Genomic DNA, 112308 nt, shown 5'->3' with positions numbered 1-112308 from the left:
TACCTGGTGCGCGTCAGCTACGGCGCCGAAACGCTCAATGTGCAGGCCGCTTTCCCGCCTGAAAAGCTCGCCCTGCTGTGCCATGGCCTGAGCCTGGACGGGCAGCCGCTGCGGCCGGCTCAGGTCGGCTGGCAAAACCCCGAGCAACTGCGCTTTGTGCTCAGAGAAGGCAAAAAACGCCAGATTCGCCGCATGTGCGAGCAGGTCGGGCTGTTTGTGACCGGGCTCAAGCGGGTGCGGATCGGCCGTGTCAACCTGGGCCATCTGCCGATCGGCCAGTGGCGTTATCTGGCACCGCACGAGCAGTTCTGACCGGGTTTTCCCAACAAAATAAGCGCTTTTCCAATGAGCACGTCTGTAGTTAGCTATTAAATAAATAGCGAATTTCGTACTGCCCAAAAACCCGCATAAGGCACGCAGGAACACATGTTCTGCTGCCGGCGAGGTCCCGCCTCGTTATTCCTGTTTGCCTGACTGCCTGTTTCAGACATTTAGGGGCCATCGAAAGTGCGCCCGGCATGAACCACCTTGCGTTTTTTCACCGTCCCGAGATCACTCGGCGGCTACTCAAGCGGCGGGGCAAGCCGTAACCGGCTGAACACCTGCAAGCCTTGCCGGGCGACACAGGCAGTCACCTTGAGCTGGACACTTGTAAACAGAACGCGCCCGCTCCGGTTATTTAGCGGAATAGGTTAATTCGCTGTCCGATGATTCATAAGAAGCATCAAATTCTGGTTAAAAATCATAAGTAGAAAAACTATTGAATGAAATGAAAAACTAAGTCAGAATTCGTGAAATAGTCAATTTTATTCATGCCGGCAATTGATGAGGTTTCAGGAGATTGTTTCATGCCAGCTTTGAAAGTTTCCTCAAAGAGTTTTACCCAACGGGCCTGCAATGGCCGGTTTATCGGCGCAACCGGCTTTTTGTTTTCCCTGGCTCTGCTGCTGGCTCCTGCGGCTGTCAAGGCCGACGCCCATGAAGCCAAACTGCTGGTCACTGCAACGGTCATGAAGCACGCCAGTCTCAAGGTGCTTTCGCAACCCGCATCGGTAACCGTGACGGCCGCTGATATTCGGCTAGGGTATGTGGACGTACCGGTTCCTGCGCAGGTGGCGGTTCAAAGCAACACCCAGGCCGGTTACATGCTCCTGTTTAAAAGCCAAGGCGAGTTCATTCGGCAAATTCTGGTCCGCGGTCTTGGCACCGATGTTCAGCTTGGGCCTTCCGGCGGTGGCGTGATGCGGGCTGCCTGGGGACGCGGCATGAGCAAAACCAAGCTGGATATGGTTTTTCGCTTTGAGTTGTCCGATTCGGCCCAGCAAGGCGTTTATGCATGGCCAATGCGGTATACCGTGACGCCCCTTTGAAAGGTTGCGCCGGCGACCACGGTGTTCATGGCCGTACGCGGCAGACTGATTTACCGAGTTCAACAAAAGTCTCGTCCGACTGCGGAATCACCAGTTCAAAGTCACACGGCTTGCCGTCCGCCAGCACCGTTGTCGAGTAAGTGCCCGGCAACAGGTTTTCGACATAAAACTCTCCCCCGCGCCCGGTCAACAGGGTAAGCCGCTTGCCTTTGACAGTTATGCTGAACTCCTGAAACTCCACTGGCTTGGTGTTTCCAGCTTGTTGCATTTCCAGTTTGCCTGTGAAGGCTTGAATCTTGGTCACGCCAAAGTTGATGACTGCGCCGCTGCGCAGCGAAGGCGATATTTTCTTGACCGTTGCCGGAATGGCGTATTCGATCGGAACGGTTTCCGGGTCGATCGATACGTCATTGTCGAAGTAGGGTGTCAAGGTCGGTACGAACAGTTTGCCTCGTGCGTTGGTCTTTCCGATGGGCTGGCCATTCACCGCAACGCCCACGCCCGGCAATTCGCCCACTTTTACAATCCCGAAGCTTTCCGTCACCGGGCGGCCCAAGGCCAGTTCGCCGTCGACATAAGCCACGCCACCGGCCACGGAAACCCGGTAGTCGTCATGCGATTGACCGCTAAAGGGACGCCGTCCGAATTCTCCCCGAACGATGGCGAGCGGCGCGTTGTATTGGACGCTGGCCGCCAGTTGGGTCGCCGCTTCCAGATTGCCCGTGGCGCGATTGGCTGACAGAACGTAACCCAGCCCTTCACCGACTGGCTGGGTTTTTACCAGTTCATCAGACGTGGTGTGGCTTTCCTTGTCGCCAAAATAGTTGCTGGCCACCGAATAATCCTTGTCGGGATAAAAAATCAGGCCGACGAAAACTTCGTTCCGGCTGGTGCCTTCCGTGACATGGCTCAGACTGCTCTGCAGCGACAGCCGGCCCGAAATAAGCGACACCCCATAGCTCAGCGTGGACGCGCGGCGGCTCCCTCCGGCGCCTAGTATGCTCAATGACTGAAGCGGTGTCAGCGCTGGAGCCGGCTGCTCTGTGCGCGCCGAAAATACGGAATGTCCGACCGAAATCGAACCGTAGCGTTTGAGGTAATAGCTTGCCGAAATGTTACCCTCATACTTGCGGTTACTAAGCGTTGGCGGGTCACCCAGTGACGCGTAGTCGCCCCAGTCGCGCCGCAGCGACATCCCCAGGCTCCAGCGCTGGGCCTGATAGTTGTAGTTGACCGAACTGGCGCCGCCCTTGAGCGTATCCAGCGAGCTGGCCGCCAGCGCCAGGTTGAGTACGCCTGCGCTGCCTAATACCACGGTGGCCAAGGGGCCCGTGTTGTAAAACCCTTTTGTTCCCTCCGCACGAAGTCCCAGGGTTACCGCGTCGTTGAAACCGTAACGGTGAAACACCGAGAATGCAGCCGGGCCGTACTGATTGCTGGCCAAGCCAAAATTGCGCCGAAGCGCCCCCAGGTTGTAGCTGTATTCATGCAAGCCCTGACGCAAGGGCTGATCGGTAAAGTAGAAAGAGTAGTTGATCTCCTGGACGCGGCCAAAGGCATCGCGCAACACCACCTGCACATTACGCGCTCCTCCGTAGGCAAGCAGGTCCTTCAACTCGAATTCACCGGGCCTGAGCTTTTCGCTACGGATTCGCTGCCCGTCCAGATAGACGTCCAGGTCGGTCGGCGTGGCGACGCTGCCGCTGATGCTTTGCATCGGAAACGAGGTCAGGTATGGATTGAGGCCGTATAGCTTGGAGACACTGATTCCGCCCAGGTTGATGCCGTTGCTGAATTGACGTGAGGGCGTGAAAAAATCGCCGGCCACCGTGCGCCGCAGGTTATCGCGGTCATCGTAGGTGGCATTGGTCATCAGGCGCACGAATTTGCTTCGTCCGTTGGCATCGCGGACTGTATTTCCGTTAGACATGACGAGGTAGTCCCCGATGCGCCAACCGGCCTCGCCTGAAAAGCTGCTGCCGGTGCCTGGCAGCACGTCATTCCGCGCGGCAGTGAGGGCGTAGTTGAAAAAGACACTGCTGTTTTGCGGGATCACGCCTCGGATCCGGTTGTCACTGCGCAGGTTTAGCGCCTGGCTGGGCAAAAGGTCTGGATCGGCCATGATATTGAGCCGCAGGCCTTTTTCTTCAAACGCAAACCGGATGCCCGGCAGGGATCTGAGCGAGACATACGGCTCGCCTTCGAGCACCACCACCGCACCAGCGGCCTCCTTTAGGCCTATCGCTTTAAGGTCTTCCAGCTTTACCAGGTAATCCAGGTCCGGCGTACGCCAGACAAACAGGTCGCCCTTGTCTTCGAGGTTCATGGTGACGCGAACCACCATGATCTCTGCTTTGGCGGCTATCGCAGCAGGGTTGCCGGCATCGGCTGCCCCCGCGCGCACAGATGCCAGGCACAGGCAGCACAGCAACGCCCCGGTAATTTTCAGCAAAATCTTTCACCCGTGTAGCAAGCGCTCTGGCCAGCAAGGCAATTGGCCGGCGCTGTCAAAGACACATCGCGCGAGTGACATCGATCTTGCGCTTTTCGCTGAGTTTGTCCGTCATGAATTCAAGCGCAAGACTACTGATTTTTGCGCATTGCGCGGCTGAAAGGGTGGTCGCGTAGGTTTTGACCGTTCCGGCCAGCAGATAGCGATCAGCCAGGGTCAGTGCGTAAACTTCATTGCCCCCCGCATCGGCGCCCTTGAGCTCAATTCCCCGCACCAGCTGATGCCGGTTGCCGGTGTTTTTTGCCTGAATGGTGATGGCCCCTTTGGAAACGGTAAAGCGGTCGATGTCCAAGCTGTCCTGTGGTTTGAGGGGCGCCACGAAAACCGGCGCGCCAAAGCGGATCAGCACATTGATCTGGGCGGAATTTCCTTCGGGGGTTTTGAGAAGACCCGGAAGTTCTTCTATAAAAAGACGGTAGGTTTTTTCTGTCGGCACGGCGGAAGCCTTGGCACCCACCCGAATCAATCTCTCTTCAGCAGGCTCGATGGACAGGATTTTCGGAAAAAATACCAAACCTTGCGTGTCTGTATAAATGTCCTTGCCTGTCGCATCCTGCGTCCACTCCATGGCCTGAAGCTGAAAGTTGAGCTTTTGCTTATCGTCATTTCTGACGCCAATCACGCCGGTTTTGACAGCCGCACCGAGCTCAAGGCGTATCGGATTGACAGAAAACTCGCCCGCTGTTGCGTGCCCTGAGAAAAGCGACGCGCAGGCTAATACGAAAAAGGCAAAATTTCTAATCGCTACAGGCATGATGGGAATAGGAAACGCCCGCAAGACGGCGTGTCGGAGTCAGGGCGTAACCGAAATAATAACGGTATCTGAGTACAGGCCTGCAGAGGCGTTCGCATAGGCGCTCCACAGAATCGTTCCGTGAAAGTCAAAAGCAACGTAGTTACCCTTTCCAGGGGCCGACTGGCTGTTGGGAAGGCCCACCAGGTCGTAGGAAATAAGGTCACCCGCACTATTTTTTAAATTACGGCTACCGGTGTAATTGAGCCCGTTATCCCCGGAAATGGTCATTGTCTGACCTCCCGCGCAATCTCCCGCCGCCGTTACCCCCGTGACTGGTGCAAAGGCGTCAACGCCGCTGCTCGGATTCAGCGCACCAAAACTCATGCTGAGTCCACTGGCCTGAAACGAACAGTTCTTGTTTTTGGCATAGGCCGGAAATGCAGCCCCTAGCAGTGCGGATACCGCCAAAAAGGATGCGAGATGAAAAGCGTTTTTACGCATCGTCTGCTTGAGTTCAGTGATCCGGATTCATGTCGTCCTGGCGCTTGTGGCGTTTAGACGCAACCGCCAGGACGAATTCAGGCTGCTTGCTTCAGGGTGTGATGTTGAGGGTGACGGTTTCGGCATACGCGCCAGCGGTAACGTTCTGGTATTGCGCCGCGGTGATTGTTCCGGTGACCACCAACGTCAAGTCCTGGCCGGTGCCAAAGCCTTTACCCGTCTGGGTGTCGCCACTTAACCCCAGCGTGTAAGCCATCGCTAAAGCGGTAGTTGAAACGGTCATGAGTCGGGTATTTCCACCGGCTACAGTGACGCCTGCGGAAGCGGTTCCTTTCGTGCACTTGTAAAGTACATTGGCGGTTGCTACTTTGTCTGTAAGCAGTGAAGGGTCAATGGTGCCGAATGCCAGCGGTGTGCTTGAGGTGGAAAACTTGCATATGCCGGACATAGTGGCAGACGTTGCAAGGGTTTGTGAATCGCTTGCTGATGCCAAACTGGCGGTACAAACCAGCAAGGCTGCTGCGATTGCTTTTAAGAGAGTGCGATGAGTTTTCATGTAAAGTTTCCTATTGGCAGGCCGATCGAAATAGTTAGCCTGCGAGAGAACTGTAATCAAATACGACTTTTTATCCAAGTTCTTACAACAGGAAAAAGACAGTTTTCAGAATTTATTCACACTAGGCGATTGAATATATTGGGTTTTTACCAAAATATCGGTTCAACCCGTATTGCTTACACATGTAACCTTGACCATTATTTTTTAATAATAATTTCTATTCCTTGAAAATGCTACCGAGAAGATACATATCTAAACTAGTTGACTATGCAAAAACAAACACTTTCTTTCCAGGCCGAAGTTGCCCAGTTATTGAAACTGGTCACGCATTCGCTCTACTCCAACCCCGAAATCTTCTTGCGCGAACTGATCTCCAACGCGTCGGATGCCTGCGACAAGCTGCGTTTTGAGGGGCTCAATGATGCCGCCGTGTACGAAACGGATCCGGAACTCAAGGTTCGCGTGAGCTTTGACAAGGCGGCTCGTACCCTGACCATCACAGACAACGGCATCGGCCTGTCGCAGCAGGAAGCGATCGAGCACCTTGGCACGATCGCCAAGAGTGGCACACGCGATTTCATGGCCAAGCTGTCTGGTGACCAGAAAAATGATGCCCAGCTGATTGGTCAGTTCGGCGTCGGTTTCTACTCAGGCTTTATCGTGGCCGACCGCATCACGGTGGAAAGTCGACGTGCTGGCCTGTCCGCAGCCCAGGGCGTGCGCTGGGCCAGCGACGGAACCGGCGAATTTGAAGTCAGTGAAATTGAGCGCGCCGAGCGTGGCACCAGCGTCACCCTGCACCTGAAAGATGACGCCAGCGATTATCTGAATGCGTGGAAGCTCAAGGGGATCATCAACAAATATTCCGACCACATCTCGCTGCCGATCCTGATGCCTAAAGAAGAGTGGAAAGAAGGCGAAAACGACCAGCCGGGCGAGATGGTGGTCACGGGCGAGTGGGAAACCGTCAACCAGGCTGCGGCGCTCTGGACGCGTCCTAAAAAAGAAATCACCCAAGAACATTACGACGAGTTTTACAAGCAGATCAGCTACGACCACGAAGCGCCGTTGGCGACCACGCACAACCGCGTGGAAGGCGCTACGGAATACACCCAACTGTTGTTTATTCCGTCCAAAGCGCCTATGGACTTGTTCAACCGGGACAAGGCCTCTGGTGTGAAACTCTACGTGAAGCGCGTCTTCATCATGGACGATGCCCAGGCGCTAATGCCGAACTACCTGCGGTTTGTGAAGGGCGTGGTGGATTCGTCGGACCTGCCGCTTAATGTGTCGCGCGAGCTATTGCAGGAAAGCCGCGCCGTTAAAGCGATTCGGGAAGGCTGCACCAAGCGCGTACTGTCCATGATCGAAGACTTGGCCGCTCACGACGCCGACAAGTTCAAGGCGTTTTACGCCGAATTCGGCGCCGTGCTCAAGGAAGGTCTGGGCGAAGATGCTGCCAACCGCGAGCGCCTGGCCAAGCTGCTTCGATTTGCCAGTTCCACCACGGACACGCAGACTGTGAGCTTCGCCGACTACAAGGCCCGGATGAAGGAAGGCCAGGACGCGATTTACTACATTACGGCCGACACTTTGGCCGCCGCCAAAAGCAGCCCGCAGTTGGAAATATTCCGCAAAAAAGGTATCGAAGTGCTGCTCATGGCCGACCGTGTCGACGAATGGGCGCTTAACTATTTGCAGGAGTTTGACGGTACCTCGTTGCAGTCGGTGGCCAAGGGCGCGGTGGACTTGGGAAAGCTACAGGACGAAGACGAGAAAAAGGCCGCAGAAGAGGCGCAAACCCAGTTCAAGCCGGTGCTTGACAAGCTCAAAGCGGTGCTCAAGGACAAAGCCCAGGACGTGCGCGCCACCTCCCGCTTGGTCGACTCGCCCGCCTGTCTGGTGGTCCAGGATGGTGATATGTCGACGCAGTTGGCCCGCATGCTCAAACAAGCCGGCCAGCCGCTACCCGAAGTCAAGCCGATTCTGGAAATCAATCCGCAACACCCGTTGGTCAAAAAACTGGAAGCCCTCGATAGCGCTGGCAACAGCGCTAATTTTGACGACTTGGCCCATATCCTGTTTGACCAAGCCCTTCTGGCCGAAGGCGGTTTACCGGAAGACCCCGCAGCTTATGTGAAGCGGGTCAACGCTTTGTTGGTCTGATTGCCTGCGAATCGCCCTCAAAAAAGGCGATTCGCAGCGGGTTTTAAATTGGCGTAATCGGCTTCCGGCTGCCCGACCGCGAACCAGTCGCTTTCACCGCCGGATCACGCCACCAGCGGCGCTTCCTGCATGGCTTCGGTCTGCTCTACCAGCATGTCAACCTGACCCTTCCAGTAGTCGCTGGAACCAAACCACGGAAAATTGATGGGAAAAATAGGGTCGTGCCAGCGTTGCGCCAGCCAGGCGCTGTAGTGAACCAGCCGCAGCGTGCGCAGGGGTTCAATCAGTGCTAATTCACGCCGATCAAATTCACCAAATTCGTCGTAACCGTCCACCAGTGCGCCCAGCTGCTGGGTGCGCTGCGCGCGGTCGCCCGACAACAGCATCCAAACATCTTGCACGGCCGGGCCACTGCGGGCGTCGTCAAGATCCACAAAATGCGGACCAGCCATTGGCAACCCCTCTGGAGTCCACAATATATTGCCGGGGTGACAGTCCCCATGCAGGCGAAGGTGCCGCACATCGCCCACCTTGTCAAATATGGTTTGCGCCACCTGCATGGCTTCTTCAAACGCTTTTCGCCAGCGCGATTCCATGTCCAGGGGCAGGTAGCCGCCCGCCACCAAAATGTCATGCGACTCTATGCCAAAGGTCTGCAGGTTCAACGCGGGGCGGTGGCTGAAGTGCCGGGCTCTTCCCACCGTGTGGATGCGGGCCAAAAAGCGGCCAATCCACTCCAGTACATCCAGATTCTCAAGTTCGGGTCGGCGCCCCCCACGGCTCGGCGAGACGCTGAAGCTGAAACCGCCGAAATGATGCAGCGTCGAACCTCCCAGCACCAGGGCGCCCACCACCGGAATTTCAGCCGCCATCAGTTCAGCGGCAAACTCATGTTCTTCGACAATTTGCACATCACTCCATCGCCCCGGCCGGTAAAACTTGGCGACCACCACATCCCCACCCGAATCAGTGCTGCCTGCAGGGCTTTCCAGGTGAATCTGATAAACGCGGTTTTCATAGCTGGACAGCGCCATCATTCGGCCATCGCCCACCAAGCCCACGCTAGCGAGTGCATCCAGCACCACGTTGGGGGTCAGGCTCTCATAGACGTGGACGGTGCTGCGAGCCGGAACGGCCTTGTTGATTTCAGTCATACCCGATTGTCCGCCCAGACGGTACCCCGCAGCGTAGAAGGGATGGACGCTGGCTTCCCCAAATATGGCCTTGACGGCCGGCGCAGGGGGGCATTTCGTTGCCATTTCACGCGTGGCCGGGCTGCCCGCGCCCGCTCCGTTCTCGGGCAATGCACTCGACCAGGCGGACGTTTGAGGCGTCTGCCTGGCGCGGCAAGCCGAGAGTTTGGCTTGCGCGCAGCCTCAGTTAGTCAGCGAGCGGCCAGATTACTTGACCGTGAGCGTCACGTCGATATTGCCCCGGGTAGCGTTGGAATACGGGCAGACCTGGTGAGCCGCATCCACCAGCTCTTGAGCCGCCGCGTGGTCCATGCCGGGCAGCGTTATTTCCATGCGGACAGAAATACCGTAGCCGGCGGGGATTTTCCCCAGGTCGACACTGGCTTCGATACTGGTTCCTTCAGGAACGGTCGCTTTTTTCATGCCTGCCACTGCCTTCATGGCGCCCAGGAAACAAGCCGAGTAGCCTGCTGCAAACAACTGCTCCGGGTTGGTGCCAGTGCCCGACGTGCCGGGCGAACTCAGGGTGACGTCCAGACGGCCGTCATCGGTTTTGGATTTTCCATCACGGCCGCCGGTGGTGTGCGCGTGGGCGGTGTAAAGCACTTTGTCGAGTTTCGTGGTCATGAGCTTGCCTTTAAGAAATGCCTCGGAATTGAGACGGGGTAAGAAAATTTGAAAAAATCAGTGCGGCGCTGGACGGGGCGCAGTCATGGCGCAACCAGACGCTGTCGTAAGGCCTGCACCTGGCTGGTCAGCGACATCAGTTCCGCAATAGAGAACCGGGTGGCGCTGAGGATGCAACCAGGAATTTTTGAGGCCTTGGCCTTGAGGCTGCGACCGGGAGCAGTGAGCGTGATGTGGACGCGGCGCTCGTCTTCCACGGCGCGGATGCGTGAAATCAGGCCGGCTGATTCAAGGCGTTTAAGCAACGGGGTGAGCGTACCGGAGTCGAGGGAAAGCCGATCGCCAAGTGCCGACACCATCAGTCCGTCTTGTTCCCACAGTACCAGCATCACCAGATACTGCGGGTAGGTTAGCCCTATTTCATCGAGGAGTGGTTTGTACAGCTTTGTCATGGCCAGCGACGCTGAATACAGCGCAAAGCAGAGCTGATTGTCCAGTTGCAGCATGGGATCGGTTTTATGAGGCATGGCTAAATTATAGTGCGCAATTCAATTGCGTGCTACGTAATTAAACGAGGGATGGCGCGATCCTGCATTTGTTTTGCGGAAACCCTGGCGGGGAACACTAAACTGGAGCCATGCGCAACCACAGTAATCCACCCGCCAGCAAACGTTCCCGGCCAACGCCGGGCCAAAATCTGGCGACGTCACCGGTGATTGAAGAAATTCGCCCGGGGCAATCTATCGAGCTCCTGAAAGAGCTGCACATCCTGACGCGTGAGGGCAAGCTCAATCAGGACACCCGGCGCAAGCTCAAGCAGGTCTATCACCTTTACCAGTTCATAGCGCCACTGCTGGAAGAAGTGTCGGGCGGCGAGGCGGGCTTCACGTTGGCCGACCACGGTGCTGGCAAGTCCTACCTGGGTTTCATTCTTTATGACCTGTTTTTTAATGTGGCTCATCCAGGCAAAAAAACAAGCGGCCATATTTTCGGTATCGAGACGCGCGCTGAGCTGGTGGAAAAGTCCCGAATTCTGGCGGCCCGGCTCGGTTTTGAGAGCATGTCCTTTTTGAACCTTTCGGTGCAACAGGCCACGCTTTCTGCAGACCTGCCGCAGACCGTGGACATCGTGACCGCTTTGCACGCCTGCGACACCGCCACCGACGACGCCATTGCTTTTGGCCTGGAGAAACGCGCGCGCCACATGGTTCTGGTGCCCTGCTGCCAGGCCGAGCTGGCTGGGGTACTGAAAAGAAATCGAGCGTTGGCGCTGGTGAAAACACCGCTCGCCGAGTTGTGGCGTCACCCGTTGCACGCGCGCGAGTTCGGCAGCCAGATTACGAATGTGTTGCGCTGCCTTCAACTGGAGGCCAGCGGTTACCAAGTCACGGTCACCGAGCTGGTGGGCTGGGAGCACTCCATGAAAAACGAACTCATATTGGCCAGTCGCTCGGCGACGCCTCAGCCGGGGAAAGCTCTGGCCGCCAAAGTGCGCTTGCAGGCGGTGCTTCAAGAACTAGGGCTTGGCGAGTTGACGACGCGTTTTGCGGTAGCGCCCCAGGGGTCCACCGCGGTTAAGTCGTGCTGAAACATAGTTATAGGGTTAACCGTTCAAAAAAATTGAATTGACTGATCAATTAATCTGAAACGAAGCGTGGTAAATAATTTTTATACTTTGTAAAACTTTTTTAAAACCATGATCCTAGTCACCACCACTGCTCGTTATAACGGCTTCTCCATTGCCTTGCACTGGGTCTTGGCGCTCTCGCTCGGGTTGATGTTCGGGGTCGGCCTCTATATGGCAGACCTCCCGTTTTCGCCCCAGCGCCTGAAGCTCTATAACTGGCACAAGTGGGCCGGCGTCACGATTCTTGCACTGTCTCTGATCCGTTTGCTGTGGCGGTTTACGCATCGCCCGCCGGCTTTGCCTCGGACGGTGATACGGGCTATGCCCGGATGGCAATTGCGCACCTATCATGCAACGCACGGTTTGCTGTACCTGCTGTTCTTTGTGGTTCCTCTGGTCGGATGGGTCTACACCTCGGCAGCCGGTTTTTCTGTGGTGTGGTTTGGCGTGCTGCCCCTTCCCGACTTCGTAGCGCCAGACAAAGGCCTGGCTGCCTTAATAAAGCCCTGGCACGGGTACTTTGCATTCGCGCTCGCCGGGCTGGTTGTCTTGCATGTAGCTGCCGCGCTCAAACACCATTGGATAGATCGAGATGGGCTACTTAAACGCATGCTGCCTCGTCTTCGGTGAGATCACACTACTTATCAAATCAGATTGAGGAATTTATTCATGCGCCCATTTCTTTCTGCCGTCCGCGTTGCGGGCCTTGTAATCGCAACCGTCTTCGTTTCTCTGTCTGCGCAAGCGGAACAAAAGCTGGTGCCGTCGCAAAGCGAGATTGCTTTCGTAAGCAAACAGATGGGCGTGAGCGTGGAGGGGCACTTCAAAAAGTTCGATGCGCAAATTGCGTTCGATCCAGCCAAACCTGAATTGAGCAAGATTGCATTTTCGATCGACGTCGCGAGTGCGACGCTGGGATCCCCGGAAAGCGATGCGGAATTGCCCAAAGCGATCTGGTTCAACGCCGCCAAGTTTCCCCAAGCTAGCTTTCAGTCGACGTCAGTCAAAGGCTTGAGTGGCGGCCTGTTTGAAATTGCAGGCAAACTGAACATCAAGGGCAATGTGCGCGAAATATTGATTCCGGTACGCCTCACCCAAAGTGGTTCAAATACGATCGCGACGGGTGCTTTTTCGATCAAGCGCCTGGCTTTCAAGATTGGCGAAAACGAATGGGCCGATACCTCGATGGTGGCCGACGACGTACAAGTCAAATTCAAGCTCGCGCTCACCGGCGTGGGCAAATACTGATTTTTTTAACCTTGATTTTGGAGTAACTCTTGTGCGTAAATCACTTTTAACCCTGGCCGCTGTGGCAACCTTGTTGGCCGGCGCTGCACAGGCAGAATCCGCGACCTATGCCTTCGATCCGTCCCACACATTTGTGACTTTTGAAATTGGCCATTTCGGCACGACGACCAACCGAGGGCGATTCGACAAGAAGGAAGGTTCGGTACAACTTGACCGTGCAGCCAAGTCCGGCAAGGTCGAAATCAGCATCGATGCGACGTCGGTCAATACGGGTACCGCCGCGTTCGACAAGCATCTGCAGAGCGCGGAACTGTTCGACGCCGCCAAGTATCCGACCATCAAATTTGTCTCGGACAAGTTCAGCTTTAACGGCGACAAGGTTTCCGAAGTCTCTGGTAACTTGACCTTGTTGGGTAAAACGCTTCCGGTGACGCTAAAAGCCAATCAGTTCAATTGCTACGCCAGTCCGATGCTCAAGCGCGAGGTGTGCGGTGGCGACTTCGAGACCACCGTGGACCGCTCGGCATTTGGCATGAATTACGGCATCGACTGGGGGTTTCCTAAAAATGTTCGCCTTGTGATTCAAGTGGAAGCTGTGAAGCAATAAGCCGCTTCTGGCGCGCAACTCCACGCAGCCAATAAAAAGTCCCGCCGGTCCAACGACTGGCGGGGCATTTTTTTCGGTGCTCCTAGATCCGCTCAAGACCGAAAGCGCTTGCGCGTGAGTGCCAGTGCAACCCAGAAACCGATCACTGCATAGGCCACCAGCACCGCCAAATTTTGTAGTGCCTGCGTTGGAAGTCGCCCGAGAAACAGCGGCCGTATCAACTCAACCGCAGCGGTCAGCGGGAACCAGTCTGAAACTATCCGCATCACGCGTGGCAGCTGATCACGCGGAAAAAACACGCCGCTTAAAAACATGGTGGGCGTTAGGAAAAGCGTGAAATAGTAAGTGAAAAAGTCATAGCCTTTGGCCAATGCGTTAAAGATTAACGCAATGCTCGAAAACACGATGCCTACCAGGACGAGTAACGGCCAAGCCAACAACAGCATGGGGCTATGGCTGATGCCCAGGACCAGCATGACAATCAGGATCACTGTCGTGGTGAATAAGGACTTGAACGCGGCCCACAGCATTTCGGCAAATACCACATCGTCCAGCCGCACCGGGGCATTCATGATGCCGTCCCACGTGCGCTGCACCTGCATGCGCGAGAAAGCCGAATACAGCGCTTCAAACGACGCCGCGTTCATGGCACTCATGCAGATGGAGCCGCTGGCCAAAAACAGGATGTAGGGCACCGCCGTACCGCCCAGCTGAACCCGTCCAACCAGCGCGCCCAAACCGTAGCCAAAAGCCACTAGCGTGATCAGCGGCTCGGCAATGTTGCCGACCAGACTGGGTATGGCCAGCTTGCGCCAGACCAGCAGGTTGCGCCGAAAAACGGGTAGCCAGCGCCAGCTGATTTGGGGCGTCCTGAACAGTTCGCGCCATGACGCCAGCGTCGTTTGAAGTGCGGCCATTACGCATCCTCCCTGATCTGGCGCCCGGTGAGTTTGAGGAACAGGTCCTCCAGGTTCGCCGGCCGATGCAGCGTGCGCAGTTGCGGGTAGTCTGTGAGCGCGGACAGCAGCCGCTTCGAATCCTGGGTGTAGAAAAACACGGTTTCACCACTGACTTCGGTTCGCGCAGCCAGCGTTTTCAGCGGTGAGTCCACCAGCTGCAGGGCCCCCGCGCCATAGACTTCCACCACATCCGGCTCCAGGTTTTGCGCGATCAGGTCGCGCGGCGCGCCTTCAGTCATTTTTTTGCCGTGGTCCAGTACCAGCAGCCGGTTGCACAGGCGTTCGGCTTCGTCCATGAAATGGGTGGTGAGCAGTATGGATTTACCTTGTTGCACCAGCCTTTGCAGGCGCTCCCACATTAAATGCCGGGCTTGCGGGTCCAGGCCGGTGGTGGGTTCGTCGAGCAACAGCAGTTGGGGGTCATTGATCAGCGAACGCGCCAGGCTGAGGCGCCGTTTCATGCCACCAGATAATTCACTGAGCTTGGCGTCGGCCTTGTGCGTCAGCGCTGCAAATTCCAGCAACTTTGGAATTCGGGCTCTGATCACGCTGTCCTTGAGGCCGAAGTAGCGGCCGAACACCAGCAGGTTTTCGGCGCATGAAAAATCAGGGTCCAGACTGTCAAACTGGCTGACGATGCCCAGTCGCTCCTTGATGGCCAGGGCGTCTTTCGGCATGTGCAGGGCCGACGCTGCGGCGCCGGCCGGGAAATAGGAAATATGTCCCGCGTCCGGTGCGGTCAGCCCGAGGCACATGCGAATGGTGGTGGTCTTGCCCGCTCCATTCGGGCCGATCACGCCCAGGCATTCGCCCGGCGCGATGTCAAAGGACAGGTCCCGTACAACGGTGTTCTCGCCATAGCTTTTGCTCAAGGACTTAACTGAAAAAATTGGCGAATGCGGGACTGGAGTCATCGACGCATTGTGCCTTGGGGACGTATGAGGTGCGCGGGATGATTTCTTGAGCGCAGGCTTCAAGTTGCGGTAAATTGCTGTCTCGGACATTTGTTTTTTTGATTCCACCTTTTTTTGATTTTTTATGACTTCAATCGGCACGCCTTTATCTCCCCATGCAACCAAAGTCATGCTGCTCGGCTCCGGCGAGTTGGGCAAAGAGGTCTTGATTGCGTTGCAACGACTGGGTGTCGAAACGATCGCAACCGACCGTTACGACAACGCGCCCGGCCAACAGGTAGCGCACCACGCCCGCACCATCGACATGAGTGACCCGGTGCAACTCAAGGCGCTGATTGAAAAGGAGCGGCCGGATCTGGTGGTACCCGAAATCGAAGCCATCGCTACGACCACACTGGAGGAACTGGAAGCCGCCGGCACGGTGCGCGTGATTCCGAATGCACGCGCCGTCCGCCTGACGATGGACCGCGAAGGCATCCGGCGTCTCGCGGCTGAAACGCTGGGTTTACCGACCAGTCCGTATGTCTTTTGTAATTCTTTGCAGGCATTGCAGGCCGCTATTGACTCCAAAATCGGATATCCCTGCATCGTCAAACCGGTCATGAGCTCCTCTGGCAAGGGTCAGAGCAAAATTGCCGGGCCTGACGAGGTGAGCGCGGCTTGGGATTGCGCGATGGCCGGTGGCCGGGTAAGTCATGGCCGCGTGATTGTGGAAGGCTTCATTGATTTTGATTATGAGATCACGCAACTCACCGTGCGTGCCGTATCGCCCGATGGAGGCGCAAATGAAAAGGTTGAGACATATTTCTGTGATCCGATTGGCCATTTGCAGGTCCATGGCGACTATGTGGAAAGCTGGCAACCCCACCCCATGCACCCAGCTGCGCTGCAAAAGAGCCGCGATATTGCGAAAAGCGTGACCGACAACCTGGGTGGGCAAGGGCTCTTTGGGGTGGAGCTATTCGTGAAAGGGGAGGACGTGTGGTTTAGCGAAGTGAGTCCGCGCCCCCACGACACCGGCATGGTGACGCTGTGCACGCAATGGCAAAATGAGTTTGAACTGCATGCGCGGGCCATTCTGGGCTTGCCCGTCAATACGGCGCTCAAAAGTCCAGGCGCCAGCGCCGTGATTTATGGCGGGGTGGATGCCACGGGCATCGTGTTTGACGGCCTCGCCGAGGCATTGCGTGTACCCCACACCGACATTCGTCTGTTCGGAAAGCCCGAGAGCTACGTAAAGCGTCGTATGGGCGTTGCGCTCGCTTTCGATGCCGATGTGGAGGTGGCGCGAACACGGGCGAGGCAAGCGGCGTCGCTAGTGAGGCCGAGAGCGCCAGGGTAACGAACAGGAAGGACATCAGGCCATGAGCGTTAGCGAATTCAGCTTTCCCGAGGACGTGACATGGAGCGTCTTGCTCGCAGCCCTGCTGGTTGTCATCGTGGCCTTGCTGGTTCATCGAATGGGCGCGGCCATTCTCCGGAGAATCACCCGTGGCAGCCCGGTGGCCAGTGCGGTGGTCAGCCGCTGCTGGCGCCCCGCGCGGCTGGTACTGCCTTTGGTGGGACTGCAAAGTGTGTGGCAGGCGGCACCCGAACATCTTCCTCTGATTAGCCAGGTCAGGCACGGCAACGCCTTGTTGCTACTCGCCGCCCTGACGTGGCTGGGCCTGCGTGCGCTTAACGGCGTTACACACGGTGTCGCTGACCTGCATTCGGTCGCGGTTGCCGATAACCTCAATGCGCGCCGCATCCAAACGCAGACCCGGTTGCTGGTGCGTATCGCTAACTTCATTGTTCTCATCGCGGGCTTGGCGTTGATGCTGATGACCTTTCCCAGTGTGCGGCACATTGGGGCCAGTTTGTTGGCTTCGGCAGGCGTGGTCGGCATTGTGGCGGGCATTGCGGCGCGGCCGGTGTTCAGCAATCTTATTGCCGGACTGCAGCTGGCGCTGGCACAACCGATGCGTATCGATGACGTACTGGTGGTACAGGGCGAGTGGGGCCGTGTAGAGGAAATCACCGGCACCTATGTGGTGCTGAAGATATGGGACGAACGCCGGCTGATCATTCCCCTGCAATGGTTCATCGAAAACCCATTTCAGAACTGGACGCGAAGCAGCGCCCAGATTATTGGGACGGTTTTTGTGTGGGTTGACTATCGCATGCCGCTGGAGCCGCTGCGCGACGCGGCCCGACGCGCCTGCGAGGCGGCACCGGAGTGGGACAAGCGGCTGTGCCTTTTGCAAGTCGTGGAAGCAGGGGAGCGCAGCATGCAGCTGCGGGTGCTGGTGACCTCCGCCAGTTCGGGCTTGAATTGGGATTTACGCTGCAAGGTGCGCGAGGCACTGGTGGATTTCATGCAGCGCGAGTACCCGCAGCATTTACCGCTGCTGCGGGCTGAACTGCCTGAGTTCGCAGAGACCAAGCATCCGGACAGGCCGAGCGCTCCGAGCGCTGATTAGTGGGCTTTACCTGGACTAGGCGGTGGTGGGCTCCCGCCAAATACGACAAAACTGCATTTTTAAATCACAACGCGCGTCTGAGGATTACGTTAGGAATGCCCGACAGCCGACAGCGGGAACACCTGAAGGTTTGGTAGCCTAAATTGTCAATTGTTCAACAACCCGTTCATGGAGAACCTCTTTATGCAATACCGACGTCTCGGTCACAGCGGCCTTCAGGTCAGCGAACTTTCACTGGGCTCCTGGGTGACGTATGCCAATCAGGTTGACGTCAAGGCAGCAAAGGAAATGCTGGCGCTCGCCATGGACTGCGGTATCAATTTCTTTGACAACGCCGAGGTCTATGCCAGCGGCAATAGCGAAGAAGTCATGGGCGATGCCATCAAGGCACTCAAATGGCCGCGCCTGAACTACATCGTATCAACCAAGTTTTATTGGGGCCTAGCTGCGACTGATGCCAAAGCGGTAACCATCAATCGAAAAAATACCCTTAACCGAAAATACTTGATGCAGGCGATTGATGGCTCGCTCAAACGCATGGGGTTGGACTTTATCGATCTGGTTTACTGCCACCGCCCCGATGCCCTGACACCGATTGAAGAAACCGTGCATGCCATGAGCGACATGATCACCCAGGGCAAGGCGCTGTATTGGGGCACGAGTGAATGGTCGGCGGACGAGATTCGCGCAGCCTGGTGTATTGCCGATAAACATCATTTGCACAAACCAGTGATGGAGCAGCCACAGTACAACCTGTTTCACCGCAAGCGGGTGGAGCATGAATATGCGCGTTTGTATGAAGATATCGGGCTGGGACTCACAACATGGAGCCCGTTGGCCAGCGGTTTGCTCACGGGCAAGTACCGCAACGGTGTCCCCAAAGGCAGCCGTGGCGCTCAAAAGGACATGGACTTTTTGGTCAAGGGGCTGACGGATGACGCAAAAAATTCCGCTGTTACCCGGCTCGAGGTGGTGGCCAATGAGCTCGGCTGCACGCTGGGCCAACTGGCAATTGCCTGGGCCGCGCACAACCCGCACGTGAGTACCGTTATCACTGGTGCTTCGAAAATTAAACAGCTACGCGACAACTTGGGCGCCGCCGACGTGATTGCAAAACTCACCCCTGATGTGATGACCCAAATTGACAAGATTACAACGCCGCTAGCCGCGTAAATAAGGGCAAGGCATGCAAAACGCAGCGCATGCCGATACCCTGGGGCGGTGGCGAAAGAACGATGAGAAGTGATGACCGTCCTACCCGCTTCCCGGCCCCTACCGACGGTGCCTGACAAGCAGGCAAAGCCTGTGGCAGGCGACGCCGCGGCCGGTTTGACCAGCGCAGAGGCCCAAAGTCAACTCAAAAAATTCGGTCCCAACGCCTTGCCCCAGGTTGCACTGCATCCGGTTCAAGAAGTTCTGAGTAAATTCTGGGCACCCGTTCCCTGGATGCTGGAAGCTGCGGTGCTGCTCCAACTGGCGATGGGCGACTATGCCGCCGCCGCAGTCATACTTGTTCTGCTGGTGTTTAACGCGGTATTGGGCAGCTTTCAGGAAGGGCCAGCAAAAGCGACACTGGCGGCATTGAAGTCGCGGCTGGCGATTAATGCTTCTGTGTTTCGCGATGGTGCCTGGCAAACGCTGTTTCAGCGCGGCGACGAGACAGCCAAGGTGACGGCTACTGGCCTGGGCACTTAGTTTGGCCGCACTGCTCGCGTCCATTCCGGTCGCGTTACCGGCCACGTTTACTTTGGCTTCAGTCTTGGGCGCGCACGCACTGCTTAAGTTGGGGGTGTTTGTCGACACGCCTTTCTCCAGTGGATGAGGCGGCCAATGAGCAGCCGTAAATTCGGCTGACTATATTTCGTGTGCGAGCGACGCCATGGCGCTGTTATTTGGTCAGCTGTTTACGTATTGACAGCAGTTCCCGCCTGTGAGCCGCATTCGCCACGGGATAGCTCATTTCTAAGTCCTCAAAAGCCTCAAGGATGATTTGCGAAACAATTAGTCGACTGTTGTCCTTATCGTCTGCAGGCACCACGTACCATGGCGATTGAGTGGTGCTGGTGGCGCTTAGGCAATCTTCGTAAGCCGCCATATAAGCTGGCCAGAATCGGCGCTCGTGCAGATCGGCGGCGGTAAATTTCCAATTTTTCTCGGGCGTATCGATGCGCTCTATAAAGCGCTTGCGTTGTTCGTCTTTGGAAAGATGCAGAAAGAACTTGATGATGCGGGTGCCGTTGATGTGCAGATGGCGCTCGGTATCAGCAATGGAACGGTAGCGATCCTGCCAAATACTACCGCACGGTTCCGCGGCGTTGCTCCGCGGCGCTGGTAGTCCTTCGCTTTGCAATATGTCTTGATGCACACGCACAATCAGAACTTCTTCGTAATACGAGCGGTTGAAGATGCCGATTCGCCCGCGTTCGGGCAGATCACGTAGCGTGCGCCACAAGAAATCGTGCTGCAGTTCTGCCTCGCTTGGGTGCTTGAAGCTAAACACCTGGCAGCCCTGCGGGTTGACCCCTGACATGACATGGGCGATAGCCCCGTCTTTACCTGCAGCATCCATCGCCTGAAAAATAATCAGTACCGCATAACGATTGGACGCGTACAGCAATTGTTGCAAGGCGCTTAACTTCCGCGCATGCTTTTGCAACTGCTCATTGGCATGTTTGGAAGACCGGCACAGTGGCGCAATGTCGGTTGGCCATTTACTCAAATTGACCGCGACACCTTCTTGTACGCGAAAATCGTGTGAGCAAATCTTCATGATGGACATCCAGTTGAGGTCATGGATTTAATGGCTTGAGGCGGCTTATGCCTTTGCTGGAGTCGTCAAGTGGAGCGCCAGTCTCGTCGTTTTCTAGATCTTTCATCTGGTGCGTAAGCTCTTCGATGCCTTCCTTTAAAGAGCCGGGCAATGCGCGATAGCATGGATCGACTGGATAAAAAACCGAGTGAATCTAAGCGCTCGGGTAGAAGTCGCAAGCTTGCAATTGTTACCGGCTTGGCTTACCGAGTTCACGCCAGCTGGTGTCATGCACTTCAACGCCATACTTTTTAGCGGACTCCAGAATGCGCTGCCAGGCGATGTTGCGTTCAGTGTCGCTAACACCCGTTACCTGGTTAAAACGGGCGATTGCGTTGCGGACATGACTCGCATTTTCGAGCGGTTCTTTACGCTGCGCTTCAAATGCAAACTGAATCGCTGGCAGATCGTTTCGGTCGCTGGCGGCTAGCTTTGTCATGGATATTCCCGGTGTACTGAAAAGATAAACGCGGTCGCCGCAGTGGCGCGCCGCTTCATGCTTGATGCAGTTTATGCCGGTTGACCTTTTTCGTACAGTCCTCGCCTTGTCCAATGAGGTATGAGCCTGAAGCCGTAATTTGATGTGAATTGGTGAGTGGATTGATCCTCCTCAGGATCCGGATGCAACAGGCATGAGCGTGGCGTGCTGCTGCACTACCTGCGATACACCAGCGGTTACAGGCGGTCCCAGCCATCATTCCCCTCTTGAAACGGGCTTTTCGCGACTACGGCGACGTGCGCGACGAACGCTTGGCCCGTCTGTCTTCTTCGCACCTGTACAAGTCGCGCAAAAGCGAGGGATACGAAGCTTAGCGGGTGAGTTTTACCAAGACCCATCCGGTATGCACCAGGGCGATGAAGACGGCATGAACGGGGAAACTATCACATCACCTGTGTGGACAGCATTTCGCAGTGGCAAGTCGAGGCTTGCGTGCAGGGCATCAGCGAAGCATTTCTGCTGCCGGTGCTGGCGATGGTGATCTAGCAATTTCCGTTTGTCATTGAGGGTTTTCACTCCGACAACGCCCCCGGGCAAAGCGCAAAAATGCCAGTGTGGTCAGCAAGCAGGCGGGCTACGCTCAGATTCCGAAAAAGTACGCGCAACCCATCAATAATTTTTACCAGAAATACTTCAATCCGTGGCGCAGTTTGCCAGCTTTGCAACCCGGTCAACCCGCACATCGAAGTTATCTAAATTGAGAGCCCCTCAGGCTCACACCGGAATGGGAACACACTGAGGGGCCTCCGAAAGACATTTACAAATCGGCCGGCAAATTTCAATTGCTGAAATTTTGGGCAGCTACAATCGGGGGCTCTTTCTTCAGCAATCAGCAGCGCCTACTTTTCATGAATATCGGCCCCTACGCTTTGGCAAATAACCTGTTTGTCGCGCCCATGGCCGGTGTGACGGATCGTCCGTTTCGCACCTTGTGCAAAAAGCTGGGGGCGGGGTATGCGGTGAGCGAGATGGTGACCTCGCGCCGTGATTTGTGGGACACACTGAAGACTTCCCGGCGCGCTAACCATGACGGCGAAGCCGAGCCGATTGCGGTTCAGATTGCGGGCACTGACGCTTACATGATGGCCGAGGCCGCCGCCTATAACGTTGATCGCGGTGCGCAGATCATCGACATCAACATGGGTTGTCCGGCCAAAAAGGTCTGCAACAAATGGGCTGGCTCGGCCCTGATGCAGGACGAAACGCTGGCGCTGCAGATCGTGGAGGCAGTGGTTGCCGCCTGCGCTCCGCACAACGTTCCAGTTACGCTCAAAATACGCACCGGCTGGGCTCAGAGTCACAAAAATGCATTGACGATAGCGCGTGCGGCTGAAAGCGCTGGGGTGCAGATGGTCGCCGTGCATGGCCGCACACGCGAGCAGGGCTACAAAGGATTTTCCGAATACGACACGATTGCTGCGGTGAAAGCGGCCTTGCGCATTCCTGTGGTGGCCAACGGGGACATCAGCAGCCCCGAAAAAGCCCGAGATGTGCTCGCTTATACCGGGGCTGATGCGGTGATGATCGGCCGCGCAGCGCAGGGTCGGCCCTGGATTTTCCGCGAGGTGGCGTATTTTCTGGCGACGGGTGCTCACCTGGCGCCGCCGCTTGTAGTCGACGTCAAGCGCCTGCTACTCGATCATTTGCTGGATCACTACGCGCTGTATGGTGAATTTACTGGCGTGCGGACGGCCCGCAAACACATCGCCTGGTACGTGAAGACCTTGCCGGGCGGGGAAGCATTCCGCGCCCAGATGAACCTTCTGGACGATTGCGAGGCGCAGCTTCGAAGCGTCGGTAATTTTTTTGAGGGCCTGGGCGAGCGGATGGATCGCATTTCATCCAGCGCTGGCAGCGAAAATGAACAGGCGCAAGCGCAAATGAACACACATAAAAATCAAGAGGAAGCGGCTGCATGACCAGGAAACATATCGAAGAGTGCGTACGCTCCAGTCTGGAAAGCTATTTTGAGGACCTGGACGGTACCGAACCCGGGGGCATGTATGACATGATGGTCCGCGTGGTTGAACGACCCCTGCTGGAGGTGGTGATGCAACATGCCGATCAAAACCAGTCGCGTGCTGCCGAATGGCTGGGCCTGAACCGCAACACCTTGCGCAAAAAACTGGTTGAGCACAGGCTCATCAAATAATTCCTTGGATGCATCCCTCCTGGTACAGGACGGATGTCTCCGAATCTGCATTCCTTCACAAAGATCAAAATGAACGCATTGATTTCCGTTTCCGATAAGACCGGTATCGTCGAATTTGCGCAGGCCCTGCACGCGTTGGGCCTCAAGTTGCTTTCCACGGGAGGCACGGCCAAGTTGTTGGCGGAGGCCGGTCTGCCGGTGACCGAAGTGGCGGAACTCACCGGGTTTCCGGAGATGCTCGATGGCCGAGTAAAAACACTGCATCCCAAGGTGCATGCGGGGCTGCTGGCGCGGCGCGACGTGCCCGAACACATGGCCGCCTTGAAGGCACATCAGATCGACACCATCGATTTGCTCGTGGTGAATCTCTACCCGTTCGAGGCAACGGTAGCCAAGCCAGGGTGCACGCTGGAAGATGCTATTGAAAACATCGACATCGGCGGTCCGGCCATGGTGCGCTCGGCAGCGAAGAACTGGAAAGATGTGGGCGTGCTGACCGATGCGTCGCAATATGCCGCAGTTCTGGATGAGCTCAAAGCCAGCGGCAAACTGACGGATACGACTAAATTTTCCCTGTCGGTCGCCGCGTTCAATCGCATCAGCCAATACGATGGCGCGATCAGCGACTACCTTTCCAGCATTCAGCCAGATGGCACTCGCAGCCTGTTTGCGGGCCAGGCCAATGGCCGCTTCATCAAGGTGCAGGACCTCCGATATGGGGAAAACTCGCACCAACAGGCTGCGTTATACCGTGATTTGGACCCTGCACCCGGCTCACTCGTGACTGCCAAACAGTTGCAGGGCAAAGCAATGTCTTACAACAACATCTCTGATTCGGACGCCGCCTGGGAATGCGTCAAGAGCTTTGATGGGCTTAAAGAGGCGGCTTGCGTGATTGTCAAACATGCCAACCCTTGCGGTGTGGCAACCGGTGTGGACGCGTTGGAGGCCTACAGCAAGGCCTTCAAAACCGACCCCATGTCGGCGTTTGGCGGGATCATCGCCTTGAACTGCCCGCTCGACGAGCGCGCAGCGCTCCAGATTTCGAAGCAATTTGTGGAAGTTCTGATGGCCCCCGCCTTCACGCCCGAGGCTCTGGAAGTGTTTAAATCCAAGGTCAATGTGCGGATTTTGCAAATCGATTTGCCGGCCGGCGGCGACACTGCCTGGAAGCAGGGTCGTAACTTGATAGACATCAAACGCGTTGGTTCCGGCCTTTTGATGCAAACCGCAGACAGCCACGAACTGGCGCTGGCGGACCTGAAAGTGGTCAGCAAACTGCAGCCGACGCCGGCTCAGTTGGAGGATTTGCTGTTCGCATGGAAAGTCGCCAAGTTCGTCAAGTCCAACGCGATCGTTTTTTGCGCTGGCGGCATGACGCTAGGCGTTGGTGCAGGTCAGATGAGTCGTATCGACTCTGCGCGCATCGCGTCCATCAAGGCGGCCAACGCAGGGTTGACACTACAGGGTTCCGCCGTGGCGAGCGATGCCTTTTTCCCTTTCCGCGACGGGCTCGACGTCGTGGTGGATGCGGGTGCGGCCTGCGTCATTCAACCCGGCGGCAGTATGCGTGATGCGGAGGTGATTGCCGCCGCCGACGAGCGCGAGGTCGTCATGGTGCTCACTGGCATTCGGCATTTCAGGCATTAATCAGGCAGTGCGGCGGGCTCTGTGGCGTCGACCGACCGGCTGCAGTTTTTGCGAGGGCTAGTTTTGCAGCCCGGTTCCCCCGGTGGGGGGCTGAATCAGATTCAGTTGCCCGCAAAAAACCGCGCTGCTGCATCCACTGTGGCATCAATATCCGAAGCCGAATGTGCCGAGCTGACGAAACCGGCTTCATAGAGTGCCGGGGCGAAATAAACACCGCGATCCAGCATCGCATGGAAAAAGCGATTGAAAGCCAGGCCGTCGGTGCCCATTACGGTTGCGTAGTTTTGCGGTAATTGTTCAAGCAGAAAAAAGCCAAACATGCCACCCTCGCTATCACCGCAAAAAGGCACGCCGGCTTTGGCGGCCGCCTGCGTCAGGCCTGCAACCAAACTACGCGTGCGCGCGCCGAGGGCGTCATAAAACCCTGGTTTCTGGACCTCATGCAGAGTGGCCAAGCCGCAGGCAGTAGCCACGGGATTTCCCGACAGGGTGCCCGCCTGGTAGACCGCGCCCAATGGTGCCAGCTGTTCCATCACAGCACGCGTTCCGCCAAAGGCGGCCAGCGGCATGCCACCGCCAATCACTTTGCCCATGACCGTCATGTCAGGTTTGAAACCCGGAATGCTTTGGGCATAAACGCTTTGTGCGCCGCCGAGTGCCACGCGAAAACCGGTCATTACTTCGTCGAATATCAGCAGTGCGCCATGTTGGGTGCAAAGTTCCCGGCACCGTGTCATGAAAGGAACGCTGGCACGCACGAAATTCATGTTGCCGCAAATGGGCTCGATGATCAGGCAGGCGACTTCGCTGCCATGCAAGGCAAAGGCTTCTTCAAGGTGGGCCACGTTGTTGTACTCAAGCACCAGGGTGTGCTGCACCACCTCCGGCGGTACTCCGGCACTGGTCGGGCTGCCAAAGGTGGCCAAGCCAGAGCCGGCTTTTACTAACAAGGCATCAGAATGACCGTGGTAGCAGCCTTCGAACTTGACAATCTTGCTGCGACCAGTCGCGCCGCGGGCCAGCCGGATTGCACTCATGGCCGCTTCTGTGCCGGAACTCACCAGCCGCACCATTTCAAGGGACGGCACAAGGCGCACGATTTCCTCGGCGAGCTCGACTTCTCGTTCGGTCGGCGCGCCAAATGAGAAACCCTCCAGCACGGCTTTCTGAACCGCTTCAACGACCACCGGATGCCCGTGCCCCAAAATCATCGGTCCCCAAGAGCCGATGTAGTCGAGGTAGCGCTGACCGTCTGCGTCCCAAAAATAAGCGCCTTGCGCGCGTTGCACGAAGCGCGGGGTTCCGCCCACCGCTTTGAAGGCGCGAACCGGTGAATTGACGCCGCCCGGAATCAGCTTTTTGGCGCGCTCGAACAGCGCGGTGTTTCGGGACGTGTCGGGATTAATGCTTGATTGTTCCATCGGGGGGCACTTCAAAAGGGGGGTTGGAAGTCAGGAAGGCGTTGCTGTCTGAAGGTAAATCTGTCGCTGCGCTTTCATCGTCCGAGCCTTCGGGATCGACATCGGCTTCGGCCCAGAACAGACGATCTGGCACGATGTTACCCATGCCCGGATGAAAACCGGCATCCAGGCTGTGGTCCAGATAGGTCAGCGCTTCGGCGGTGGCCGCCTGCAGATCGCTACCATTCGCCAGCAATGCCGAGAGCGCGGCCGAGAGGGTCTCGCCGGCGCCGGAAAAAATAGCTTCAAAGCGCTCAAATTTTTCGCTGTACAACACGGCTTGGGGTGTGGCCAGCACGTTGTCAATGAACTGCTCGGGCAGCGGTATGCCCGTAACGAGGGTATACGGCACGCCCAGATCGGCAGCGGCTTTTGCGATGTCCCGGGCAGAGGGGTTTCGCTCGCCGGACCAGTCGGGCAGTAACCACCGCCATAAGCTGCTGTGGTTACCGATCAATAAGGTGGTCTGCGGTAGCAGCAATTCGCGGAAAGCGTCCAGATAGCTGTCGATCTCGCCTTCGTCCCACCAGGATAGGCTGGGCATGTAAGCGATGAGGGGCACGTCCGCATAATCGGATGCGATTTCCGCGATAGCGCTGATGTTTTCCGGACTGCCGACAAAACCCACCTTAAAAGCCGAGACCGGCATGTCTTCCAGCGCAGACCGCGCCTGATCGGTGACGGCTTCTTCGTCGAATGCAAAGTGGTCGAAAATTTCAGCGGTGTCGCGCACATAAGCGCCGGTCACGATGGCGAGCACGTGTGCTCCGGCTGATACGATGGCCGCGATGTCGGCGGTCAGGCCCCCCGCGCCACTTGGGTCGTTGGCGTTGAAGGTCATGACGCAGGCCGGTGACGCGTCGCTGTCTTCGGTTTGGAGTTGTCTGCTATCCAGTAAACGGGTATTGGGGTTTGCCATAGGCTGCAATTTTGCCTTGTACACGAATAAGCAACGTCGGCTCGATACAATTGTTGCATTCTATTCGAAGGCAATTTAAGCTGTGACTCAATCGACAACGTGGATGTGTTTAATTTGTGGCTGGATTTACGATGAAGTTGCGGGTGCTCCAGAGCACGGAATTCCTGCCGGGACACCATGGGCTCAAGTGCCTATGAACTGGACCTGCCCGGAATGCGGAGCGCGCAAAGAGGACTTCGAAATGGTTCAGCTGTAAACGGTGAGGCACCTGCCTGACCGAGGCGGCTGAGCGCCTGCGTTTCAAGGTCTGTAAATAGAGGAGTAAAGGTAGTGGACATTCCTGGTTCCGGACTAAAAGTGTTAGTCATCGATGACAGCAATACCATCAGGCGTAGCGCCGAGATATTCTTGAAGCAAGGAGGGCACGAAGTTTTGCTGGCTGAAGACGGTTTTGATGCTTTGTCCAAGGTCAATGACTATGAACCCGATCTTATTTTTTGCGACATTCTGATGCCCCGACTTGATGGCTATCAAACCTGTGCAATTATCAAGCGTAATGCGAAGTTTTCGGGCGTTCCGATTGTCATGCTGTCTTCCAAGGACGGTGTGTTCGACAAGGCGCGAGGGCGTATGGTGGGTTCGCAGGACTACTTGACCAAGCCTTTTACCAAAGATCAGTTGCTGCAAGCCGTCAAGGCGTTGGGCAGTGCAAAACAAGGATTAGTGTGATGGCAATTGAAAAAATACTGGTTATTGACGACTCCAAAACCGAATTGATGTTTCTGACCGATTTGCTGGTTAAAAATGGTTTTACAGTCAAAACGGCTGAAAATTCAGAAGATGCGTTTCGCCGCTTGGCGGAGGAGAAGCCCGAGCTGATCCTTATGGATGTGGTGATGCCGGGGCAAAACGGCTTTCAGTTGACGCGTGCCATTGCCAGGGATCCCCTCTATTCCGATATTCCCATCATGATGTGCACCAGTAAAAACCAGGAAACTGACCGGGTGTGGGGCATGCGGCAGGGCGCTCGCGACTACATCACAAAGCCTGTCAATGTCGATGAATTGATGGCCAAAATTAAGGCGCTCGGCTGATTTGCCTGCTGACCGGAACAGGACTGAAGCATGGCGAAGAGACAAGCCCTTAGAGAGCTGCAAGCACGCCTATCCGACAGGTTGCAGATTGCGCGGACGCAAGGCGTTGCTCCGTCTTGGCTGGCCGTGGAGGCCGGTGGAAGGAAGTATCTTTTCCCGTTAAGTCAGTCGGGCGAGATCTTTCCTTGGGTCAACATGCAACCCGTTCCGTATACCCAGGCCTGGTTTGCCGGCGTTGCCAATTTGAGAGGGGGTCTCTTTGGTGTGGTTGACCTGGCCAGCTATGTGAGTGGTCAGGCGCCACTGCTTAAAAACGAGCTTACTCGTTCCGATTCAAGGCTTGTGTCCCTCAATAGTGCGCTGGAGGTAAATTGCGCTTTGCTAATCGACAGGCTGGCTGGACTGCGCAACCAAGCTGCATTTAGCAGTTTTACCGAAAAAGCGCCCGATTCGCCCGAATTTTTCGGCAACCAGTATGTTGACCTCAACGGTGCCGCCTGGCAGGAAATCAACCTTCAGTTACTCGCTCAGCAAGCCCCATTTTTGAAGATAGGCGCCTAGTGCACCCTGTCACCCTGTTTTCCCCAGAAGGCTCACATGTCTGTTTTTGAAACTATCCAGAAGCTATTTAAAACCAAGTCGGTCCAGCCTGAGGACAGCATGGAGATGGCTTCCGTCGGCATGCCGGGTGATGTTTTAGTGACCGGCGCCACGTATGAGGCCTCCCTCCACTCCGCCGCCATCCGCCAGGAGGACACCCATGAGGACGTTTCTGCCTTCAGCCGCAGGGCGACCACTGCGGAGGAGGCTGCGATTGAAGCGCCCGACTTGCTGACGCTACCTCTGCTCGGCCGCCGAAGCATCGGCCAGCACCAGAAAATTCTGGTGACTTTGCTGCTTCTGGCGATGGGCGCTCTGGGTACGGTGACTTTTCTGGCACTCAACCAGGCGCACAAAGTGGCCCAGCAGCTGGAGGCAAACGGTCAGGCCCTGATGCAGTCGCAGCGATTGGCGAAATCCGTATCCCAAGCTTTGGTAGGTAGCGCCCAAGCTTTTCCCGATGTACGTGAAAGCTCTGATGTGCTGGCAAAGACCGCGCGAGGCCTGAAGTCTGGCGAAGCCAGTTTGAATCTGGCCTCCGTGACCGATGACTTGCAGCCCGATGTGGAAAAGGTTCTTCCCCTCGTAGATCGCGCCGAGAAAAACGCAAAAACGGTGATGGATCAGCAGAAAATTCTGATGCAGGTTGGCAGCGCCTTGCGTACTATTAACCGCCAATCATCGGATTTATTGGAAATTGCAGAAACGGTGTCGTCGCTCAAGCTGCAGCAAAATGCGGTGCCGGCCGAAATCTCGGCGTCCGGCCAGCTGGTGATGTTGACCCAGCGCATTGGCAAGTCTGCCAACGAGTTCCTGACCATGGAGGGCGTGAGCCCCGAGGCGGTATTCTTGCTAGGCAAGGATTTGAACTCTTTCAAGGAAATCGCCCAGGGCCTGCAGGACGGCAGCCCCGAGTTGCGTCTTAGCGGCTCCAAAGACCCTCAAACTCGCGAGCGGCTGGACGCCCTGATGGCGCTCTACGAGCAAACGCGGGTCCAGGCCAGTGCCATTTTGGGTAACTTGCAGGGCTTGGTCTCTGCCCGGGAAGCTCAGTCCTCGATCATTACCGACAGCGAGCCGCTCCGCCGAGGGCTTGAGAATTTGCAGGAAAAACTGTCGGCCCAATCCGGCCTCGGTGCAGGTGCGCTGACGACCTTGGTAGTCGCGGCGGCTTTTGCCTTGCTGTGTGCGGCCGGTCTCGCCCACTTGCAGGTGCAGGACAGCCAGCAGCGGCAGGCAGTTTCTGAAAATCAGCGGCAGGAAGCCAAAGGCCAGGAGCAGGACGCCAAGCGTGTTAACGATGCCAACCAGGCCGCGATTTTGCGCTTGATGAACGAGCTGCAGACTGTGGCCGAGGGTGACTTGACGCAGGAAGCGACGGTGACCGAAGACATCACTGGCGCGATTGCCGACTCGGTGAACTACACGGTCGAGGAATTGCGGCAGCTGGTGGGTAATGTGCAAAATACTGCGGCCCGGGTTGCACAGACAACAGCGCAGGTGGAAAGCACCTCCACAGAGCTGCTCGCGGCGTCCACGGAGCAATTGCGTGAGATTCGTGAAACCGGCCAATCGGTGCTCGATATGGCGTCCCGAATCAACGAAGTCTCCACCCAAGCGCAGGAATCTTCTCAGGTGGCGCGGCAGTCGCTGACGGCCGCCGAGTCTGGTTTGCAGGCTGTTCAGAGCGCGATCGGTGGTATGAATTCGATCCGTGACCAGATTCAGGAAACTTCCAAGCGGATTAAACGACTGGGTGAATCCTCCCAAGAGATTGGCGAGATTACAGAGCTGATTTCCGACATTACCGAGCAGACCAATGTGTTGGCCCTTAATGCGGCTATTCAGGCGGCGTCAGCCGGGGAAGCGGGGCGCGGTTTCTCCGTCGTTGCGGAGGAAGTGCAGCGACTGGCTGAGCGCTCTGCAGATGCTACGCGACAGATTTCCGCTTTGGTGAAAGCGATTCAAACCGATACCCAGGATGCGGTGGCCGCTATGGAGCGCTCTACGCAAGGGGTGGTTGAAGGGGCCAGGCTATCCGATAACGCCGGTACGGCGCTATCGGAAATTGATCGGGTGTCGCGTCGCCTTGCGGATCTGATTGAGCAGATTTCAAGTTCGGCCTCCCGGGAAGCGGCGTCGGCCAACGTAGTGGCCGACAATATGCAGCACATTTTTGCAGTGACGGAGCAGACCGGGGAAGGCACCCGCTCGACGGCGCAGCAAGTGCGGGATCTTTCCCGCATGGCGGAAGAATTGCGCCAATCGGTATCCCGATTCAAGATTGCCTGATAGACGTCCGTTGTGCGCTGCCAACTGACCGCGAACCCTCGATTCCTGAACCGGCCCGTTATTTATGCAATCCAGCGTCCCGAATTCATTAGCTGCTGAACTTGACCACACCGGCAACGATCTTGGCCCATTGGCTTGGATGCTTGACGAGCTTCGCAAGTCGTTGGCCAGCGCCACAAAAGCGCTAAAGCGCTTTGTTCGGGATGCCGAAGCTGCACGCGGCTCTGATCTTGCAGCGGTTGACGCCAGTCAATTGCGAATTGCACGTCAGCAGTTACACCAGGCGGTAGGTGCGTTGGAAATGGTGGGGTTGGCGGGGCCGGCACTGGTGCTGCGGGCCATGGAGGCCGCCGTGCAAAAGTTTGTGCAGCAACCGGGACAATGCAGTCATGAGGCAGCCGCCAAAATCGAGCGCGCCAGTTTTGCACTGACGGAATACCTAGAAGGCGTGCTTGCTGACAAGCCGGTTTCTGCCGTTTCCTTGTTTCCGCAGTACCGCGATATCCAGGAGCTCATACGTGCTGATCGTATTCACCCTGCCGACTTGTGGCCGTTTGAGTGGCGTTGGTTGGAGCCCGAGCTGGCCGTAATGGCCGAACCTCGGAATTACGATGATGACGCGCGTGCGCTGATGGACTATTCGGTGCTCCAGATCTTGAAGGGCAAGGCACCGCAGGCAGCCCTGAAACTGAAGGAATTGAGCCTCGGACTTTCCGCAAAACAGACTGGCCGTCAACCCCGGATTTTCTGGAAGATCGCGGCCGCCTACTTTGAAGCCGTTGCGCACGATCTGCTGGGCTTGGATATTTACGTGAAGCGCGCCGCGTCCCGGATCCTGTTGCAATATGCCTCGCTGGGCAAAGGGGATGCCGCGATATCGGACCGCCTCGCGCAGGATCTCCTCTTTTTCTGTGCTCAGGCGGTTTCCGATCGGGCCAGCGATACCCCCATTTTGTCGGCCGTCCGGTTAACCTACGATCTCACTCGGTTTAAACCTGTGGACTACGAGCTTGTTCAATTTGGCCGCTTCGACCCGGCTTTGTTGGCTCAGGCCCGCAAGCGGATCACCTCCGCCAAGGAAACCTGGTCCTCTCTGTCCGCGGGCGATGTTAGCAAGTTCAGGTCGGTGGCCGATCAGTTCAGTCTGGTGACTGATTCTCTACTCAGACTCTACCCGCCCAGCGTGCCACTTGCGCAAGCCTTGACCCGGGCGATTGACACCACGGTCCATTCAGCCCACGTTCCTCGAATTGAGTTGGCGATGGAAGTGGCGACGTCGGTGCTCTATATTGAAGCGGCTCTGGATGACTTGGATCCCAACGATCCTCAGTTGACTGTGCGAACGGAAAACTTGGCGGAACGACTGGAAGCGGTTCGGGTGGGCGGTGAACCCCAGCCGCTGGAAGGCTGGATGGAAGAGCTGTACCGTCGGGTGAGCGATAAACAGACCATGGGCAGCGTGGTAGGTGAATTGCGCGTGTCTTTAGGTGAGCTTGAGAATTCGCTGGACGCGTTCTTTCGCAACCCGCAAGATAAGACTTTGCTGCACGTCGTACCGGTTCAGCTTTCACAGATGCGTGGGGTCTTGTCGGTGCTGGGGCTCGATCAGGCATCCCATGCCGTTTTGAGCATGAAGAACAGCGTCGAGCACATGCTGATCGCCGGAATTGACGAACAGGTGGCGCGCGTTGCAGGGACGTTCGATCACCTTGGTAACAACCTGGGCGCGCTGAGTTTCTTGATCGACATGCTCAATTACCAGCCCGCGCTGGCGAAAAAGCTCTTCGTCTTCGACGAGGAAAAAGGTGAGCTGAAGCCCCTGATGGGCCGCACGCAAAAGGCAGCCAGCGCCGCTTCGACCGTGACGCTGGGCAGCGATTTGCTGTCACGGGAAGTCATCTCTCTGGTCCAGGAAGCGGGGGGCGGCAATTCCGAGGAAAAACTGAGCGAGAAATTGGACGCGTTGGCGACTCATGCGGCACTTGCTGAGCAGCCTGTCCTTGCTCAAACGGCCCGTGATGCAGCGCTGGCCGTTTCTGCGAACAATGCTTCTGCCGCAGCCAGTGCCTTGATGACCTTGGCTTCAACCGTGATGCCGGCGCAAGTCGCACCAGCCAGCCAGGCCGTATCGGCGGATTTCGAAGAAGATGACTTGCGCGATATTTTCCTTGAGGAGGCCCGTGAAGTGCTCGGCAACGCGCTGGAAGCGATTGCCGCACTGGCGAGCGACCCGGGTGAGGTCGCCGAACTGACGGTATTGCGGCGCGCTTTTCACACTCTCAAGGGTAGTTCGCGAATGGTGGGGCTGAACGAATTCGGAGAAGCGGCCTGGTCGCTTGAGCAACTGCTCAATAGTTGGCTGGCGGACCAAAAAACTGCCACCACTGAGTTTCGGGCCTTGACTTCCGAGGTGATGGCCGGCTTTGGCGCCTGGATTGCCGATATCGCTGCGAATCAAGATGCCCCGTGGTCCGCGGTTCCGTTCCGAAGCAGCGCAGATGCCATGCGGATCGAAGGGCGCTACAGTGCCCTGCGTTTAGTTGTCAAATCTGGCGAGCCGGGCGTCCCCGCCCTCCCAATGGAAGCTACTGCAGCAGGCGTGCTTGAGCTGCCCGAACTTCAACTGGAAGGTGAGGCTCCTAAAGATCCAAGCGCCAACTTGCTTGTGGAGCCATTGGATAAGGCCACCATTGAAGCCGATGCGGAGTTTGGTATTCTTTTTGATACCGAACTTGCTCCTGCAGCACCGGACGCTACAGCGGTGGATCAGGCGGTTACGTCTGATCTGGATATGGCAGGCATTGATTTCGACCGCTTGTTCTCGCACTCGGCTGACGACAACGCCTCGCCCAGGTTGGCTGACCTTCCGGTGGCGAGCATGCCGGAGAGCGTATCTGCCGAGTTTGAGTCCGGGGAAGCAATTGAATTGTCAGCCGCCGATTTTGACAAGCATTTTCGGCTCGGGACTGCAGCGCCCGATCAAGTCGCGCCTGTTTCGGTTGGATTCCCACCCGCTGCGGAACTGGTCACAGAGGTGCCCGAGTCGGCGGAAAAGATCGAAACCATCCCGCTACAACCCGTTGACGTGGCGGCGGCTCCAGCCGTCGCAGCGCGTGAAAAGACACCAGAGACTGCCCCACTCGCAGACGCCAGTGAGGACGAGAAAATAAAAGTCATTGGCGCTTTGCGCATAGGTATTCCTCTTTATAACGTCTACTTGAATGAGGCTGATGAATGGTCGCGGCGACTGGTGACAGAGGTGGCCGAATGGGCCATGGAACGCCAGCAGCGAGTCGGCGCTTCCACGATAGCGCTTGCCCATTCGCTGGCAGGCAGTTCTGCCACCGTTGGGTTCGATGCCTTGTCGAAAATAGCGCGGGCGCTGGAACATGCGCTGCAAAAGTCGCGGGCGCATCACAGCGATGGTGCCGCTAAATATGGGCAGGTATTTGTTGATGCTGCAGAAGATATACGTCGGTTGCTAAATCAATTTGCCGCTGGGTTTCTGAAGGAACCAGAGGCCAGCTTGCTGGGTCGCCTGAACGAGCTCGATTTTCCTGATGCTGTAATTCCGCCAGAAGACGAGTTCTATGATTCAGACTTTTTTGCGGATCCAGCGCAAGCAGACTACATCAGGGAGGAGCTTCTAAATTTCTCAGCGCCGGAACTAGCGAAGAGCGCGTATTCCCCGCCTGCATTTGTGACGCCAACCGCTCCTGCCGTCGAAGCGCCGCCGGTTCGGTTGGTCTTGTCAGCACCGGATGCCGTTCCGACCCCTGTCGTCGCGATATTTGGTGAAGAGGGCGATGAACCGATCGATGCAGTCGACGCGATTGACCCTGATTTGTTTCCGATTTTTGAAGAAGAAGGGGCGGAGCTCATGCCCCAGTTGGGAGGGGCGCTGCGTCAGTGGTCCGCGCGACCCGGCAATCACGGAGCGCGCCTGGAGGTATTGCGCGTACTGCACACGCTCAAAGGCAGTGCCCGGCTGGCCGGCGCATTGCGGCTTGGGGAAATGGCGCATCGGGTTGAGTCAGAAATCGAGCACGTTGGTTCAGAGGCCGCAGCGACCCAAAAATTCGAACCTTTGTTGACCCGTTTTGACGCGATGCAAGCCACTTTTGAAGGCTTGCGCCAGGCTGCCGCTGCGGGCCCTGCTTTGCCTTCATCCGCGCCGGCTGTCGCAGAGCCGCTGGTCAGACCCGCCTCGGTGTCGAAAGCCCTGGATTTTCAGGAGTCCTCGACGAAGGAAGTCGTCGCCAGTGAACTCACCACAAGAACACTAACCATTCCGCCGCCTCAAGCCATGGCCATGCAGCCATTGAGGCAGGCTGCTGCAGCCTCCATACGCGTGCGATCCCAGTTGCTCGACCGCATGGTCAACCAAACCGGGGAGGTCATCATTGCCCGTTCCCGTCTGGAAGCCGAGGTCGGCCAGTTGCGCAGTTCCCTGAATGACATGAACGGCAACTTGAACCGCTTGCGCCAACAACTGCGCGATATTGAACTGCAAGCTGAAACCCAGATGCAAACGCGCCTGGCGCAAACGAAGGACGCCCAAACCGGGTTTGATCCGCTCGAGTTCGACCGGTTCACCCGGGTACAGGAACTGACCCGAATGATGGCTGAGTCCGTTAACGACGTGGCGACCGTGCAGCGGACCCTGCAACGCACGGTCGAAGCGGCCGAGGATGATCTGGTTGCGCAGGCTCGGCAAACCCGCGAATTGCAACGCGACTTACTGCGCACGCGGATGGTGGAGTTTGATGGTATTTCCGACCGTCTTTACCGTGTTGTGCGGCAAGCCTCCAAGGAAACGGGCAAGCAGGTTCGCCTGGACTTGTTGGGCGGTACGACTGAAATGGATCGCGGCACGCTGGACCGCATGACGCCCGCTTTTGAGCATCTGCTGCGTAACTGCGTGACCCACGGCATCGAAAGTCCGCAAGACCGCGCCAACGCCGGCAAAGACCCCGTGGGTCTCATCACGGTCCATCTTCACCAAGAAGGTAACGACGTCTCGGTAGACTTCAGCGATGATGGGGCGGGCCTGGATCTTCATCGCATACGGGAAAAAGCCCTAAGTCTCGGCCTTGTCACCGCAGAGCAGTCGGTGGATGTCCAGGAGGCCGCCAAACTGATTTTCATGCCGGGTTTTTCAACGGCTGAACAGGTTACCGAACTCGCCGGGCGTGGCATTGGCATGGATGTGGTCAGATCGGAAGTCAATTCCCTGGGCGGTCGGATTGAGACCTCTTCCGTGTCTGGAAAAGGTACCCACTTCAAACTGGTGCTGCCGTTGACCACGGCAGTGACGCAGGTGGTGATTATTCGCGCCGGCAGCCTGTCGGTGGGAGTTCCCGCCAACGTGGTTGAAACCGTTCGGCGCACCACTGCCAAGGAGTTGCAGCAGGCTTACAACACGGGCACGCTTGATGTCGCTGGTGAGGCTGTGCCGTTCATGTGGTCGGGTGCCTTGCTACAGGCTTCGCCGCAGAGCAGCGAAGTGCAAGCGAAGGCTACGCAGGTCGTTATTTTTCGAAGCGCAGCCCAGCGCATTGCACTTCATGTCGATGAAGTCCTGGGCAACCGGGAGGTCGTGGTTAAAAACCTCGGTCCTCAGTTGTCGCGGCTGCCGGGCTTGGCGGGCATGTCCGTGCTCGCTTCGGGCGCGGTGGTCTTGATCTACAACCCGGTGGCCTTGGCTACCGTCTACGGTCAGCAAGCGCGTGCATGGAGCGCCGACTCGGCTGAACCGCATGTGCTTGAAGCGTCGGGGGCCAGCGGTGGGCGGGCGGCGGCGCTGGTGGCTGCAACGCCGCAACTCCCCCTGATTCTCGTGGTCGACGATTCGATCACGGTGCGGCGCGTCACGCAACGCCTGCTGCAGCGGGAAGGTTATCGTGTGTCTATGGCGGCCGACGGCCTCCAAGCGCTGGAACGGTTGCAGGAAGAACGGCCTGCGGTGGTGTTGTCAGATATTGAAATGCCGCGCATGGATGGCTTTGACCTGGCGCGCAACATTCGTGCGGATGTCCGACTGAGCCATCTGCCCATCATCATGATCACCTCGCGGATTGCTGAAAAACACCGCGAGCACGCCAAGGCGCTGGGTGTTAACGACTATTTAGGCAAACCGTACTCGGAAGAAGAGTTGTTGCGCTTGGTCAAAAATTACTGCGCTACGGAAGTTGCTGTTTTGGCCTAGAAGGCGTATCTAAGCCAGACAGATATCGGGCAAGTAACTTCAAAAAGCGGTGCGTCTCAGGTGGTTTTTCTTTTCACCACGGTGTAGCGCTCCAGGGTAAGCGCGCGTGCTATGTCGTGCTGCACGAGGGGCCTCGGGTAGTTTTCGCCCAGCAGCACACCTGCAGCGCTTAGTTCCGCTGGCTTTGCAAGCCAAGGGCTGTGCAGGGCCGGGGTGGGGAGTTTTTCCAGTACCGGAAGGTATTTGCGAATGAATTTTCCTTCCTCATCAAATTTTTCGCTCTGACTGACTGGATTGAAAATCCTGAAATAAGGCTGGGCATCGCAACCAGTGCTAGCCGCCCACTGCCAGCCGCCGTTGTTGGCTGACAAATCAAAATCGTTGAGTTTTTCGGCGAAGTAACGTTCGCCCCAGCGCCAGTCGAGCCCCAAGTCTTTCACCAGAAAGCTGGCGGTCACCATGCGCAACCGGTTATGCATGTAACCGGTCTGGTTGATTTGCGCCATCGCCGCATCCACCAGCGGGTAGCCCGTCCGGCCTTCGCACCAGGCCTTGAAAAGGGCGTTGGCTTTCTCGCCTTCTTCCCACGTAATCGCGTCATAGTCAGGTTTGAACGCGCGGCTAGCAACATGCGGAAAATTACTCAGAATTTGCGCATAAAAATCTCTCCAGATCAGTTCGCTGAGCCAAGTCGCAGCGCCCTCACTCCCGCCCTGTTGTTGTTCCAGTGCACTTGACGCCATCCTCCTGATCGATACCGTGCCAAAGCGCAGGTGTACGCCCAAGTAGCTCGGACCTTTCACGGAAGGAAAGTCACGGGTGTCCTTGTAGTGGGCCATACGACCCAGAAATTCTTCAAAAAGCGCGGTTCCACCTTGGCTTCCGGTGGGGATTTTTAGCGCAGACAGGTTGGTTTTTTTAAATCCTAAAGAATCTAGTTCGGGAACGGCGGATAGCAGGTCGGCGGGCCCTGACGCCAACGCAGCCGCATACTTTTCCACCGGATAGGCTTGGAGGTAAAAGCTGTCGACTTTATTCAGCCATGCGTTTTTGTAAGGGGTGAACACCGTGTACGGTTTGCCGGCTAGCGTGAGGACCTCGGCGCGCTCAAAAATGACGTGGTCCTTGAAGCTGTGAAAGGCCACACCTTGACCTTCCAGCAAGGTGTGCACCTCCGCATCGCGTTCCAGCGCTTGCGGTTCGTCGTCGTGATTCGTGAAAACAGCGTGGATGGACAGCCTCGCGCAAAGTGCTGGCAGTGCGCTACTGGCGAAGTCGTGCAAGACGATCAGGCCGGCATGCGAGACCCCATGCTCCAAGGCGAGCCGCTGCAATTGTTCGTTGAGGTCCACCAGGGACTCCCGAATGAATTCCACCCGGCGGTCGGATCTGGGCAAGGCGTCCAGAATCTTTCGGTCGAATAGAAACGCGCAATACACTTGCTTGCAGGATTTCAGCGCGTGATACAGCGCTGCGTTGTCTTCGACCCGCAAATCCCGCTTAAACCACATCAGGCCGGATTGGTATTTTTTTTGCATGAGCCGATGGTAGCGAAAAGGCTGGTCAAGGCGATTGAAATGCCATTTGCAGAATTTGGGTTTTGAAGACCGAGTCTGCATACGCCTAAAACTAGTACGCGTAAAATCTTCAAATGGCCATGGACTCCGAACCGATTAATCTGACTCACCACTTCCTCATTGCCATGCCCGGTCTGGCGGACAAATCGTTTGCCAAAAGCGTGGTGTACATGTGCGAGCACAGCGACCGGGGGGCCTTGGGCCTCGTTATCAACAAGCCCAGCGACATCAGCGTCAAGAAGCTGTTTGACAAGGTCGAGTTACCGCTTCATCGCGACGATCTCACTGAAACACCGGTTTTTCAAGGCGGGCCAGTCCAAACCGAGCGTGGTTTCGTGCTCCACGAATCGATGATGCCTGGGCACGAATCGGTGTACGCCTCGACCATGTCGATTCCGGGTGGCTTGGAAATGACCACGTCCAAAGATGTGCTGGAAGCGTTGTCTACCGGCGCCGGACCCCGCAAAGTATTTGTCTCGCTCGGCTACTCCGCCTGGGGCGAAGGGCAGCTGGAATCGGAACTATTGGATAACAGCTGGCTCACGGTGGCGGCCGATATCGCGGTAATTTTTGATACCCCGGTCGAACAGCGTTATGACAAAGCCCTGCTGCTGCTCGGTCTGCAAAGCTGGATGCTGTCGCCGGTGGCTGGTCACGCATGAACCTTGCGGCTGAGCCTTCTCAGGCCGCTGGTTTTCAAACCTTTCTGGCATTCGACTTCGGTCTCAAACGTACTGGGATTGCAACTGGCAATAGCCTGACCCGTACTGCCTCGCCACAAGCGACTATCGCCGCAGAAGGCGTTGCTCGCTTTCCCGCGATTGAAGCCAGGATCAAGGAATGGCAGCCTGATGCGCTGGTGATCGGCGTTCCATTTCATCCCGATGGTGCCAGCCACGACAATACGCTGCGTGCGCGAAAGTTTGCGCGTCAGCTGCGAGGACGTTTTGGCTTAAAAGTATTTGAGGTCGATGAGCGCTACAGCACAACCGAGGCATTGGCCGGCGGCGCCAAGGATGCCGATGCGGCGTCCGCGTGCATCATTCTGGAACAGTTTTTAAGGAGTCTTCCATGAGCAGCCTGACACTGGACGCTGAAGCGTTGTACGGCGATTTGCTGCGAAGCGTGCGTTTGTTACTGGCCTCGTACGACCAGCCGCCGCTGCTGGTAGGGGTTGCGTCTGGCGGCGCCTGGCTGGCCCAGCGCCTGCAAAAAGACCTGGGTTTGGCCGGGGAACCCGGCATTATTTCCTCTTCCATGCACCGCGACGATTTTTCGCAGCGCGGCCTGGCGTCCAGCGCACAGACTTTGCTGCCTTTCGATGTGAACGGCGCGCATCTGATTATGGTCGACGATGTTCTTTACACTGGCCGCACCTTGCGAGCGGTCCTCAATGAGCTGTTCGACTACGGGCGACCTGCCAGCGTCAAGCTGGTGGTACTGGTGGACAGGGGTGGTCGCGAGTTGCCTGTGCAACCTGATCTTGCGGTTGCACGAGTGGCCTTACCCGCTGCGCAGACGCTTGCACTGGCGCGCGCTGAGAACGGCCAGTTCAGCTTTCAGGTGCAAGACCGATAACCCCAACCCGAAACCCGAGCAGAAATTAAGAGCGGCTATTTAGAGTGGAAGAGGAGACCAGTGCGTGTTGTACCGACAAAACCCCCAACTTAATAAAAACGGTGAGCTGATTCATTTGCTGTCAACGGAAGGGCTCCCCAAGGCCACGCTGACGCAGATTCTGGATATCGCTACCAACTTTGTCAGCGTAAGCAGCCGCGAGGTCAAAAAGGTCCCTTTGCTGCGCGGAAAGAGCGTTTTCAACTTGTTTTTTGAAAACTCCACCCGCACCCGTACGACGTTTGAAATTGCAGCGACGCGCCTTTCGGCAGACGTCATCAACCTGGATATCGCCCGCTCGTCGGCGGCCAAGGGAGAGTCGTTGCTCGATACCATCGCCAATCTGAGCGCAATGGCGGCTGATCTGTTTGTAGTGCGTCACAGCGAATCGGGCGCGCCTTACCTGATTGCCCAACACGTGGCACCGCACGTGCATGTGATCAATGCTGGCGATGGGCGTCATGCGCATCCGACGCAAGGCTTGTTGGATATGTACACCATCCGACATTACAAAAAAGACTTCAGCAACCTGACGGTCGCCATCGTAGGCGATGTCCTGCATTCGCGCGTGGCACGCTCAGATATCCACGCACTCACAACCTTGGGGTGTGCGGAGGTGCGCGTGGTCGGCCCCAAAACTCTGGTGCCTGCGGATATGGCACAAATGGGCGTGCGCGTCTGCAACACGCTGGAGGAGGGGATCAAAGGTGCCGATGTGGTGATCATGCTCCGGCTCCAAAACGAGCGGATGTCGGGTGCACTGTTGCCCAGTAGCCAAGAGTACTTCAAGAGTTTTGGTCTGACGGAGGACAAGCTGCAGCTGGCCAAGCCCGATGCCATCGTCATGCATCCGGGTCCGATTAACCGAGGGGTGGAAATTGATTCCGCCGTGGTTGACGGGGGCCAAAGCGTCATCTTGCCGCAGGTCACATTTGGCATCGCTGTGCGTATGGCGGTCATGAGCATCGTCGCAGGGAATGAAGCATGAAACTACTGATAAAAAACGGTCGGGTAATCGATCCTGCTTCAAAGTTCGACCAAGTGGGGGATGTGGCCATTGCGGCGGGTCGCATCGTGTCGCTGAAAGGCGCTACCGTCAATTTTGAGCCCAATAAAATTATTGACGCCACCGGCTGTATTGTTGCGCCGGGCTTAATCGATCTGTCGGCCAGGCTGCGCGAGCCCGGCTACGAACACGAAGGCATGCTGGAGAGTGAGTTGGCCGCGGCGGTTGCTGGCGGTGTAACCAGCCTGGTCTGTCCGCCGGATACCGATCCCGTTCTGGATGAGCCCGGGCTGGTGGAAATGCTCAAGTTCCGCGCAGAAAAACTGCATCAGTCGCGGGTCTTTCCGCTGGGTGCGTTGACGCGCGCTTTGAAAGGAGAGGCGCTGACCGAGATGGTCGAGTTGACCGAAGCCGGTTGTGTGGGTTTCAGTCAAGCCGAAGTGCCGCTGGCCAGCACCCAGGTCCTGATGCGTGCGCTGCAATACGCAGCTACTTTCGGCTATACCGTCTGGCTGCGCCCGCAAGAGTTGCACCTCGGCCAGGGTGTGGCCGCCAGCGGTGCACTGGCAACGCGCCTGGGCCTGAGCGGTGTACCCGTGGCCGCTGAAACGATTGCGCTCCATACGATTTTTGAACTGGTTCGCGCCACCGGCGCACGAGTGCACCTTTGTCGCATCAGCAGTGCCGCAGGCGTGGCGCTGGTGGGAAAGGCCAAGGCAGAAGGATTGGGCGTGACCTGCGACGTGAGTATTAACAGCCTGCATTTGACCGATGCAGACATTGGCTACTTCGACAGCCGGATGCGGCTGGACCCGCCACTGCGCCAGCAGCGCGACCGGGACGCTATTCGGCAGGGGTTGGCGGACGGCACCATTGATGCGCTTGTATCCGACCACACGCCCGTCGACGAGGACGCTAAAACCTTGCCGTTTGCTGAAGCCGAGCCTGGCGCTACCGGCCTGGAGCTGCTGCTGGGCTTGGCCTGCAAGTGGGGCAGCGACAGTCAGGCCGGCATAGTGCGCTCGATCGCAGTATTGACGAGTGAGCCCGCGCGCGTGCTCGGCGACGCATTGGGCACCCTGCAGGCCAGCGCGGGCCGTTTGGTCAAGGGAGGCGTGGCCGACCTTTGCGTGTTTGATCCGCAGAGCAGCTGGCGGGTGGAGTCGGCGGCCTTGCGCAGTCAAGGCAAGAACACACCATTTTCTGGCCACCATCTACCCGCGCGAGTTCGCTGGACGGTGGTAGGTGGGCAGGTCGCTTATGAAGCCCTGGCTACCCCCGCCGCGCCATGAAACTGTTGGGCGTTTTTTGGAAGTTGCTGCGGGCCATGCGACATGCCGTGCAAGGTTTCTGGACGATCAAGACCCTCTTTCCGAAACTTGAACAGGCCGATCGGGAGGCTCGGGTTCACGTATGGGCAGGCGAGATGCTGCGGATTGTGGGCATTGAGCTGGTAGTCAACGGAACTCCACCCGCCGGAGGTCCGGTGCTGCTGGTGTCCAACCATATTTCGTGGCTCGATATTCTTGTGATGCATTCATCGCGCCATTGCCGGTTTGTCTCCAAGTCCGATATCAAACGTTGGCTTTTTGTAAGTACCCTGGCGGGTGGTGCCGGTACCTTGTATATCGAGCGTGAGTCGCGGCGAGACGCGCACCGGGTCGTGCTGCAAATGGCAGAGCGCCTTCGCGCGGGCGACATTCTTGCGGTGTTTCCAGAAGGTACGACCGGCGACGGGATTACGCTCAAGCCCTTTCATGCCAACCTGATCCAGGCCGCGATTGAGGCGTCGGTACCGGTGCAACCGGTTGCGCTCAAATTCATTGATGGAGCTAGCGGCGCTATGAGCTTTGCGCCCAGTTATGTAGACGATGAAACCCTGATTGGATCGATTTGGCGAACGCTGACCGCAAGCGGGCTGAAAGCGGTGGTGACCTTTGGGATTCCTCAGGCGCCGCAGGGCCAAACCCGACGCGTTTGGGCTCATTCGCTGCGCGAAGAGATCGAACGTTTAAGGCAAGTCTAGTGATGTCGGTTGAGTGCTGCGGTGGCGGGCTTTGAGGCTGGTCGCCGTGTGCGGAAAGGCCGCGACGTGATCAACTTTTGCGCGGATGCCAATCCGCTTCCCGAGGCATGGTCATGGCGTGAGCCCATATGGGCCGCTGTAGGTATGAGCTTACGTCCATCGACCCAGCGGGCCTACGCTGGTCGCCAGCATTCAAAAGTAAGGTCTTTACTTGGGAAACAGTGAAAAACCGAGAAATGATAGCTGTGGTCTCAAATTTCCATTTATCCGATTAATCAAAAGAACTCTCCAAAGGATCTGATATGAAAACTAAATTGCTAATGCTTACTTTCGCGATGTCCTGTGCTTTTGCCGGCAATGCGATGGCATTGACCAAAGATGAATACAAGACCCAGAAAGACCAGATCTCGGCAGACTACAAAGTTAACCGCGATAAATGTGGGGCGTTGAAAGCGACTGCAAAGAACGTCTGCGTTTCAGAAGCGAAGGGTACGGAAAAGATGGCCAAGGCCGAGCTCGAGAGCCAATATAAGCCTAGTCCGAAAAATACCGAGAACGTCAGTCTTGCCAAAGCGGACGCAGCCTACGACACCGCCAAAGAAAAATGCGGCGACCTCTCCGGCAACGGCAAAGATGTCTGTATTAAAGACGCCAAAGCTGCTCACGTAAAGGCTAAAGAAGACGCCAAAGTGTCTAGGGCCGAATCCGATACCAGCAAAACAAAAGCGGAAAAAATGGGCGATGTGAAGAAAAGTGCCAGCGAAGAAAAGCATGAAGCCGACTACACCGCAGCCAAAGTGCGCTGCGACAGTTTGGCCGGTGCTGCAAAAGATACTTGCCTCGCGGATGCGAAGAAGAAATACGACATGAAATAACCCAGGCAGAAGCGCCCGTCACCTTCATACGCGGCGGCACTCGCCCCAAAAAATCCCGGCCAAGCGACTGCTTGCCGGGTTTTTTTTATGGGATAGTCGCCTGCCGAAAACGCCTTTTCTTGAGGGGAGAGCCCGACAATCGGGTCTTCATGGCGCGGCCGCGATTGCTACGTTTTAATAGCAGATGTGGTCGCTCTATCGTCTGAGCGTTATCACGAGAAAGCTTACATACAGCGCGCCATTGATCAACAGTGCCCACACCGTCAAACCGCGCGACCGCGAGTTTAGACGAAGCCACGCGGCGGCGATCAGTGTGAGCGCCACACCACTGAGCACTTCAATACGCGGTTGCCATGGTGTCAGCATGATGCCGAAAGCCGGGAGCAGGGTTCCCTGAAACACCATCGCGCCCGTGATGTTGCCAAAGGCCAGTGTGTCCTTCCCGCGACGGGCCCATCGAATGCTGTTGACCTTCTCCGGAAACTCGGTGGCGATGGGGATAATCAGCAGTGACAGCAAGAGTGCCGAAACACCGAGTAAATGCGTCACGCCTTCAACTGCTGAAATGAAACCCTTTGCACCTAATACCAGCAAGGCAAGCCCAGCGCCCAGCTGGGTCAAAATAGTGAACAGGTTGATGGGCAGCCCCATGCGGGCCAGGAACATCTTTAATTCCGCCTTCGTACCGTGTCCGTTTTCCACCAATCGGGCAGACGCGTGCCAGGTCAGCATGATGTAGACGAAGTAGGTCAGAACCAGCGTCAAGCTCAGAGCCACGCGAATATAGCGAGCCTCTTGGGGGATATACATCGCTGCGGCGGCAAGCGCAAATGCAAACAGGAAGAAGTTGAGGTCGCGCACAAAACCGCTTCGTTCCGGAGTGACATGACCCGCAATCCCTCGTTGTTTGATTACCGCCAGAGCCATCAGACAGGTCGAGAGTGTCGATAGCATCAAAGGTGCGCCGAGGATGGCACCCACGCCAATTTCTTCATTGACACGCACGTTGGTCGTGCCCGCAAAAATTGCAAGGAGCGGGATCATGGTTTCCGGGAGCGCCGTGCCCACAGCAGCAAACACGGAACCAGTCACGCCCTCCGAAATTTTTAGTCGTTTTCCTAAATGTTCCAGTGCATTGGTGAACAGCTCCGATGCCGCAAGAATGACGATGAGCATCCCCACCAATTCGACAATGAACCCGGTCATCGATGGGCCTCCACCACCGCATGAGTAAGACGAGTCACCTCGGTCGACTCAAGGAAAAGAACGAGCGCACTGACAAAGCCTCCGTTTTGCTTAAATGCGGAGTGACGCGCTACAGCGTACGTATCGTAAGGTAACAAAACAGCATCAACCAGAAAAGGTCGCAACATTGGACATCCAGAAGGCCGGGCAGACAAACCATAGGCTATCGAATCCTCTGCCCGGCCTGGGTAAAGAAGTGATGCCGTAAGTCTTGCCAAACCATCAGGTCGCGCATGCCATGACCGAACGATCAAGTGTGTTGACATGTGCCCTTCGTGCAAACGAAGGCGACTACTCCCTTAAAGACGACTAAAGTGTAATGGATACGTATCGAGCGCTTCTGCAGGTGGCAGAAATGCCAAATGAAGACAAGAAAATCCAGGGTGTATGTGTTTGCCGAGCCGCTGCGCCATCTCGATCGGCGTCGGCACAAAGGAGTCCGTTATTTTGTCGGGCGCAGGATCCCAAAGACCTAACGATCAGCGTCGAATACCAGCGCGCGATTTTTCATCCTGATTGAGGCCTCCATCGAGAACTTATGGCTTTTCTCGTTTTCCCGAGGCATCTTGCAGGGTCAACGCTACAAAACCACGGGTCGGGATGAAGCCCGTGCCTGACTATCGGAGCAGTTCATTTTGAGCAAACTAGGATCGCCCTAAACACCTTGACTGATTGCCCTTGGTCTGCGGCTGAAGGATTACGGATAGAAACACATTCCCATTTAAGAGGATATCTATTTGACAAATTCGAGGCATTATCGCTTCGTACTCAAGTGGCATTTCAGCATCGATGCCATCGGGTACAAGGATTTCACCACCAACCGCGGCCTTAAGGATAAATCATGTCTCACACACATCATCCTCATCTGTTTTCGCACGAATGGCTTGATTTGCACCCGGCTTTAGTGCGTTACATCAAATTGAGTAGCACGCGCATTGGAGTTGTGTTTTTGATCGCAATTGCAGCCTTGCTTGTTGTTAAGCTCGAATTGGAGCCGAATGTGCCGCTGAAGATCGGCACGGCCATAATCGAGTCTGCTGTCAAGTCAAGCTACCCAGACTACCTTCCAAATCAGTTTTATATGCAGCAAAAACAAGCCCCTGTCGAGGGTGAATTGCCAGTCCAGTTTTAGGGAAGCTCGCGTTCCTCAAGGGTCGAGGTAGCACGCCGAAAAGACCATGACATGATCCACGCGGTATTTTCCGAAGAATCGCATAGTCTGCCAAGCTGCCCGAGGTTCTGGCCAAGCGCACGCCAATCCCCCTTTACCCAGCCAGTCCCACAAACACATTTTGCACATCGTCGTGCCCATCGATGGCGGCCAGGAAGGCTTCCACTTCTTCCAGATGCTCGGCGCTCAGGTTGGCGGGATCCACAGGGTTCTTGGATTTGTAGCCCAGCTTGGCTGACAAGACCGTGAAGCCTTGCGCTGGCAGCGCGCGGCTCACCAGGTCGAGATCGGCGGGATCGGTGAGGAACATCGTCATACCGACTTCCTCGCCCGGCTCGAAGTCCTGCGCGCCCGCTTCGATGGCAGCCAGTTCGGGATCGGCGCCCGCAACAAGCGGCTCGCCTTCGATCATGCCCACATGGTCAAAATCCCAGGCTACCGAGCCGGAGCTGCCCAGTTGCCCTTTACGGAACAGCACGCGCATTTCAGAGGCGGTACGGTTCAAGTTATCGGTCAGGCATTCAACCATCACGGCTACTTGGTGTGGCGCAAAGCCTTCGTAAATAACGTGTTCAAAATGAACCGCCTCACCGGTCAGGCCAGCCCCTTTTTTGATGGCTCGATCCAGGGTCTCCTTGGGCATGGAGACTTTGCGCGCCTGCTCTACGACCAGCCGCAGGCGCGAGTTGGAAGCGGGGTCGGCCCCGTTTCGCGCCGCGATCATGATGTCTTTGGCCAATCGTCCAAACAGTCGGCCTTTGGCATTTGCCGCCAGTTCCTTGCCTTTTGCTTTCCACTGCGCGCCCATGTTTTGGATTCCCTGGTGTTGTAAGCGCTCTACTGCGCGTGTCAAAAATAGGAGGGTTGGGCTATGCGCGCTATTTAAAAAGACGTGACGCATGACCCAAGATGGAGGGTAACACCCCAGGGCTATCTCAGGCGCTGGGTTGGAAAGCAGAAAAGATTTATAAAACCAGGGGGGAGAGTCGCTTTACGGAAGTCGGTATCAGCTAGCGGCGCGTTCCTTATCGGCAGCTCCTCTGGTCGTTAAAAGGCGGCGACTTGTTAACCGACCCACTGAACAAAGTAGAAATATGTCTTAACTTGACAATGGTTATGAGTCGGTTTGATTCGCTCAAATGGTGCCACCAACAGGAATCGAACCTGTATCTAGCGCTTAGGAGGCACTCGTTCTGTCCATTGAACTATGGCGGCTTTTCTTGGTTACTTATGAGAACAGGAATTGTATTCGCTGGCCGAGGATTGACTGGCTCAGTCGTAAGGCACCGTGAAAATCAGGTCTACCGCGCTTTGCTGACCCGCCTGTGCGCGGACCGTGAAGCGTTGCGACAGATCATAAAAAATATACAGCGTGCCCAATGCCCCCGAAATGCTGCGCTCATAGGCGGCGTAAAAATTACGCGAAAAACGCTTGCCGAGCGTGACGGCCCCTTCGGTGGTGCCGCCATTGGAGTTGCTGGAAGCGCCGCGAAACGACAATTCATCGAGTCCGAGCGACGCCGCCAAGCCCCCCGAGAGCCCTCCGCTCTTGCTCCCCAGCAGCGCCAGTGCCGCTTGCTGCAACAGTGCGGCTTCCGCGCCGCCGGCTGCGGCGGGTCGGCCAACGACCAGCCATGACAGTTTTTCTGCATCGGGTAATTCGGGTTCGGCATAAAGGCGAACGCGCGGAAGCAAGGCGGTGCCGGTGATTTGCACGCCGACGCGCTGTGTGAGGTTGGGGCGGATGGCCAGAATGTCCAGCGCCGGGTTATCGAGAGGCCCGGTGAACCGCAGCACGCCTTGCTCAACATCCAGGCGCTGCCCGTAAGCGCGGTATTGGCCCCCCGCCGTAGTGATTGTTCCGGTCAACCTGGGGTTGCGGAGGGACTCGCCATTAAGTGCCAGGATGCCGCGAACCCGCGTGTCCAGGCCCTTTCCCTGAATCCGGAAGTCAGGCCCCAAGTCGAGTTGAACCGCCAGGTTGACAGGGCGGTTTTCGTTACCCGGAGCCGGTGCGCTGGCTTCCGCTGGTGCCTTCTGACCCACGCCAGCGCCGCTCTTGGTGCGCACTACAACATCGTCGCCTAACTTTGGCGTGCCTTCGTCGGGCAGGATGATGCGGGCCTGATCGACGACCAGCTTGCCAATGAGTGAGGTCTGATCGCCATTCAGACTGGCTTGCATCTCGCCCGACAGGGTGATTTTTCGGTCTGTGCGGAGGCTGGCGCGGAGGCGATCAAGTTTGGCGTTGAGCTTCACTTGCGGGCGACCTCCGATCCAACCGGCTTCGCCTTGCGCCGTCAGCAAGCCGCCAGTGCCTTGTTGGCCAGCACCCTGCAAGGAGAACTCGTTGATTTGCATACGTTGACCGTCCAGCCGGGCGCGCAGGCGGCCGTTGCCAAATTCGATGCCATCCACTACCGAGCGCAACGCCATGTCGTTGGCCTGCAGGTCGCCGCTCAGTTGCGGGGATCCACGCGTGCCGCTAATTGTGACATCTGCGCCGAGCGAGCCACGCAGCCGCCAGCCCGGTGGCGCCAGTACGGACCAGACGCCAATGCGCGGCAGTTGCGCGCGGAGCTGGCCATTCAACGGTGCATCAGCCGGCCATATCCAGCCGCCCACGCCGGCGCCTGTGGGTGCGCGCATCAGACGAGTCGATAGCCGCGCGTCCGCTGTGCCTGCGCGTTCGCTGTCCCAGCGCAGAGCCAGCGTCAGGGCGTCGCCCTGGTTGACCAGCGAGACGCTCGCCTGCCTGACACCTGCCACCACGCGCGTAGAAGTACCCTGCACGGTGTTGGTCTGAAGTGTGATGTCGCCACTGCTGCGCGTCAGACTTGCCTTCAGCGCCAAGGTGTCGCCGAATCTGGCATCCCATGCGCCTTCAAAGATCAGGTTGCCCGCCAGACCGGCACCGGCCATCTGCGGACCACCGACTAACTCTATCCACGCCATCGGCAAGCCTGTAAATGTTCCGGAAGTGATGAGTTCACCGGGCCGCCAGCGTAGGGGTTGCCAGGTCAGCGTGGCTTGGGAAGGTGGGTTACTTGGGGCGTTCGAAAGGGGAGCGTTGGTTGAGGCTGAAGGCGGTGCGCTCAACAGGGCTTCTCCGCCACCGCTTTCAAAAGAACCCCCTGCGCGTGTGGGCATCCACTTGAGCGGCACCGGCGCGCGCGTAGTCAGACGCCATGCCCCGGTTCCCAAAGCGGGGTCTTCAAGGGTCAGACTAAGCTGCCGGAGAAGGCCTTGCCAAGTCGATTCACCCGGTGCCGCGCTCGCTGCGGTGGCGCGCTGAATGTGCCCGCCTTCGGCTGCCAGTAGCAGGGTGTAGCTACGCTGAGCCACTTCCAAGCGGCCTTGTGTGCTGAGCTGTGCCTTGCTTAGACGCCCCGAGAGGGTGGCTTTCAGGGCGCGTATTTTTAGCACCCCGGCGGTGGCGGTTGTGGGCGTATTTGCACCTTTGGTCGCCGTGAGTCCCGCGGTTTGCCAATCGAGTGACGGCAGCTCCAAACGCGCCTGCAGGTCTGGATCGAGCCATCCGCCTTGCCAGCTGGCCTGAAGTTCGGCGCTCCCGCTGGCTACCGCGCTTTGAATCGCAGCGGGCATTCCGGGCATTTTCTGCAGCCAGCGCAATGCCTGCGTTGCGTCTTGGCCGCGCAGGTTGAGTTCGCCGTGACCGCTGGTTCGCCGCAACTCCCCTTGCAGCTTCGCGTCCAGCCCGGGGGCCGTCAGCGTGAGCTTGCCTTTGCCGCCCCGGGCAGCGGGCTGGACCTCTAGCTGTCCACTCACTTCGGCGTCATCGGTTCGTATCCGCAGCGCTGACAAAACCAGAGTGCCTCCCGACGCTTGCGGGCTCCAGCTTCCGGTGGCACTGGCGTTGCGCAAGCGCAGCTGGCCTCCAGGGCGGTTCTGGGTGAGAGTCGTTTTGGAGTCTGACGGTCTTTTGGTGGCGCTGCCCGTCGCCTGCAGGTTGGCTTTAAAACGAGTTGCCCCGTCCGTGCCGTCCATAGTCGCCTGGCCGTCGAGCGGCAGCGGCGCGAGCTGTGTAAGTAGCAAGGCCGGGTTGACATGCTGCAACGTGGCCTGAAGTTTCCAGGCTTGCGACGGCTTGGCTGTGGCGGGTGTCGGCGGCTTGATGGGCGGGGCGCCAGTCCATTCGCCGCTGGCCAGCAACTCGCCGCCGCCCAACCGTGCCTTGAGCGCGCGGAGCATGCTGACGCCTTCTCGCCACTCTCCCTGGGCTTCCAGGCGCTCCAGGGGCAGCCGCTGCCGGTCCCAGGGCCCTGCCAGCTGATTGACCACCTGCAACTGCAGTGCCCAGGCAGGGCTGGTACTTGCTTCGGTTCGGCCGAGTGGGCGTACTTCGGCGCTACCGGTAAGTTGGGTTTGCGGCGCGCCGGGCCACAAGGCGGCGATGTCCAGATCACGAAAGTGCGCGTCGGCCTGAGGCAGCGGCTGCGTGGCCCAGGGTTGGACGCGGGCAGTCGCGCTGGCCTGCGGTGGTGCGCGGCCGGCTGCGGGTTTTGCATTCATTTGGAGATCGGCACTCACCAGCAACTCTGTGAGCGGACCGCTTGCCGTGGCCTTCAATGCGAGCGGCAAGGGCGGTTTGCCAGTCGTTAGCGCTGCGGTCAGGGTGCCCGACAAATTTGCATCCAGCATGAGCGGGCTGCCCGAGGACAAGACCGCCCGCCCGCTGTAATGACCGCTGGCGACTTGTGCGCTGAGGAGATCGAGCTGATGGGCGAGTCCGTTGAATTGATAGCGTCCTGAAATGTCCGACGCTGCAAAGGCGGTAGGCCCGGTCAGGAGCAACTGTCCTACGGAAAACGTATCGACGGCAACCGGGAGCGGCAAGCGCAGTGAGGTCGGTGGGTTGGCGGGCAGCGCTTTGGTCGTGCGCTGGTCGTCGACCTCCAAACTGGCAGCGGTCAACCGGTCGAGCTTGAGCGTGCCGTGAAGCAAAGACCAAGGCTGCCAGGCCAGATTGACATCGCGAGCGTCTACTTTCAAGCTGTCCTGCTGCCACATCAGTCTGTCAATGTGCCCGGCTGACCGAAGTGAACCAGTGACGCGCTCGGCCGTCAGTGGCAGTGAGGGTCCTATCCATCGAATGGCGGTTGCCAGCGATCCCTCTGTGCCGGCCCACCACCACAGCGCGCCTAGCGCCAGCAAAGCCAAGGTGACCACCCTGCCCACGGCCAGCCCAGCGGCTTCCAGCCATCGCCACTTTGGCTTGACAGGCTCGGCCGCAGGCTCAATTTCGAAGCTGTTGTACGCCGCCATTAGAAAACAAATCCTACGCTCACATGCAGGCGCACGTGTCTGACCTTGACCCCGTACGCCAGGTCAATCTGCAACGGACCAATTGGACTTTTCCAGCGAACACCCGTCCCTACGCCGACCGAAGGCCGCATATTCTGCGGCTTGTCGGCCACCGCGCCGGCGTCGAGGAACAAGGTGTTTTCCCATTCGCTCGGCCGGCCGTCGCGCAGTATGGGCCGCTGCCATTCAACGCTGCCGACAGCCAGGTAACGGCCCGGTCCCGTGACGCCATTGGGAAGTTGGATGCCGATGTCGCGGTAGCCGTAGCCGCGTACCGTGCTGTCGCCGCCGGTACGAAACAGCTGGGTACCTGGGATACGCGCCGTATCTTTTGCCAGCACGGCACCCGCTTCTGCGCGCAGGGCAATCCGCCCCTGTTCCAGCGTTTTGATGCCCAGCCAGCGGCCGACCGTGCGCGTGAAAGGCTGGCGATCCTCTCCCAGCGTGGTACCCGCGCCGAGTTCGAATGCGAGTCCGTATCCTTTGGCAGGGAATGGCAGGCTGTCGAAATAGCGTCCGGTCCAGACGTAGTTGGCGGTAAGCGCCGATCCGTCACCCGTTTGCGCGGCGGAATTACCCAGGAGTCCCGCCCCCTGTACCTGCGCGCGGTCATATTCAAGGTACATATTGCGGTCGATCCGGTCGCTCGCCTGTGTTCGGCCAAAGCGTAGTCGTTGGGCTCGGGTGATCAGTTCGTTGTCATCGAGACGTTCCGTGCGGCCTAACGCGACCCAGCGCCAGCTCGCTTCGTCCGGGATGGAAGTCCACTCGGTTTGGGCGAATGGCGATTTTTTTTCAAGCTGTAACTTGGTCACTGCCGCCCAGCCGATACCCGGCACGCGGTGGTGCGTGTGTTCGACCGATACACGCGGTCCGCTGTCGGTGGTTGCACCGACACCGAAAATGATTTTTTGCAGTTTGGCTTCCCGCACCTGCACCTGCACCGGCGCGGCCAGCGGATCGCTTTCGGGGTCGATAAAAATGTAGGCTGAATCAAAGTAGCCACTGGATGCGAGCCGCTGCTGGGCCTCCACCAGCTGGTTCTGGTCGTACACCGCACCCGAATTCAGCCGGGCCAGTCGCGGTACCAGCACCGGGTCGTAGCGCTCCACGCCGGTGACTTTCAGGCTTCCCAAGCGGTAGAGCGGTCCCGAATCCAGTTGCACCGTCAAAGCGGCGGTTTGAGCGGGCGCGTCAACGTCCGCCACGCTCGCGGCCAGCTTGCCGGCGGGATAGCGGCGCGCGACGAGTTCCCGCAGAGCCTGTGTTTTGGCGCCATCCCACGCCTCTTGAGTGAAGCGCTGGCCGCTGGGAAGGCGCCAGTCGCGTCGGATTTGCATGCGCTGGGCTACCGCATCGGAATCTGGTGATTCCGCGAGGTCACCCGCAAAATTGATGGCAACGGGGCCTATCAATGTGGCATCACCCGGATCCACGGCGACGACGATAGTCGGGCGCTGAAGCGTTCCATTTCCAGTCTTGGCGTCTTCCCGCGTGATGAAAATGCTGGGGCTGAAGTACCCCAGCGTGCCCACAAGGTTGCGGACATTGCGCTCGGCAAGCACGATCAGGCGCGCCAGTTCAGCGTCGTCAAGATCGGTCACGGCGCGATAGCGTTGCAATTCGATGTGCTTTTCCAGCAATTCACGCACCCCCGGTGGGGCGCGGACGACGATGTCGAAGGCCGTCACTTCGGGCTCGGCCCCGGTGGGTCCTACAGCGCCTTGCGGCGTGGGAGGAATCTCCACTTTTTGGGGCGGTGGTGTGGGCGCTGTCGCTGTTTGCTTAACGTCGGTAGTAGGGGTGGCAGTCCGTGCAGGCGTGCTGCTTTGCGCTCTGGCCGCAGGCACAGAGAAAATCGCGAGGAGGGCGAGAGCAAGAACATGACGACCGGCGGTCAGTCCTGCCTTCGTGGCCGTCCGCGCACGGTGTGTACTGGGCTGGGGCACAGTTTCCAGTTTACTTGAACACTACTTGGAAAGCAGCCGCATTGCCTCTTCAAGCCCCCGGATGGTCAGCGGATACATTCGCTGGTTAGTCAGTTGCTGGATGACGCTAATGCTCTGGCGATATTGCCAGACGCCCTGCGGCTCGGGGTTGATCCAGGCGAACTTTGGGAAAGCATTGGTGAGCCGTTGCATCCATTCGGCGCCAGCTTCTTCGTTGTTGTACTCCACGCTGCCGCCGGGTTGCAATATTTCGTAAGGGCTCATGGTGGCATCGCCCACAAAGATCAATTTGTAATCCTTGTTGTACTTGCGGATGATGTCCCAGGTGGAAAACTTCTCGCTGAAGCGGCGGCGATTATTCTTCCACATGAAGTCATAGACACAGTTGTGGAAATAATAAAACTCGAGGTGCTTAAACTCCGCCTTAACGGCTGAGAACATTTCCTCTACGCGGTGGATGTGGTCGTCCATCGTGCCGCCCACGTCCATTAGCAGCAACACCTTCACGTTGTTGTGGCGCTCGGGCACCATCTTGATGTCAAGCCAGCCGGCATTCGCCGCAGTGGATCGGATGGTGTCGTCCAGGTCGAGCTCTTCCTCATTGCCCTGGCGCGCAAACTTGCGCAGCCGCCGCAGCGCCACTTTGATGTTGCGCGTGCCCAGTTCCTGCGTATCGTCGTAATCTTTATAGGCGCGCTGGTCCCAGACCTTGACGGCACTTCTGTTGCGGCTTTTTTCCTGCCCGATGCGGATGCCCTGCGGATTGAAGCCGTTGGCGCCAAAAGGCGATGTGCCGCCGGTCCCGATCCATTTGCTACCGCCTTCGTGGCGTTCTTTCTGCTCTTCAAAGCGTTTTTTCAATGTTTCCATGAGTTCGTCCCAACCCATTTTCTCGATCTTGGCCTTGTCCTCTGCGCTCAACTCCAGCTCAAGGTTTTTTCGCAGCCATTCGAGGGGAATATCCTGAGTGAAATCGGTGCGCATTTCCACACCCTTGAAGTAGGCCGCAAAGGCGCGGTCGAACTTGTCATAGTGCTTTTCATCTTTCACGAGCACGGTGCGGCTCAAGTAGTAGAAGTCTTCCAGCTTGTAGGCGCCTTCATGGTCTTCGATTTTTGCGCCAGGCAGGCTCAGCTTGTCGCTGTTGGGGCCGACCACGCCAGCCTCAAGCGCCTCAAGCAGCATCAGGTATTCCTTGACCGAAACAGGCAGTTTTGCAGAGCGCAATGTGTAGAAAAAATCAATCAGCATGTCACAGACTCTTCATGAAAAGTAACTAGGATTCATTGTAGTTTTATCAAAAAATGGATTCATCGCGTTTTATACCGCAGTGACAATTAATTTGAAAATATCACTGGCCAAGTCCCCACTGGGACGTCATCTGCTGCTCAACGGACTCGTAGGCCTCACGGACGCAGAGCGTCAACTTTTGACAGGGGTGAATGGCAGCCGCACGCGCCAGGAGCTATTTGCAATCACCGGGGTAGATTCAGAAGCCCTTGTCGATCGGATGATTACTCATGGCTTGCTGTTCGAATTTCCGACTTTGCCGCCACTATTGTGGCCTGATCCGTCATCGGTTCAATGGGCCGCCACCCAGGATGTTGTTGCGCAAGATTCGTCCAGACCTGAGCTTGCAGCGCGACTGGAAGCGCCTGCCAATACCCCGACGGTACCTATCGCGCTGACCTCTAAAGTGTCCAAGGCGCGGGGCAAACGCTCCGTGGTGGCGACCAAGATGTACACCGTCAACATGTTGAATTTGGTGCGCAGCCCGGACAGTGCTGAGCACCTGAGTGCCGTTCAAGGCAGCGTTGACGAGGACGAGATGATGCTGCATGTGTTATCCGCCATGCAGTATTTCATAAGCAAGGCCACACCCAGCTACGCGGCTAAAGTGATGTCCCACTTGCAGGAAGTGGTTCCCGTGGAGTATCTGGAGCAGCTTGATCAACTGATTTTTCAGACTTTGATGGCTGATACCAAGCTCGACAGCCCTGCCATGGCTGCGACGAATCGGACGATTGAAAATTTAGACTGGAAACTTGGTTGACTGCGATTGCCACATTTTTTTTCAAGTTGCGCGAGACAAACGCAGCGGGCGATTGCAGGATCGGGGCGGCGTGCGATGAAGCGGTTGTCGTTATGGTTGGTTTTTATGTTCACTTTTTAAATCTGAGCCGCATGGGGTGCGGCAAGCAAATGCTCCAGATGTGCTTTCACCTCTTTCCATTCGCCTGCCGCCAGGCTGTACATCACGGTGTCGCGTATGGTGCCGTCACGACGCAGCGCGTGACCGCGAATGACGCCGTCCTTCTTGGCCCCCAGCCGTTCAATGGCTCGCTGTGAGTTGAAGTTAAGGTGATCGGTACGCCAGCCGACCGTGTTACAACGCAACGTTTCAAACGCATGAGTAAGCAACAATAGTTTGCAGGTTGTGTTGACGTGCGTGCGCTGGCAGCGCGCGGCATACCAGGTCCAGCCAATCTCAAGGCGCCTGACCGCCGGCAATATATCGTGGTAACCGCTGCTGCCAAGAATCGTGCCGGTGGCCTGATCCCGAACCGCGAATGCGAAACGGGTGCCGTCTTCGCGGGCCGCAAGTGCCGCTTCAATGTAAGCCCGCGTGTGTTGGGGCTCAGGCACCGAGGTCACACGAAGCTTCCAGAGTTCCCCGTCAGCCGCAGCGGCGCGCAGACCGGATTCATGCTCAAGCGCCAATGGTAAGAGTTCCACTCCCCGGGCAAAAAGAATGACTGGCTCTACAAAATTCATTAGTTTTCCTCGCTTTGTTGGGCTCGGCCCGCCGGTGCAGCGTGCGCACGGCGGCGCCCGGAAAGCCAACCGCATCCGACGGCCCCTTCTCCACAATGACTGTTGATTTGTTCGCCAGGCTACCCTTGCGGTATCAGCGGTTGTTGCGCTGCATGAAGACCAGCTTTTCAAATAGCGTGACGTCCTGCTCGTTTTTTAACAAGGCGCCGACCAGCGGCGGAACGGCCACTTTCTCGTCCCGGCTTTGCAGTGCTTCCAACGGAATGTCTTCGGCCAACAGCAGTTTGAGCCAGTCGAGCAATTCTGACGTGCTGGGTTTCTTTTTGAGGCCGGGCAGGTTGCGCACGTCATAAAAGGTTTTCATGGCCGCAGCCAGTAGTTCCTTTTTAAGGTTGGGAAAATGCACACCAACGATCTGCTTCATGGTGTCGGTATCGGGGAACTTGATGTAGTGGAAAAAACAGCGGCGAAGAAAAGCGTCGGGCAATTCCTTTTCATTGTTGGACGTGATGAACACCAGGGGCCGATGTTTGGCTTTGATCAGTTCGCGCGTCTCGTACACATAGAATTCCATGCGGTCAATCTCGCGCAGCAAGTCATTTGGAAACTCGATGTCTGCTTTGTCGATCTCATCGATGAGCAAGGCCACCGGCTCGTCCGCCATAAACGCCTGCCAGAGCACGCCTTTGACGATGTAGTTATGAATGTCTTTAACTTTCTCGTCCCCGAGTTGTGAATCGCGCAGGCGCGACACGGCGTCGTATTCGTACAGACCTTGCTGTGCCTTGGTGGTCGATTTGATATGCCATTGAAGCAGCGGAAGGCTCAGCGCTTGCGCCACTTCTTCCGCCAGCATGGTTTTTCCGGTGCCCGGTTCGCCCTTGACGAGGAGTGGCCTTTTCAGGGTGGCAGCAGCATTGACTGCCAGCATCAGGTCGGGAGTGGCAACGTAGTTTTTTGAGCCTTGGAATTTCATGTGCTTGGAAATTTGAGAGATAAAAAAGGGTTAAAAAACTTTGAAGTCAAAGGGGATTAAGCGGATTTCTTACAATCCGTATCGACGCTTGTAGCCCCAGATATAATCCGCCGCTATTCCATATGATGAACTTCTACTGATTGTGCGCGAAAAATGAATAAGCTGTTCACCACGATATTTGCTGTAACTGTCTCCTGCGCAACGGCCTTAAGCTTCGCCCAGGAGATCAGGGGCGATGCCAAAGCCGGCGGCACCAAAAATGCCATGTGCATTGGCTGCCACGGTATCAAGGGCTACCAGTCTTCTTTTCCCGAGGTCTACAAGGTTCCCATGATTTCGGGCCAGGGCGCGAAGTACATCGTAACCGCGCTCAATGAGTACAAAAAAGGCGATCGCAAGTACCCGACCATGCGCAGTATTGCTGCGTCGTTGACGGACCAGGATATGGCTGATCTTGCGGCTTATTACAGTGCAAGTGGCGTGGTTGCTGGGGCGGAGCTTCCGGCCCATCCAACCCAGGAGGCCAGCGCTGAAGTGCAGAGCTTGCTTGGCAAGGCCAATTGCGCGTCTTGCCACGGTGCCAATTTCAGCAAGCCGATCGATCCTGCTTACCCCAAGCTTGCGGGGCAACATGCGGATTACCTGTTTGTAGCGCTCAAGGCGTACAAGACCGAGAACAACCCATTGGTCGGTCGCGGCAACGTCATCATGGCGAGTATGGCCAAGCAATACACCAACGCTGAACTCAAGGTGCTGGCTACCTATCTGTCATCGGTCGACAGCGAACTGAAGGTGGTTCCCCAGAGTAAATTTCGTTGAAGTCGCGATAAACCCCAAATCAAAAAGCCGCTGATACAGCGGCTTTTTTAGTGGGCATGACCCGGTCAGGGAAGTCTCTGCGGATTCAGTCACGTGTGGCATTGCGCTGCACGCAGTCTATATAGGCTGCGCCATCCGGCGGTCGGCCTGCGCGCTGGCTTTCCCAGACCATCTGACCCAGACACGCCATGGTTTCATGGTGCGCGTGATGGAGTGAGTCCCGTTTGGCCGTTAAGAGTTCCACGGCTTGGCGAATGCCGCGAGGTTGGTCAATAGAGCACTGCTCGCTGATCGACAGATGCATGGAAAGGTGCAGGAATGGATTGGTTTTTCCGGCCTCCACGTCGTAGATCTTTTCAAGTGCTGCGTCTGCATCAGAAAAATCCGCATGGTATTCAGGATGCTCTTCCATCCACTGACTTGCTATGGCTTCTATAGCCTCCAAAGGTTGTCCAGAGCGGGTTTTGGAATAAACCGTGCAAAAGAATCGGCGGACGTCGGCTTGGGAGGGCGTGAACATGACGACAGCGTATCACGCGGTGCCCGCCCGCTGCTGCATTGCGCCGGCCTCCACGCTTGATCAATTCCACGGCCCGGCCATGTCCTATAGACAGTTGCGGAAAGCGCTTCTATATTACGGGTCAGGGTGGCACAGTTCCGGTGCATGGCCACTCGACTACCCCCAAGCCCGGCGAGGAGATTTCATTGAACGCAGCACGAATCGCTGGAATTATTCTGATCGTTGTCGGCCTTGCCGGTTTTTTTACCGGCGGGTTCAGCTTCACCAAGGATACGACGGCCGCCAAAATAGGCTCCTTTGAGTTGACGGTAAAAGAAAAAGAATCCGTGAACATTCCGCAGTGGCTGAGCTTGGGTGCTGTGGCCTTGGGGGCGATTGTGCTGGTGATGGGTTTTCGTAAATCCTGACCAGCTTTCAACTTCAATAAGGGCGGTTAGAACGATTTCTCGGTAGCGACTGTCGCAAGTTTCAGGTGCCTTGCGAATGCAACATGCGGGAAATCGTCTGCGCTGCTTCCAGCAGCTTTATCAACATCGTGTCTTGCATCGCTTTTGCGCTGGTCCGGTTGGCCTGGCCACTGATATTCAACGCTGCCACGATCTGGCCCGAGCGGTTGGTGATAGGTGCCGCCATCGATACCAGGCCCTCTTCTAATTCCTGATTCACCATCGACCAACCTTGTTTGTGCACCTGTGCAATCTTGGCCGCGAGGTCCGCCACATCGGTCACCGTATGTTTGGTGTGTGCCTTTCGATCTGACGCAGCCAGGAATTGCATCAGTTCCGCCTCGGGTAAGGCGGACAACAACATCCGACCCATTGACGTGCAGTAGGCCGGCAATCTGGAACCCACCCCCAGGCTGATGCTCATGATTTTGTGGGTCGGCACGCGCAGCACGTACACGATGTCGGTGCCGTCCAAGACGGCGGCCGAGCAGGACTCCTTGACCTGCTCGACCAACAATTCCATCGCGGGCTCGGCGAGGTTCCAGATCGGCATCGACGAAAGATAGGCAAAGCCAAGATCCAATATTCGTGCGGTCAGGGTAAATTCTTTGCCTTCGCAGCGAACGTAACCGAGCGCCTGCAGGGTGAGGAGGATGCGCCGCGCACCTGCGCGGCTGAGCCGGCTGCGCCCGGCCACTTCGGTCAATGTTTGCCGCGGGGCGCTGGCGTTGAAAGAGCGAATGACTTCCAGTCCGCGAGCAAACGACTGCACATAACCGTCGCTGGGCTTGAGGTCTGCAACGAGGGTGGAAGCGGCGTTTGCCATGCGGTTAAAAATCTCCTAGAATTCATTATACGAACTATTGTTCTAATTACGAACAAAATTAACGGCAAACGCAAGTAAAAAGTTGGAGACGATTCAATGATCAATAAGATCGCCCGCTCCATCGAAGATGCGCTGGGGGATGTGAAAGATGGGTCCACCATCCTGATAGGAGGATTTGGAACCGCCGGCATTCCAGATGAACTGATCGAAGGCCTGAACGCACAAGGCGCCAAAGACCTGACCGTGGTCAACAACAACGCCGGCAATGGCGAGGTCGGCTTGGCGGCGTTATTGAAGGCTGGACGGGTCCGGAAAATTATTTGCAGCTTTCCGCGCCAGGCGGACAGCCAGGTGTTTGACGCGCTGTACCGCAGCGGAAAGCTGGAGTTGGAACTGGTGCCGCAGGGTAATCTTGCCGAGCGCATTCGCGCTGCGGGTGCGGGTATCGGTGCTTTTTTCTCGCCGACGGGCCACGGCACCGAGCTTGCCAGGAATGCCGATGGTTCGGCCAGGGAAACCCGCGAAATCAACGGCAAACATTACGTCCTGGAAATGCCCATTTACGGCGATGTGGCCCTTATCAAAGCGGAGCAGGGCGACCGCTGGGGCAACCTTATATACCGCAAGGCGGCGCGTAACTTTGGTCCCGTGATGGCCACCGCAGCCAAAAAAACCGTGGCGTCGGTGCATGAAATTGTGGAACTTGGAGCACTTAATCCGGAGCACATCGTGACCCCCGGCATTTTTGTCAGCCACATCGTGAAGATAGACCGCGTGGCGACCTCGGCCGGTGGTTTCAAAAAGGCGGTTTAAGTATGGCTTATCAAAAACGCACCAGAGAACAACTCGCGGCCCGTGTGGCGCAGGATATCTACGAAGGCGCCATCGTCAACCTCGGCATCGGCATGCCCACTCTGGTCGCCAACCATATTCCGGCCAGCCGCGAAGTTATTTTGCACAGTGAAAATGGGATTCTAGGCATGGGACCGGCACCTGCCGAAGGGGAAGAGGACTACGACCTCATCAACGCCGGCAAGCAGCCGGTGACGCTGCTCAAGGGCGGTTCATTTTTTCACCATGCTGACAGCTTTGCCATGATGCGCGGTGGCCACCTCGATATATGCGTGCTCGGTGCCTTTCAGGTCTCGGCCACCGGCGACCTCGCCAACTGGCACACTGGCGAGGCGGGCGCGATCCCCGCTGTGGGTGGGGCGATGGACCTGGCAATTGGTGCGAAGCAGACTTGGGTCATGATGGATTTACTGACCAAAAGAGGCGACAGCAAGGTCGTGACCAACTGTACCTATCCGCTCACCGGCACGGCTTGCGTCAAGCGCATTTACGCGGAACTCGCGACGCTGGCCTGCTCGCCGCAGGGCCTGCGCCTCATCGATAAAGTAGACGGACTTGAACACGCGGAGCTGGAAAAACTGATCGGTCTGCCTATCGCTTTACCTATCGCTTTACCTATCGCTTTGCCCACCCTGATGGTCTGATACACGCTAAATTTAACGTTACCTTTCAAATTCCGAGACACTCTAATGAACCAAGCTTTTATCTGCGACGCCATCCGTACTCCCTTTGGCCGCTACGGCGGCGCTTTGAGCAGTGTGCGCACCGACGACCTCGGCGCCATTCCCATCAAGGCCTTGATGGCGCGTAACCCAAACGTTGACTGGCAGGCCGTGACCGACGTGATTTACGGCTGCGCCAACCAGGCCGGGGAAGACAACCGGAACGTGGCGCGCATGGCCAGCCTGCTCGCGGGCTTGCCGATTGAGGTGCCGGGCGCTACCCTCAACCGCTTGTGCGGCTCTGGGCTGGATGCGATCGGCACGGCGGCACGCGCCATCAAGTCGGGTGAGGCGACGCTGATGATCGCGGGCGGCGTGGAAAGCATGAGTCGTGCGCCGTTCGTCATGCCCAAAGCCGAGAGCGCGTTTAGCCGGGCCAATGCGGTGTACGACACCACCATCGGCTGGCGCTTCGTCAATAAGCTGATGAAGGCTGCGTACGGTGTAGATGCCATGCCGGAAACCGCAGAGAACGTTGCCACCGACTACAACATTAGCCGTTTAGACCAGGACAAGATGGCCTTGGGCAGCCAGCTTAAAGCGGTCGCTGCGCAAAAAGCGGGCTACTTCGATGCTGAAATCACGCCCGTTCACCTGATTCAGAAAAAAGGCGATCCGCTCGTGGTCAGCAAAGACGAACATCCGCGCGAGACTTCCATGGAATCGCTGGCCAAGCTCAAAGGCGTGGTGCGCCCCGACGGCACCGTCACAGCAGGCAATGCCAGCGGTGTGAACGATGGCGCTTGTGCGTTGCTGCTGGCCGATGAGGCTACAGCCGCCAAAAACGGCCTTACGCCGCGCGCACGCGTGGTCGGCATGGCCACCGCCGGCGTCGCGCCGCGCATCATGGGCATTGGCCCGGCGCCGGCCACGCAAAAGGTGCTGGCATTAACGGGCTTGAGCCTCGATCAGATGGACGTGATCGAACTCAATGAAGCGTTTGCCGCGCAAGGGCTGGCCGTGCTGCGTTTGCTGGGTCTAAAAGATGACGACGCGCGGGTCAATGCCTGGGGTGGTGCCATCGCGTTGGGTCATCCGCTTGGCGCTTCGGGCGCGCGCCTGGCCACCACCGCCATCAACCGCCTGCACACCACCGGCGGCCGCTACGCGCTGGCGACCATGTGCATCGGCGTGGGGCAGGGCATTGCAATAATTTTTGAGCGGATTTAACGGCAACGGCCCGGTGTTTGGGCTGTGCTCCTTCCGGTGGGTCCACGTGGTTCAATTGCTATAGTTTTAAGAGCTGCTTGGCGCTGCTCATAGTGCGCTGCCGACACTCCCTATTCCTCAAATGACTTTCTCCCTGATCACTGATCCGATTTTCTACGCCGTCGCCATTCCTGCGGTGTTAATGCTGGGCATCAGCAAAAGTGGTTTTGGCGCCGGCTTTGGTTCGCTTGCGGTGCCGGTGATGGCGCTATCGGTCACTGTGCCGCAGGCCGCAGCGATTTTGATGCCGCTGTTGTTGCTGATGGACCTGCTCGGAGTCGCGGTCTTCAGAAAAAACTTTGACTTGAAATTCCTGAAATTTCTGGTGCCTTTTGGCTTGGTGGGTACCGTTGTAGGTGCGCTGTTGTTCAAGGTTCTTGATGCCAATGTGGTGGCCAGTGTCGTCGGTGGTTTCACGCTGTTATTTCTGGCGCAGCGTCTGCTGTTCCCGCCCAAGCCAGACAGTCCGCCGCCGCCGAAATGGTTGGGTGCACTATTGACGGTGACGTCGGGTTTCACCAGTTTTGTAGCGCACGCGGGAGGCCCCCCCCTCAGCGCTTACGTTATTCCGCTGCGCCTCAGTCCGATCAAGTTCACCTCCACCATGGCGTTCTTTTTCTTTGTCATCAATCTTTCGAAGTGGATTCCTTACGCCTGGCTGGGTTTGCTCGACCTGCGTAACCTGACGACCTCACTGGTGCTTTTGCCGCTGGCGCCGGTGGGCGTGTGGATGGGGGTTCGCTTGGCCGGGCACATCAGCCAACTCTGGTTCTACCGCATCCTTTATTTCGGGATGTTGCTCACCGGCCTCAAACTGCTATGGGACGGTTTTCGATAAATGCACTTGGAAAAAATAGTAGGCTGCGATCCTTAAAAAAGGCTACGTCCCTTTCGCATTAATGTTCGTTAACCTCCATCGTTAGGCCGTTGTTGCGATAGCTGCTCGCGCTCTTGCGCCATCTGCGCTTCCAGTTGCATCCGCCCCTGTCGGGCCACCGCGATAACCTTGGCGCGGTTTTTCCGATGGGGGTACATCCGTTCGAACAGGTCAAGGTTATGGCGGCGAAACCGCTCAGCCGCTTCAAGGGCGTCAGCGGGTGGTTGACCCAGCAGTTCCAGCACGGTGCGGGCGCTGCGCAGGCTGGATTCAAACAACTCGCGCTCTACCCGCATCACGCCGCGGTCACGCAGCGCGTTCCAATGCGATACGTCGCGGGCCCGGGCGACGATCTCCAGCTGCGGAAAGTGCTCTTTGACGAGGTCTACAATTTTTAAAGACTGCGCCACCTCGTCCACAGAAACCACCAGAATTCTGGCGCTCGCGGCGCCGGCCGTGCGCAGCAGGTCCAACCGCGTAGCGTCCCCGTAAAAGACGCGGTAACCGAAGGCCCGTACGGTTTCAATCATCTCGGCGTCGTGGTCCAGCACGGTGACGGAAATGCCTTGCGCCAGCAGCATGCGTCCCACGATCTGGCCATAGCGGCCAAAGCCGGCAATGATGATGGGGGCTTCCTGCGGCACGGAGATTTCTTTCATCTGCGGCGTCTTGTCCTTGGCATAGCGCGGCAGCAGCAACTTGTCGACAGCCACCAGTAGCAGCGGGCTGATCAGCATGGACAGCGCCACAGCCCCGATCAGCAACGACGAGGTTTCCGCAGAAAACACTTGGGCGCCTGACGCCGACTGGAACACCACAAAAGCGAATTCGCCGCCTTGTGCCAGCAGCAATGTGAATACGGGGCGCTCCTGGTAGGGGAGCTTCATCAGATAAGACAGTGCGTAAATCACTAGCAGTTTTATGCCAAAAAATCCAAGCAGGATGGCAGCGATCAGACCTGGAGACTTCCACAGCATGCCGAAGTCAATACTCATCCCTACCGCAATAAAAAAGAGGCCCAGCAGCAGCCCCTTGAACGGTTCAATGTCAGTTTCCAACTCGCGACGATATTCGCTTTCGGCCAGCAGCACACCCGCCAGAAAAGCACCCAGCGCCATACTCAGGCCCACCAGTTGCATCAGCCCGGCAATGCCCACTACCAACAGCAGCGAAGCAGCCGTGAAAATTTCGGGTGTGCCGCTATTCGCAATCCAGCGCAGTAGCGGGCGCAGCAGCAATCGACCTCCTAAAATAATGCCGCCGATAACTGCTATTATTTTAATAGCTTCAAGTGCCCGGCTGGTATGCGCAACCGTCTCATTTTCCCCAGCCATAGCCCCTAGCAGCGGTAGCAGGGCCAAGATGGGAATGGCGGCAACATCCTGGAACAGCAGAATGGAAAACCCCGCCTGTCCGCTGGACGTGGGCAGCAGGTTGCGTTCGCCGAGCGCCTGAAGGGCAATCGCCGTGGAGGACAGCGCCAGACCCAAGCCGGCCACCAACGCCGTTTGCCAACTCACGCCAAACACCATCGCGCTGACGGTGAGCAGACCGGCGCAGCCCACCACCTGGGCGCTGCCCCATCCGAAAATGGGCCGGCGCAGATTCCACAGGCGCTTCGGCTCCAGTTCCAGTCCGATCAGGAACAGCATCAGGACGACGCCGAATTCGGCGAAGTGAAGAATATCCTGCACCTTGGTGACCAATCCCAGACCCCAAGGCCCAATTCCGATGCCGGCGGCAAGGTAACCGATGACGGAGCCCAGGCCCAGTTTTTTGGCCAGAGGCACCGCAATGACGGCCGCCGCGAGGTAGATAAAGCTATTGATGAGCCAGGCGGGCGCGTGCGTCATTGGGAAGTCCCCACGCTTGCTGCCGCCCCGGTGGTTGTGCCATGCAAGGGAATGCAGTGAGTTCGAAAATCGTTCCGCCCCATTACTGCTTCCAAAAAGAGGCGGTCGATGCCGGCGGGCTTGTCGAAGTTTGATGACGCGGTGTGGGAGGGTAGGGAGAAGGCATCACTGCCTTCCCCCCCCCTAAGAACCGTACTTGCGACTTTCACCGCATACGGCTCACGCACGACCACTGGTTCCGTAGGATCATCGGGTTGCATAACCCTAGTCTACTTCGCCAGATTAAAGTCCCCGTACTGGGACCGGCTTGGTAACCTCCAAACCTAGGACATGAACACGCGTATGACAGATCGGGTGTAGGAGTACCCGATTCGACAAAGCGTCTGAACCTCCATGCATCCTGTACACGATATGGTGGTCGTGACAATCTGCGAGAGACTCAATCGGCATACGGCACAACGCACAGCTGCCGTACTGGGAGGCCCACAACTTGAATCTGATGTTGTCCACGAGGTCCTGCGACATTCGTTTAAATCTCAAATCCTCGCCGTATTGTTCCCATTCAGGATCAAAGGGGTTGTAAGCCCCCTGAATCTTGACGTGACGCACTATCTTTGTATCCGCAAGCTTATACAAATAGAGTGGCCCCTTCTGCCGTGACGCATCCTTTTCTGATCCGTCAACCTTCAAGACATCTGTGGTGAATTCCCAGCGCGAGCCGGGTTTCCGCCAGTAGTGCTCACGCACCCAGAGCTTGCTCTTGCGGGGGTGGCGCCTGAGACCCCAGCGCATCAGCCTCCAGTTAATCTGGAAGTCCAACTTGCTAAATGTCTGTTTCGCCACTACCCCCTTGTGATAGTTGGCCCATCCCCGGAGAACCGGATTGAGCTTTGCTATCAGCACTTCAGTTTTCACCGAAATTGACTTGGCAATCATCTTCTTGACCTTGTCGTAGTGCGCTTGCACGCTCTTGCGACTTGGTTTGATGAGCAGCTTTCCAGAATATTTTCTGAAATTCCACCCAAGAAAATCGAATCCCTCATCAATGTGTACGATCCGCGTTTTTGCCTCGGACAATTCCAATCCCCGCTCGTGCAGAAACTGTTCCACCCAAGGTTTGACCAATATTTCCAACAGCTCTTTCGAGTTGGCAGTCACTACAAAGTCGTCCGCGTATCGCACCAGATTCACTTTGGCCTTCGGTGCTTTCACGGAACCTAGAGTCGCACGTACGTGCGCCTGTAGACCCCGTTCAAGTCCGTCAAGCGTCCAGTTCGCCAAAGTCGGCGAGATGATCCCCCCTTGCGGGGTACCCTCGTCCGTACTCACCAGTTGGCCCTTGTCTACGACTCCACACTTGAGCCACTGACCCAATACGCGCTTGTTCGTTGGAACGTGGCGTAACAGCCAGTCATGGTTAATGTGGTCAAAAAACCCGCTGATGTCCGCATCCAGTACCCAGCTAGCCGAGGCTTTCTGGGCGAGTGACACGAACAACTGCGCACAGGCATCCTGCGTACAGCGACCTTTCCGGAACCCATAGGAGTTCGGATCGGCTCTGCACTCCGACATTGGCTCAAGAGCTGACAGGTAGAGTGCCTGCATAGCTCTGTCCAGCATCGTAGGGATGCCTAGCGGCCTTTCTTTGCCGTTGGCTTTTGGAATGTAGACCCGCCGCAATGGACTGGCCTTGTATCCCCTCTGCCCTAACCTTTCTATGGCTTTCCATTTCTGAAGTGGCGTGTCCCAGAGTTCACGGTCGGTGCCTGCCGTCCGCTTTCCTTGGTTTGTCGTCACTTTCCTGACTGCCAATGCCTTGGCCTGCCAGGATCGGACTAAACCTCTTTGAAGCCTTGCGGCTCGTCGGAAGTTTTCATCTTTTGTTGCCTGCGCTATGCGCGATTGCGCCTTACTTACGAACAGAGTCACCGCACCCCAATCAATGGAATGCCACTCGCACTGCTGTTCGTCCGTAGGCGCAGCATCTGGGGCATTGCTGCCTTGGATGTTTTTCATACTTCCTCCGGTAATGTCGTTGACACCCCGGGGACGCACACACCCCAAGGGGTTTGTGCCCCCTAGGGTGTAAGTTCGCAATAGCTTTTACGCTGTCGCACCTGCTGCAAGTCTGCGTGCTTTCGCACTGCGGCAAATCTTGAACCGCTATGACGCACATTACATGCGCCCCTTCGCTTTTTGCAGCTTCCTCTGCCCGTTACACCATGGCCTTTGCTTACGCTTAGGTTGCTGGCCCGAAGGCCAGCGATGCATAGGGTTTACCTCGTTCCTCACGATGCCCCGTCGGTCGGCGAACCGACGAAAGGGGTTAGGGACGTTCTCTCCGCCGTGTGTTATCTGGGAACGAATCACAGTGCATGACAAATGATTCCAAACACAGTACCTTTTTGGTTACAGCTCCCACGGTTTCCCGTGGACACAAGTGTTAGCTGTTTGGTAATTACGACGGTTCATACGAACGTTCACATACGTTTCCCATACCCTTTACCTCGGCCACTCTTTCTGATCTTGCTTTCAGAAATGCCCCATGGTCGCCCATGGCTTGTATGCGTTGCCGCATGAGTGGTTTAACTGTGGCTCCGCACCCCCCGGTTACCCGAGACGCACGCACAGTCGAGGTCACGCTGTTCCAAGCGTGGTTTTGGTAGAAAACAAGACACCATGAGTTGGTGTCACCTTGCGGATCTTTTGGCCCATGTGGAACGGGCAAAACAATTTTGCTACTGTTTGTAACTTGTCGTTCAAAAGAGACAGAAAAACGAGTTTTTAACATCGTTTTTGCAATAACCATTCCCATTGCGGGAGGGTTATCGATGCGTTCGCGCAGGGGCGGATTACATCGTGTTCATTGCATTTCCTCGCGTAAAACCGAAGCTCTACAGAAGAAAGAAAGCAACTCCTGGCTTCTAAAGTGAAGCTGACTACAGGCGACTTCGAGTCGCACCATGCCGTTACCATAGCGGAAAAGCAGTATGAAGGCGAAGTAGCACAGGAGTTTTATATGGCCGTGGTTGTTATTGCCAATCCAAAGGGGGGCGTCGGAAAATCGACGCTAGCTACCAACGTGGCCGGATATTTTGCGAGCCAGGGCCATGCGGTCATGCTGGGGGACGCGGACCGGCAGCAATCATCCCGACTGTGGCTGGGTTTGCGTCCGGTGGCTGCGCGGGCAATTGCGACTTGGGAGGTGAACGCAGAGCAGATTGTGAAACCGCCGAAGGGAACGACCCACGTGGTGCTGGACACGCCCGGCGGTTTGCGTGGCCATCGCTTTAACGAGATTATGAAGCTGGCCGACAAGGTGATCGTGCCGCTCCAGCCGAGTGTTTTCGATATTTTTGCGACGCGCGCGTTTCTGGATGAGCTGGCCGATCACCGGCGGGCGGGAAGGATGCAAGTAGGCATTGTCGGCATGCGGGTGGATTCACGCACCATTGCTGCCGACAAGCTGCGCGAATTCGTTGAAGGCTTGGGTCTGCCGGTGCTGGGGTATGTGCGCGACACGCAAAACTACATCCATCTGGCGGCACGCGGACTGACGCTGTTTGACGTGGCACCCGGCCGGGTTGAAAAGGACCTGGCGCAATGGCAGGGCATCTGCAAATGGCTGGATTAGGCGGCTGAGGTGCTGCACTCGATGGCGCTGGGCGGGTTGTCGCTGACCCGACAAGCCGGGTTTTGAACTCTCGGGACATACCGCTAAAGTCAGAGGATGAAGACCTTTAAAACCTTGGCCGAATTGGCGGCCTGCATCGGCCAGGAAGTGGCCGTCAGCGACTGGATCACCATCACGCAGCATCAGGTCAACCTGTTTGCAGAGGCGACAGGCGACCATCAGTGGATTCATGTAGACCCTGAGAAAGCCAACGCAGGGCCGTTCGGCGGCCCCATCGCTCACGGCTTTTTGACCTTGTCACTTTTGCCGAGGTTTTTCGAATCGTCGTTTCAGGTCACCGGCTCACGCATGGGCGTTAATTACGGCCTGAACAAGGTGCGCTTCACGGCGCCCGTCCCCGTGGGTAGCCGCTTGCGCGCCCGCATGAAGTTGCTGACAGCCGAGGCAATTGACAACGATGGCATGCAGATGAGCTGGGAGGTGACGGTGGAGCGGGAGGGTTCTGCCAAGCCGGTCTGCATAGCTGAATCGTTGGTGCGGCGCTACCCCTGATTCAGCGTTGAGCGATCGGGCGGAGCATGGTCATGGGGCCGTTTCCAGGACCGGAAAAGAGGCCCCGTCAAAGTCGTTCTGCCGCCACGCCTCATAGACAGTTACAGCGACGGTATTGGACAGGTTGAGACTGCGCTGGCCGGGCAGCATGGGCACTTTGAGGCGCTGAGCGACCGGAAAGAACGCCCGCACTTCAGAGGCCAAACCCTTAGTCTCAGAGCCGAACACCAGCCAGTCGCCGGGCAAAAAGCGCATGCCATACACGCTGCTGGCACCCTGCGTCGTCATCGCAAAGAGTCGGTCCGGCGCCGGCTGCTGACTTTCTAGCAGTGCTTGCCAACTGGCGTGGCGCAGCACTTGGGCGTACTCGTGGTAGTCCAGTCCGGCGCGCCGCATGTGCTTGTCTTCCATTGAAAAGCCGAGCGGCTCTACCAGGTGCAGCCGACATCCGGTGTTGGCTGCAAGGCGAATCACATTGCCGGTGTTGGGCGGAATTTCGGGCTCGACGAGAACAATATTGAACATGCGGGCAGATGGTGAGGGTCGGCGGCTCGGCGGCAGGGGGTGACAGGGTCTGCGGTGGTGCAGCAAGCAATTTTAGGCGGACGCGGTACGCGCTAGAACGACGGCGGTGATGTGGGTCGCACCGGCCTCCCGCAAAGCCTCGGCCGCCGTAAATAATGAGGCGCCGCTGGTCATCACGTCATCCACCAACACCACGCGTCGGCCTTGTAGTTCGGCCGTGCGCAGCGGATCTACCAGGAAGGCGCCTTTGACATTGGCCAGCCGGGCGGCGCGCTTGAGCTGGCTTTGCGGTCGGGTATGTTTGACGCGCAGCAGCAGCCGGGTGTCCGCTTTGGCGTGGGTCCGGCTTTGTCGGGCTAACGCGCTGGCAAGTTCCCAGGCCTGATTGAAGCCGCGTGTCTGCAGTCGCTCTGCCGACAGGGGCAACGGAAGCACCCAGTCGGCGGCGTCTAAACCGTCGAAGGCCTGCCGCACGCCGGGCGTCTTCAGCAACAAGGCCGTAAAAAAAGCGGCCCAGCCGTGCTGCTCGCCAAATTTGTAGCGGGTAATCAGGGTGGACCACGGGTAAGCGTAAGGCACTGCGGCCAGCGTGCTGTCCAGCGGTGGACGCTGGCGCATGCAGGCAGCGCAAGTTCCGGGCCCCGATCGCAGGCCCAGGCACAGATCGATGGGCAAAGCCAGCGCGCAGCTGATGCATCGACGTTGCGCGGGCGCAAAGCGCTCCTCACAGGGTTTGCATACCTGGCGCGCAGGCCAGCTCCGGCACACGGCGCATTGACTGGCAAAGCCAGTCAGCTGGGGCAGGAATAAACTGGGGACAAGCAAGCGGGTAAACACCGTGCCAATATACTCGCGTCGTCGTTAATTGCGCGCTATTCCGCTAACTGTAAAGCCTCCTTCATGACTCCTGCCCAGCGCCCGCCCACGCTTGATCCGCTTGCCGTCAGTCGTTGGCATCACACGGCACCACTGACCTCACCGTGGCTCCATGAAGAAGTGGCGAGTCGCATGCAGGACCGGTTGCAGTGGATCAAACTGCAACCACAGGCGTGGGCACATTGGGGCGCCTTGCGCGGTGGCCTTCAGGCGCACGCGCAGCTGGTCCGTACCTATCAAAATTCAGTATGTTTTGTGGCCGAAGCCAATACACCGAGGGTGCAGGAAGCTATAAAAGGTATAGCAAAACCATGGTGGAATCCCAAGCACTGGTTGTCTGCTCCCACGCGCTTCGAGGCACCACCGCCAGCCAGTGTGGATATGTTGTGGGCCAACATGGCCCTGCACGAAACGGACGACCCGCAAGCTCTGTTGGCGCAGTGGCATCAGGCACTGAGGATCAACGGGTTTTTGATGTTTTCATGCCTGGGGCCGGATACCGCCCACGAGTTGCGCGAGGTTTACGCGCAACTCGGCTGGCCGCCTGCGGGACATGAACTGACCGACATGCACGACTGGGGCGACATGCTGGTGCAAACGGGTTTCGCCCAACCGGTGATGGACATGGAGCGCATCACGCTAACGTATCAGACGCCGGCGCGCTTGTTGCAGGAACTTGCAGAATTGGGACGCAATTTCCATCCTGCGCGCTTTCCTGCCTTGCGTGGCCGTGCCTGGAAGGCGCAGCTGGAGCAGTCGCTGGCGCAGCATCTGACGGGCGAAGACGGCCGTCTGTCTCTCACATTTGAAGTGATTTATGGTCATGCGCTGAAAGCGCCGCCCAAAATCAAGGTCAGCGCGCTCAGCGCGGTGTCGGTGGCGGACATGCGCAGCATGCTGCGGGGGCCGCGGCCGCCCGTCTGAACAGCGGTGAGGGGCATGACGATAGGTCGGCAGCCGGATCACCTTGGCTCCCAGTGAGGTTTTAGCGTTTTCCCGGGTGGCCATTGCCCGATTTAAAGATAAGATTTAAGAGCTAGTTGGGTATATTCCCATCCTTTTCGCTGCCTTTACTCTGTATCTGATACTTAATATTTGCGGCGGCTTTTTGAGGCTTCCTACGTGCTGCAGTCATCTCCGGCGCTTCGTTTTGCTACTTTGCCCGCCCAAGGCGAGGTGTCATGGCTGCTCAAGCGGCATTGTTCATTAACTCCGGCTCAATTGGGATGGTTTTTCTTGTCGCTGTGCGCGGTGTCGCTTGGCATCGGGGTATTTTTCTGGTCTCAGGGCGCCACCCTGGTAATGCCTTTTGCCTGGGCTGAATTGGTGGCCGTAGGAACCGCTTTTTTAGTTCACGCCCGCCATGCGGGAGACGCCGAAAGAATTTTTTTGCAAGGTGGGCAATTGGTGGTTGAGCTGGAAACGGCAGGGCGCATTCAGCGCGCAGAATTCAATCGTGAGTGGGTTCGGATTGAGCCCAAGGACGGCGACGGCTCATTGATAGAGGTGTCTGGACAGGGTCGTTCGGTGCGGGTGGGGCGGCATCTCCGGCCTGAATTGCGGCCTGCGCTGGCGCGCGAGATGCGTTTTGCACTGCGGACTTGTTGAGAAACCCTCAAAATTTCTCACCGCTTTCGCCTTCGTGGGTTTGATCTGTCGCAAACTTTGTAATAATAAGTGCATTCAGTCGGTAATTGAAGTAGATAAAGTGACCACGATGAACCTAACCAACCCCATAAGCAAAATGACACGGCTCGGCGTACAGCATGTAAGCTCAATTCTGGTATCGGCGGCCGCCTGGGTCAGTACGGCCGCTTACGCTGTCAACGACTTGCCGGGCGGTCCTGCTGTCAATCAACTCAATTTGCATCCTGCCGCAACCAAAATTGCCGAGGAGCAGGTGTGGTTGCATTGGTTCATGATGGCGATCTGCCTGGCGATCTTTGTGGTGGTGTTCGGTGTAATGTTCTACTCCATCCTCAAGCACCGCAAATCTGTCGGCCACAAGGCGGCCAATTTCCATGAGTCTACCGCCGTCGAAATTGCCTGGACTATCGTTCCTTTCGTCATCGTGATCGTGATGGCGTTGCCGGCCACGAAGCTCGTCGTCGCTCAAAAAGACACCACCAGCGCCGACCTCACCGTCAAGGCTACGGGCATGCAGTGGAAATGGGGTTACGACTACATTAAAGGCGAGGGCGAAGGCATTGGTTTCGTCTCCACGCTCGACAACGCCCAGCGGGAGATGTCAAACAATGGCGGCCCGAAAGCTGGCGAAGCGCCTGACAACTACCTGCTCAAGGTGGACAATCCGCTGGTCGTGCCCGTGAACAAGAAAATTCGGGTTATTACCACGGCCAATGATGTGATTCATTCATTCGCGGTGCCCGCCTTCGGCATTCATCAGGACGCGATTCCCGGCTTTGTGCGCGACACCTGGTTTCGCGCTGACAAGGTCGGCGACTACTACGGTCAGTGCGCCAAAATTTGCGGTAAGGAACACTCCTATATGCCGATCCATGTGAAGGTGGTTTCCGCAGAGGACTACGCTGCATGGGTTTCGGTCAAGTCCAAAGAAGCGATGGCTAAGGCGGATGATCCCGCCAAAGTCTGGACCTTGGTAGACCTGAAGGCGCGCGGGGAAAAGGTTTATGCGGCCAACTGTGCAGCTTGTCACCAGGTCAACGGAAAAGGGGCCGGCCCGGTTAAGCCGCTTGACGGCTCTGCCATCGTGCTGAGCGATGATCACAACAAACAGATTCAGATTTTGTTGAATGGTGTGGCCGGGCGCGCCATGCCCTCCTGGAAGGCGTTGAGTGATACTGATCTCGCCGCCGTGATCAGTTTCACCAAAAACAACTGGTCCAATCAGACCAGCCAGATAGTTCAGCCTGCTGAGTTACAGGCTTCGCGCAGCTAAGCCTGGTCAGGCTACCGATTGATTGACAGCCGGCAACAACGACGTTAGCCGCGAAGAAAAAAATTACAGGCACAAGCCACCAAAGGAAGCCAAGATGAGTGCAGTTTTAGATCGCCACCACGATCACGGGCATGATGACCACGACCACCATGCCCCCACAGGCTGGCGTCGCTGGGTTTTTGCCACCAACCATAAAGATATCGGTACGCTGTACCTGCTGTTCAGCTTTTCCATGCTGATGTTCGGTGGTGTGCTGGCACTGATGTTGCGCGCCGAGCTGTTCCAGCCGGGTCTGCAATTTATGAACCCGGAGATGTTCAATCAGCTCACCACCATGCACGGTTTGATCATGGTGTTTGGCGCCATCATGCCGGCTTTCGTGGGCTTCGCGAACTGGATGATTCCGCTGCAAATCGGCGCAGCCGACATGGCCTTTGCGCGCATGAACAACTTTAGTTTCTGGCTCATGATTCCGGCTGCGGTGATGCTCGCAAGTTCGTTCTTTCTTCCCGGTGGTGCGCCCGCTGGCGGCTGGACGATGTATGCGCCGCTGTCGTTACAAATGGGCCCGGGCATGGATGCCGGTATTTTTGCACTGCACATATTGGGCGCTTCGTCCATCATGGGCTCGATCAACATCATCGTGACCATTCTGAATATGCGTGCACCTGGGATGCCGTTGATGAAGATGCCAATGTTTTGCTGGACTTGGCTTATCACCGCCTACCTGCTGATTGCCGTTATGCCCGTGTTGGCCGGTGCCATCACCATGACGCTGACGGATCGCCATTTTGGTACTAGTTTCTTTAACCCCGGTGGCGGTGGCGACCCGGTGATGTTCCAACACATTTTTTGGTTCTTTGGTCACCCTGAGGTGTACATCATGATTTTGCCGGCCTTCGGCATCATCAGCCATATCATCCCTGCCTTCTCGCGCAAACGCCTCTTCGGTTATGCCTCCATGGTGTATGCCACCGGATCGATCGCGATTCTGAGCTTTGTGGTTTGGGCTCACCACATGTTTACGACCGGCATGCCGGTCACCGGCCAGCTGTTTTTCATGTATTCGACCATGCTCATTGCGGTCCCGACCGGGGTCAAGGTGTTCAACTGGATCGCCACGATGTGGAAGGGGTCCATGTCATTTGAAACCCCTATGCTGTTTGCAGTGGGTTTCATCTTCGTGTTCACCGTTGGTGGCCTGTCAGGCGTGATCCTTGCCATCGCGCCCCTGGATATTCAATTGCAGGACACTTACTACGTCGTGGCTCACTTTCACTATGTTCTGGTGGCAGGTTCGCTGTATGCCATGTTTGCTGGCTATTACTTCTGGTCGCCCAAATGGACTGGTGTGATGTACAACGAGACCCGCGGCAAAATTCACTTCTGGTGGTCGCTGATTTCTTTTAACGTGACCTTCTTTCCGATGCACTTTCTGGGTCTTGCCGGCATGCCGCGCCGCTACGCTGACTACCCAATGCAGTTTGCCGACTTCAATGCGATCGCCTCAGTCGGCTCGTTCTTTTTCGGTTTTGCGCAAGTGTATTTCTTCCTGTTCATCGTGTTGCCGATGATGCGCGGCAAGGGAGCGCCGGCCAAGCAGAATCCGTGGGTGGATGAAGGCGGCAAAGGCGCCGAAGGCTTGGAGTGGGAAGTGCCCTCGCCTGCACCTTTTCACACTTTTGAAACCCCGCCCAAGCTGGATGCCACGGCAACCCGCGTGATCGGCTGAACGAACCGGTCGCTACATCATGACACCTCCCCAAAAGAAAAATAACCTTCGCCTGGCATTAATACTGGCCTCCGTTGCCTTCGTGTTTTTTGCCGGCTTCATTGCCAAGATGATGTTTCTCGGCCACTAGGCTAATTAACAGACTGAACAGATCAACCCGGTTACGACTTTGATGCAGCTCAAGCGCGAAAACTTCAAGATGGTGGGCAAGCTGGGCGTGATCGTGCTCTGCATGTTCACCTTCGGCTATGCGCTTGTACCCATCTACAGGGCCATTTGCGAGATGACAGGCATCAACGTACTGGCTTTGGCCGATCGGCAAATTCCCGGAGCCAGTCCCGATCTGCCGGCCAATACGCAGGTCGATTACAGCCGGACCATTACTGTGGAGTTCGATGCCAACTCCAGGGGTCCGTGGCACTTCAAGCCGGCACTGAACACGCTCCAGGTACACCCGGGCGAAGTGGCCACGGTGATGTATGAATTTCAGAACGTGCAAAACCGTACCATGTCCGCGCAAGCGATTCCGAGCTACGCTCCGGCGCAAGCAGGGGCGCATTTCAACAAGCTGGAGTGCTTCTGCTTTAGTCAGTACACCCTGGCGCCCGGTGAGAAAAAAAAGTGGCCGGTCGTTTTTGTGATTGATCCGAAGTTGTCCAAAGACGTGAGCACCATTACGCTGTCCTACACTTTCTTTGAAGTGGGGGGCAAGACGCCTGCGGCACCGGATTCATTCAAGGCGACCTCGGCGGCGGCGTCTAGCGAAGAGGCGGGAGCATAAGCGTTGGCCAAAGCACCTGCCAAAAAATCCTTCTGGCGCACCGCCAAAGTCGTCGCGTGGTCTTTTGTGGGCCTGCGGGGGCGCGATGCCTATGATGAAGATGCTCAAAATTTGAGTCTGGTTCATATCATCGTGGTCGGGCTGGTCGGTGTTTTGCTATTTGTGGTCACCCTGGTATTGCTGGTTAATTGGGTGGTAGCGCCCTAAAAAGTCAAAGGCCGCGATGTCATGTGCGACAAACGCATCGCGATCTCAAGTCAAAGCGTATTAAAAATACTAGAGAAAACAGGAGTCGAGTGATGTCAACAGCGGTCTCGGGGACAACCCCTTATTATTTTGTGCCAGCTCCTTCGCGGCATCCGGTCATGGCCGCCATTGGCCTGTTTTTCGTGATTCTGGGTGCCAGCCAGTGGATCAACGGTGCGGGCTGGGGTGCTTGGTCGCTGGCCTTCGGCATGCTGCTGTGGCTCGGTACTTTGTTTCAGTGGTTCCGTCAATCCATCGCGGAAAGTGAAGGCGGTTTGTATGGTCGCAAGGTCGACCTGTCTTTTCGCTGGAGTATGAGTTGGTTTATCTTTTCTGAAGTGATGTTCTTCGGTGCGTTCTTCACCGCACTCTGGTGGGCCCGCGCGCATTCGGTGCCGGCATTGGGCAGTTTGGACAACGCGCTGCTTTGGCCTGATTTCAAGGCGGTCTGGCCCAGTCTTGCTGCGGGTGCGACGGGTTCCCCCGCCGATATCGTTGAGCCGTTCACGACCATGACACCGTTCTGGTTGCCGACCATCAACACTGCGTTGCTGCTGAGTTCTGGTGTGACCCTGACCATTGCCCACCATGCCTTGCGCGAAAACCATCGTGGTCGCACGATTGCATTTATGTGGATGACCGTGCTGCTCGGCATTGTCTTTCTGTGTGTGCAGGGCTACGAATACTTCCACGCCTACACTGAGCTCAACCTGAAGCTCACGTCCGGGATCTATGGCTCTACCTTTTTCATGCTCACCGGGTTCCACGGTTTTCACGTGTTTGTCGGCATGCTGATGCTGCTGTTCATTACCCTGCGTCTTCAAAAAGGACATTTCACGGCGGAGAAACATTTCGGCTTTGAAGGTGCAGCCTGGTACTGGCACTTTGTGGATGTGGTGTGGCTTGGTCTTTACACCCTCGTTTACTGGCTGTGAAATTGGTTTTAGGAGCAGTCGGGAAGGCCATTGCCGTCGCCGGACGATGCCCATAACTCGTACAGTCGCGGCGTCCAGTCGCAATAAACAAAGGCCGCATGAAGCGGCCTTTGTACTTATTTTTATAATTTATTTACCTGCCGGAATGCCGGTGGGTTGTATGTAACCCAGCTTCCACGCAATCAGAATGCAGACAAATAGCAAAATCGAAAACCCAACGCGGAACGCCAAAGCGCGTGCCATGTTGCTGGTTTTTCGTTTGTCGTCGGCACCATCCTTCAGCATGAAGAAGAGCGCTGAGCCTAAGCTGGCGAGGATAGCGATAAAGGCAAAAGCAACGAGATATATCATGTCCAGGATTATCTGCGCATGACACTCGTTTTGCGCTCGCGCAAATTTGGGCTGATCACACTCGCGGCTGTGTTGGTAGCTGTCACCACGTTTTCATTGGGCCAGTGGCAACTGCGCCGCGCCGCGCAGAAAGAAGCGCTTCAGTCGGCTGTCGACTCCCGAGGCAAGCTGCCCGCGCTTGATGCGCAGGCGCTGACAACGCCAACCAGCGTGACGGAGGTTCTCCACCGGCAAGCTGCTCTCAAAGGAGTTTGGCGCGCCGAAAACACGGTGTATCTGGACAATCGGCCGATGAACGGGAAACCCGGATTTGTAGTCGTTACCCCGTTGTTGTTGGAAGGCAGCAGCAAGCTTATCCTGGTGCAACGCGGCTGGGTGCCGCGCGACTTTACGGTCCGCACGCATTTGCCCGACATTTCAACGCCAGGGGGCCCTGTTGTAGTGACTGGCCGCATTGCCCCGGGGCCGTCCAAGCTCTTTGAGTTCAAGGGTGTCGAGAGCGGCCGTATCCGGCAAAATCTTGATATATCGGTTTTCAGGGCGGAAACCGGATTGCCGTTGCTCGAAGTCTCATTGCTGCAGACGGGCGCTGCGAGCGAAGGCTTGCTGCGCGAATGGGCGACGCCCAATCTGGGGCTGGAAAAACACTATGGCTACGCTTTCCAGTGGTTTGGCTTGTGCAGTCTTGTCGTCGTTTTATATTTCTGGTTTCAACTGATCATTCCGCTTCGCACCAAATTACGCATCAAACCTCGCGATCAACTTCTGTGACAAACGACCCTTCCAACTCTTCCCTGTCGCGCGGCGCTACCCATGCTGCCTCCGCCATCAGCCCTTCTGTGCAAGATCAACCTCTGGGCCTGACGGTGCACGCCATGCCCATGCTGAATCAGCCCAGTCCCCGAGCCCCAAATACCAGGGCCGGCCGCTGGCAAATGCTGGCCTTGCTGCTGGTGTGCGCTGCGCCCGTCATTGCGTCGTACTTTACCTATTACATGGTTCGGCCTGATGGACGCAGCAACTTTGGCGCGCTGATCGATCCGCAGCGTCCGCTGCCTGCCCTCGCCACAAAGACGCTAGACGGTAAGACGGGGGAGTTGACGGCGTTAAAGGGTCAATGGTTGCTGGTTAGTGTCGCGGGCGGTGCCTGTGATTCCCGCTGCGAGAAAAATCTCTATATCCAGCGGCAGTTACGCGAGTCCCTGGGCGCTGAAAAAGATCGGGTGGACCGCGTCTGGCTCATCAATGACGAGGCCGCAGTACCCGACGTTTTACGGCCAGCGCTTGCGTCGTCCACAGTACTTCGCGTGGCACCGGCCGCGCTTGCTCAATGGCTGGAGCCGGCTTCCGGCCAACGTTTGCAAGACCACCTCTATGTGGTGGATCCGATGGGCAACTGGATGATGCGTTTTCCTGCAGGCCTGGACGCGGCTACCGCAAGCAAAGCGAAGCGTGATTTGGAACGGCTGCTGCGTGCGTCGAGCAGTTGGGACAACGTTGGGCGCTAACCGTCTCCATGGCAGATTTCTAAAAGACCCTCGACGAATTTTTTGACAGCATGTCTACCTCCTCCCTCTACGACCTGAGTCCAGCGCTGCGCCTGATGATCATGGGCCTAGCCGTGGCGCTTGGACCGCTCGCCTGGGTGTGGGTGCGCAACAAGAACGCGCCGACCCACCAGCGCCTTCGTGTATTGACGCTGGCTACTTTGTTTCTGACTTTCGATCTGGTGATTTTTGGCGCCTTTACCCGTCTGACCGATTCGGGCTTGGGCTGTCCGGACTGGCCCGGCTGCTATGCCAGCGCAAGTCCGGTAGGCGCGCAGATGCCTATCGAAGCCGCGCAAAAAGCCATGCCGACCGGCCCGGTGACCCATTCCAAGGCGTGGATAGAAATGATTCATCGCTACCTCGCTACGGGCGTGGGGGTATTGATCCTGACGCTGACCGTCGCGAGTTGGGTGGCTCGCCGCGAGGAGCAGCGCGGTGCGCAAAGCATCAGGCTTGGGAACCAACTTACCCAAGGAAAGGCCACCCCCAGTCAGCCGCCCCAGATGGGAGACCCACGCACGACACGAATTGAAAAGCACGGCGGGACCCTTTCGCCCTGGTGGCCCACCGTCACTTTGATTTGGGTTTGTTTGCAGGGCGCGTTTGGCGCGCTCACGGTCACGATGAAATTGTTTCCCGCAATCGTGACCATGCACTTGCTCGGCGGTCTGGTGTTGCTGGCACTGCTGCGCGTGCAGGCGGTGCGGTATGGAGAGGCAACGGCCAAAAAAGGCCCCCCGATCACGTCCTTGAGCGGGCGGCTGAGGGGTTTCGTTCTTATCTGTTTTGTCTTGCTTTGGCTGCAGATTGCTTTGGGTGGTTGGGTCAGCACCAACTACGCCGTACTCGCCTGCACGGACTTTCCCAGTTGCCAAAACTCATTTTGGCCAGAGATGGATTTCACGCAGGGCTTTGCGCTTTGGCGGGAACTTGGGATCGGCCAAGACGGCAGCAACATCAGTTTTCAGGCCCTGACAGCGATTCATTATGTTCATCGCCTGTCCGCTTACTTTGTGTTTGTCGCCCTGATTGGGCTAGCGTTTGCTTTGAACCACGTGCCCGCTTTCCGCACTCAGGCGCGCTGGCTGGCCGGCCTGACTGTGCTTCAGGTCGTGACCGGTGTGAGTAATGTGGTACTCGGCTGGCCTCTTTTAGCGGCTGTCTCGCACACCGGCGGGGCGGCTGCACTGGTGGTGGTGCTAACCGGCGTCGTGTTTTCAAGTCGCAGCATTCCGGAACCGATGCGTGCGTCAAAATGGAGTGCATCGAGAGTGTCCGCATGACCCCTAGCAACCCGCCTGTCGCAGCGACTCCAACCGTCCGCGTGCCTTCCAAGTTCGGCCAGTTTTACGCGCTGACCAAGCCGCGCGTGGTGCAGCTTATTGTGTTTTGTGCGTTGATCGGCATGGTGTTGGCGGTTCCCGGCATTCCGACATGGCCCGAGGTTGCGCTCGCGCTGATCGCTTGTGCCGGCATCTGGCTGGTCGCGGCAGCGGCGGCGGCGTTCAATTGCCTGGTTGAACAGCAGATCGATGCGAAGATGCGGCGCACCGCTTGGCGACCGACGGCCAGGGGGGACCTCAGCAACCCGCTCACGCTGGCATTTTCTGCCGGATTATGTGCAGTCGGTTCGTGGATTTTGTATGTGTGGGTCAACCCCCTCACCATGTGGCTGACCTTTGCCACTTTCGTTGGCTATGCCATTGTCTATACCGTAATTCTCAAACCGCTCACGCCCCAGAATATCGTGATTGGCGGTGCGTCGGGCGCCATGCCGCCCGTATTGGGCTGGGTCGCAATGACGGGCTCGGTGAGTCCTGAAGCGCTGATTTTGTTTCTGATTATTTTCCTTTGGACACCGCCGCATTTCTGGGCGCTGGCGCTCTACCGAGTCGAGGACTACCGCAAAGCAGGACTACCCATGCTACCGGTCACACACGGTAATGAGTTCACCCGGTTGCAGGTTTTTCTGTATACCTTGGTGTTGTTTGCCGCTTGTCTGATGCCATTCGTTTTCAAAATGAGCGGCTGGCTCTATCTGGTAGTCGCCGTTATACTCAGCATCGGATTCAGCTGGCATGCCTGGCGCCTATGGCGCAACTACTCGGATGCGCTGGCGCGTAAGACCTTTCGCTTTTCATTGATCCATCTCTCGGTTTTATTTGCGGCGCTGCTGCTAGACCATTACCTTTTATGAAGACTCATATTTCATTGTCTGCGTCGCTGGCTCGTCGACGCGCCGTCCAATCGGCAGTAGGCGCTGTCGCGCTGGTGATGGCCACTGGCCTTTTCACCGCCTGCGCGCCAGATAAACCGCAATTCCAGAGTATTGATCTGACTGGTGCGGATTATGCGCAAGGCTTTTCTCTGGCTGACTATAACGGCCAAGTTCGCACGCTTAAAGACTTTGCTGGCAAAGTCGTAGTGGTATTTTTTGGCTTTACCCAGTGCCCTGACGTCTGCCCTACTTCTCTGGCCGACTTAGCACAAACGAAAAAACTGTTGGGCTCCGATGGCGACAAGCTCCAGGCGATCTTCATAACGGTCGACCCAGAGCGGGACACGCCAGAGCTACTTAAAGCCTACATGACCAATTTCGACCCTTCGTTCCTGGCACTCAGGCCCACCATGGCCCAATTACCCGGTGTTGCCAAAGACTTCAAAATTTATTATAAAAAAGTTGAAGGGAAAACAGAGGGCAATTACAGCATGGACCACTCGGCAGGCAGCTACGTGTTTGACAGCAAAGGCCGGGTTCGCTTGTACAACCGCTACGGTGCAGGCGCTGAAGTTTTGGCATCCGATATTCGCCTGTTGCTGAAAAATACCTGATTCGCCGCATCCCCGGGTTTTGTAAATGCGCGTGGGAAGCTAACTATAAAAAAGGCCCGCACCCAAAGAGGTGCAGGCCTGCATGAAATTCAATGCAACGGGGGGACGGCTATTTCAAGCGTAGCTTGCAAGCACCTTTTTCATTTTTTTCATGGCCGCCACCTCAATTTGACGAATCCGCTCGGCGCTGACCTTGTACACGGCTGCCAGATCGTGCAGCGTCATGCCGCCAGAACCATCATCGTTAACCTTGAGCCAGCGCTCTTCCACAATGCAGCGCGAACGCGCATCCAATTCTTCAAGCGCGGTAGTGAGTCCGTCGCTGGCCAGACTGTCGCGCTGGCGTGACTCCATCAAGGCCGTTGGCTCCTGTGTGGCGTCGGCCAGGTAGGCAATCGGGCCAAACGTTTCTTCGCCGTCGTCGCGGGGACTCGGGTCCAGCAGCACGTCGCCGCCAGACATTCGCTGCTCCATCTCGATAACTTCCTCTCGCTTGACATTCAGGGTTTTCGCCATCGAGTCAATCTGGGCCTCTGTCAGCGTGTCGCGGTGTGTGGCTACATTGACATCGTCCTTGAAGCCTTGCTTCATGGAGCGCAGGTTAAAAAATAGCTTGCGCTGAGCCTTGGTGGTGGCCACCTTGACCATGCGCCAGTTTTTCAGAATGTATTCGTGAATCTCGGCCTTAATCCAGTGCATGGCGTAACTGACCAGGCGCACCCCTTGGTCGGGATCAAAGCGTTTGACCGCTTTCATCAAACCAATGTTGCCTTCCTGGATCAAGTCGCCGTGGGGTAGCCCATAGCCCAAGTATTTCCGGGAAATCGACACTACCAAACGCAAGTGTGAAAGTACTAACTTGCCGGCAGCATCCAGATCGTTGTTTTCTTTCAAGCTCCTGGCGAATTCCTGCTCTTGCTCCAAGGTAAGCATGGGCAGACGATTTGCGGCCGAAATGTAAGCGTCCAAATTTCCCAGAGGGGGAACCATTGACCAAGGACTGACCGCGGCCATCGCATTCGCCGGGGCGATGGGCAAAACCATGCCGGTGTGACCGACTGCGGTCATCAACTGGGGGGAAAGAACGTGTGACATAGCAAGCACTCCCTTTTTCTAATGCTAAATATTAGCACTCGGTTGGAGGGAGTGCTAAGCAATAGGTTCAATGACACTGATAGAGTCAGGCTAATTTTTACTGACGCTGAATCCGCTAAAGCGGACGTCTAATGCTGCGCTGTAGTTCAACGAGCGTTTGTAGGAAGAAAGGCAAAGGCGGCGGCATCAAATGCCCCCTCAAGCGCAAAGCACTTACAGGGGCACCAGCCACACTGAGTGCGTTGGCAACTAAACGCTGCTTAAACCGCTTTCAAGGCAGGTGCTTTTCGTCGTGAACTTCGCGCACCTCCACGTCCACTACCTCGCTGACCTTGGCCGACCCTTTTCGAGCCGGGCCGCTTGGCCACATACCCTGAGGTGAAAACCGCTGGAATTGCCCGAATACCATGCCTGGCGCCAGTTTTCGGCCCGTGATCAGCGATGTCAGCAGGTTCAGTGCCACGACGAGCAGTGCCGCCACCAGCAAACTGATCGCGAAGATGCCTGCGAACAGGCCCAACAATAGTTTGAGAGTAAAACGCAGCGTCCGACTAAGGAAGCCGTATATGAAGCTGGACACGTGGAAATCCTTTAAACCGCTGAGATGGTGGCGAGGAATGCAGTTTTCAAGTCAAACACCTCCTCTTCGCGTCATTGGCGGGGTGGGGCAGCTGACTTCAAGCCAGCAAGGCCTGGGCAAATTCGCGTGCGCTGAAAGTTTCCAGGTCTTCCAACTTTTCCCCTACCCCAATAAAATAGACAGAAACCGGGCGCACATTTGGGGAGGTTAGCGCGCGCTCGCGCGCCCACAGCGCAATGGCCGCTAATACGCCCCCTTTCGCGGTACCGTCAAGCTTGGTCACAATCAAGCCTGTAAGTTGCAGTGTGTCGTCGAAGGCTTTGACCTGGGCCAGTGCGTTTTGACCGGTGTTGCCATCGATGACCAGAAGCACCTCATGGGGTGCGCTGGCATCGGCTTTCTGTACCACCCGCTTGATCTTGCGCAACTCTTCCATCAGGTGAAGCTGGGTTGGCAGGCGGCCCGCAGTGTCGACCAGCACGACGTCCTTGCCACGGGCCTTGCCCGCTGTCACCGCGTCAAAGCTTACGGCTGCCGGGTCGCCGCCTTCCTGGCTCACAATCTCGACCATGTTGCGGTCAGCCCAGACGCTGAGCTGTTCGCGAGCGGCGGCGCGGAAGGTGTCGGCGGCCGCCAGCAGCACTGAAGCGCCCTCGTTGGCAAGGTGGCGCGTGAGCTTCCCTATGGAGGTGGTTTTGCCGGCACCGTTGACGCCCGTGACCATAATCACGGTGGGCTGATACTGCCCAATGACGAGCGGCTTTTCAAGTGGCTTGAGCAACTCGGTGATGGCCTCGACGAGCGCATTTTTGACAGCGACCGGATGCGTCACGCCGCCTTCTTTGACCCGGCGCTTGACGTCGGTGAGAAGGTGTTCAGTGGCTTTTACGCCGGAATCAGCCAATAGCAGGGCGGTTTCAAGGTCTTCGTACAGAGCGTCGTCAATGCGGCTCCCGGTAAAAACGGTGGAAATGCTGGCGCCTGTTTTTTGCAGACCGGCCTGCAGCTTGCTGAACCAGCGCTGGCGCTCTGGCGCCACTGCGCCGGGCGCTGTGATCGCAACGGGGAGAGCGGGCGGAATGGCAATGGGCGTCACCAGTGCGCTGCCAATGAGCCCACCGCCAGCGTTGGCGGTCGGATTAACCGGTGCAGCGGAGGCGAAAGGCGCCGGCAGTGCGGGCGAAGGGACGGGCGGTGATTTTTTCTTGAAAAAACTGAACATTGAATATGCTTGTAGAGTCCAGTATTCTATGAAACACCCCAAACGAGCACTTGTGCAGCTTTTCGAATCCCTTTCCATCCGTTTGAATAGTCCGTTTTCAGCTTTCTTACTTCCCTCGGCTCTGGCAGTCTGCCTCAGCACGGCAGCCTTCGGCCAGACACCCGCTGCGGGTGTCGAACAGTTCACCCTGGCAAATGGCCTGACCGTTATTGTTAAACCGGACCATCGGGCGCCCACCGTCGCCCACATGCTGTGGGTGCGTGTGGGGTCGATGGATGAAGTGGACGGCACCTCGGGTGTGGCGCATGCCTTGGAGCACATGATGTTCAAGGGCACGCCCACGGTAAAGCCCGGTGATTTTTCCCGCCGGGTGGCCGCATTGGGGGGGCGTGAGAATGCATTCACCAGCTTGGACAACACCGGCTTCTACCAGCAAATGCCGGCCAGTAAACTGGAAGATGTGATGCGGCTGGAGGCCGACCGGTTTGCGCACAACCAGTGGCCGGATGCCGAATTCAAACGCGAGATCGAAGTGGTCAAGGAAGAGCGCCGCTTGCGTACCGAGGACTCGCCGCGAGCCATGCTTCATGAGCAGGCGACCGCAATGACCTTCATGGCTGCGCCCTACAGACGCCCGATCGTCGGCTGGATGAGCGATCTGGACGCGATGGCACCGGCCGACGTGCGGGACTTTTATCAGCGCTGGTATGTGCCGGCGAACGCCGCCGTGGTGGTGGCCGGTGATGTGGAGGTGGCCCAAGTCAGGCGGTTGGCAGAAAAATACTATGGCGGCATCGCCGCGCGCCCTGTCCCAGTGCGTAAACCGCGCAGCGAACCTGAGCAGGCAGGCATGCGGCGGATTGACTTCAAAGCCCCTGCCAGCCAAGCTTATGTGAGCCTGGCCTTCAAGATTCCCAAATTGGAGTCGGCCGACCTGCTGGCGGATGCACCCAGTGCCGCGTCCCCTACACCAGCAGGCAACCGTGATGCCTTGGCCCTGACTGTGCTGGCTGCAGTGCTGGACGGTTACAGTGGCGCTCGCCTGGAACGCGCGCTGGTTCAAGGCAATAAAGGAGAAGGCCGTGTCGCCGACAGCGCAGGGGCCTCGAGTGGTCTACTGGGCCGTGGGCCGCAACTCTTCATGCTTGACGGGGTTCCCGCAGAAGGAAAAACCACGCAGCAGGTGGCAGCTGCCTTGCGGGAGCAAGTGGCCGTCATCGCGCGCGACGGCGTCAGCGAGGCGGAGCTTAATCGCGTCAAGACCCAGTGGGTGGCCAGCGAAACCTACAAGCTGGATTCGGTGTTCAGTCAAGCGCGCGAACTCGGCTCCAACTGGGTGCAAGGCTTGCCGTTAGACGCCAGCTCGCGCTTGATTGCGAAGTTGCGCACCATCACCAGTGGCGAAGTGCAGGCCGCAGCCGCTAAATATTTCAGCGATGATCAGCTGACCATGGCGACCTTGCTGCCGCAGCCCGTGGACCCGAACCGCAAACCGCGCAGGCCCACGATGGCCATTCGGCATTGAGTCGCGCCTGGAACCGAAGATTTTTTCATGATAATTGCTACTAAAAACATAGCTTTCCAGGTTTTTCTGGCCGGTGCTGCAAGCCTTTGTATTCAGTCGTACGCGCTGGCGGGAATTCCGATCCAGCACTGGACCCAAGCCAGCGGCGCTGAGGTGTACCTGGTTGAGAGCCCGGCCATCGCCATGGTGGACGTTCAGGTGGATTTTGATGCCGGTAGTCGGCGCGACCCCCCAGCCCAAGCGGGTAGAGCCAGCATGATGGCGGGCATGCTTGATAAAGGCGTAAGGGCCGAGGACGGAGCCCCGGCACTGGACGAAAACGCGCTAAGCGAAGCTTGGGCCGATCTTGGGGCCCAGTTTGGCGCCGGTGCAAGTTCGGATCGTCTGGATTTTTCCCTCCGTTCGCTGACCGAGCCCGACTTGCTGGACAAGGCCGTGGGGCTCGCTGCGCGTGAAATAGCAGAGCCTTCTTTTCCAGACCCTGTCTGGCAGCGTGAGCGCCAACGGGTGCAGGCGGCAATCAAGGAATCCAATACGCGGCCGGGGACCGTGATTGGCAGGGCCTACGCGCAGGCGGTGTATGGCACCCACCCCTATGGCTATGAGGTGACCGAGGCCACACTGGCACGCATTGATGTGGGGGACATGCGTGCAGCCCATGACGCGGGAGTTGTGGCCTGCCGTGCCCGCATCAGCATGGTGGGTGCCATCACTCGCGCTCAGGCGGATGCCATGGCTGCACGCCTGTTGTCGCGCTTGCCGCAAGTACCTTGCGCCAGCCTGCCGCCGCTTCCCGCGGTGATGGAGGTCGCGCCGCTCAGTCAAAGCGAAGAAAAACGCATTCCTTTTGACTCCGCACAAGCACATGTATTGATAGGTCAGCCTGGCTTTAAACGCGCAGACCCCGACTATTTCGCGTTAACCGTGGGCAACTACATTTTGGGCGGCGGCGGCTTCGTGTCGCGGCTGACTAATGAGGTGCGCGAAAAACGTGGACTGACCTACGGTGTCTCAAGTTCTTTTTCGCCTGGTCTGCATGCCGGAAGTTTTACCGTGGGATTGCAAACCCGGCCTGATCAGGCTGCCGAGGCGGTGGCACTGGTGCGTCAGGTGGTGAGCAATTTCGTGGCCAATGGGCCGACTGAGGCTGAACTGAAGGCGGCCAAGGACAACCTGATTGGCGGCTTTGCGCTGCGCATCGACAGCAACCGTAAACTGCTGGACAACATCGCGGCCATCGCATGGAACGACTTGCCGCTCGACTACCTGGACACCTGGACGCAGCAAGTCAACAAAGTCACTGCCGCCGACATCAAGGCCGCTTTTGCGCGCAAACTTCAGCCTGAAAAAATGGTTACCGTGATTCTTGGAGCCGCGCTATGAAATACACAGTTATGAAACCCCCGGCTGAACCGCCAGTCAAGCCGTTGTTCAAGGCGTCAGTGAAGCCGAAGGGCACCGCGCACATCAAGCCCCCCGGCGAGATACGCATTATTGGCGGGCAGTACAAGCGCACCAAGCTTCCGGTGCCGAACGTGCCCGGCCTCCGGCCCACGCCGGACCGGGTGCGGGAAACCCTTTTCAACTGGCTGGGCCAGGACTTGAGCGGCTGGCGCTGCGCGGATGTATTTGCTGGCACCGGCGCGCTGGGGTTTGAAGCCGCTTCCCGAGGCGCTTCCGAGGTGCTGCTGTGCGAGCAGGATCCAGCGCTGGTGCTGCAGCTTAAAGCCGTGCAAGCGCGGCTGAAGGCCAATATGGTCAGGATTGAACGCGGCGATGGCCTGAGTCTTCTCAGGCGCCTGCCTGCGGGAAGCATGCAACTGGTGCTGCTCGACCCGCCCTTTGAGTCGACCCAATTTGAGGCGGCTCTGAAAGCCGCTGCGGAGGCGATTGGCCCCACTGGGTTGGTCTACCTGGAAGCGCCTAAGCCCTGGCTGAACGAGCAGCTGCAGCCGCTGGGCCTGCAAGTGCACCGCAGTGGTAAGGCGGGCGCCGTGCATTTTCATTTGCTAACCGGCGCATAATTTCGCCATGTCCTTGACTTCCTCGGCCACGCCGACCACGCACCCGCGCATCGCTGTTTACTCTGGTACGTTTGACCCTTTCACGCTGGGTCATGACGATGTGGTGCGTCGTGCGGCTGCGCTGTTTGATCAGTTGATCATTGCGGTCGCGGTCGCACACCATAAGAAGACTTTATTTTCGCTGGAAACGCGCGTAGAGCAGACTTTTAAGGCTACTAAAAACATAGCTAATGTGACAGTTCTGGCGTTTGATGGCCTCATCATGGATTTTTGCGCCGCGCAAGAGGCTTGCGCGGTTGTACGGGGACTCCGTAACCTCACGGACTTTGATTACGAATCACAAATGGCCGCCATGAACCGCAAGCTGCGTCCCCAGGTAGAAACCGTTTTTCTGCTGCCCGATGCGCCTTTGCAGTGCATCAGCAGCACCCTGGTACGCGAGATCAGCAAGCTCGGAGGTGACGTCAGCAAGATGGTAAATCCTGCCATCGCAGCAGCCTTAGCCGCCGCCCACAGGGCCGCAGAGGCGACCTGACTATGGCCTTGATGATCACCGACGAATGCATCAACTGCGATGTCTGCGAGCCCGAGTGCCCCAATCAGGCGATTTTCCTCGGTAAGGAGATCTATGAGATCGACCCGCACAAATGCACCGAGTGCGTGGGTCATTTTGACGAGCCACAATGCGTGCAGGTTTGCCCGGTGGCGTGCATTCCGGTCAATCCGCAGCACGTCGAAACGCGAGAAACGCTCTGGGAAAAATATCATCGCCTGCAGTCTATTGTGCCGACGGTGGTGGCCCGTTAATTTGAGCGACGAGCCAAGGGTTACAACTCAGCCCTTAGAAAAACGGGCATAAATAGCTACTAAAAATAGTGCTTAGACTGACTTTGGCGTGCTTGCCACCCCGTCTTGTAGAGGGGGTGGGGTGGCCGACGTTGCAGGAGCAGGCGCTTGGCTCGGCGGCAGCGACTGAGGTCGTGGAGGCTTGGGCCGTTCTGGCTGGCTGGTGTGAATCAGCATGGTGGCCTTCTCCATTTCGCCGGCGAGCAGTTCGGGTACCGCCCTGAGGCAGCGCGCGATGCTGTCTTCAATAGCCGCGCGGTGTTCGGGCGAGGGTTTTTTCAGCACCCAGCTGATGACTTCAGACTTGACGCCGGGGTGACCCACGCCGATGCGGAGCCGCCAATAATCGGGTGTGCCCAGTTGCGAGTGAATATCGCGCAGGCCGTTGTGCCCGGCATGGCTGCCGCCAAACTTAAGCTTTGCTTGCCCCGGGACGATGTCCAACTCGTCATGGGCCACCAACACTTCATCGGGCGAAATCTTGAAAAACCGGGCAAGTGCTGCCACCGATTTGCCAGAGAGATTCATAAAGGTCAGCGGCTTGAGCAACCACACGGTTTGCCCGTTTACGGTGGTGCGGGCCACTTGGCCGTGATAACTCTTGTCCAGGCTGAGCGGCGCCTTTAATTCGCGCGATAGGGCGTCAAGCCACCAGAACCCGGCGTTGTGACGTGTGGCTTCGTATTCAGTGCCGGGATTGCCCAAGCCAACAAACAGTTTGATCATGTTGTGCGATAAGAGACTGGCGGCAAGCCAGTGCGCGTGGATGTATGTTCAAGATTATCAACATAACCGGTCCCCAAAGAAAAACGGCCCTTGCCCTCGCGAATGAGGGTAAGGGCCGCAGACCTCTTTCAGGTCAATGCCACAGACTGCGAATTATTTCTTGGCAGCGGGCTTGGCGGCAGGCTTGGCAGCGGGCTTGTCAGCAGGCTTGTCAGCAGGCTTCGCAGCCGCTTTGGCGGCGGGCTTGGCACCTGCTTTAGCGTCTTTTTCATCCGCAACAGGCACCACTTCGGCTTCCACTAAGTTCGCAGTGATGGAAACCAGCACCGGATTGACGTGACCCTTGGCGACGAATTTCACACCTTTTGGCAGCGTGATGTCTTTGACATGCAAAGGACTGCCTTTTTTCAGGCCACTCAAATCAATAGCAATGAACTCAGGGATGTCTGCAGGGAAGCAAGACACCGTCAGCTCTGTCACCACATGATTAGCCATGCAATTCTCGGTTTTCACCGCTGGAGACTCTTCTTCACCGCTGTAATGCAGGGGCACTTTCACGGTCATTCGGGTCGTGGCTTCCACGCGCTGGAAGTCAATGTGCAAGATCTGTTGTTTGAACGGATGCATTTGCAGATCGCGTAACAGAACCTTCTGATCCTTGCCGGCCAGTTCCATCTCGAGAATGGAAGCGTGAAAGGCTTCTTTCTTGATGGCGTGCCACAAGGCGTTGTGATCAAGTTCGATCATTGTGGCCTCGCCTTTTCCACCGTAAACAATGCCGGGCGTGCGGCCCGTGATGCGGAGACGGCGGCTCGCACCCGTACCCTGCTTTGCGCGTTCAAAAGCGACGAATTTCATAATATTCTCCAAAAGAGGCGGACCGCGACCAGCCCACCCCGAAATAAAAAGGCTGTTTAAGCTCTACGAGCTGCACAGCCACCTTTTTGCTTCAAATCAAAACAAATTGTCTTGATCCGAAAACAAACTCATGACCGACTCTCCCTTGGCGATACGCTGTATGGTTTCAGCGAATAGCGCGGCCACGGAGAGTTGGCGAATCTTTTTGCAACCCAGCGCATTAGGGTTCAGCGGAATGGTGTTTGTAATCACCACTTCATCGAGCGCGTCACCCTGGGCAATACGGTCAATGGCGGGACCCGAAAAAATCGGGTGGGTGCAATACGCATAAACCTTTTTGGCGCCGCGCTCTTTCAGTACTTCAGCGGCTTTGAGGAGGGTGCCGGCAGTGTCGATCATGTCGTCCATGATCACGCAGTTGCGGCCTTCGATGTCACCGATCACGTGCATCACTTCAGACACGTTCGCTTTGGGGCGCCGCTTGTCGATGATGGCCATATCGCAACCAAGCTGCTTGGCCAGCGCACGGGCGCGCACTACGCCGCCCACGTCGGGCGAGACGACCATCAGGTCGGTGTAATTCTTTTGGCGCAAATCACCCAGCAATACCGGTGACGCATAAATATTGTCCACTGGGATGTCAAAAAATCCCTGAATCTGGTCGGCATGCAGATCCATTGTCAGTACCCGCGACACGCCAACGGCTTGCAGCATATTGGCCACCACCTTGGCTGTAATCGGTACGCGCGCTGAGCGCGGTCGACGGTCTTGCCGGGCATATCCAAAGTAGGGAATCACTGCGGCAATCCGCTCGGCTGACGCCCGTTTGAGCGCGTCCACCATGATGAGCAGTTCCATCAGGTTGTCATTTGTCGGTGCACAGGTCGACTGCACCACGAATACGTCGCGGGCGCGTACGTTTTGCTGGATTTCGACCGTGACTTCACCGTCTGAAAAACGTCCGACATGGGCGGCGCCCAGTGAAATGCCCAGGTTCTGGGCGATCTCGAGGGCCATGCTCGGATTGGCATTGCCGGTGAAAACCATGAAGTCGGGATTGTGCGTTTGCATGTGGGACCAGCTGCTATCGGACTTGAAGGTGACTCAAATTTTATCGAGGCAAAAAACGCACGGAGGACCGTGCTGCAATGCGGACTTGGCAGTGAGTGCCGATTGCCTGTGTTTCATAAACACTCAGACCCGCACTATGCGGGTCTGGCGTCACGCAAACCCACATTTGGTGGGCCTGAAAATTTGGCAGGGGTGGAAGGATTCGAACCTGCGAATGCCGGAATCAAAATCCGGTGCCTTAACCAACTTGGCGACACCCCTACACAGGACAATTGCTGCTTTTGAAGCGGTGTCTGAAATCAGTCAACGCATCATGCCAACAATAAACCTATAAACTATTGCGTAAAGCATCCCTTGCAAACACCTTATCAAGAACGGTTGTCTTACCAACCGGTCAAAGGGTGAAACTCCAAATTGCTGCACTTGCGAACTGTCCAGTCGCCAGGGGCGGCAGAAAAATCAACGTCGTGCAACAGTTGCGCAAATACAGCACTTCCTGAGCCAGTCATACGTCCTTCAAGGCGTTGCGCTTTAAGCCAATCGAGGGATTGACCAATTTGCGGACACAGTGTCTGGGCGACCGGTTGCAAGTCGTTATGGCCAAATTTGAAAACTGAACCATTTGCACATGCAGCAAAGCCATGGAGTGTAGCAGTTTCTGTGTCTCGTTTGAGGTTTGGCGAGCTGAAAATGCCTTGCGTAGAGAGCCCCTCCGCCGGTTTAACCACCACAAAGCGCGCTGGCGGCAGCGTAAGGGGGGTGATTTTCTCGCCGATCCCTTCCACCCAAGCATGGCCGCGCGAGAGAAAAAAAGGCACGTCCGCGCCCAGCGACAAAGCCAGAGCGCGCAAGTCTTCTGGCGCTAACCGCACGCCCCAAAGGCGTTGCAGCGCCAGCAGGCAACTCGCTGCGTCCGACGAACCGCCGCCCATCCCTGCTTGGCACGGTATGCGTTTTTCCAAACCGATGTGAACGCCCAGAGGGGTGCCGCAGGCCGCCTGCAACGCCTTCGCAGCTCGAACCGCCAAATCCTCGGCTGGTAGCCGTTCGGCGACCGCCAAATCTGGATCGGCCAAGTCATCCCGGCTGACTTTCCCGTCTCGGCGCAGTTCGAAATGCAGCGTGTCGCACCAGTCGATCAGCATGAATACCGATTGCAGCAAATGGTAGCCGTCGGGCCTGCGCCCTGTAATGTGTAAAAACAGGTTGAGTTTGGCAGGGGCGGGTACATCGTAGAGGGCTTTTAGGGGCCGCAGGGAACGCAAAGAAAGAGAGGGGTAGACCAAAGTTAAAAGTAAGTTAAAGCGGCGGACGACACAGTACCAAGCCCTATTGATCCAGTACGACGCGAAGGTCGGCTCGCGGTGTTGGCTGATCTCTCTTGGCTGAAATGCGGCCTTCACTGTGTCGAGACAGGTCGGCAGACCAGCCGCTTACGTTGGCATTGTCCCCTTGCAGCCATGCAAACAGCGCGCTGATTGGTACTGCCGCACCCGTGGCTTGCTCCATCAACGCGTCGACTGACGAAAAACGCTGGATCTTCTGGTTGCCGGAATCAAGGACGGCTTCCAAAGGCGACCAGCGCAACACGCCAAGCACATTTCCCAGTGGACTGATCAGCGTCAACTCGCCGCGGTCGGGCTTGCCTTTGAGTTCGAAACTGGCCGAGAAAGACTGCACTGGCTCGCTTTGGACTTGCAAGCTGATGCGGCCCGTCCAGAGCGCACTTCCTTGATCATTTATGGTTGTAGCCCTTTTGGAGTGAGCACAACCAGCTATAAAAATAGCAGCGATCAGCCCTCCAAAAAACAGGGCAGAACGCAGACGGGTGGTAGGGGACAAAAGGTCGGGCCTGGTTTAAAGCTTCACCTGTAGACGTTTGAGCGTTTCGAGCAGGGTTTCGTTATCGGAATTGATCAACTGACCTTCTTTCCAGATGGCTACTGCGCGTTCACGCTGGCCCAAGCTCCAAAGTACTTCGCCGAAGTGTGCCGCAATTTCGGCGTCGGGTTTGGCCTTGTAAGCCGCCTCGAAAATCCGTATTGCTTCAGCTTTGTTTCCTGCGCGAAATTCGACCCAGCCCAGGCTGTCCTTAATGAAGGGATCGGACGGCGCAAATTCGAGTGCTTTCTGGATCAGCTCTCGCGCCTCGGGCAGGCGAACGCTGCGGTCTGCCAGCGAATACCCGAGCGCGTTGTAGGCCTGGTAGTAATCGGGTCTGAGCAGAATGACCTGTCGCAGGAGACGTTCCATCTCATCCATGCGGCTAAGTTTTTCGGCCATCATGGACTGGTCATAAAGCAGATCCGGTTCTTCGGGTGTCATGATCAGGGCCTGCGCCAAGACATCATGGGCCAGTTGGTATTGCTTGGAGTCGCGAAGCAGCCCGACTTCGGCGTTGAGTTTTAATCGGGCATCGCCGGGGTTGCGTTCGGGCAGTTGCCGGATTAGCTGGCGGGCTGCTTCCAGCTTGCCCTGGCTCGCAAGAATCGAAGCTCGGCGGATTTGGGCCTGTGCCAAGTCCGAAGAGTTTTCAATTTTGTTAAGCCAATTTTCAGCCGCTGCATAGTCTTTGCGCTTTTCTGCCAGTTGCGAGAGGGACAAGTAGGCTTGGGCCAAGCCACGCGTCGTTTCGTCCTGCGGCTTTTGCTGCTGGGCCAGCGCGACATAGCGTTCCAGGGAAGTCTGTGCCTGGGGCAGTTGGTTGTCCTGCAATTGCAAAGAACCCAGAACCAGCCAGCCTTCCGGGAAGTCGGGTTTTTCCTGCGTTACGATCTTTAGCTGGGTGGTCGCTTCTGTGTAACGCTGAAGCTCCAGAAGAACCCGGGCATAACCCATACGCAATTCAGGCAAGGCTTTGGTGTTGCCTTCGAAATATTTTTGGACCAGGCCTTCCGCCTCGGGCAGTTTCAGATCCATCAATTCCAGTGCAACCAGCACCGGGGCCTCAGCGCGGTTGTCAGCGGCCTGACTGCGTTGGGCTGCTTCGAGTGCTCCCTTGTTGTCGCTTGCCGCCAATCGCATACGCCCCACGGTGGCCCAGGCGGCGCTACGGGTCGCTGGAGTACTCAGGTAATCGGCCAAAGCTTCTTCGACCACTGAACTGGCGAGCTTTTTATCACTGACGCGGGCGTAAACACGCGGCACCGCTGCCAGCACCGCTGGGCGCTCGACGTCCGGTGCCAGCCTGATTTCGGTTTTCAGAGGCTCTACGGTGTCGGCAATGCGGTTAAGTGCAATCAGGATTTGCAGCACATAGCGGTTGGCCTCGCGCGAGGCGGGCTGGGCCTGTTTCCAAGCCTGCGCCGCCTGCAATGCCGAATCGCCTGAGCGCGACTGCAGGGCGATGTCGGTGGCCCGCTGGTAAAGCTGGGCGTCCCCGGTTTTTCGGGCTGCATCCAGCATCAGCGCAAAGCCGGCAGCGGGCTCCCCCTCCTGTAGGGTCATCTCGCCTACGAGCAACTGGTAAAACAGGGCGCTGTCCAGCAGCGAGTAAGGCGCCGCAGCTTGCGCTGCTTTCGCCTCGGCGAGCCCTGAAGGTACCGCTGGCTCGGGTGCAACAGTCTGTGCCAGAACCAGCGGACCAGCGAGCCACAGGAAGCCAAAGGCAAAGCCAAGTTTTTTCTTCATCAACCTATGATAATTCAAGCTCTGAAGCTGCGCTTCTCCCCTTGTCTTGAGATTTGCCTTAAAAGGCGGACCTTGTGCTGATGTTTCGGCACCCCAATTTGTGAACCTATGCCTGAACTGCCCGAAGTCGAAGTCACCCGTTTGAGCTTTGCAGACCGCATCGCTGGCGCCCGTATCAATGCAGCATCCCTGGGCAAATCCTTGCGCTGGCCACTGGGTTGCGGGCTGCAGAAACTGGAGGGCCTGCGCGTGCTGGGCGTGCGTCGCCGGGGTAAATACCTCCTGGTCGACCTGAGCGACGGCTTGTTACTGATTCACCTGGGAATGTCCGGCAGTGTGAGTTTTGGGAACGACTTCCCTGCGCGAAGCAAACATGACCACTTCGAATTGGTGACCAGCTTGGGCACTTTGCGCCTGAACGATCCGCGCCGATTCGGAGCGGTGGTGTTCGCGAGCAGTGAAAGTGACCCGGTAGCGCACAAGCTGCTGGGCAGGCTGGGCGTAGAACCGCTCAGTGAGGCCTTTGAAGCCACCTCGTTTCACCAGGCACTTAGGCTCAGGCGGACCGCCATCAAGCAGGTGCTGCTGGGCGGCGAAGCGGTGGTGGGAGTGGGTAATATTTACGCCTCTGAGGCGCTATTTATGGCTGGCATCCGCCCCACCACAAAAGCGCATCGCATCAGCAAGCCGCGCGCCGCTTTACTGCATCATGCCATTCAACAGGTATTGACTCAGGCCGTGATTAAAGGGGGAAGTACGTTGCGGGATTTTTCCAATGCCCAAGGAGAAGCGGGCCATTTTCAGCTTGACGCAATGGTCTATAACCGGGCTGGCTTGCCGTGCAAAGTATGCGCAACGCCGATTAAAAGTATTCGGCAGGGCCAACGTTCGACTTTTTACTGCGTCAGCTGCCAAAAACGGTGAGCGCTCCGTAAGAGTGCCCATAGTTATTTCGGGTTCGCGATGCTATATTGATTCTTCACACTTTACGGAAGACCGATGTCTTTTAACGAACAATTTGACCAGCACGGGGTCTGGCGACGCAAATTTGCACTGCGCCTGAAACTGCTTGCTGAATGGATGAAAGTCCATGACCTGCTCAATGCGGCGGTGGAAGAACGACTGCAAAGGCTGGAGTCGCAGGTGCGTTCCGACAAGGTCATGGTGGCGTTTGTGGCGGAGTTCTCGCGCGGTAAATCCGAGCTGATAAATGCGATCTTTTTTGCTGGCTATGGTCGACGCATCATGCCTGCGAGTGCCGGGCGCACCACCATGTGCCCGACGGAGCTGGGTTATGACGCGGACGTACCGCCCTGCCTGCGCCTTTTACCCATCGAAACGCGATTGCAGAAGCGCGCGCTTGTGGAGTGGCGAATGGTGCCCGAAAAGTGGACCTGCATTGATCTGGACATCAACAATCCGGCGCAGTTGGCGCAGGTTCTTGAGCAAGTGGCGCACGTCCGGCGGGTCACCCAAGATGAAGCCCGCGCACTCGGGTTCTGGCAAGACGATTGCCCCGAAGACAACCCACCGGTCGGTCGCGACGGGCTGATAGAAGTCCCGAAATGGCGCCATGCGCTAATCAACATCGCGCACCCGCTGTTGAAGCAGGGGTTGGTTATTCTGGATACCCCAGGACTTAACGCCATCGGTGCCGAGCCTGAACTCACGGTGAGCCTGATTCCACAAGCGCACGCAGTGGTGTTTATCTTGGCGGCCGATACCGGAGTCACCAAATCGGATCTTGCCATCTGGCGCGAACATCTCATCACCGAGGGGGATGGCACCGATGCGCGGCTGGTCGTATTGAACAAGATTGATACTTTGTGGGACGTTTTGAGCACACCCGAGGAGGTGCAGGCGCAAATTGACAAGCAGGTAGCGACGTCAGCCGATATTCTGGGTTTGCCAAGGTCCCAGGTCATTCCCGTTTCTGCGCAAAAAGGATTGGTGGCCAAAGTGACCGGGGACAAGGCGCTTCTGGAGGCCAGCCAGTTGCCGTCGCTCGAATTGGCGCTGGGGCAGGGCGTTATGGGACAGCGCCAGAAAATTCTGCGTTCGGCGGTAGCCGCCAGCATTGGCGAGCTTGGAAAGGAAGCCGGACGGGCCATGCACATACGCCGGCGCGACCTGGCTGAGCAAATGATTGAACTGCGGGGCTTAAGAGGAAAAAATGCCTCAGTGATCAAGCATATGCGTACTCGCATCGAGGAAGAGCAGGCCGAATTTGATACCAGCGGTTCCAAGATATACGCGGTGCGCTCGATCCACCTTAAATTGCTCCGGGATCTTTTCAATCTGCTCAGCACGCCAACGCTTAAGACCGAACTGGCAGAACTGACGCACGCGCTCAAGCAGTCGGGAATCAAGCTAGGGGTAAAAAAAGCTTATGGCCAGACCTTTTCGCGGTTGCGTGAAGGATTGCAGAAATCTCAGATACTCAGTGGCGAAATTCAGTCCATGCTGACTGCGTCATTTCGGCAGCTCAATGCCGAGTTCGGTTTTTCGCTGCAGGCTCCCGAAGAGCCCGAATTGATTCGCTACGTGCGTGATCTGGAAATGATAGAGCGGAGCCATTTGAAATACCTTGGAATCACCAATGTACTGAAACTCTCCCAAGTCGAATTCTCAGAGCGACTGGTTCGCGCTCTGGCCACCCGCTTGCGAATGGTGTACGAAACTGCATTGGGCGAAGTGGAGCTCTGGAACAAGTCAGCAGCCTCGCAGCTGGACGCCCAATTGCGCGAACGACGCCGCAACTTTCGCCGTCGACTGGAGGCGATCGAGCGCATCCAGCAGGCCGCCTCTGGTCTGGACGAGCGGATTGCCGAAATTAACGAGCAGGAGTATTTGCTCAATGACCTGGATGCTAAATTGATGGAGTTGACCTCTCAGCTCTTGGGTGCGCCGTCGTTGCCTTCGATATCGCAGGATGCAATTCCCGCCGCGGTCAATTCAGCTTTGACCGCGGCGGTCTGACCATTGATTGTTTCGACGACAACCCGGCGTTCTGCCAAACAAATAGGTCAATCTGCAACCGAGTTTGCAGGATTTGCAGAGGAAATCGTGCGCTGGCAAGGTGCGCATGGGCGCAACAGCCTGCCTTGGCAAAACACGCGCGATCCCTACCGCGTCTGGTTGTCCGAAATCATGCTTCAGCAAACGCAGGTCAGCACCGTTCTGGATTATTACGCCCGCTTCTTGGAGCGCTTTCCCACCGTGGCTGACTTGGCCGAGGGGAAACACGATGCGGTAATGGCTTTGTGGAGTGGTCTGGGTTACTACAGCCGAGCACGCAATCTGCATCGTTGTGCGCAGGACGTCATGTCGCTGCATGGTGGGCAGTTTCCGCGGACGTCTGAACTGCTTCAGACCTTGACAGGCATAGGCCGCTCGACGGCAGCGGCGATTGCGTCATTCTGCTTTGCAGAACGAGTCCCAATTTTAGATGGCAATGTCAAACGAGTGCTTACGCGGGTGATCGGATTTTCTGCGGATCTGGCGCAAAGCGCCAATGAGCGTGCGCTTTGGGGCAGGGCGACTGACTTGTTACCCGCCCCGCATTTGTCAGACACCATGCCGCGCTACTCGCAGGGTTTAATGGACCTCGGTGCAACGGTTTGCACGCTCCGGCAACCGCAGTGCGCGCTGTGCCCGGTACAAAAAATATGCCGCGCTTTTGCAGCTGGTGAACCCCTTAAATACCCTGTTAAAACCCGAAAAATGAAACGCAGCGCACAAGCGCTGAGCCTGCTGTGGGCGCAGCGCCCAGACGGTTCGGTGTGGCTCGAAAAGCGGCCGGTCACCGGTATCTGGGGCGGCCTTTATTGCCTGCCTGTTTTTGTGAGTGACGTCGCGTTAAAAGCGCTCTTACCGCTGGCCGTGCAAGCGCGGCTCGAAGCGTTGCCGCATTTTGTCCATGTATTGACGCACAAGGATTTGCACCTCTCGCCCTGGATTGCAGGTTTTCGAGCGGGCCAGGCCATGCCGAAGGCGATGAATGCAGAAGATCGTCCCGGCGCGTGGTTCGGGCCGGAGGCTTGGCCAGGCGTGGGCTTGCCGGCCCCCATTCGCAGACTATTGGCGCGGGACTTCGTTGCATGAGGTGTTTGACGAGCTCTTGATTGCGCCGTGCGGCAGGGGAAAAGCCGAAGCCGTGATCAGCGTGCGTCCAATTCCCGATGCCGCTTCAGGGTGGGCCATTGCTGGCCAAACGCCGACGCCAAGGTCTCCGCAAGATATACAGATCGATGTTGGCCACCGGTGCAGCCAATCGCCACCGTGACATAACTGCGGTGGTCTCGAACCAGCGCCCATAGCCAATGGTTGAGGAATTGTTCAATCTGCTTGAACATATCCTGTACTTCGGCGTGCGCCTTCAGGTAGTCTGCGACAGGCTGATCCAGTCCGGTCAGGTGGCGCAAACCGGATTCATAGTGCGGGTTGGGAAGCATCCGGACGTCAAACACATAATCAGCATCCAGGGGGACGCCGCGCTTGAATGCAAACGACTCAAACACCAGCGTCAGCTGGGTGGCTGGCGCTTCGATTAACGACTTCACGTAGCCCTGGAGCTGTGACGAGCGGATCATGCTGGTGTCGAGCACGTGCGCCTGCTCGCGCATCTCGCCAAGTAACTCGCGCTCAAGCTCTATCGCATCCACCAATGCCCGGTGCTGGTCGGATGCATCAACACGTGACAGCGGGTGGAGTCGACGGGTTTCGGAAAAACGCCGCACCAATGTTTCGGTGTTCGCGTCAAGAAACAAGGACTGGACCGTCACGCCTTGCTCCTTCAGCTGTCGGAGTTGCTGGAGCTGCTGCGGAACAAGAGGCAATGAGGTAGCACTTCGAACGTCTATCGCAATCGCCACTTTTCGGGCGGCATGTTGCTGCTCCAGCGCTACAAAAGGCGTCAGCAGCTCCGGCGGCAAGTTATCCACGCAATAGTAGCCGGCATCTTCCAGCGCATGAAGCGCGACGGATTTTCCAGAGCCGGACATACCGGTGATGAGAACAATTTTCAAATCTGTCATCACTGCCCAAGCATTTCTTTGGCATGGGCCAGCGTGGTGCCAGAAAGTCGTTCACCGCCCAACATACGGGCGATTTCAGCGACGCGTTGCTCACCATTCACATGTTCCACGGTGCTGAAGGTGGCTCCTTTTTCTGTGCGCTTGGCGACCACAAGATGCTGGTCGGCGCAAGCCGCTACCTGAGGCAAGTGGGTGACCGCCATCACTTGGCGGTCGCTGCCCAATTGCTTCATCAGGCGTCCGACGGTTTCAGCCACTGCGCCGCCTACGCCAGAATCGACCTCATCAAAGATCAAGGTTTGCGCTTGCCCCAGCTGGCTGGTGGTGACTGCGATAGCTAAAGCAATGCGGGACAGCTCACCGCCCGACGCCACCTTGCCAACGGCCCTGGGCGAGCTGCCGCTATGACCGGCCACCAAAAATTCTGCTTGTTCAAGCCCGTGCTGGGCGGGCTGCTCCAGCTTGGCGAGGACTACTTCAAACCTGCCGCCATGCATGCCCAGGCCCTGCATGGCTTGGGTAATGGCTTTGGCGAGCTTTGGCGCTGCCTTGCTGCGGGATTTTGAAATCTGGCGGGCCTCTTCCAGGTAGGCAGACTTGGTTTGGCTCTCGATCTTCTCGAGCTGAGCCAGGTCTGCCGCCTCATCGAGCTTTTGCAGCTCCGATTGCCAGGACGCCAGCAATTCGGGCAACTCAGCAGGGCTTCGTTTATAGCGTCGCGCCAAGCTGACCCAGAGCGACAGGCGTTGGTCAAGCTCGGTCAGGCGCTGTGGCTCCAATTCGGCGTGTCGCGCATAGCCATGTAATGAGTGGGCGGCATCTTCGACCTGGGCCAGCGCGCTACTTAAAACTTCAACGAGCCCCTTAAATTCGGGCTCTATGTGGGACTGATTTTGGAGCGAAAGAATGGCACGGCCGAGCAGGGCCGCTGCATTGTCATCGGACTCCTGCAAGACCGCAACGGCAGCTTCAACGGCGTCGAGCAAGGCTTGCGCGTTCGACAGGCGGCTGTGCTGTGCATTTAATTCGTCCCACTCATCAGCGCCCGGCGCCAGCTTGTCCAATTCACCAATTTGCCACGCCAAGCGTTCCCGATCACGCTGAAGACTGTCTTGCGCGTTGCGCGCTTCAGTGACTGTTTTTTGCGCTGCTCGCCAGTCTTGCCAGCGCCGCGAAAGCTCTTCGGTAGAGACCGCCGAGTAGGAGTCCAGAAGGCCTCGCACGGCCTCGGGGCGGGTCAGACTCTGCCAGGCATGCTGGCCGTGAATGTCCACGAGCTGATCGGCGATATCTCTCAGCTGGGTTGCGGTTGCTGCGCTACCGTTGATCCAGGCCCGGCTTTTTCCCTGTGCATCAATCGTGCGCCGCAGCAGCAAGCTCTCACCTGCTTCGAAGCCGGCTTGTTCCAGCCTTTGGGCCAAATCGGCGGGGCTGTCAAATTCTGCGCTAATCTCGCAACGCGAGGCGCCTTCGCGAACCACACCGGCATCGGCACGGGCGCCCAGGGCCAGTTGCAGCGCATCTATCAAGATGGATTTGCCCGCGCCGGTTTCGCCCGTCAAAACCGTAAAACCAGTTGTCAAATTTAAATCCATTTCATGGACGATGACGAAATCGCGAAGCGAGATGTTTTTAAGGCTCATAACTGAAGTCCTGGCCAGTCTCAGGTGCTGGCTCAGGCCACACCTTGGTTCCAATGAAGTTTTTCGCGCAAGGTATCAAAATAGCTCCATCCCTTGGGATGGAGAAAACGCATTTGATGTTCTGAACGTCTGACAATAATTCGGTCGCCGTGCTGCAATCTGGCCAGCGACTGCATGTCAAAATTGGCGCTAGCATCTCGGCCCGCTACTATTTCAATAGCAATTTCTCCGGCATCTGACAGTACGATGGGCCGATTCGTTAACGTGTGCGGGGCAATCGGAACCAAGACCCATCCAGCAATGGAAGGATGCAACAAGGGTCCGCCGGCGGAAAGCGCATAAGCGGTGGAGCCAGTAGGCGAGGCAATAATCAAGCCATCTGCACGCTGAATGGCCACAAAGCGGCCATCGACTTCCACCCGGAGTTCGACCATCCCGGAAGTCGCACCGCGATTGACCACGACGTCGTTCATTGCCGTCGCATTGAAGACGCACAGGCCATCGCGCATCACCTTGGCCTGCATCATCCAGCGCCGCTCTTCCTCAAATTCCCCGTGCAGCATGGGTTTGAGCGTGTCCTGGTAATTGTCGAAAGCAATGTCGGTGATAAAGCCCAATCGACCTTGGTTGATGCCAACCAGCGGAATGCCAAACTGGGCCAGCAATCGGCCGATGCCCAGCATGGTGCCGTCGCCTCCAACGACCAGGGCGAGGTCGCACTGGGCGCCTATACCTGCAGCATCCAGGGTGGGAAATTGCGTCAGGCCGGTATTGCTGGCGGTGTCCTGCTCCAGCGCGACGTCGCAGCCCTGCGTGGCCAGAAAATGGGCGATATCTTCCAGCGCGGAACGCGACCCTTGGGCTTGGTACTTGCCGATCAGGGCGACATGGCGGAATTGCGACTTCATCGTCAAATTACATCACAACATTGGTGACAAGCTCTTTAGAATGTTGCCATGCTTGATGCTCGCGCCCGTTTGTTGTTGAAAGCGCTCGTTGAGCGCTACATTGCTGATGGTCAGCCAGTCGGATCGCGTACGCTGTCCAAGGCCTCCGGGCTTGAGTTGTCCCCTGCGACCATACGCAACGTCATGAGCGATCTAGAAGGCCTCGGACTGATTGTCAGCCCGCACACGTCCGCAGGTCGCATTCCTACGGCCCGGGGTTACCGCCTCTTTGTCGACACCATGCTGACCACGCAGCGGGAGCCTCTGATGGGCAGCGATCACATTACTGCGCCGAGGCTTGCCCCCGATCAGCCGCAGAAGGTGTTCAGCAACGCGGCCCACATGCTGTCCAGCCTGTCGCAATTCGTGGGGGTAGTGATGGCGCCGCGCAGAACGTCGGTCTTTCGTCATATAGAGTTTTTGCGGCTGTCCCAAAAGCGCTTTCTCGTCATCATCGTGTCGCCGGAGGGCGATGTTCAAAACCGAGTCATTTTTACCGAAGTCGACTACACCCAGACCCAACTCATCGAGGCTGCCAATTTTTTGAACTCGCACTTTGCGGGGATGGCCATTGAAGCAGTGCGTGAGCGCCTGAAAACGGAAGTCGAACTGCTTCGAAGTGAAATTGCCACTTTGATGCAGGCTGCGGTCCAGGTCAGTTCCGAGGCGATTGAGTCGCAGGACGAAGTCGTCATTTCCGGCGAGCGCAATCTGCTTGCCGTTAGTGATTTTTCAAACGATATGGGCAATCTGCGCAAGCTCTTTGATCTGTTCGAGCAAAAGGCGCAACTCATCCGGCTGCTTGATGTTTCCAGCCGCGCTGAGGGCGTGCGCATTTACATAGGTGGCGAAAGCCAGGTGATTCCCTACCAAGAGCTGTCGATCGTCACTGCGCCTTACGAGGTCGATGGTCAGGTCGTAGGAACGCTGGGAGTCATTGGCCCCATGCGCATGCCGTACGAAAAAATGATCCAGATTGTGGATATCACGTCAAAACTGGTCAGTACGGCCCTCAGCCACAGCAAGTAGGCCCGTACAATCTAGTGCGGGGCCGTTAGCTCAGTTGGTTAGAGCAGAGGACTCATAATCCTTTGGTCGTAGGTTCAAGTCCTACACGGCCCACCATTCATACAAAAGATTGGGCGCTATTCTATTTATAGCGGTATTATTTTTTCTACTTATGTAGCCACTAGATAGACGGTCCTGTGGCAGCAAGCCTCGGCGAGTGACAACGTCGTGGCGACTCGATTGCTGCAGTTGGCGGGGTAATAAGTCTGTTGTGCAGCGCTACCGCTTTACCCTTGGGGGGCACCTCATAAGCAGCTTCTTTTTCCCTCGGAAACGGGCTGATTTTTTTGTGGCATGGCCTCGAAAATTCGCTGCAACGGTAACTGCCTCTCACGAATCAGTTGCATCGGTGGCGATCGTCCGGTCAACATTATTGATATCAATATCGGACAGCCATAACCGCAATCTACCGGCGGGCCTGCGCTTACCTTGGTTGCGATCTTGTTTGCGATGGTGGGAATTAGCGTGACGATCTGGCATGCCTTGTACCTTGCTGCCAAGCAAAGGTCGCGGGCGGATAACACCGATCGCTTTTAGAACTTTTCAAAATCTGTTGCAGGCGTCACGGGGCCGTGAGCCATTGGCGCCACAAAGCCCGCGCTTTCCTCTGATAGATCGTTGTCGCCTTAACCAGCGCGATCCTGGTCGTTGCCGACATCAATTGCGTCGGAAGTAAGGGATCGCGGATGAGGTCGCCGATCACGGCCCGCCCAAGCAGCAGCGATTCTCGAACGGCGACTTCCAGCTTCTTGACATCCAACTCCCGCCTGCTTTTTTCGATACCCGTCTGCAGCAGGCGATAGCGCGCCTCCAGCGAACGAACGTCCCACAATGACCACGCGGCATTGCGCCGCTCCTCGTCAAGATCTACCAATCGGAACATCAGCGCCTGCGGTGACAATCCAAGCGCTTGCAACTGGATGCGCTCTACCGTCAGCCCTCCCGACAGGTTGTTGGGGCGTATGCGAAGGCCCGGCTGGAAGGCGACAAATCCGCGCAAGGACATTGCCAAACTATGCTGACGCCACGCCGTCTTTTCCGAGCGCAGCACGCCGACATCGTGTACCGCCAACCAGTCCAAATTCCATGGAACGGCTTGAGTCGCCTTGTGCTGCCAGTCATCCACCGTTCCCGAGAGCTGGGGACCCAGGCGGTTGAATGCATAGCACCCGCGCCCGCAGCGGCGGATCTTGTCTTCGCCTGACAAGCGCGTCAGGCCGACCCGAATGGCGGACTCTCCGATCCGGAACAACGCTCCTGCCCGGCACAACGCCTGCACCGTCAGCATGCCTCCGTCTGCAACCAGCAAGTCAAGGATCAAGTCCGGTGCGCTTGGCATCGTTACTAAGATATTACATACTTTGTTCATGATTGCGTAATTATGAAATGTTGTTTAGCATTATCTTAAACAAGCCGGGTTGGGGTCTGAGACTTCACCCTAGTCCCCATGCCACCAAGCCAAACAGGAAGTATGACCATGCAATATGTGACCTTTGATGTTGATGGGGCTGTTTTCACCATCACACTGAACTGCCCCGAAAAACGCAATGCCGTCAATGGTGTGATGGCTGCACAGTTGCGGAGGGCGTTTGAGCGTTTCGAGAGTGACGAGGCCCTGCGCGTTGCAATCTTGACCGGATCCGGTGGCAACTTTTGCGCTGGTGCCGACCTGTCAGCGGTAGGTGACCCTGCACTGCGCAATGAACTCGACCCGCATGGGGGCGGCACAGGACCGATGGGGCCTACCCGCATGGCCTTGTCCAAGCCGTTGATAGCGGCCATCAATGGCTACGCTGTCGCAGGAGGCCTGGAATTGGCCCTGATGGCCGACATGCGCGTTGCAGACGAGGACGCCATTTTCGGTGTGTTTTGCCGCCGCTGGGGCGTACCGCTTATAGACGGCGGCACGGTGCGTCTGCCGCGCATCGTAGGGATGGGGCGCGCCCTCGACATGATTTTGACCGGACGTCCCGTCTCCGCGACTGAAGCACTGTCCATGGGTCTGGTCAGCCGGATAACGCCGAAGGGTGGTGCTCTGACGATGGCGCAAGAACTGGCGCACCAACTTGCAGCATTTCCACAAGCTTGCATGCTCGCAGATCGCCGCTCCGTCTATTCGCAATGGTCTCTGGCGCTCCCTGAGGCTCTGAAAAATGAAGGCGAGCAAGGTGTACCGATAGTCTTTGCTGAAGGCGAGGCTGGCGCTACCCGTTTTGCCCGTGGTGCGGGCCGTCACGGTGACTTCACCGGCCGCTAGCCTGAAAGATATCGCGACTATCCGATCAATTACAACAAACTGAGATAAGCATGCATACAACATCACCGGTCATCACCCAAGCCCGTGGCTCCACCTACCTTGAATTGATTCGTCGCGGGGCGCTCCAGCATGGACCACGCACGGCTGTCGTGTTCGGTGAGCAGTCGCTGACGTTCGACGAAGTTGACCGCATGAGCAGCCAGCTCGCGCATGCCTTGCACGCGGCCGGCGCGTTGCCGCGCACGCGAGTGGCGCTACTGCTGAACAACTGCCTGTATAGCGTGCCACTGGACTTCGGCTGTGTGAAAGCGGGCATCAACCGGATTCCACTCAACTCCCGGCTCTCGCTGGCCGAACACACCCGCATGGTGGCCGATACGGGCTGCACCCACCTGGTATTTGGGCCCGACCTTGCCGAACGCGCGCAGGCGCTGCGTGATGCCATTCCCGCGCTCGTCTGCCTGGGCATGGGGGCAGTGATCGGAGGTTGTGCGGATCTGCATGCGCAAGCGCAAAAACTGTCTACTGAATCGCCGACCACGACAGCAGATCCGGATGACGTCGTGCTGACGCTGTTTACCTCTGGTACAACCGGGACCTTGAAAGCGGTTCAACATACCCAGGCGTCCTATGCATCGATTTGCCGCAATGTGCTGCTCAACCTCCTGCCAGCGACACCGGAGGACGCGATGCTGCATGCGGCATCATTGATACACGCCAGCGGCGTATTCGTACTGCCTTTCTGGCTTCGCGGCGGCCGTACGGTGATCTTGTCCGGGTTCGAACCTGGACAGTTCCTGCGCACGCTCAAGGAGCAGCGTATTACTGCGATCAACATGGTGCCGACCATGATGCAGATGCTGCTGGAGCACCCCAGCTTTGGTTCCGCCGATGTATCTGCGCTCAAGTACGTGATTTACGGCGCATCACCGATGCCGCGCGCGGTTATTCAGCGTGCAATATCCATGTGGGGTCAACATCGGTTTTGGCAGTACTACGGCCAAACTGAAGCGCCTTTGTGCCTTGCAGTGCTGCGACCCGAGGATCATCATGATGAGCTGCTCGGCTCCTGCGGTAAGCCCGCGCTGGACGTTGAGTTGCGCCTTATTGACGAGGCAGGCAACGAAGTGCCGCAGGGAACGCCCGGCGAGATCGCCGTGCGCGCCCCGTCAGCGGTGGCCGGTTACTACAACGCGCCTGCATTGACGGCAGAGACATTCAACGCCGATGGCTGGCTTCGTACCAGAGATGTCGGCGTTTTTGATGCACAAGGTTTCTTGCACCTCAAGGACCGCACTTCCGACATGATCATCAGTGGCGGCTACAACGTCTATCCGCGTGAGGTTGAAGATGTTCTGATGACGCATCCGGCAGTGCGCGAATGCGCGGTGGTTGGCTTACCTCACGAAAAATGGGTCGAGATCGTCACCGCGATGGTAGTTTTGCGGCCGGGGCAGCCGGTCACAGCAGAAGAGCTGATCGCTCATGTCGCTGCACAAGTGGCAGCCTACAAAAAGCCGCAGCGCGTGGTATTTGTCAGCGAAATTCCCAAGACTGCCGTTGGGAAGCTCAACCGCAAGCAGCTGCGGGAGCAGTATCGGTAAGCTTTCTTTGGGGGTCCTGCGCAGGCAGCCATCCCAGGGGCGTAATGATTCGTTCCTCGCCGGCTCTCATGGCGCTTGAGGAGTTTCCGGAGCGTTCTTGCTTTGAATTTAGCGTCACTTGGCAATGGCCGACGCAAGTTCTATGCAGTTCAAAGAGTGCTCGCGACATTCTGCACGGGGAGGTAAACGACAGGGATCGTTGCAATGCGGGCGCGCCCAGAAGAGTCCAGCTCAGTCCTGTCAATGAAACTCGCACCTGGCGCTGGCTAGGCGCTTGCTTTTTTGACTTCCTGGCGGAAGCGGTGAGATTCGAACTCACGGAGGACTCACATCCTCGGCAGTTTTCAAGACTGCTGCATTCAACCGCTCTGCCACGCTTCCTAGCGCGCTAGTTTAACCGCTTGCCAGGCGGACTTTAATGCTGGCTAAAAAAGTAATATCGAGATCGATTGCAATATGTCTCTGGTTTTGATTGCCCCATCTCGCTTAAGCGACCCACCAAAAATGTTTAGGAAAGCGTGCGGCTACTCACCCGAGTTCGACTGTTCCCAGCCTGGAGAACTGCTCATCTCCGACAATAACAAGGACTCAGGAGTCGGTTGTTCGAGTTCATCGTAGTAGGGCGTCGCAGCCTTAAAATTTGTTTTTTTAAACTTTGTAAGCTCTGATTTGTAGTGGTGGCCTGTTCATCAAACTAGCCCAGTCCAACGCACGCCGGTACGTCTCGCGCATCGAGGCGTACCGAGACGATGAAGGGCGCCACCCCTTGTTCCCGCCGTCTACACGTGCTGCGCGCCATGAATGCGTGGGTGGATCACAAGGAGGAAGTGGCCAAGGGTCTGTCGGGCTTGCGGCGCCCCTTGGTGGCGCCGGATCTGGCCATGGTGTTCTACGACATGACGACGATCCGGGGCGACGGACTTTGGCAGCAAGAGGAGGACTGCGCCACTACGGCATGTCCCAAGAAGGCGTGATTGCACACCATGTCACGCTCGGAGTGGTAAAGATAGTAACAAGGCTTGCCGCTGCACCGCAAGGTGTTTGACGGCGATGCGGCAGAGGTCACTACGCGCAAGCTCGTGATTGAAAAATCGCTAGGCGCTTTTCAATCCAACGCATCATTACGATAGCCGATGCGTAGCTATCACGCACCGTCAGGGTCGATCTTGAAAGTGAGTCATACACCTACGCCATTGACGATCAGAAAACCAACCTTGAACAGGCTGTTGACTAATTTGTAGCGGAACGTTTGATGCACACCCCTGCGTGACTCAATGGCTTACGCGTTTAATTGTCGAAGGCGGATACCCAAGCTCTCTGGTTTGCTGTGAGGCTCTGAAATTAGGTGGTGTGTCATTCGTCAAATGACCATTGATATCTGCTACTAAAAATATCGCAGTTCAGTACGTCTGGCTCACCACAAGGCGTCGGCAAGTCAGTGTAAGAGACCTGGCAATCTTTCTATGATTTACTTTATCGCGCTTGCCGCGGGGCCGGACCTGGTCCTCGACCTGCAATGTGGCGGAAAGTGATTCTCCCTTTGCTGAGATCGTAAGGCGACAGTTCAAGCGAAACTTGGTCACCCGCTAAAATGCGAATGTGATTTTTTCGCATCTTGCCGGAGGTGTAAGCAACGAGTTTATGACCGTTGTCGAGCGTGACGCGAAAGCGTGAATCGGGTAACACTTCGTCAACCAACCCGTGCATTTCAATAAGTTCTTCTTTGGCCATGATGTAACTCCTAGGAATTTTGAAAAATTATCTGTGTACGTCGTCTTGAGTGGGGCCAAGCGCTCGTCAGGCGCAAGCCGGTGATGAGCGTTCGTGAATCCAGCGAAGCGCGTGTTCGGTAGCGTAATGTACGGCAGCCGCCGTGCTATCAAAAATTCCGTTGAAACGAAGCACGCGGTCATGCGTGGCACTTCCGCGACCGGAACGGATAGAAACTGAGGCAGCGTAACCGCCGTCACTTTGCTGTTTGGCAAGTGGAGAGACAAGGTACTTGCCGACCGTTATCTTAGTGTGATCAATGTTCATAAAATTCTGAACCGGGTATTTGTCCCGGCTTGATAAATAGAGAAATAGCTGACTTGCAAGCAAGCCAACGAGTGTTTGGTGTCTGCTCGGCCAGCCTTGGTAAGGGCTTGGTCGGGTATAGCCATGAGTGGGCACCGTTGGGGTAAGTGCTTGCCAAGAAAAGTGAACAGTGCAGATGATTCCAGAGCGATGTGAGCACTGAATGCACGATTTTTTTCTGTGGATTCGGGCTTTGAGAAGCGCCGCATTTGAGAAGGAAGCCGAGGGAAGGTCGACTTCAATTTAAAAGGCTGATGCGTTACCAAACCTGTCATTATAGCCACTCTTAGAAAAGGGTGGCTTCGGTGTCTGGGACTTTTAGAGGGCACTCAAACTTCGATCAAGCTGCTCGATTCGGTTCATCGCACGGTTCGTTACCGCGGGGCGGTTTTAATCGCTTGGCCTTTTCGATACACCCTACAGGTGCTTTTCGAGAGTGCAATTGGTGTCCAGAATGTCGGCTGAGTTGCCACCGAGAGCGCAGAGACTATACGAACGTGTGTCAGGAAAACGTCCCCTTTGCTGCGAAGGCAGCATGCCGTGCCAGTCCAGTAGCGCTTTCGAACACCCATTTTTCAGAGCGTAAGTTCGCGGGCGTCTCGACGCTCTCATTCGAATATTGATGGGCACACCGGCCGGCATAGCCTTCGAAATCGCCGGTACCGTGTTTGTAGGCGACCTGCTGTTTATGCCTGACGTCGGGGAAGGCTCGCGGAGATTTCCCGGGGTGCGACGCCCATGCCCGGTACCGCTCGGTGCGCAAGCCGCTGAATTTTCTCCCTGCGGCGCGCTTGCTGACGTGCCCCGACTATCCGCTAAGAGGCCAACCGGTGCCTTGGGAAACTAAGGTTGGCGAACGGCGGGTCAGCAACATCCATATCCGCGGAGGGGTTAGCGAGGAAGACTTTGTTAAATCACGCACTTGAGAAGACCGCACGCTGGAAGCGCCGAAACTCATGCGGCCATCGATGCAGGCCACTATCCGCGCTGGCGATAGGCCGCCCAACGAGAACAATGGCGTGTCCCGGCTAAAGACGTCGCTCAACGCATTGTGAACTTTCGCTAATCAGCGGCTGCCTCTTGATGGCGGCCAAGGCTGACTGCGGTCGCCGTGGCGAACGTGACCATCCGCCTCTGGCCACGCTATGAGGCGCGCCAAGCCCGGAGCAATGTGGCTGCGGCGTTGAAAAGATGGGGTCGCAGTCGGTGCAAAGCTGTTTGTAGCGAGATCAAGTCGTCTTAGCATCCAAATGCGTTATACTTTTAGGCTTAGCGGCTGTAGCTCAGTTGGATAGAGTACTTGGCTACGAACCAAGGGGTCGTGGGTTCAATTCCTGCC

The 112308-nt window shown here is 57.1% G+C and carries 105 protein-coding genes, 5 tRNA genes and 1 riboswitch (1 of these 111 only partly in view); of the genes, 64 read left to right on the top strand and 46 right to left on the bottom strand.

What is annotated here, in order from left to right:
- Positions 1–312 carry the final stretch of a pseudouridine synthase gene (locus HHJ16_RS01795; RefSeq protein WP_293640176.1) on the top strand. 543 nt of this gene lie to the left of the window's left edge, so only the last 312 of its 855 coding nucleotides appear in the window; its start codon lies off the left edge, out of view; its stop codon occupies positions 310–312.
- A 536-nt stretch (positions 313–848) separates the two neighbouring features.
- Entirely contained in the window at positions 849–1370 is a 522-nt protein-coding gene (locus HHJ16_RS01790; RefSeq protein ID WP_293640174.1) for a hypothetical protein, read from the top strand.
- A 25-nt stretch (positions 1371–1395) separates the two neighbouring features.
- Here the strand turns inward: HHJ16_RS01790 and HHJ16_RS01785 are convergent, their stop codons facing one another.
- The 4 genes from HHJ16_RS01785 to HHJ16_RS01770 all read right to left on the bottom strand — a co-directional run bounded on the left by HHJ16_RS01785 (position 1396) and on the right by HHJ16_RS01770 (position 5675).
- Entirely contained in the window at positions 1396–3822 is a 2427-nt protein-coding gene (locus tag HHJ16_RS01785; RefSeq protein WP_293640173.1) for a fimbria/pilus outer membrane usher protein, read from the bottom strand.
- Between the two features lie 55 nt (positions 3823–3877).
- Positions 3878–4636 carry a fimbria/pilus periplasmic chaperone gene (locus HHJ16_RS01780; RefSeq protein ID WP_293640172.1) on the bottom strand — a complete coding sequence of 253 codons (759 nt, stop codon included), beginning with the start codon at positions 4634–4636 and terminating at the stop codon, positions 3878–3880.
- Between the two features lie 39 nt (positions 4637–4675).
- A complete protein-coding gene (locus tag HHJ16_RS01775; protein ID WP_293640170.1) occupies positions 4676–5119 on the bottom strand; it encodes a spore coat protein U domain-containing protein in 444 nt (147 codons plus the stop codon).
- Between the two features lie 91 nt (positions 5120–5210).
- Positions 5211–5675, bottom strand: coding sequence for a hypothetical protein (locus HHJ16_RS01770; protein WP_293640168.1), 465 nt, complete (start codon positions 5673–5675; stop codon positions 5211–5213).
- Between the two features lie 267 nt (positions 5676–5942).
- Here HHJ16_RS01770 and htpG point away from each other — a divergent pair, with 267 nt between their 5' ends.
- Entirely contained in the window at positions 5943–7841 is a 1899-nt protein-coding gene (gene htpG / locus HHJ16_RS01765; protein ID WP_293640166.1) for a molecular chaperone HtpG, read from the top strand.
- Between the two features lie 104 nt (positions 7842–7945).
- Here the strand turns inward: htpG and HHJ16_RS01760 are convergent, their stop codons facing one another.
- The 3 genes from HHJ16_RS01760 to HHJ16_RS01750 all read right to left on the bottom strand — a co-directional run bounded on the left by HHJ16_RS01760 (position 7946) and on the right by HHJ16_RS01750 (position 10188).
- Positions 7946–8995 (bottom strand): serine/threonine protein kinase, encoded by a 1050-nt coding sequence (locus HHJ16_RS01760; protein ID WP_293640164.1) that lies wholly within the window; start codon positions 8993–8995, stop codon positions 7946–7948.
- Positions 8996–9241: 246 nt separating this feature from the next.
- Positions 9242–9661 (bottom strand): organic hydroperoxide resistance protein, encoded by a 420-nt coding sequence (locus tag HHJ16_RS01755; protein WP_293640162.1) that lies wholly within the window; start codon positions 9659–9661, stop codon positions 9242–9244.
- A gap of 83 nt (positions 9662–9744) precedes the next feature.
- Positions 9745–10188 carry a MarR family transcriptional regulator gene (locus tag HHJ16_RS01750; RefSeq protein ID WP_293640160.1) on the bottom strand — a complete coding sequence of 148 codons (444 nt, stop codon included), beginning with the start codon at positions 10186–10188 and terminating at the stop codon, positions 9745–9747.
- 110 nt (positions 10189–10298) lie between these two features.
- On the opposite strand from HHJ16_RS01750, the gene HHJ16_RS01745 reads away from it, so the two are divergent.
- From HHJ16_RS01745 to HHJ16_RS01730, 4 genes are all read left to right on the top strand, one after another.
- The gene (locus HHJ16_RS01745; protein ID WP_293640159.1) at positions 10299–11249 is read left to right on the top strand and encodes an SAM-dependent methyltransferase; all 951 of its coding nucleotides are present in this window, start codon (positions 10299–10301) and stop codon (positions 11247–11249) included.
- A 108-nt stretch (positions 11250–11357) separates the two neighbouring features.
- Positions 11358–11918 carry a cytochrome b gene (locus tag HHJ16_RS01740; RefSeq protein WP_293640158.1) on the top strand — a complete coding sequence of 187 codons (561 nt, stop codon included), beginning with the start codon at positions 11358–11360 and terminating at the stop codon, positions 11916–11918.
- Between the two features lie 39 nt (positions 11919–11957).
- Positions 11958–12536, top strand: a complete 579-nt coding sequence (locus tag HHJ16_RS01735; RefSeq protein ID WP_293640157.1) for a YceI family protein — start codon at positions 11958–11960, stop codon at positions 12534–12536.
- 31 nt (positions 12537–12567) lie between these two features.
- On the top strand, positions 12568–13143 hold the full coding sequence (locus tag HHJ16_RS01730) for a YceI family protein (protein ID WP_293640155.1): 576 nt from the start codon (positions 12568–12570) through the stop codon (positions 13141–13143).
- A 92-nt stretch (positions 13144–13235) separates the two neighbouring features.
- Here the strand turns inward: HHJ16_RS01730 and HHJ16_RS01725 are convergent, their stop codons facing one another.
- On the bottom strand, positions 13236–14060 hold the full coding sequence (locus tag HHJ16_RS01725) for an ABC transporter permease (RefSeq protein ID WP_293640153.1): 825 nt from the start codon (positions 14058–14060) through the stop codon (positions 13236–13238).
- Positions 14060–15016, bottom strand: a complete 957-nt coding sequence (locus HHJ16_RS01720) for an ATP-binding cassette domain-containing protein (protein ID WP_293640152.1) — start codon at positions 15014–15016, stop codon at positions 14060–14062. Before HHJ16_RS01720 ends, HHJ16_RS01725 begins: the two co-directional genes overlap by 1 nt.
- Before the next feature lie 124 nt (positions 15017–15140).
- Here HHJ16_RS01720 and purT point away from each other — a divergent pair, with 124 nt between their 5' ends.
- The 4 genes from purT to HHJ16_RS01700 all read left to right on the top strand — a co-directional run bounded on the left by purT (position 15141) and on the right by HHJ16_RS01700 (position 19173).
- Positions 15141–16358 carry a formate-dependent phosphoribosylglycinamide formyltransferase gene (gene purT / locus HHJ16_RS01715; RefSeq protein ID WP_293640151.1) on the top strand — a complete coding sequence of 406 codons (1218 nt, stop codon included), beginning with the start codon at positions 15141–15143 and terminating at the stop codon, positions 16356–16358.
- Between the two features lie 22 nt (positions 16359–16380).
- Entirely contained in the window at positions 16381–17478 is a 1098-nt protein-coding gene (locus tag HHJ16_RS01710; protein ID WP_293640150.1) for a mechanosensitive ion channel domain-containing protein, read from the top strand.
- Between the two features lie 183 nt (positions 17479–17661).
- Entirely contained in the window at positions 17662–18651 is a 990-nt protein-coding gene (locus tag HHJ16_RS01705; RefSeq protein ID WP_293640149.1) for an aldo/keto reductase, read from the top strand.
- Positions 18652–18723: 72 nt separating this feature from the next.
- Positions 18724–19173, top strand: a complete 450-nt coding sequence (locus HHJ16_RS01700) for a cation-transporting P-type ATPase (protein ID WP_293640147.1) — start codon at positions 18724–18726, stop codon at positions 19171–19173.
- A gap of 193 nt (positions 19174–19366) precedes the next feature.
- Here the strand turns inward: HHJ16_RS01700 and HHJ16_RS01695 are convergent, their stop codons facing one another.
- On the bottom strand, positions 19367–20248 hold the full coding sequence (locus tag HHJ16_RS01695) for an ADP-polyphosphate phosphotransferase (protein WP_293640145.1): 882 nt from the start codon (positions 20246–20248) through the stop codon (positions 19367–19369).
- 229 nt (positions 20249–20477) lie between these two features.
- On the bottom strand, positions 20478–20726 hold the full coding sequence (locus HHJ16_RS01690; protein ID WP_293640143.1) for a DUF6582 domain-containing protein: 249 nt from the start codon (positions 20724–20726) through the stop codon (positions 20478–20480).
- 908 nt (positions 20727–21634) lie between these two features.
- Here HHJ16_RS01690 and dusB point away from each other — a divergent pair.
- The 3 genes from dusB (at position 21635) to purH (ending at position 24588) form a co-directional block, all read left to right on the top strand.
- A complete protein-coding gene (gene dusB, locus HHJ16_RS01685; RefSeq protein ID WP_293640142.1) occupies positions 21635–22705 on the top strand; it encodes a tRNA dihydrouridine synthase DusB in 1071 nt (356 codons plus the stop codon).
- Positions 22702–22938, top strand: coding sequence for a Fis family transcriptional regulator (locus tag HHJ16_RS01680; protein ID WP_293640140.1), 237 nt, complete (start codon positions 22702–22704; stop codon positions 22936–22938). The genes dusB and HHJ16_RS01680 overlap by 4 nt, the downstream gene beginning before the upstream one ends.
- Before the next feature lie 63 nt (positions 22939–23001).
- The gene (gene purH / locus HHJ16_RS01675; RefSeq protein WP_293640210.1) at positions 23002–24588 is read left to right on the top strand and encodes a bifunctional phosphoribosylaminoimidazolecarboxamide formyltransferase/IMP cyclohydrolase; all 1587 of its coding nucleotides are present in this window, start codon (positions 23002–23004) and stop codon (positions 24586–24588) included.
- A gap of 101 nt (positions 24589–24689) precedes the next feature.
- Here the strand turns inward: purH and hemL are convergent, their stop codons facing one another.
- Together hemL and HHJ16_RS01665 are read right to left on the bottom strand one after the other, a co-directional pair.
- Positions 24690–26009, bottom strand: a complete 1320-nt coding sequence (gene hemL / locus HHJ16_RS01670; protein ID WP_293640139.1) for a glutamate-1-semialdehyde 2,1-aminomutase — start codon at positions 26007–26009, stop codon at positions 24690–24692.
- Positions 25990–26967, bottom strand: a complete 978-nt coding sequence (locus HHJ16_RS01665) for a bifunctional hydroxymethylpyrimidine kinase/phosphomethylpyrimidine kinase (protein ID WP_293640137.1) — start codon at positions 26965–26967, stop codon at positions 25990–25992. The genes hemL and HHJ16_RS01665 overlap by 20 nt, the downstream gene beginning before the upstream one ends.
- A gap of 82 nt (positions 26968–27049) precedes the next feature.
- Here HHJ16_RS01665 and HHJ16_RS01660 point away from each other — a divergent pair, with 82 nt between their 5' ends.
- The 6 genes from HHJ16_RS01660 to HHJ16_RS01635 all read left to right on the top strand — a co-directional run bounded on the left by HHJ16_RS01660 (position 27050) and on the right by HHJ16_RS01635 (position 37161).
- Entirely contained in the window at positions 27050–27223 is a 174-nt protein-coding gene (locus HHJ16_RS01660) for a rubredoxin (protein WP_293640136.1), read from the top strand.
- Positions 27224–27297: 74 nt separating this feature from the next.
- A complete protein-coding gene (locus HHJ16_RS01655; protein WP_293640135.1) occupies positions 27298–27696 on the top strand; it encodes a response regulator in 399 nt (132 codons plus the stop codon).
- Positions 27696–28061 carry a response regulator gene (locus HHJ16_RS01650; RefSeq protein WP_293640134.1) on the top strand — a complete coding sequence of 122 codons (366 nt, stop codon included), beginning with the start codon at positions 27696–27698 and terminating at the stop codon, positions 28059–28061. The genes HHJ16_RS01655 and HHJ16_RS01650 overlap by 1 nt, the downstream gene beginning before the upstream one ends.
- Before the next feature lie 30 nt (positions 28062–28091).
- Positions 28092–28622, top strand: a complete 531-nt coding sequence (locus HHJ16_RS01645) for a chemotaxis protein CheW (protein ID WP_293640133.1) — start codon at positions 28092–28094, stop codon at positions 28620–28622.
- A gap of 36 nt (positions 28623–28658) precedes the next feature.
- On the top strand, positions 28659–30953 hold the full coding sequence (locus HHJ16_RS01640; RefSeq protein WP_293640131.1) for a methyl-accepting chemotaxis protein: 2295 nt from the start codon (positions 28659–28661) through the stop codon (positions 30951–30953).
- Between the two features lie 64 nt (positions 30954–31017).
- Positions 31018–37161: an Hpt domain-containing protein gene (locus HHJ16_RS01635; protein ID WP_293640129.1), complete on the top strand. Its 6144-nt coding sequence runs from the start codon at positions 31018–31020 to the stop codon at positions 37159–37161.
- Positions 37162–37217: 56 nt separating this feature from the next.
- Here HHJ16_RS01635 and HHJ16_RS01630 read toward each other — a convergent pair whose 3' ends face one another.
- On the bottom strand, positions 37218–38699 hold the full coding sequence (locus HHJ16_RS01630) for a deoxyribodipyrimidine photo-lyase (protein WP_293640127.1): 1482 nt from the start codon (positions 38697–38699) through the stop codon (positions 37218–37220).
- A 113-nt stretch (positions 38700–38812) separates the two neighbouring features.
- On the opposite strand from HHJ16_RS01630, the gene HHJ16_RS01625 reads away from it, so the two are divergent.
- The 7 genes from HHJ16_RS01625 to HHJ16_RS01595 all read left to right on the top strand — a co-directional run bounded on the left by HHJ16_RS01625 (position 38813) and on the right by HHJ16_RS01595 (position 44262).
- The gene (locus tag HHJ16_RS01625; protein ID WP_293640125.1) at positions 38813–39400 is read left to right on the top strand and encodes a YqgE/AlgH family protein; all 588 of its coding nucleotides are present in this window, start codon (positions 38813–38815) and stop codon (positions 39398–39400) included.
- Complete coding sequence (gene ruvX / locus HHJ16_RS01620) at positions 39397–39813, top strand: Holliday junction resolvase RuvX (protein ID WP_293640123.1); 417 nt, start codon at positions 39397–39399, stop codon at positions 39811–39813. Before HHJ16_RS01625 ends, ruvX begins: the two co-directional genes overlap by 4 nt.
- On the top strand, positions 39810–40316 hold the full coding sequence (gene pyrR, locus HHJ16_RS01615; RefSeq protein ID WP_293640121.1) for a bifunctional pyr operon transcriptional regulator/uracil phosphoribosyltransferase PyrR: 507 nt from the start codon (positions 39810–39812) through the stop codon (positions 40314–40316). The genes ruvX and pyrR overlap by 4 nt, the downstream gene beginning before the upstream one ends.
- A gap of 64 nt (positions 40317–40380) precedes the next feature.
- A complete protein-coding gene (locus HHJ16_RS01610) occupies positions 40381–41343 on the top strand; it encodes an aspartate carbamoyltransferase catalytic subunit (RefSeq protein ID WP_293640120.1) in 963 nt (320 codons plus the stop codon).
- Positions 41340–42653 carry a dihydroorotase gene (locus HHJ16_RS01605; RefSeq protein WP_293640119.1) on the top strand — a complete coding sequence of 438 codons (1314 nt, stop codon included), beginning with the start codon at positions 41340–41342 and terminating at the stop codon, positions 42651–42653. The genes HHJ16_RS01610 and HHJ16_RS01605 overlap by 4 nt, the downstream gene beginning before the upstream one ends.
- Positions 42650–43387 carry a lysophospholipid acyltransferase family protein gene (locus HHJ16_RS01600; protein ID WP_293640117.1) on the top strand — a complete coding sequence of 246 codons (738 nt, stop codon included), beginning with the start codon at positions 42650–42652 and terminating at the stop codon, positions 43385–43387. Before HHJ16_RS01605 ends, HHJ16_RS01600 begins: the two co-directional genes overlap by 4 nt.
- A gap of 302 nt (positions 43388–43689) precedes the next feature.
- A complete protein-coding gene (locus tag HHJ16_RS01595; protein WP_293640115.1) occupies positions 43690–44262 on the top strand; it encodes a hypothetical protein in 573 nt (190 codons plus the stop codon).
- A gap of 195 nt (positions 44263–44457) precedes the next feature.
- On the opposite strand, the gene HHJ16_RS01590 is transcribed toward HHJ16_RS01595, so the two are convergent.
- Positions 44458–45468: a sodium:calcium antiporter gene (locus HHJ16_RS01590; RefSeq protein ID WP_293640113.1), complete on the bottom strand. Its 1011-nt coding sequence runs from the start codon at positions 45466–45468 to the stop codon at positions 44458–44460.
- Positions 45469–45640: 172 nt separating this feature from the next.
- A riboswitch (yybP-ykoY riboswitch) is annotated at positions 45641–45806 on the bottom strand.
- A 542-nt stretch (positions 45807–46348) separates the two neighbouring features.
- Between HHJ16_RS01590 and HHJ16_RS01585 the strand changes: the two genes are divergently transcribed.
- Positions 46349–46639, top strand: coding sequence for a hypothetical protein (locus tag HHJ16_RS01585; protein ID WP_293640112.1), 291 nt, complete (start codon positions 46349–46351; stop codon positions 46637–46639).
- 133 nt (positions 46640–46772) lie between these two features.
- On the opposite strand, the gene HHJ16_RS01580 is transcribed toward HHJ16_RS01585, so the two are convergent.
- The 5 genes from HHJ16_RS01580 to HHJ16_RS01560 form a co-directional block, all read right to left on the bottom strand.
- Positions 46773–47486 carry a YebC/PmpR family DNA-binding transcriptional regulator gene (locus HHJ16_RS01580; protein ID WP_293640111.1) on the bottom strand — a complete coding sequence of 238 codons (714 nt, stop codon included), beginning with the start codon at positions 47484–47486 and terminating at the stop codon, positions 46773–46775.
- Positions 47487–47818: 332 nt separating this feature from the next.
- Positions 47819–47893 (bottom strand) — tRNA-Arg (locus HHJ16_RS01575).
- A 57-nt stretch (positions 47894–47950) separates the two neighbouring features.
- Complete coding sequence (locus tag HHJ16_RS01570; protein ID WP_293640109.1) at positions 47951–51964, bottom strand: translocation/assembly module TamB domain-containing protein; 4014 nt, start codon at positions 51962–51964, stop codon at positions 47951–47953.
- Positions 51964–53751: a BamA/TamA family outer membrane protein gene (locus HHJ16_RS01565; protein ID WP_293640108.1), complete on the bottom strand. Its 1788-nt coding sequence runs from the start codon at positions 53749–53751 to the stop codon at positions 51964–51966. The genes HHJ16_RS01570 and HHJ16_RS01565 overlap by 1 nt, the downstream gene beginning before the upstream one ends.
- Before the next feature lie 222 nt (positions 53752–53973).
- The gene (locus HHJ16_RS01560; protein ID WP_293640107.1) at positions 53974–55203 is read right to left on the bottom strand and encodes a VWA domain-containing protein; all 1230 of its coding nucleotides are present in this window, start codon (positions 55201–55203) and stop codon (positions 53974–53976) included.
- 91 nt (positions 55204–55294) lie between these two features.
- On the opposite strand from HHJ16_RS01560, the gene HHJ16_RS01555 reads away from it, so the two are divergent.
- Positions 55295–56005: a hypothetical protein gene (locus HHJ16_RS01555; RefSeq protein WP_293640106.1), complete on the top strand. Its 711-nt coding sequence runs from the start codon at positions 55295–55297 to the stop codon at positions 56003–56005.
- A gap of 116 nt (positions 56006–56121) precedes the next feature.
- Here HHJ16_RS01555 and HHJ16_RS01550 read toward each other — a convergent pair whose 3' ends face one another.
- Both HHJ16_RS01550 and HHJ16_RS01545 read right to left on the bottom strand, forming a co-directional pair.
- Entirely contained in the window at positions 56122–56727 is a 606-nt protein-coding gene (locus tag HHJ16_RS01550) for a GNAT family N-acetyltransferase (protein WP_293640104.1), read from the bottom strand.
- Between the two features lie 133 nt (positions 56728–56860).
- The gene (locus HHJ16_RS01545) at positions 56861–57703 is read right to left on the bottom strand and encodes a MoxR family ATPase (RefSeq protein WP_293640102.1); all 843 of its coding nucleotides are present in this window, start codon (positions 57701–57703) and stop codon (positions 56861–56863) included.
- Positions 57704–57856: 153 nt separating this feature from the next.
- Between HHJ16_RS01545 and HHJ16_RS01540 the strand changes: the two genes are divergently transcribed.
- Positions 57857–58522 (top strand): c-type cytochrome, encoded by a 666-nt coding sequence (locus tag HHJ16_RS01540; RefSeq protein ID WP_293640101.1) that lies wholly within the window; start codon positions 57857–57859, stop codon positions 58520–58522.
- Between the two features lie 85 nt (positions 58523–58607).
- On the opposite strand, the gene HHJ16_RS01535 is transcribed toward HHJ16_RS01540, so the two are convergent.
- On the bottom strand, positions 58608–59042 hold the full coding sequence (locus tag HHJ16_RS01535) for a DUF1841 family protein (RefSeq protein ID WP_293640100.1): 435 nt from the start codon (positions 59040–59042) through the stop codon (positions 58608–58610).
- A gap of 185 nt (positions 59043–59227) precedes the next feature.
- Between HHJ16_RS01535 and HHJ16_RS01530 the strand changes: the two genes are divergently transcribed.
- A complete protein-coding gene (locus HHJ16_RS01530; RefSeq protein ID WP_293640099.1) occupies positions 59228–59449 on the top strand; it encodes a hypothetical protein in 222 nt (73 codons plus the stop codon).
- 61 nt (positions 59450–59510) lie between these two features.
- Here the strand turns inward: HHJ16_RS01530 and HHJ16_RS01525 are convergent, their stop codons facing one another.
- A complete protein-coding gene (locus HHJ16_RS01525; RefSeq protein ID WP_293640098.1) occupies positions 59511–60314 on the bottom strand; it encodes an IclR family transcriptional regulator C-terminal domain-containing protein in 804 nt (267 codons plus the stop codon).
- Between the two features lie 96 nt (positions 60315–60410).
- Here HHJ16_RS01525 and HHJ16_RS01520 point away from each other — a divergent pair, with 96 nt between their 5' ends.
- The 4 genes from HHJ16_RS01520 to HHJ16_RS01505 all read left to right on the top strand — a co-directional run bounded on the left by HHJ16_RS01520 (position 60411) and on the right by HHJ16_RS01505 (position 63935).
- A complete protein-coding gene (locus tag HHJ16_RS01520; protein WP_293640097.1) occupies positions 60411–61127 on the top strand; it encodes a 3-oxoacid CoA-transferase subunit A in 717 nt (238 codons plus the stop codon).
- Between the two features lie 2 nt (positions 61128–61129).
- On the top strand, positions 61130–61810 hold the full coding sequence (locus HHJ16_RS01515) for a 3-oxoacid CoA-transferase subunit B (protein ID WP_293640095.1): 681 nt from the start codon (positions 61130–61132) through the stop codon (positions 61808–61810).
- Positions 61811–61855: 45 nt separating this feature from the next.
- On the top strand, positions 61856–63058 hold the full coding sequence (gene pcaF / locus HHJ16_RS01510) for a 3-oxoadipyl-CoA thiolase (RefSeq protein ID WP_293640093.1): 1203 nt from the start codon (positions 61856–61858) through the stop codon (positions 63056–63058).
- A 121-nt stretch (positions 63059–63179) separates the two neighbouring features.
- Positions 63180–63935, top strand: coding sequence for a sulfite exporter TauE/SafE family protein (locus HHJ16_RS01505; protein ID WP_293640091.1), 756 nt, complete (start codon positions 63180–63182; stop codon positions 63933–63935).
- Positions 63936–64003: 68 nt separating this feature from the next.
- Here HHJ16_RS01505 and kefC read toward each other — a convergent pair whose 3' ends face one another.
- Together kefC and ltrA are read right to left on the bottom strand one after the other, a co-directional pair.
- Positions 64004–65827 (bottom strand): glutathione-regulated potassium-efflux system protein KefC, encoded by a 1824-nt coding sequence (gene kefC, locus HHJ16_RS01500; RefSeq protein ID WP_293640089.1) that lies wholly within the window; start codon positions 65825–65827, stop codon positions 64004–64006.
- Positions 65828–66109: 282 nt separating this feature from the next.
- Positions 66110–67843 carry a group II intron reverse transcriptase/maturase gene (ltrA, locus tag HHJ16_RS01495; RefSeq protein ID WP_293640087.1) on the bottom strand — a complete coding sequence of 578 codons (1734 nt, stop codon included), beginning with the start codon at positions 67841–67843 and terminating at the stop codon, positions 66110–66112.
- A 1003-nt stretch (positions 67844–68846) separates the two neighbouring features.
- Here ltrA and HHJ16_RS01490 point away from each other — a divergent pair.
- Positions 68847–69461 (top strand): ParA family protein, encoded by a 615-nt coding sequence (locus HHJ16_RS01490; RefSeq protein ID WP_293640209.1) that lies wholly within the window; start codon positions 68847–68849, stop codon positions 69459–69461.
- 96 nt (positions 69462–69557) lie between these two features.
- The gene (locus HHJ16_RS01485) at positions 69558–70013 is read left to right on the top strand and encodes a MaoC family dehydratase (RefSeq protein ID WP_293640085.1); all 456 of its coding nucleotides are present in this window, start codon (positions 69558–69560) and stop codon (positions 70011–70013) included.
- Between the two features lie 30 nt (positions 70014–70043).
- Here HHJ16_RS01485 and HHJ16_RS01480 read toward each other — a convergent pair whose 3' ends face one another.
- Both HHJ16_RS01480 and HHJ16_RS01475 read right to left on the bottom strand, forming a co-directional pair.
- The gene (locus HHJ16_RS01480) at positions 70044–70538 is read right to left on the bottom strand and encodes a tRNA (cytidine(34)-2'-O)-methyltransferase (RefSeq protein WP_293640083.1); all 495 of its coding nucleotides are present in this window, start codon (positions 70536–70538) and stop codon (positions 70044–70046) included.
- A 72-nt stretch (positions 70539–70610) separates the two neighbouring features.
- Entirely contained in the window at positions 70611–71156 is a 546-nt protein-coding gene (locus HHJ16_RS01475) for a phosphoribosyltransferase family protein (RefSeq protein ID WP_293640081.1), read from the bottom strand.
- Positions 71157–71438: 282 nt separating this feature from the next.
- Between HHJ16_RS01475 and HHJ16_RS01470 the strand changes: the two genes are divergently transcribed.
- The 8 genes from HHJ16_RS01470 (at position 71439) to HHJ16_RS01435 (ending at position 78028) form a co-directional block, all read left to right on the top strand.
- A complete protein-coding gene (locus HHJ16_RS01470; RefSeq protein ID WP_293640080.1) occupies positions 71439–72338 on the top strand; it encodes a biotin synthase in 900 nt (299 codons plus the stop codon).
- A 198-nt stretch (positions 72339–72536) separates the two neighbouring features.
- A complete protein-coding gene (locus tag HHJ16_RS01465; protein ID WP_293640079.1) occupies positions 72537–73022 on the top strand; it encodes a DUF2244 domain-containing protein in 486 nt (161 codons plus the stop codon).
- Between the two features lie 109 nt (positions 73023–73131).
- Positions 73132–74334 carry a cytochrome c oxidase subunit II gene (gene coxB / locus HHJ16_RS01460; RefSeq protein ID WP_293640078.1) on the top strand — a complete coding sequence of 401 codons (1203 nt, stop codon included), beginning with the start codon at positions 73132–73134 and terminating at the stop codon, positions 74332–74334.
- Between the two features lie 94 nt (positions 74335–74428).
- Positions 74429–76066 (top strand): cytochrome c oxidase subunit I, encoded by a 1638-nt coding sequence (gene ctaD / locus HHJ16_RS01455; protein WP_293640077.1) that lies wholly within the window; start codon positions 74429–74431, stop codon positions 76064–76066.
- 19 nt (positions 76067–76085) lie between these two features.
- The gene (locus HHJ16_RS01450) at positions 76086–76196 is read left to right on the top strand and encodes a cytochrome oxidase small assembly protein (RefSeq protein ID WP_293640076.1); all 111 of its coding nucleotides are present in this window, start codon (positions 76086–76088) and stop codon (positions 76194–76196) included.
- A 42-nt stretch (positions 76197–76238) separates the two neighbouring features.
- Entirely contained in the window at positions 76239–76847 is a 609-nt protein-coding gene (locus HHJ16_RS01445) for a cytochrome c oxidase assembly protein (protein WP_293640208.1), read from the top strand.
- 3 nt (positions 76848–76850) lie between these two features.
- Entirely contained in the window at positions 76851–77054 is a 204-nt protein-coding gene (locus tag HHJ16_RS01440; protein WP_293640075.1) for a DUF2970 domain-containing protein, read from the top strand.
- A 92-nt stretch (positions 77055–77146) separates the two neighbouring features.
- A complete protein-coding gene (locus tag HHJ16_RS01435) occupies positions 77147–78028 on the top strand; it encodes a cytochrome c oxidase subunit 3 (RefSeq protein WP_293640073.1) in 882 nt (293 codons plus the stop codon).
- A 129-nt stretch (positions 78029–78157) separates the two neighbouring features.
- Here the strand turns inward: HHJ16_RS01435 and HHJ16_RS01430 are convergent, their stop codons facing one another.
- Complete coding sequence (locus HHJ16_RS01430) at positions 78158–78379, bottom strand: twin transmembrane helix small protein (RefSeq protein WP_293640071.1); 222 nt, start codon at positions 78377–78379, stop codon at positions 78158–78160.
- Between the two features lie 18 nt (positions 78380–78397).
- On the opposite strand from HHJ16_RS01430, the gene HHJ16_RS01425 reads away from it, so the two are divergent.
- The 5 genes from HHJ16_RS01425 (at position 78398) to HHJ16_RS01405 (ending at position 82761) form a co-directional block, all read left to right on the top strand.
- Positions 78398–79150, top strand: coding sequence for an SURF1 family protein (locus tag HHJ16_RS01425; RefSeq protein WP_293640069.1), 753 nt, complete (start codon positions 78398–78400; stop codon positions 79148–79150).
- Between the two features lie 104 nt (positions 79151–79254).
- A complete protein-coding gene (locus HHJ16_RS01420) occupies positions 79255–79887 on the top strand; it encodes a hypothetical protein (protein WP_293640207.1) in 633 nt (210 codons plus the stop codon).
- Positions 79888–79937: 50 nt separating this feature from the next.
- A complete protein-coding gene (locus HHJ16_RS01415; protein ID WP_293640067.1) occupies positions 79938–81212 on the top strand; it encodes a heme A synthase in 1275 nt (424 codons plus the stop codon).
- The gene (gene cyoE / locus HHJ16_RS01410; RefSeq protein WP_293640065.1) at positions 81209–82126 is read left to right on the top strand and encodes a heme o synthase; all 918 of its coding nucleotides are present in this window, start codon (positions 81209–81211) and stop codon (positions 82124–82126) included. The genes HHJ16_RS01415 and cyoE overlap by 4 nt, the downstream gene beginning before the upstream one ends.
- On the top strand, positions 82123–82761 hold the full coding sequence (locus HHJ16_RS01405; RefSeq protein WP_293640063.1) for an SCO family protein: 639 nt from the start codon (positions 82123–82125) through the stop codon (positions 82759–82761). Before cyoE ends, HHJ16_RS01405 begins: the two co-directional genes overlap by 4 nt.
- A gap of 114 nt (positions 82762–82875) precedes the next feature.
- Here the strand turns inward: HHJ16_RS01405 and rpoH are convergent, their stop codons facing one another.
- From rpoH to ftsY, 3 genes are all read right to left on the bottom strand, one after another.
- Complete coding sequence (gene rpoH, locus HHJ16_RS01400) at positions 82876–83805, bottom strand: RNA polymerase sigma factor RpoH (protein ID WP_293640205.1); 930 nt, start codon at positions 83803–83805, stop codon at positions 82876–82878.
- Positions 83806–84127: 322 nt separating this feature from the next.
- The gene (locus HHJ16_RS01395) at positions 84128–84436 is read right to left on the bottom strand and encodes a hypothetical protein (protein ID WP_293640061.1); all 309 of its coding nucleotides are present in this window, start codon (positions 84434–84436) and stop codon (positions 84128–84130) included.
- A gap of 97 nt (positions 84437–84533) precedes the next feature.
- Complete coding sequence (ftsY, locus tag HHJ16_RS01390; RefSeq protein WP_293640059.1) at positions 84534–85658, bottom strand: signal recognition particle-docking protein FtsY; 1125 nt, start codon at positions 85656–85658, stop codon at positions 84534–84536.
- A gap of 28 nt (positions 85659–85686) precedes the next feature.
- On the opposite strand from ftsY, the gene HHJ16_RS01385 reads away from it, so the two are divergent.
- From HHJ16_RS01385 to HHJ16_RS01365, 5 genes are read left to right on the top strand one after another with little or no spacing between them, the layout of a single operon-like run.
- The gene (locus HHJ16_RS01385; protein ID WP_293640056.1) at positions 85687–87183 is read left to right on the top strand and encodes a pitrilysin family protein; all 1497 of its coding nucleotides are present in this window, start codon (positions 85687–85689) and stop codon (positions 87181–87183) included.
- A 27-nt stretch (positions 87184–87210) separates the two neighbouring features.
- A complete protein-coding gene (locus tag HHJ16_RS01380) occupies positions 87211–88566 on the top strand; it encodes a pitrilysin family protein (protein ID WP_293640054.1) in 1356 nt (451 codons plus the stop codon).
- Positions 88563–89207 carry a 16S rRNA (guanine(966)-N(2))-methyltransferase RsmD gene (rsmD, locus tag HHJ16_RS01375; RefSeq protein WP_293640052.1) on the top strand — a complete coding sequence of 215 codons (645 nt, stop codon included), beginning with the start codon at positions 88563–88565 and terminating at the stop codon, positions 89205–89207. The genes HHJ16_RS01380 and rsmD overlap by 4 nt, the downstream gene beginning before the upstream one ends.
- Before the next feature lie 7 nt (positions 89208–89214).
- Complete coding sequence (coaD, locus tag HHJ16_RS01370; RefSeq protein ID WP_293640050.1) at positions 89215–89742, top strand: pantetheine-phosphate adenylyltransferase; 528 nt, start codon at positions 89215–89217, stop codon at positions 89740–89742.
- A gap of 2 nt (positions 89743–89744) precedes the next feature.
- A complete protein-coding gene (locus HHJ16_RS01365; RefSeq protein ID WP_293640048.1) occupies positions 89745–90014 on the top strand; it encodes a YfhL family 4Fe-4S dicluster ferredoxin in 270 nt (89 codons plus the stop codon).
- Between the two features lie 72 nt (positions 90015–90086).
- On the opposite strand, the gene pth is transcribed toward HHJ16_RS01365, so the two are convergent.
- The 7 genes from pth to HHJ16_RS01330 form a co-directional block, all read right to left on the bottom strand.
- Entirely contained in the window at positions 90087–90779 is a 693-nt protein-coding gene (gene pth, locus HHJ16_RS01360; protein ID WP_293640046.1) for an aminoacyl-tRNA hydrolase, read from the bottom strand.
- A gap of 153 nt (positions 90780–90932) precedes the next feature.
- Positions 90933–91637 (bottom strand): 50S ribosomal protein L25/general stress protein Ctc, encoded by a 705-nt coding sequence (locus HHJ16_RS01355; protein ID WP_293640044.1) that lies wholly within the window; start codon positions 91635–91637, stop codon positions 90933–90935.
- A gap of 96 nt (positions 91638–91733) precedes the next feature.
- Positions 91734–92708: a ribose-phosphate pyrophosphokinase gene (locus HHJ16_RS01350; RefSeq protein WP_293640042.1), complete on the bottom strand. Its 975-nt coding sequence runs from the start codon at positions 92706–92708 to the stop codon at positions 91734–91736.
- A 184-nt stretch (positions 92709–92892) separates the two neighbouring features.
- A tRNA-Gln gene (locus HHJ16_RS01345) sits at positions 92893–92969 on the bottom strand.
- A gap of 122 nt (positions 92970–93091) precedes the next feature.
- Positions 93092–93964: a 4-(cytidine 5'-diphospho)-2-C-methyl-D-erythritol kinase gene (ispE, locus tag HHJ16_RS01340; RefSeq protein WP_293640203.1), complete on the bottom strand. Its 873-nt coding sequence runs from the start codon at positions 93962–93964 to the stop codon at positions 93092–93094.
- 73 nt (positions 93965–94037) lie between these two features.
- Positions 94038–94550, bottom strand: coding sequence for a lipoprotein insertase outer membrane protein LolB (locus HHJ16_RS01335; protein ID WP_293640041.1), 513 nt, complete (start codon positions 94548–94550; stop codon positions 94038–94040).
- A gap of 15 nt (positions 94551–94565) precedes the next feature.
- Positions 94566–96338 carry a tetratricopeptide repeat protein gene (locus tag HHJ16_RS01330; RefSeq protein ID WP_293640040.1) on the bottom strand — a complete coding sequence of 591 codons (1773 nt, stop codon included), beginning with the start codon at positions 96336–96338 and terminating at the stop codon, positions 94566–94568.
- Between the two features lie 108 nt (positions 96339–96446).
- On the opposite strand from HHJ16_RS01330, the gene mutM reads away from it, so the two are divergent.
- From mutM to mutY, 3 genes are all read left to right on the top strand, one after another.
- Complete coding sequence (mutM, locus tag HHJ16_RS01325; protein ID WP_293640039.1) at positions 96447–97262, top strand: bifunctional DNA-formamidopyrimidine glycosylase/DNA-(apurinic or apyrimidinic site) lyase; 816 nt, start codon at positions 96447–96449, stop codon at positions 97260–97262.
- 75 nt (positions 97263–97337) lie between these two features.
- The gene (locus HHJ16_RS01320; protein WP_293640037.1) at positions 97338–99317 is read left to right on the top strand and encodes a dynamin family protein; all 1980 of its coding nucleotides are present in this window, start codon (positions 97338–97340) and stop codon (positions 99315–99317) included.
- A gap of 42 nt (positions 99318–99359) precedes the next feature.
- Positions 99360–100442: an A/G-specific adenine glycosylase gene (mutY, locus tag HHJ16_RS01315; RefSeq protein WP_293640202.1), complete on the top strand. Its 1083-nt coding sequence runs from the start codon at positions 99360–99362 to the stop codon at positions 100440–100442.
- 56 nt (positions 100443–100498) lie between these two features.
- Here mutY and rapZ read toward each other — a convergent pair whose 3' ends face one another.
- The 3 genes from rapZ to HHJ16_RS01300 are packed head-to-tail and all read right to left on the bottom strand — an operon-like array spanning position 100499 to position 103925.
- On the bottom strand, positions 100499–101374 hold the full coding sequence (gene rapZ, locus HHJ16_RS01310; protein ID WP_293640035.1) for an RNase adapter RapZ: 876 nt from the start codon (positions 101372–101374) through the stop codon (positions 100499–100501).
- Positions 101374–103017 (bottom strand): DNA repair protein RecN, encoded by a 1644-nt coding sequence (gene recN / locus HHJ16_RS01305; RefSeq protein WP_293640033.1) that lies wholly within the window; start codon positions 103015–103017, stop codon positions 101374–101376. The genes rapZ and recN overlap by 1 nt, the downstream gene beginning before the upstream one ends.
- A 32-nt stretch (positions 103018–103049) precedes the next feature.
- Positions 103050–103925 (bottom strand): NAD kinase, encoded by an 876-nt coding sequence (locus HHJ16_RS01300; protein WP_293640031.1) that lies wholly within the window; start codon positions 103923–103925, stop codon positions 103050–103052.
- 48 nt (positions 103926–103973) lie between these two features.
- Here HHJ16_RS01300 and hrcA point away from each other — a divergent pair, with 48 nt between their 5' ends.
- Together hrcA and HHJ16_RS01290 are read left to right on the top strand one after the other, a co-directional pair.
- On the top strand, positions 103974–104993 hold the full coding sequence (gene hrcA, locus HHJ16_RS01295) for a heat-inducible transcriptional repressor HrcA (RefSeq protein ID WP_293640030.1): 1020 nt from the start codon (positions 103974–103976) through the stop codon (positions 104991–104993).
- A gap of 19 nt (positions 104994–105012) precedes the next feature.
- Positions 105013–105089, top strand: a tRNA-Ile gene (locus HHJ16_RS01290).
- A 505-nt stretch (positions 105090–105594) separates the two neighbouring features.
- Here the strand turns inward: HHJ16_RS01290 and HHJ16_RS01285 are convergent.
- Positions 105595–106371: a PaaX family transcriptional regulator gene (locus HHJ16_RS01285; protein ID WP_293640029.1), complete on the bottom strand. Its 777-nt coding sequence runs from the start codon at positions 106369–106371 to the stop codon at positions 105595–105597.
- A gap of 132 nt (positions 106372–106503) precedes the next feature.
- Between HHJ16_RS01285 and HHJ16_RS01280 the strand changes: the two genes are divergently transcribed.
- Together HHJ16_RS01280 and HHJ16_RS01275 are read left to right on the top strand one after the other, a co-directional pair.
- Positions 106504–107289, top strand: coding sequence for a crotonase/enoyl-CoA hydratase family protein (locus tag HHJ16_RS01280; protein ID WP_293640027.1), 786 nt, complete (start codon positions 106504–106506; stop codon positions 107287–107289).
- A 50-nt stretch (positions 107290–107339) separates the two neighbouring features.
- The gene (locus HHJ16_RS01275; RefSeq protein ID WP_293640025.1) at positions 107340–108893 is read left to right on the top strand and encodes an AMP-binding protein; all 1554 of its coding nucleotides are present in this window, start codon (positions 107340–107342) and stop codon (positions 108891–108893) included.
- A gap of 291 nt (positions 108894–109184) precedes the next feature.
- Here HHJ16_RS01275 and HHJ16_RS01270 read toward each other — a convergent pair.
- Positions 109185–109274 (bottom strand) — tRNA-Ser (locus HHJ16_RS01270).
- Positions 109275–109702: 428 nt separating this feature from the next.
- On the opposite strand from HHJ16_RS01270, the gene HHJ16_RS01265 reads away from it, so the two are divergent.
- Positions 109703–109867 carry a hypothetical protein gene (locus HHJ16_RS01265; RefSeq protein ID WP_293640023.1) on the top strand — a complete coding sequence of 55 codons (165 nt, stop codon included), beginning with the start codon at positions 109703–109705 and terminating at the stop codon, positions 109865–109867.
- A gap of 499 nt (positions 109868–110366) precedes the next feature.
- Here the strand turns inward: HHJ16_RS01265 and infA are convergent, their stop codons facing one another.
- Positions 110367–110624 (bottom strand): translation initiation factor IF-1, encoded by a 258-nt coding sequence (gene infA, locus HHJ16_RS01260; RefSeq protein ID WP_092132708.1) that lies wholly within the window; start codon positions 110622–110624, stop codon positions 110367–110369.
- A 66-nt stretch (positions 110625–110690) separates the two neighbouring features.
- The gene (locus HHJ16_RS01255; protein ID WP_293640021.1) at positions 110691–110930 is read right to left on the bottom strand and encodes a hypothetical protein; all 240 of its coding nucleotides are present in this window, start codon (positions 110928–110930) and stop codon (positions 110691–110693) included.
- 1319 nt (positions 110931–112249) lie between these two features.
- Here HHJ16_RS01255 and HHJ16_RS01250 point away from each other — a divergent pair.
- Positions 112250–112308: transfer RNA gene (locus HHJ16_RS01250), tRNA-Arg, on the top strand.

The organism is Polaromonas sp. (assembly GCF_012927485.1).
In the GTDB taxonomy this organism is placed as follows: domain Bacteria; phylum Pseudomonadota; class Gammaproteobacteria; order Burkholderiales; family Burkholderiaceae_C; genus Polaromonas.
The sequence above is the reverse complement of the archived record's forward strand: the minus strand, read 5'-3'. Positions and strand labels throughout refer to the sequence as shown.

What these genes read in the sequence shown, in the direction of transcription:
- HHJ16_RS01505 (WP_293640091.1), top strand. Translation starts at nt 63,180, where the DNA reads ATGACTTTCTCCCTGATCACTGATCCGATTTTCTACGCCGTCGCCATT.
- kefC (WP_293640089.1), bottom strand. Translation starts at nt 65,827, where the DNA reads ATGACGCACGCGCCCGCCTGGCTCATCAATAGCTTTATCTACCTCGCG.
- HHJ16_RS01405 (WP_293640063.1), top strand. Translation starts at nt 82,123, where the DNA reads ATGAAGACTCATATTTCATTGTCTGCGTCGCTGGCTCGTCGACGCGCC.
- HHJ16_RS01625 (WP_293640125.1), top strand. Translation starts at nt 38,813, where the DNA reads ATGGCCATGGACTCCGAACCGATTAATCTGACTCACCACTTCCTCATT.
- HHJ16_RS01645 (WP_293640133.1), top strand. Translation starts at nt 28,092, where the DNA reads ATGGCGAAGAGACAAGCCCTTAGAGAGCTGCAAGCACGCCTATCCGAC.
- cyoE (WP_293640065.1), top strand. Translation starts at nt 81,209, where the DNA reads ATGACCCCTAGCAACCCGCCTGTCGCAGCGACTCCAACCGTCCGCGTG.
- recN (WP_293640033.1), bottom strand. Translation starts at nt 103,017, where the DNA reads ATGAGCCTTAAAAACATCTCGCTTCGCGATTTCGTCATCGTCCATGAA.
- HHJ16_RS01635 (WP_293640129.1), top strand. Translation starts at nt 31,018, where the DNA reads ATGCAATCCAGCGTCCCGAATTCATTAGCTGCTGAACTTGACCACACC.
- HHJ16_RS01745 (WP_293640159.1), top strand. Translation starts at nt 10,299, where the DNA reads ATGCGCAACCACAGTAATCCACCCGCCAGCAAACGTTCCCGGCCAACG.
- HHJ16_RS01545 (WP_293640102.1), bottom strand. Translation starts at nt 57,703, where the DNA reads ATGAAATTCCAAGGCTCAAAAAACTACGTTGCCACTCCCGACCTGATG.
- HHJ16_RS01560 (WP_293640107.1), bottom strand. Translation starts at nt 55,203, where the DNA reads ATGCTGATTGATTTTTTCTACACATTGCGCTCTGCAAAACTGCCTGTT.
- ltrA (WP_293640087.1), bottom strand. Translation starts at nt 67,843, where the DNA reads ATGAAAAACATCCAAGGCAGCAATGCCCCAGATGCTGCGCCTACGGAC.
- mutM (WP_293640039.1), top strand. Translation starts at nt 96,447, where the DNA reads ATGCCTGAACTGCCCGAAGTCGAAGTCACCCGTTTGAGCTTTGCAGAC.
- purT (WP_293640151.1), top strand. Translation starts at nt 15,141, where the DNA reads ATGACTTCAATCGGCACGCCTTTATCTCCCCATGCAACCAAAGTCATG.
- pth (WP_293640046.1), bottom strand. Translation starts at nt 90,779, where the DNA reads ATGATCAAACTGTTTGTTGGCTTGGGCAATCCCGGCACTGAATACGAA.
- ctaD (WP_293640077.1), top strand. Translation starts at nt 74,429, where the DNA reads ATGAGTGCAGTTTTAGATCGCCACCACGATCACGGGCATGATGACCAC.
- infA (WP_092132708.1), bottom strand. Translation starts at nt 110,624, where the DNA reads ATGGCCAAAGAAGAACTTATTGAAATGCACGGGTTGGTTGACGAAGTG.
- dusB (WP_293640142.1), top strand. Translation starts at nt 21,635, where the DNA reads ATGAATATCGGCCCCTACGCTTTGGCAAATAACCTGTTTGTCGCGCCC.
- HHJ16_RS01385 (WP_293640056.1), top strand. Translation starts at nt 85,687, where the DNA reads ATGAAACACCCCAAACGAGCACTTGTGCAGCTTTTCGAATCCCTTTCC.
- HHJ16_RS01700 (WP_293640147.1), top strand. Translation starts at nt 18,724, where the DNA reads ATGACCGTCCTACCCGCTTCCCGGCCCCTACCGACGGTGCCTGACAAG.
- HHJ16_RS01430 (WP_293640071.1), bottom strand. Translation starts at nt 78,379, where the DNA reads ATGATATATCTCGTTGCTTTTGCCTTTATCGCTATCCTCGCCAGCTTA.
- HHJ16_RS01330 (WP_293640040.1), bottom strand. Translation starts at nt 96,338, where the DNA reads ATGAAGAAAAAACTTGGCTTTGCCTTTGGCTTCCTGTGGCTCGCTGGT.
- HHJ16_RS01690 (WP_293640143.1), bottom strand. Translation starts at nt 20,726, where the DNA reads ATGACAAAGCTAGCCGCCAGCGACCGAAACGATCTGCCAGCGATTCAG.
- rsmD (WP_293640052.1), top strand. Translation starts at nt 88,563, where the DNA reads ATGAAATACACAGTTATGAAACCCCCGGCTGAACCGCCAGTCAAGCCG.
- HHJ16_RS01420 (WP_293640207.1), top strand. Translation starts at nt 79,255, where the DNA reads ATGCCCATGCTGAATCAGCCCAGTCCCCGAGCCCCAAATACCAGGGCC.
- HHJ16_RS01755 (WP_293640162.1), bottom strand. Translation starts at nt 9,661, where the DNA reads ATGACCACGAAACTCGACAAAGTGCTTTACACCGCCCACGCGCACACC.
- HHJ16_RS01770 (WP_293640168.1), bottom strand. Translation starts at nt 5,675, where the DNA reads ATGAAAACTCATCGCACTCTCTTAAAAGCAATCGCAGCAGCCTTGCTG.
- HHJ16_RS01470 (WP_293640080.1), top strand. Translation starts at nt 71,439, where the DNA reads ATGACTCCTGCCCAGCGCCCGCCCACGCTTGATCCGCTTGCCGTCAGT.
- rapZ (WP_293640035.1), bottom strand. Translation starts at nt 101,374, where the DNA reads ATGACAGATTTGAAAATTGTTCTCATCACCGGTATGTCCGGCTCTGGA.
- HHJ16_RS01490 (WP_293640209.1), top strand. Translation starts at nt 68,847, where the DNA reads ATGGCCGTGGTTGTTATTGCCAATCCAAAGGGGGGCGTCGGAAAATCG.
- HHJ16_RS01760 (WP_293640164.1), bottom strand. Translation starts at nt 8,995, where the DNA reads ATGACTGAAATCAACAAGGCCGTTCCGGCTCGCAGCACCGTCCACGTC.
- HHJ16_RS01445 (WP_293640208.1), top strand. Translation starts at nt 76,239, where the DNA reads ATGCAGCTCAAGCGCGAAAACTTCAAGATGGTGGGCAAGCTGGGCGTG.
- HHJ16_RS01595 (WP_293640115.1), top strand. Translation starts at nt 43,690, where the DNA reads ATGAAAACTAAATTGCTAATGCTTACTTTCGCGATGTCCTGTGCTTTT.
- HHJ16_RS01740 (WP_293640158.1), top strand. Translation starts at nt 11,358, where the DNA reads ATGATCCTAGTCACCACCACTGCTCGTTATAACGGCTTCTCCATTGCC.
- HHJ16_RS01535 (WP_293640100.1), bottom strand. Translation starts at nt 59,042, where the DNA reads ATGTTCACGCCCTCCCAAGCCGACGTCCGCCGATTCTTTTGCACGGTT.
- HHJ16_RS01525 (WP_293640098.1), bottom strand. Translation starts at nt 60,314, where the DNA reads ATGGCAAACGCCGCTTCCACCCTCGTTGCAGACCTCAAGCCCAGCGAC.
- hrcA (WP_293640030.1), top strand. Translation starts at nt 103,974, where the DNA reads ATGCTTGATGCTCGCGCCCGTTTGTTGTTGAAAGCGCTCGTTGAGCGC.
- HHJ16_RS01680 (WP_293640140.1), top strand. Translation starts at nt 22,702, where the DNA reads ATGACCAGGAAACATATCGAAGAGTGCGTACGCTCCAGTCTGGAAAGC.
- HHJ16_RS01775 (WP_293640170.1), bottom strand. Translation starts at nt 5,119, where the DNA reads ATGCGTAAAAACGCTTTTCATCTCGCATCCTTTTTGGCGGTATCCGCA.
- HHJ16_RS01630 (WP_293640127.1), bottom strand. Translation starts at nt 38,699, where the DNA reads ATGCAAAAAAAATACCAATCCGGCCTGATGTGGTTTAAGCGGGATTTG.
- HHJ16_RS01255 (WP_293640021.1), bottom strand. Translation starts at nt 110,930, where the DNA reads ATGAACATTGATCACACTAAGATAACGGTCGGCAAGTACCTTGTCTCT.
- HHJ16_RS01750 (WP_293640160.1), bottom strand. Translation starts at nt 10,188, where the DNA reads ATGCCTCATAAAACCGATCCCATGCTGCAACTGGACAATCAGCTCTGC.
- HHJ16_RS01605 (WP_293640119.1), top strand. Translation starts at nt 41,340, where the DNA reads ATGAAACTACTGATAAAAAACGGTCGGGTAATCGATCCTGCTTCAAAG.
- HHJ16_RS01725 (WP_293640153.1), bottom strand. Translation starts at nt 14,060, where the DNA reads ATGGCCGCACTTCAAACGACGCTGGCGTCATGGCGCGAACTGTTCAGG.
- HHJ16_RS01485 (WP_293640085.1), top strand. Translation starts at nt 69,558, where the DNA reads ATGAAGACCTTTAAAACCTTGGCCGAATTGGCGGCCTGCATCGGCCAG.
- HHJ16_RS01515 (WP_293640095.1), top strand. Translation starts at nt 61,130, where the DNA reads ATGGCTTATCAAAAACGCACCAGAGAACAACTCGCGGCCCGTGTGGCG.
- HHJ16_RS01380 (WP_293640054.1), top strand. Translation starts at nt 87,211, where the DNA reads ATGATAATTGCTACTAAAAACATAGCTTTCCAGGTTTTTCTGGCCGGT.
- HHJ16_RS01320 (WP_293640037.1), top strand. Translation starts at nt 97,338, where the DNA reads ATGTCTTTTAACGAACAATTTGACCAGCACGGGGTCTGGCGACGCAAA.
- HHJ16_RS01710 (WP_293640150.1), top strand. Translation starts at nt 16,381, where the DNA reads ATGAGCGTTAGCGAATTCAGCTTTCCCGAGGACGTGACATGGAGCGTC.
- HHJ16_RS01735 (WP_293640157.1), top strand. Translation starts at nt 11,958, where the DNA reads ATGCGCCCATTTCTTTCTGCCGTCCGCGTTGCGGGCCTTGTAATCGCA.
- HHJ16_RS01695 (WP_293640145.1), bottom strand. Translation starts at nt 20,248, where the DNA reads ATGAAGATTTGCTCACACGATTTTCGCGTACAAGAAGGTGTCGCGGTC.
- HHJ16_RS01790 (WP_293640174.1), top strand. Translation starts at nt 849, where the DNA reads ATGCCAGCTTTGAAAGTTTCCTCAAAGAGTTTTACCCAACGGGCCTGC.
- rpoH (WP_293640205.1), bottom strand. Translation starts at nt 83,805, where the DNA reads ATGGTTTTGCCCATCGCCCCGGCGAATGCGATGGCCGCGGTCAGTCCT.
- pyrR (WP_293640121.1), top strand. Translation starts at nt 39,810, where the DNA reads ATGAGCAGCCTGACACTGGACGCTGAAGCGTTGTACGGCGATTTGCTG.
- HHJ16_RS01285 (WP_293640029.1), bottom strand. Translation starts at nt 106,371, where the DNA reads ATGCCAAGCGCACCGGACTTGATCCTTGACTTGCTGGTTGCAGACGGA.
- HHJ16_RS01475 (WP_293640081.1), bottom strand. Translation starts at nt 71,156, where the DNA reads ATGCGCCAGCGTCCACCGCTGGACAGCACGCTGGCCGCAGTGCCTTAC.
- HHJ16_RS01435 (WP_293640073.1), top strand. Translation starts at nt 77,147, where the DNA reads ATGTCAACAGCGGTCTCGGGGACAACCCCTTATTATTTTGTGCCAGCT.
- HHJ16_RS01540 (WP_293640101.1), top strand. Translation starts at nt 57,857, where the DNA reads ATGAATAAGCTGTTCACCACGATATTTGCTGTAACTGTCTCCTGCGCA.
- ftsY (WP_293640059.1), bottom strand. Translation starts at nt 85,658, where the DNA reads ATGTTCAGTTTTTTCAAGAAAAAATCACCGCCCGTCCCTTCGCCCGCA.
- HHJ16_RS01280 (WP_293640027.1), top strand. Translation starts at nt 106,504, where the DNA reads ATGACCATGCAATATGTGACCTTTGATGTTGATGGGGCTGTTTTCACC.
- pcaF (WP_293640093.1), top strand. Translation starts at nt 61,856, where the DNA reads ATGAACCAAGCTTTTATCTGCGACGCCATCCGTACTCCCTTTGGCCGC.
- HHJ16_RS01780 (WP_293640172.1), bottom strand. Translation starts at nt 4,636, where the DNA reads ATGCCTGTAGCGATTAGAAATTTTGCCTTTTTCGTATTAGCCTGCGCG.
- hemL (WP_293640139.1), bottom strand. Translation starts at nt 26,009, where the DNA reads ATGGAACAATCAAGCATTAATCCCGACACGTCCCGAAACACCGCGCTG.
- coxB (WP_293640078.1), top strand. Translation starts at nt 73,132, where the DNA reads ATGAACCTAACCAACCCCATAAGCAAAATGACACGGCTCGGCGTACAG.
- HHJ16_RS01570 (WP_293640109.1), bottom strand. Translation starts at nt 51,964, where the DNA reads ATGGCGGCGTACAACAGCTTCGAAATTGAGCCTGCGGCCGAGCCTGTC.
- HHJ16_RS01665 (WP_293640137.1), bottom strand. Translation starts at nt 26,967, where the DNA reads ATGGCAAACCCCAATACCCGTTTACTGGATAGCAGACAACTCCAAACC.
- HHJ16_RS01705 (WP_293640149.1), top strand. Translation starts at nt 17,662, where the DNA reads ATGCAATACCGACGTCTCGGTCACAGCGGCCTTCAGGTCAGCGAACTT.
- coaD (WP_293640050.1), top strand. Translation starts at nt 89,215, where the DNA reads ATGTCCTTGACTTCCTCGGCCACGCCGACCACGCACCCGCGCATCGCT.
- HHJ16_RS01600 (WP_293640117.1), top strand. Translation starts at nt 42,650, where the DNA reads ATGAAACTGTTGGGCGTTTTTTGGAAGTTGCTGCGGGCCATGCGACAT.
- HHJ16_RS01450 (WP_293640076.1), top strand. Translation starts at nt 76,086, where the DNA reads ATGACACCTCCCCAAAAGAAAAATAACCTTCGCCTGGCATTAATACTG.
- HHJ16_RS01650 (WP_293640134.1), top strand. Translation starts at nt 27,696, where the DNA reads ATGGCAATTGAAAAAATACTGGTTATTGACGACTCCAAAACCGAATTG.
- HHJ16_RS01365 (WP_293640048.1), top strand. Translation starts at nt 89,745, where the DNA reads ATGGCCTTGATGATCACCGACGAATGCATCAACTGCGATGTCTGCGAG.
- ruvX (WP_293640123.1), top strand. Translation starts at nt 39,397, where the DNA reads ATGAACCTTGCGGCTGAGCCTTCTCAGGCCGCTGGTTTTCAAACCTTT.
- HHJ16_RS01355 (WP_293640044.1), bottom strand. Translation starts at nt 91,637, where the DNA reads ATGAAATTCGTCGCTTTTGAACGCGCAAAGCAGGGTACGGGTGCGAGC.
- HHJ16_RS01585 (WP_293640112.1), top strand. Translation starts at nt 46,349, where the DNA reads ATGTCTCACACACATCATCCTCATCTGTTTTCGCACGAATGGCTTGAT.
- HHJ16_RS01720 (WP_293640152.1), bottom strand. Translation starts at nt 15,016, where the DNA reads ATGACTCCAGTCCCGCATTCGCCAATTTTTTCAGTTAAGTCCTTGAGC.
- HHJ16_RS01415 (WP_293640067.1), top strand. Translation starts at nt 79,938, where the DNA reads ATGTCTACCTCCTCCCTCTACGACCTGAGTCCAGCGCTGCGCCTGATG.
- HHJ16_RS01480 (WP_293640083.1), bottom strand. Translation starts at nt 70,538, where the DNA reads ATGTTCAATATTGTTCTCGTCGAGCCCGAAATTCCGCCCAACACCGGC.
- htpG (WP_293640166.1), top strand. Translation starts at nt 5,943, where the DNA reads ATGCAAAAACAAACACTTTCTTTCCAGGCCGAAGTTGCCCAGTTATTG.
- HHJ16_RS01550 (WP_293640104.1), bottom strand. Translation starts at nt 56,727, where the DNA reads ATGAATTTTGTAGAGCCAGTCATTCTTTTTGCCCGGGGAGTGGAACTC.
- HHJ16_RS01590 (WP_293640113.1), bottom strand. Translation starts at nt 45,468, where the DNA reads ATGACCGGGTTCATTGTCGAATTGGTGGGGATGCTCATCGTCATTCTT.
- HHJ16_RS01275 (WP_293640025.1), top strand. Translation starts at nt 107,340, where the DNA reads ATGCATACAACATCACCGGTCATCACCCAAGCCCGTGGCTCCACCTAC.
- HHJ16_RS01350 (WP_293640042.1), bottom strand. Translation starts at nt 92,708, where the DNA reads ATGCAAACGCACAATCCCGACTTCATGGTTTTCACCGGCAATGCCAAT.
- HHJ16_RS01580 (WP_293640111.1), bottom strand. Translation starts at nt 47,486, where the DNA reads ATGGGCGCGCAGTGGAAAGCAAAAGGCAAGGAACTGGCGGCAAATGCC.
- HHJ16_RS01640 (WP_293640131.1), top strand. Translation starts at nt 28,659, where the DNA reads ATGTCTGTTTTTGAAACTATCCAGAAGCTATTTAAAACCAAGTCGGTC.
- HHJ16_RS01425 (WP_293640069.1), top strand. Translation starts at nt 78,398, where the DNA reads ATGACACTCGTTTTGCGCTCGCGCAAATTTGGGCTGATCACACTCGCG.
- HHJ16_RS01300 (WP_293640031.1), bottom strand. Translation starts at nt 103,925, where the DNA reads ATGAAGTCGCAATTCCGCCATGTCGCCCTGATCGGCAAGTACCAAGCC.
- HHJ16_RS01520 (WP_293640097.1), top strand. Translation starts at nt 60,411, where the DNA reads ATGATCAATAAGATCGCCCGCTCCATCGAAGATGCGCTGGGGGATGTG.